This is a genomic window from Variovorax sp. RA8, assembly GCF_901827175.1.
Classification (GTDB): Bacteria; Pseudomonadota; Gammaproteobacteria; order Burkholderiales; family Burkholderiaceae_C; genus Variovorax.
On record NZ_LR594662.1, the window covers coordinates 3,866,120 to 3,978,654 of the forward strand.

Here is a 112,535-nt window from a genome sequence, read left to right on the forward strand (position 1 = left end):
TGCGCTCGCCGTAGTTCGGACGCGAGGGAAAGGAGTCGATGTGCAGCCGGCGGTCGTCGGCGCGCCAGGACTGCAAGCGCGTCTCAACCTGCGCGGGCCGGTAGCTGGTCGGCGCCAGGCGCAGCGCGGGCGTGTAGTGCGGCAGCAGGCCGTGGATCAACTGCCGGGCCTGGGCGCGGAAGCGCCCCACCATCGCGGCGACGGCCTGCTGCCGGGCCTCGTCGCCTGCCACGCCCTTCAGGCGGCCGTTGGCGTCCAGGCTGATGTTGCGCACGTCTGGCGACAGGATCGAGGGCGTCAGCAGTTCAAGCTCGCCGGCCCGCAGCTCGAAACCCAGCCGCGGGAAGCACAGCACCTTGCCGGCCTCGAGCGCGGTGATCCATGCCTCGTTGGGCGTGGCGCCGGTCCAGTCGGCCAGGTCGAGTTCAACCAGCTGCGTTGCCATGGCGGTTCGTTCACGCCTCCCTCAGGCCAGCGCAAGCTGCGCGTGCATCTCCTGGACCGAAATCACGTCGAGGGCCTCCATGTGGCGCATGCCTTCCACGGCCGCCTCGGCGCCGAAGATCGTGGTGAAGGTGGTCACACGAGCCAGCAGGGCCGAGGTGCGGATCTGGCGCGAATCGGTGATCGCGTTGCGGCGCTCTTCCACCGTGTTGATGACCAGGGCGATCTCGTTGTTCTTGATCATGTCCACGATGTGCGGACGGCCTTCGGTCACCTTGTTGACCGTGGCACAGGCGATGCCTGCCGCGTTGATGGCGGCGGCCGTACCCTTGGTCGCAATCAGCTCGAAGCCCAACTCGACCAGGCCGCGGGCCACCTCGACGGCGCGTGGCTTGTCGTTGTTCTTGACGGAGACAAAGACGCGTCCGGACTTCGGCAGGTGCGTGCCGGCACCCAGCTGCGACTTGACGAAAGCTTCGCCGAAGGTCTTGCCCACGCCCATCACCTCGCCGGTGGATTTCATCTCGGGGCCGAGGATGGTGTCCACGCCCGGGAACTTGACGAACGGGAACACCGCTTCCTTCACGCTGAAGTACGGCGGCGTGACCTCCTTCGTCACGCCCTGCGAGGCCAGCGACTGGCCGGCCATGCAGCGCGCCGCCACCTTGGCGAGCTGGATGCCGGTGGCCTTGCTCACGTAAGGCACGGTGCGCGAGGCGCGCGGATTCACTTCCAGCACGTAGATCACGTCCTGGCCGTCCTTCTCCTGGATCGCGAACTGCACGTTCATCAGGCCCACGACGTTGAGCGCCTGGGCCATGGCCGCGCTCTGGCGCTTGAGCTCGGCCACGGTCTCGGGCTTGAGGCTGTAGGGCGGCAGCGAGCAGGCGGAGTCGCCCGAGTGCACGCCGGCCTGTTCGATGTGCTCCATGACCCCGCCGATGAGCGTCGCGCCTTCGGCATCGCGCAGGCAGTCGACGTCGCACTCGACAGCGTCGTTGAGGAAGCGGTCCAGCAGCACCGGCGAATCGTTGCTGACCTTCACCGCCTCGCGCATGTAGCGTTCCAGGTCGCGCTGCTCGTGCACGATTTCCATCGCGCGGCCGCCCAGCACGTAGCTCGGGCGCACCACCAGGGGGTAGCCCAGTTGCTGGGCCTTCTCCAGCGCCTCGGCCTCGGTGCGCGCGGTCGCGTTCGGCGGCTGGCGCAGCTTCAGCTCGTGGAGCAGCTTCTGGAAGCGCTCGCGGTCCTCGGCCGCGTCGATCATGTCGGGGCTGGTGCCGATGATCGGCACGCCGTTGGCCTCGAGGTCGAGCGCGAGCTTCAGCGGCGTCTGGCCGCCGTACTGCACGATCACGCCGGTGGGCTTTTCCTTGTCGACGATCTCGAGCACGTCCTCGAGGGTGAGCGGCTCGAAGTAGAGCCGGTCGCTGGTGTCGTAGTCGGTCGACACGGTCTCAGGATTGCAGTTGACCATGATGGTCTCGTAGCCATCCTCGCGCATCGCGAGCGCGGCGTGCACGCAGCAGTAGTCGAACTCGATGCCCTGCCCGATGCGGTTCGGGCCGCCGCCGAGCACCATGATCTTCTTCCGGCTGCTCGGGTCGGCCTCGCACTCGTCCTCGTAGGTCGAGTACATGTAGGCGGTGTTGGTCGCGAATTCGGCCGCGCAGGTGTCCACGCGCTTGTACACCGGACGCACGCCGAGCGCGCGGCGCTTCTCGCGGATGGCGGTGTCGGTGGTCTTCAGCTGGCGCGCCAGGCGGCGGTCGGAGAAGCCCTTTTTCTTGAGCGCAAGCAGCGTGTCGCGGTCGATGTCGTCGAGCGATTTGGTTTCCAGCTCGAGCTCGATCTTCACGATCTCCTCGATCTGCACCAGGAACCATGGATCGATCTTGGTGAGCGCGTGCACCTCGTCGACGGACAGGCCCATGGCGAAGGCATCGCCCACGTACCAGATGCGGTCGGGGCCGGGCTCGCCGAGCTCCTTCTCGAGTACCTCGCGATCCTGCGTCTTCTCGTTGAGGCCATCCACGCCGACCTCGAGTCCGCGCAGCGCCTTCTGAAACGATTCCTGGAACGTGCGGCCCATGGCCATCACCTCGCCCACCGACTTCATCTGCGTGGTCAGGCGCGAATCGGCCTGAGGGAACTTCTCGAAGGCAAAGCGCGGGATCTTGGTGACCACGTAGTCGATGCTGGGCTCGAAACTCGCCGGCGTGGCACCGCCGGTGATCTCGTTGCGCAGTTCGTCGAGCGTGTAGCCCACGGCCAGCTTGGCCGCGACCTTGGCGATCGGGAAGCCCGTGGCCTTGGAGGCGAGTGCCGAGGAACGCGAGACGCGCGGGTTCATCTCGATCACGACCATGCGGCCGTCCTTCGGGTTGATCGAGAACTGCACGTTGGAGCCGCCGGTGTCGACGCCGATCTCGCGCAGCACGGCCAGCGAGGCGTCGCGCAGGATCTGGTATTCCTTGTCCGACAAGGTCTGCGCCGGCGCGACGGTGATCGAGTCGCCGGTATGCACGCCCATCGGATCGAGGTTCTCGATCGAGCAGACGATGATGCAGTTGTCCGCCTTGTCGCGCACCACCTCCATCTCGTATTCCTTCCAGCCCAGCAGCGATTCCTCGATCAGCAGCTCGTTGGTGGGCGAGGCTTCCAGGCCGCGCTTGCAGATGGTCTCGAACTCTTCCGGGTTGTAGGCGATGCCGCCGCCGGTACCGCCGAGCGTGAAGCTGGGGCGGATCACCACGGGGAAGCCCACGGTCTTCTGCACCGCCCAGGCCTCGTCCAGCGAGTGGGCGATGCCCGAGCGTGCCGAGCCCAGGCCGATCTTCGTCATCGCGTCCTTGAACTTCAGGCGGTCCTCGGCCTTGTCGATGGCTTCGGGCGTGGCGCCGATCAGCTCGACCTTGTACTTGTCGAGCACGCCGTTGCGCCAGAGGTCCAGTGCGCAGTTCAGCGCGGTCTGGCCGCCCATGGTCGGCAGGATGGCGTCGGGCCGCTCCTTGGCGATGATCTTCTCGACCGTATGCCAGGTGATGGGCTCGATGTAGGTCACGTCGGCCGTGGCCGGGTCGGTCATGATCGTCGCGGGATTGCTGTTGATCAGGATGACCTTGTAGCCCTCCTCCCGCAAAGCCTTGCACGCCTGCACGCCGGAATAGTCGAACTCGCAGGCCTGGCCGATGATGATCGGGCCGGCCCCGATGATGAGGATGCTCTTGAGATCGTTGCGCTTAGGCATTCTTCTGCCCTTCTTTGTGACTTTGCATGAGCGCCGTGAAGCGATCGAACAGGTAGCTGATGTCGTGCGGGCCCGGCGAGGCCTCGGGGTGGCCCTGGAAGCAGAAGGCGGGCTTGTCGGTGCGCGCCAGGCCCTGCAATGTGCCGTCGAACAGGCTGATGTGGGTGGGGCGCAGGTTGGCCGGCAGCGTCTTCTCGTCGACCGCGAAGCCATGGTTCTGGCTGGTGATGCTCACGCGGGCGTTGTCGAGGTCCTTGACCGGGTGGTTGGCGCCGTGGTGGCCGAACTTCATCTTGAAGGTCTTCGCGCCCGAAGCCAGCGCCATGATCTGGTGGCCCAGGCAGATGCCGAAGACCGGGATGCCGGTCTCGATCAGCTCGCGCGTGGCCGCGATCGCGTAGTCGCAGGGCTCCGGATCGCCGGGGCCGTTGGCCAGGAAGATGCCGTCCGGACGCAGCTTGAGGACGTCGGCCGCGGGTGTCTGGGCCGGCACGACGGTGATGCGCGCGCCGCGCTGCGCGATCATGCGCAGGATGTTCTTCTTGACGCCGTAGTCATAGGCGACGACATGGAACTTCGGCGTGATCTGCACGCCGTAGCCCGGCTTGCCGTCCACATGGACGAGCTTCCATTCGGTCTGGGTCCACTCGTAGGTTTCCTTGACCGACACCACCTTGGCCAGGTCGAGGCCGGACATGCTGGGCGCGGCCTTGGCGTCGGAAATCGCCTTGTCGATCAAGGCCTGCGAAATGCTCTCGTCGGGCGCCAGGCCAAGGATGCAGCCGTTCTGCGCGCCGTGTGTGCGCAGATGGCGGGTGAGCTTGCGGGTGTCGATGTTCGCGATGGCGACGGTCTTGCCGCGCACCAGGTACTCGGCCAGCGTGGCGCTCTTGCGGAAGTTGGACGCCAGGAGAGGCAGGTCCTTGACGATCAGGCCCGCGGCATGGATCTTGTCGGCCTCGATGTCTTCCTCGTTGACGCCATAGTTGCCGATGTGCGGATACGTGAGCGTCACGATCTGCTGGCAATAGCTGGGATCGGTCAGGATTTCCTGATAACCGGTCATGGCGGTGTTGAACACCACTTCGCCGGTGGTGGCGCCTTGCGCGCCGATCGAATTGCCGAGAAAGACCGTGCCGTCTGCAAGCGCCAGGATGGCGGGCGGGAATTTTCCCTTGAGAGACAAAAGCACTGGGATCTCCGAATGGATGACGCCCACGGCGGACCCAAGATGAGGCTCTTGGTCGCGACTTTCGTCGAGGAGTTGGCTTGCGTGCGCTATGGGCGAGGTGTGAGCGGGAAAGCCCTTGATTATAGCCCGCGCCGCGTTATCCCTGGCTCGCTGCGGCGCTCGCGTGCAGGCAGATGGCCGCCGCCGCCGCGACGTTGAGCGACTCCTCGCCACCCGGCTGGGCAATGCGCACCTGCAGGGTCGCGCGCGCCTCCAGCGCCGCCGAAAGCCCCTGCCCTTCGTGGCCCATCAGCCAGGCGCAGGGGTTCGGCAGGCGGACCCGGTTCAGCCATTCGCCGCGGTGCGAACTGGTCGCGATGCAGGGCACGGCCAGGGCATCCAGTGCCTCCAGCTCGACCCCCTCGACCAGCCGCAATCCGAAATGCGCGCCCATGCCGGCCCGCAGCACCTTGGGCGACCAGAGCGCCGCCGTGCCCTTGAGCGCGATCACCTGGGCGAAACCGAAGGCCGCCGCGCTGCGCAGGATGGAGCCGACGTTGCCGGCGTCCTGCAGCCGGTCGAGCACCACGGTGGCTGCGTCGGGGGCGATCGGCGGGGGCGCCGGCAGGTCGAGCACGAAGCCCATCGCGGCCGGCGACTCCAGCCCGCTCACGCCAGCCAGCAGTGCGTCGGCGACCACCACGGTCTTGTCCGCCGCGCCGGCCCACTCGTGGTGTGCCGTTGGCCACGCGGACTCGGTGAACACGGCGATGGCCGCACGCACACCGCGCTCGCGTGCCGCCCGGCACAGGTGGTCACCCTCCAGCCAGACGCGGCCCGACTTGCGATAGCCCCCCGAGTCGTGCGCCAGCTTGCGCAGTTCCTTGAGGAGCGGGTTGTCCCGCGAGCTGATATGGCTGGGCTCGGCTGCGGTCATGGCGCCGGTCGCAGCTCGACCTGCATCGTCTGGACCTGCACCGTCTCGACGCGCAGCTCGCCCGATGCAATGACCAGCGGAGTCTCCTCGCCGGCCGCGCGCGCGAGCGCTGCGGCCACCGGGCTGAAGGAACGACGGTGATGCACGCAGGCACCATGGCGCAGCAGTGCCTCCAGGTGCTCGGGCGTGCTGTAGCCCTTGTGCCCGGCAAAGCCGTAGTGAGGGAACTCGGCATGCAGCTGCTCGCACAGCCGGTCGCGATGCACCTTGGCCAGGATCGAGGCGGCCGAGATCGATTTCACGATGGCGTCGCCGCCCACAACAGCCTCTGCGAGCACGTCCAGCCTGGGCAAGCGATTGCCGTCGACCAGCACCTTGGCCGGCTTGAGGCGTAGCCCTTCGACCGCTCGCTTCATCGCAAGCATGGTGGCGCCGAGAATGTTGTGCTCGTCGATCTCCTCGACGCTCGCCTGGGCCACCGAGCAGCACAGGGCCTTGGCCAGGATCTGGTCGTTGAGTCGCTCGCGCTGAAGCGCGGTGAGGGTTTTCGAATCGGCCAGGCCGCGGATTCGCCGCTGGTCGTCCAGGATCACGGCCGCAGCCACCACCGGCCCGGCCAGCGGGCCGCGCCCGGCCTCGTCGACACCAGCCACCAGGCCTGGCGCATCCCATGCCAACCTGGCCTGTTCAGCCTTCAATAACTTTCTGGATCGCATCGGCGCACAGTGTCGGCGTATCTCGCTGCAATTCGGCGTGCAGCGCGCAAAAACGTTGTTGCAAGGCGTGAACCTTGTCCGGGGAAGCCAGCCAGGCCAGCGTCGCCTCGGCCAGGGCCTGCGGCGTGGCCGCCTCCTGGATCAGCTCCGGCACGACGAAGTCGCTGCACAGGATGTTGGGCAGGCCGACCCAGGGCTGCAGCTGCTTGCGGCGCATCAGGGCCCAGGACATCGGGTTCATGTTGTAGGCGATCACCATCGGTCGTTTGAAAAGCGCGGCCTCGAGGGTGGCGGTGCCGCTGGCGATCAGCGTGACGTCGCAAGCGGCCAGCGCCGCGTGCGAGCGGCCGTCGATCAGCTGCACGCGCCCCTTCATCGCGCTCGCTGCCAGGAGCTGTTCGACCTCGTCGTGCAGGCTGGGCAGCGCGGGCAGGATGAAGCGCAGCTCGGGCCGGGCCTGCTGCATCAGCGCGGCTGCGGCAAAGAAGCGATCCGCCAGATAGCGCAGCTCCGAACGCCGGCTTCCCGGCAGCAGCGCCACCACGGGCGCTTCCGCATCCAGGCCGAGCGCCGTGCGTGCGGCGGCGCGGTCCGGCGTCATCGGGATCACGTCGGCGAGCGGATGGCCGACATAGCTGGCGGCGATGCCATGTTCGGCGAGCAAGGCGGGCTCGAAGGGGAAGATGCACAGCACGTGGTCGGCCGCCGCTCGCAGCTTCTCGACGCGCTCCGGCCGCCAGGCCCAGATCGAGGGGCAGACGAAATGGGCCGTCTTCATGCCGCGCTCGCGCAGAGCCGCTTCGAGATCGAGGTTGAAATCCGGCGCATCGACGCCGATGAAGATCCTGGCGCCTTCGCGCAGCAGCCGCGCCTTGAGCTGCCGCCGGATGCCGGCAATCTCGGCGTAGTGGCGCAACACCTCGATATAGCCGCGCACCGCCAGCTTTTCCTGGGGCCACCACGTTTCGAAGCCCCGCCTCTGCATCTGCGGACCGCCGATGCCGACGGCCATCATGTCGGGCCAGCGGGTCTTCAGGCCGTCCAGCAACAGGCCTGCGAGCAGGTCGCCCGAAGCCTCTCCCGCGACGAGGGCAAACCGCCGCTGCGCGTCCTGCACCACGGGCTCCTCAGCGCACGATGCCGCGCGTCGCGCCGGCCAGGAAGGCGTTCATCAGGGCGACGTCGGCCGCCGCTTCGGGCATCTGCGTCGCCAGCGCCTCAATGGCGCCGCGCGCATCGTCGAGCGTCCTGCCCTGCCGGTACAGCAGCCGGTGCATCTGCTTGACGGCGGCGATCCGCGCGTCGGAAAAATTGCGCCGGCGCAAGCCCACCACATTGAAACCGCGCACCTCGAGCGGATTGCCATCGACCAGCATGAAGGGCGGCACGTCCTGCGCGACCGCGCTGGCGAAGCCGATCATCGCGTGGGCACCCACCGAGACGAACTGGTGGATGCCCGTCAGCCCGCCCACCGTCACCCAGTCGGCCAAGTGCACATGGCCTGCCAGCGTCGTGTTGTTGGCCAGCGTGGTGTGGTCGTCGACCCGGCAATCGTGCGCGATGTGCGTGTAGGCCATGATCCAGTTGTCGCTGCCCACGCGCGTGACGCCGCCCGCCCCCGGCACGCCGATGTTGAAGGTGCAGAACTCGCGGATGGTATTGCGGTCGCCGATGACCAGCTCGGTCGGCTCGCCCGCGTACTTCTTGTCCTGCGGAATCGCCCCCAGCGAGGCGAACTGGAAGATCCGGTTGTCGCGCCCGATGGTGGTGCGGCCCTCGATCACGCAATGCGATCCGATGGTGGTGCCGGCGCCGACCCGCACGTGCGGGCCGATCACGGCGTACGGGCCGACACTGACGGTCGGATCGAGTTCGGCCTTCGCGTCGACGATGGCTGTCGAATGAATCTGCGTCATGCCTTCGCGAGCACGATCAGCTGATCTGGCGCATCGCGCACATCAAGCTGGCTTCGCAGGCCAGCTCGCTGCCGACCAGCGCGCGCCCCTTGAACTTCGATATGCCAGCCTTCATGCGCTCGATCTCGACCTCGAGCGTCAACTGGTCACCGGGCTCCACCGGGCGCTTGAAGCGCGCGCCGTCGATGGCCGCGAAGTAGTACACGGTGTTGTCGTCCGGAACGATGTCCAGCGAATGGAAGGACAGCAGCGCCGCGGCCTGCGCCATGGCCTCCAGCATCAGCACGCCAGGCATCACCGGACGGTGCGGGAAGTGGCCGTTGAAGAACGGCTCGTTCATGGTCACGTTCTTGAGCGCCGTGATGCGCTTGCCCTTTTCCATCTCGAGCACGCGGTCCACCAGCAGGAAGGGGTAGCGGTGGGGCAGTAGTTTGAGGATCTGATGGATGTCGAGCGTCATGATTGCTTGTCCTGCATCGCCGATTTTTCCAGCGCCTTGAGGCGTTCCCGCAGGGCGTGCAGTTGTTTGAGGGTCGCGGCATTTCTCTCCCAGGCGGCATTGTCGTCGATGGGAAACACGCCGGTGTACTGGCCCGGCTTGAGAATGGAGCGCGTGACCACCGTCGCGGCCGAGATGTGGACTCCGTCCGCCATCCTCAGGTGCCCCAGCACGATCGCGCCGCCGCCGATGGTGCAGTTCGCACCGATGTCGGCACTGCCCGCCACGCCGACGCAACCGGCCATGGCGGTGTTCCGGCCCACGCGCACGTTGTGGCCGATCTGGATCAGGTTATCGAGCTTGACGCCGTCCTCGATGACCGTGTCCTCGAGCGCGCCGCGGTCGATGCAGGTGTTGGCGCCGATCTCCACGTCATCGCCGATGCGCACTGCGCCGAGCTGCTCGATCTTGACCCAGGTGCCCTGGTGCGGCGCGAGCCCGAAGCCATCGGCCCCGATCACCACGCCGGGATGCAGCAGGCAACGGGCGCCGACGATGCAGTCCTCGCTCACCGTCACCCTGGACTTCAGGACCGTCTGCGCGCCGATGCGCGCACCCCGCTCGACCACGCATAGCGCGCCGATGCGCGCGCTGGGGTCGATGTGTGCATCGGGGTCGATCACCGCGCTGGGATGGATGCGCGCGCCCTCGGGCCTGGCGTGGGACTGCTTCCACATCTGCGTCAGGCGGGCGAAGTAGAGGTAGGGATCGGGCGCCAGGATGAACGCACCGCGCCGGGCCGCCACCTCCCGCATCGCCGGCGACACGATGACGCAGCCGGCCTTCGAGGCCGCAAGCTCCTTCTGGTACTTGGGATGGCTCAGGAAGCTGAGCGCATCTGCCTGCGCAGTCGCCAGCGGCGCGAGGCGCTCGATCGACAGCCCAGGATCGCCCTGCAGTTCGCCGCCGAGGGCTTCAACGATTGCGCCTAGCCGCAGTGCCACACGGGTTCACGGCGTCACTTGCCGTTGCCAACGGACGCGTTCAGCGCCTTGATCACCTTTTCGGTGATGTCGTGCTTGGGATTGATGTAGATCGCTTCTTGCAGGATCGCGTCGTACTTCTCGGCCTCTGCCACCTGCTTGACCACGCGGTTGGCGCGCTCGTAGACCTGCTGCAGCTCTTCGTTCTTGCGCGCGTTGAGATCTTCCTGGAATTCACGGCGGCGGCGCTGGAAGTCGCGGTCCTGGTCGACCAGGGCGCGCTGGCGGGAGGTGCGCTGGCTCTCCGACATGGTGGGCGCCTCGCGCTCGAACTTCTCGGAGGCAGCCTTGAGCGCCTCGCCCTGCGCCTGCAGATCCTTCTCGCGCTTCAGGAATTCCGATTCGAGTTTCGCCTGGGCGGCCTTGGCAGGTTGCGCCTCGCGCAGCACGCGATCGGGATTGACGAAGCCGATGCGGAAGGTTTCCTGCGCATGCGCGGGCGTGCCCACGAGCGCGAAAGCGGGGATCAGCAGCGCACCGGCGGCACGAAGCAAAGGAGTCATTAGAAGGAGGTTCCGATCTGGAATTGCAGGCGTTGGATTCTATCCTTCGGGATGGGATGCGAGGGGTCGCTGAAGTCTTCCTTCTGCTGCCGGACGGGGATTGCGTAGGCCAGGCGCAGAGGGCCGAGCGGCGAGATCCAGCTGATACCGAGGCCCACCGAGGCGCGCAGCTTCTGCTGCGCCTTCCACTGCGCGTCCGACATTCCGAATGGGCGGGACTCCGCAAACACATTGCCGACGTCGAAGAAGCCGTAGAGCCGCAGCGTGCGATCGTTGCCGGCGCCCGGGAAAGGCGTGCTGAGCTCCATGTTGAAGATGGCCTTCTTGGTGCCGCCGAGCGCCGCCCCTTCGGTTTGCCCGAAGAGCGGAGCGTCGCGCGGGCCGAGCGAGTTCTGCTCGAATCCGCGCACCGACCCCAGGCCGCCGGCGTAGAAGTTCTTGAAGATCGGATAGGGCTTGCTGCCGATAGGCTTGGCAAAGCCCACTTCGCCGTTGATCGCAAAGGTGTACTGCTTGCTGATCGGGAAGAACTGCTGATACGAATAGCTGGTCTTCCAGTACTTCATGTCGCCGCCGGCACCGATCTCGAGATTGGCGCGCTGCAGCCTGCCGCGGGTCGGCACCAGCGCGCTGTCGCGGTCGTCGCGCGACCAACCCACGCTCAGCGGCACGCCCCAGACGTTGTCGTTGGTGCATTCGGCGACGAGGCCCTGCTCGTTGGTCGAGCAGCCGAAATAGTTGCGGTAGGACTGGGGCGTCAGGTAGGCGACGTTACCGCCCGGATCGAAGCGGTAGCGCTCCAGGCCAATGCCGAAGAAGATCGTGTCGACCTCGCTGAACGGCACGCCGAAGCGGACCGTGCCGCCCTCGTTGACCAGCCGGTAGTCGCCGTCGACGCTGTAGTAGGGCCGCGTGGTGGTGTGGTACAGGCTGAAGCTGCGGGAGATGCCGTCCTTGGTGAAGTACGGATCGGTGGTCGTGAGCGAGAGCGTGCGGGCGTACTTGCTGGTGTTGACCTGCAGGCCCAGGTAATTGCCCGAACCGAAGACGTTCTCCTGCGCGATGCCGAAGGTGAAGGACACCTTCTCGGCGCTCGAGAAGCCGGCACCCAGCTGCAGCGTCCCGGTCGGCTTTTCGGCCACGTTGATCGTCAGGTCCACCTGGTCCGGCGAGCCCGGCACCTCCTGCGTCTCGACGCTCACGTCCGTGAAGAAGCCCAGGCGGTCCACCCGGTCGCGCGACAGCTTGATCTTGTCGCCGTCGTACCACGACGCCTCGTACTGGCGGAACTCCCGCCGGATCACCTCGTCGCGCGTCTTGTTGTTGCCGCCGATGGCCACCCGCCGCACGTAGACCCGCCGCGAAGGCTCCGCCTTCAGGGTCAGGCTCACCCGGTTGTTCGTGCGGTCGATCTCCGGCTCGGCCTGCACCCGCGCGAATGCGTAGCCGAAGGTGCCGAAGTAGTCGGTGAAGGCCTTGGTCGTCTCGCTGACCTGCTCGCCGTTGTAGGGCTCGCCAGGACGGATGGTGACCAGGGACTTGAACTCGTCGTCGCGCCCCAGGTAATTGCCCTCGAGCTTGACACCGGCCACCACGAACTTCTCCCCCTCGGTGATGTTCACGGTGATGCTCAGGTCCTGGCGGTCCGGGGAGATGGCCACCTGGGTCGAGTCGATGCGGAACTCCAGGTAGCCGCGGGTGATGTAGTAGGAGCGCAGGGTCTCCAGGTCGGCGTTGAGCTTGGCGCGCGAGTACTGGTTGCTCTTGGTGTACCAGCTCATCCAGCCGCCTGCGTCCTGGTCGAAGAGATCGAGCAGGGTGCCCTCGCTGAAGGCCTTGTTGCCCACGATGTGGACCTCGCGGATGCGCGCGGGCTCGCCTTCGGTCACCGTGAAGGTGAGGTTGACGCGGTTGCGCTCGATGGGAGTGACGGTGGTCACGACCTGGGCGTTGTAGAGGCTGCGGCTGATGTACTGGCGCTTGAGCTCCTGCTCGGCGCGGTCGGCCAGTGCCTTGTCGTAAGGGCGGCCGTCGGCCAGGCCGACTTCACGCAGCGCCTTCTGCAGGGCGGCCTTGTCGAACTCCTTGGTGCCCACGAAGTCGACGTCGGCGATGGTGGGGCGCTCCTCGACGATGACGACGAGGACGTTGCCGCTGACGTCGATGCGCACGTCCTTGAAGAGACCCAGGTCGAACAGTGCGCGGATGGCGGCCGAGCCGCGCTCGTCGTTGTAGGTGTCGCCTACACGGAGCGGCAGCGAGGCGAAGATGGTGCCGGGCTCGACGCGCTGGAGGCCTTCGACCCGGATGTCGCGCACCGTGAAGGGCTCGATGGCCCAGGCGGCAGTAGCCGAGAGCGCGCTGACAATCAGCATGGAAACGCTGCGCAGGCGAAAGCGACTGAATTTCTTATTCATCTGTGATTTGAGCCGGCGCGCAAAGGGCCGACAGATAGTTAACCAAAGAGTCGAGTCACATCGTTGAAGATCGCGATCGACATCATGACCAGCAGCAGCGCGACACCGCCGCGCTGGAGCCGTTCCATCCAAGCATCGGAGACGCTCCTGCCGGTCAGGCCCTCCCAAAGATAATACATCAGGTGTCCTCCATCGAGGACCGGCAGCGGCATGAGGTTCAGCACACCGAGACTCACGCTGATGAGCGCGAGAAACACGAGGTACTGCGTGAATCCCAGGCTGGCGGACTTGCCTGCATAGTCGGCGATGGTCAACGGCCCGCTCAGGTTCTTGATCGAAGCTTCGCCGATCAACATCTTGCCCATCATGCGCACGGTGAGCGCCGACACCTCCCAGGTGCGCACCAGGCCTCGCCAGATGCCGTCGACCACGCCCTGCCGCACCGTCACCATCTCCGGCGGCGAGCCCACGTAGGCGCCGACACGGCCAACCTTGTTGCCGCCCTCCTCGCGCACCTCGGGCGTGACCTCGATGCGCACCGACTGCCCGCCGCGCTCGACATGCCACACCTGGGTGCGCGGCTGGCCGGCATCGACCGAGGCGCGGATCACCTCGCGCAACTGCTGCCCGTCGACAATGGCAGTGGGCCCCACCGTGCTCACCACGTCCCCGCTGCGCAGACCAGAGCGCTCGGCCGCGCCGCCCGCCATCAGCTCGCCGATCTCGGGACGGGTCAACGGCGCGACCACGCCGATCCTGCGGAACATCTGTGCGTCTGCATCCTTGGCACCGACTCGGCTGAGCGGCAGCACGACCTCGCGCGCGGGCCGCCCGCCCTCGCCCGCGATCTCGAGCGTGAGGTCGCGGCCGTCGAGCGCGCCGCGCGTGATGCGCCAGCGCAGGTCCTCGAAAGACTGCACCGGCTCGCGCTCGCCCTCGAAGCCAGCGCGGATGACATGCTCGCCTCCGCGCAGGCCCGCCTGTTCGGCCAACGAGCCCGCCACCGGACGTGCGAGCCTGGCGACAGGTTCCTCGACGCCGATCCAGTTGACGGCCGTGTAAAGCACCACGGCCAGCAGCAGGTTGGCGATCGGCCCAGCGGCCACGATGGCTGCACGCGATCGCAGCGGCTGGGTGTTGAAGGCGCGGTGGCGCTCCTGCGCCAGCACGGGGCCCTCGCGCTCGTCGAGCATCTTCACGTAGCCGCCAAGGGGGAAGGCCGCGATCACGAACTCGGTGTCCTGGCCAGGATGCTGGCGCCTGGGCTTCCAGCTGAAGAGCGTATGGCCGAAGCCGATGGAGAAGCGCAGCACCTTGACGCCGCAGGCCACCGCAACGCGGTAGTGGCCGTACTCGTGCACGGCGATCAGCAGAGCCAGGGCGACGATGAAGGCGACGACGGTGAGCATGGTGTCCCCTGGTTGTGGGAGTGGGTCAGGCCGCGAAGCGCAGCGCCGCCGCATCGGCCGCCGCCCGCGCACTGGCGTCCAGTGCCAGCAGATCGGCCAGCGATGCCGGATTGGAGGGCAGCACCGCCTCCAAAGTTTCCATGTTCACGGCATGGATGCGGTCGAAGCGCAGGCGATGCTGCAGGAAGGCGTCGACCGCGACCTCATTGGCTGCATTGAGCACGGCGGTCGTGCCCGGTGCCGCGCGTAGCGCATGCCACGCCAGGCCCAGGCCGGGGAAGAGCTGCGCATCGGGTGCATCGAAGGTCAGCGCCGCGAGTTGCCGGAAGTCGAGCTGCGCCGCGCCGCTCTCGATGCGCTCGGGCCAGGCCAGTCCGACGGCGATGGGCACGCGCATGTCCGGGGTGCCGAGCTGCGCGATCACCGACGCGTCCGTGAACTGCACCATCGAGTGCACCACGCTTTGCGGATGGATCACGACCTCGATTCGCTCCGGCGCGACGCCGAACAGATGGCGCGCTTCGATCACCTCGAGCGCCTTGTTCATCATGGTGGCCGAATCCACCGAGATCTTGCGCCCCATGACCCAGTTCGGATGGGCGCAGGCCTGCTCCGGCGTCACCGCGGCCAGCGTCTCCGGCGACCGCGTGCGGAACGGCCCGCCGGAGGCGGTCAGGATGATCTTGTCGATGCGGCGCGGCCACGTGCCAGGATCCTCCGGCAGCGACTGGAAAATGGCCGAATGCTCGCTGTCGATCGGCAGCAGCGTCGACCCGCCCTCGCGCACCGTGCGCATGAAGAGCTCGCCGCCGACCACCAGGGCCTCCTTGTTGGCCAGCAACAACCGCTTGCCGGCGCGGGCCGCGGCCAGGCAGGGCCCGAGGCCGGCGGCACCGACGATCGCAGCCATCACCGCATCGCAGTCCTCGTGCGAGGCGATGGATTCGATGGCGCCAGCACCCTGCAGCACCTCCGTGCGCAGCCCGCTATGCCGGAGCTTGTCGACCAGCAGCCGGGCATGCGGCGCGCTGGCCATGACCGCGAACTTCGGCGCGAAGCGATGGCACTGGGCCAGCATCTCATCGACCTTGGTGGACGCCGACAGCGCGAACACCTCGAAGCGCTCGGGATGCCGTGCGATCACGTCGAGCGTGCTCACGCCGACCGAGCCGGTCGAGCCGAGCACGGTGATGCGCTGTCGGTTCATGCCATTCATAAAAATGCCAGCATCATGGCGATGGGCAGTGTAGGCAGCAGCGCATCGACCCGGTCGAGCACGCCGCCATGGCCGGGCAACAGCGCGCTGCTGTCCTTGGCGCCCGCGCTGCGCTTGATCAGCGATTCGACCAGATCGCCCACAACGCTCATCGCGGCCAGGAAGATCACACCGATCAGGAGCAACCACCAGCCGCGTTCGGCCAGCCGGGTGTAGAGGCTGGCCACTGCAGGTCGCACGGCCGAGTCGGCCCAGACCCAGCACAAGGCCAGCACGATCACGCCGAGCATGCCGCCCCAGACGCCCTCCCAGCTCTTGCCGGGACTGATGCTGGGCGCCAGCTTTCCGCGAGTGAAGCGCAGCCCGAAGGTACGCCCGGCGAAATAGGCGAACACGTCGGCCACCCACACCAGCACGAGGATCGAGAGCAGAAAGTTGATGCCGACCATGCGGGCCTGGACCGCGGCCAGCCATGCCACCCAGAGCATCAGCAGACCGCCCACCAGGCGCACGGCCCGGGGCACTCGCGGCCAGCCCGGCACGGCGACGCGCAGCAAGGCGGCGCCGCCCAGGACCCACGACGCGCTCGCAAGGATCCACACTGGCAGCAACGACCGGTCGAGCAATCCCAGCCACCAGGACAGCGCGCACAGCGCCAAAATTTCCGCGCCGAAGAACAGCGACATGCGCGGGCCGTGGCCGTTGAGCCGTCCCCATTCCCAGGCGGCGGCAACCACCAGCACCAGCATCACCCAGGCGAAGGGCACGTGCGAGGGATAGAACAGCGCGGGCAGCAGGATCGCCAGCAGGACGACCGCAGTGATGATGCGTTGTTTGAGCATTTGCGCTCAGGCAGCCTGCGGGTCGCGCCGCGTGTCGCCTGCCACCTGCGCGGAGGTCTGGCCGAACCGCCGCTCGCGGCGCCGAAAGGCCTCGATGGCCTCGTCGAGCGCAGCTTCGTCGAACTCGGGCCAGAGGCGATCACTGAAGAAGAGCTCGGCATAGGCGCTCTGCCACAACAGGAAGTTCGACAACCGCTGCTCGCCGCCAGTGCGGATGAAGAGGTCGGGATCGGGCACGTGCGACAGCGCCATGGCCGCGTCAAGGCTGGCCTCGGTCAGCGGCTCGCCGCGCGCGGCGAGCTGGGCCGCGGCGCGCGCGATATCCCAGCGTCCGCCGTAGTTGAAACAGACGTTGAGGATCAGCCGCGTGTTGTGGGCGGTGGCGGCCTCCGCTTGCAGCAGCCCGCCCGCGATCTTCTCGGACAAGCCGCCGCGCTCGCCCACGAAGTGCAGGCGCACGCCGTCCTGGCTCAGCTTCGGGACCTCCCGGCCGAGCGCGATGACCATCAGGTCCATCAGGCCCGACACTTCCTCGACCGGTCGGTTCCAGTTCTCGGAGGAGAAGGCGAACACCGTCAATACCGCGACGCCACGGTCGGCGCAGGCCTTGACGCAGCGGCGCAGCGACTCGACGCCCTGCTTGTGACCGGCCACCCGCGGCAGGAAGCGGCGCGTGGCCCAGCGCCCATTGCCATCCATGACGATGGCGATGTGATGGGGCACGGCGGCGCTTGGATTGCTCATCTCAGACGGCCATGATGTCCGCCTCTTTGGCAGCCACCAAGCGGTCGATCTCCGCGATATGGCGGTCGGTCACCTTCTGGATCTCGGCCTCGGCCCGCTTCTGATCGTCTTCAGACGCCAGCTTGTCCTTGACCAGCTTCTTGATCGCGTCGTTCGCGTCGCGGCGCAGGTTGCGCGTCGCGATCTTGGCGTTCTCGCCCTCGGTGCGCACCAGCTTGGTCATCTCCCTGCGACGCTCCTCGCTCATGGGAGGCATCGGCACGCGGATCAGGTCGCCCATCGAAGCCGGGTTCAGTCCGAGGTCGCTCTCGCGGATGGCCTTTTCGATCTTGGCCCCCATGCCCTTCTCCCAGGGCTGGACGCTGATGGTGCGCGAGTCGATCAACGCCACGTTCGCCACCTGCGAAAGCGGCACGGATGAGCCGTAGTACTCCACATGGATCGAATCCAGCAGCGCGGGGTTGGCACGCCCGGTGCGGATCTTCGTGAGGTTGTTCTGGAACGCGGCGATCGACTGGTTCATCTTTGCGTCGGTCGCGCTGCGAATATCGGCAATAGTCATCTTCTCTTACTCCTCAGGCATGCACCAGCGTGCCTTCGTCCTCGCCCATCACGACGCGCTTGAGCGCACCGTTCTTGAAGATCGAGAACACCTTGATCGGCAGGTTCTGGTCGCGGCACAGCGCGAAGGCCGTGGCGTCCATGATGCCGAGATTCTGTGCAATGGCCTCGTCGAAGCTCAGGCGCGAATAACGCGTCGCGCTCAGGTCTTTCTTCGGGTCCGCCGTATAGACGCCGTCCACCTTGGTGGCCTTGAGCACCAGTTCCGCACCTATCTCGGCACCGCGCAACGCAGCGGCGGTATCGGTCGTGAAGAAGGGATTGCCGGTGCCGGCCGCGAAGATCACGACCTTGCCCTCTTCGAGGTACTGCAGGGCCTTGGGGCGCACGTAGGGCTCCACCACCTGCTCGATGGCAATGGCGGACATCACCCGCGCGATCAGCCCCTGCTTGTTCATGGCGTCCGCCAGGGCCAGTGCGTTCATCACGGTGGCCAGCATGCCCATGTAGTCGGCTGTTGCGCGGTCCATGCCCACCGAGCCGCCGGCCACGCCGCGGAAGATGTTGCCGCCGCCGATCACGACGGCGACTTCGACCCCCATGTTCACCACCTCTGCCACCTCTGCGACCATGCGGACAATGGTCGCCCGGTTGATGCCGAAGGCATCGTCACCCATCAAGGCCTCGCCGGACAGCTTCAACAAGATTCGCTTGTGGGCTGGGCGGCTTTCGAGCATGGAGGTTTCCTTTTGAGGTGGCGTGACGAGTGTAAAACGTGCGTGTGAAGAAGCGGCAGCGCGCTGCACGCGCCGCCCGATGGCGCCGCTCAGGCCGCCGCCGCCTTGGCAGCCGCGACCTGGGCCGCCACTTCGGCGGCAAAGTCGTCGACCTTCTTCTCGATGCCCTCGCCGACGACGTAGAGCGTGAAGCTCTTGATCGAGGTGTTGGCGGCCTTGAGCATCTGCTCCACGGTCTGCTTGTCGTTCTTTACGAAGGGCTGGTTGTGCAGCGAAACCTCCTTGAGGTACTTCTGCACCCCGCCTTCGATGCGCTTGGCGACGATGTCTGCGGGCTGTGGCTGCTTGCCGGCCGCCTCGGCCGCCTTGCGGTCTTCCTCGGCCTTGCCGGCAGCCACGGCGCGTTCCTTCTCGATCAGTTCGGCCGGCACGTCCGAGCTCGCGATCGAGACCGGCTTCATCGCGGCGACGTGCATCGCCACATCCTTGGCCGCGGTGTCGTCGCCCTCGAACTCGACCATCACGCCGATGCGCGTCCCGTGCAGGTAGGAGGCGAGCTTGCCATTGCCGGCGAAGCGCTTAAAGCGGCGGAAGCTCATGTTCTCGCCGATCTTGCCGATCAGCCCCTTGCGCACGTCTTCCAGCGTCGGGCCGAAGCTGTCCTGCTCGTAGGGCAGCGCGGCCAGCGCGGCCAGGTCGGCGGGGTTGTGCTTGGCGACCAGCATCGCCGCTGCATTGACCAGCGCGAGGAAGCTGTCGTTCTTCGAGACGAAGTCCGTCTCGCAATTGATTTCGACCATGGCGCCCACGCCGCCCTCGACATAGGCTGCGACCACGCCCTCGGCCGTGATGCGGCTCGAAGCCTTGCCGGCCTTGTTGCCCAGCTTGATGCGCAGCAGCTCTTCGGCCTTTTCCATGTTGCCATCGGCCTCGGTCAGGGCCTTCTTGCACTCCATCATCGGGGCGTCGGTCTTTGCGCGCAGTTCGCCGACCATGCTTGCGGTGATTGTTGCCATCTTGTTTCTCCGTTCGGTTTAGCAGTTGCGGCGGCCCGCACCGGGCGCCACGAAAATCAAGTTAAAAAAAAGGGGCATCGAAGCCCCTTCTTCAGGCGCTCGCGAGCGCGAATCAGGCCGAAGCGCCCTCTTCGACCTCGACGAATTCATCAGAATTGCCTTCGGCCACGGCCTTGACCACATCGCTGACGGCGCTGGAACGGCCTTCGATGATTGCATCGGCGATGCCGCGAGCGTACAGCGTGACAGCCTTCGACGAGTCGTCGTTGCCCGGGATCACGTAGTCGATGCCCTCGGGCGAGTGGTTGGAGTCCACCACGCCGATCAGCGGGATGCCCAGCTTCTTGGCCTCGGCCACGGCGATCTTGTGGAAGCCGACGTCGATCACGAAGATGGCGTCGGGCAGCGCGTTCATGTCCTGGATGCCGCCGATGTCCTTCTCGAGCTTCTCGATCTCGCGATTGAAGGTCAGCTGCTCCTTCTTGCTGAGGTTGTCGAGGCCGGCTTCCTGCTGGGCCTTCATGTCCTTCAGGCGCTTGATGGAGGTCTTGACGGTCTTGAAGTTGGTCAGCATGCCGCCGAGCCAGCGGGTGTCGACGAACGGGACGCCGGCGCGACGCGCCTCGGTCGCCACGATCTCGCGGGCCTGGCGCTTGGTACCGACCATCAGGATGGTGCCGCGATTGGCGGTGAGCTGCTTGGCGTACTTCATCGCTTCCTGGAACATCGGAAGCGTTTTTTCCAGGTTGATGATGTGGATCTTGTTGCGATGGCCGAAGATGTACGGGGCCATCTTGGGGTTCCAGAAGCGCGTCTGGTGACCGAAATGGACACCGGCTTCCAGCATTTCGCGCATGGTCGTCGACATAGGAATAACTCCAAAGGTTGGGTCTAAAATCCAGCCCGTTTTGCGATCCTCTCGCGAGGACCGCAACACCTCGAATGGGCTGGTTTGCGGATATGTTTTCGCTGGGAAAGGACCCAGAGTGAAACCCGCAGAGTATAGCACCCACCACTCTTCTCCCCTTCTCCGCGGCCCTCCAAACCATGCGCCCTGACCTGCACGCCACCCGCCTTTCCCTGCTGGCCGGCGCCTCCGACGCGCGCACCGAGATGGAGCATTCCATCACCGCCGCCACTTCCGCTGCCTGCGCGCATGTCTTCACCCGGCCCTTGTTCGACGAAGCGCGCCAGGCAGCCGCGGCGGCAGAGCCCGTGCAACGCCTGGCCGGGCTGGCCTTTTCAGCCAAGGACCTGTTCGACCTCGCCGGCCAGCCGACCCCGGCCGGCTCGGTGGTGCTGGCCCACGCGCCGTCGGCCCGGGCCGACGCTCCGGCCGTGGCCCGCCTGCGCGCTGCCGGCGGCGCCCTGATCGGCCGCACCAACATGACGGAATTCGCCTTCTCCGGGGTGGGCGTCAATCCACACCACGGCACCCCCGTCAATTCGTGCGATCCGGCGGCGCAGCGCATTCCCGGCGGCTCCTCCTCTGGTGCCGCGATCTCCGTGGCCAGCGGCGCAGCCTTCATCGGGCTGGGTTCCGACACCGGCGGCTCGATCCGCATCCCGGCGGCGCTCAACGGGATCGTGGGCTTCAAGAACACAGCGCGCCTGGTGCCGACGGACGGCGCCCTGCCGCTTTCGACCACGCTGGACACGGTCTGCGCCATGACGCGCTCGGTGCGCGACGCCATCACCGCCCACGAGATCCTGGCCGCCCGCCGCGTGACCGCCGGCACGGCGCCGCTTTCCGCCTACCGGCTGGCGGTGGTCAAGGACATGTTCTTCGACGAGATCGAGCCCGCTGTGGCCCACGCCTTCGACCGCACGATGCGCACCCTGCGCGCCGCCGGCGCCCGCATCGACGAGATTGCCCTGCCCGAGCTGGCCGACCTTCGGTCGATCAATGCCACTGGTGGCTTCTCCGCCGCCGAAGCCTATGCCTGGCACCGGCTGCTGCTGGAGCGCAGCGGCGCCGGCTACGACCCGCGCGTGGCCCAGCGCATCCTCAAGGGCGCGACCATGAAGGCGCACGAATACATCGAACTTGTCCGTGCGCGCCGCGATTGGATCACCCGGATGGAAGCCGCTCTTGCCCCCTTCGACGCCCTGCTGTCGCCCACCGTGCCGCTGGTGGCGCCGCGCCTGGCCGAGGTGGCGCCCGGCGCGGAGCGCGACGAGGCCTTCTTCCGCATCAACACGCTGCTGCTGCGCAACCCGTCGGTGGTCAACATGCTCGACGGTTGCGCTCTCTCGCTGCCCTGCCATGCCGAGGGCGAGCTGCCCGTTGGCCTCATGCTCTGGCATGCCGCGCTGCATGACGATGCGGTGCTGGCGGTCGCGCTGCAGGTGGAACGCGAGTTGCAAGCGACCCATTAGGGCCCCGCCCGCGGCGCCGCCTCTTTTCACACCCCAAAGAACCGAATGAAGATCGCGATCGTGGGCGCCGGCATCATCGGCGTCACCACAGCCTGGGAGTTGGCCTCGGACGGACATGAGGTCATGGTTTTCGAGCGCCGCGGCGCCGCCGCCGAGGAATCCAGTTTCGCCAATGCCGGCGTGGTGGCGCCCGGCTACGTCACGCCGTGGGCCGCCCCAGGGATGCGCGTCAAGGTGCTGCGCTCGCTGCTCTCGGCGCACGGCGCGGTCAAGCTGCGATGGCCGCTCACTGGGCGCGACCTGGCCTGGATGGCCCGTTGGCAGCGCGCCTGCCAGCTCGAAAGCTACCTGGCCAATCGCGCGCGCATGCAGCGCCTGGCCTTCTACAGCCGCACCCGGCTGCACGAGATCACCGAGGCGCGCGAGCTCAGTTACGAACGCAGCGATGGCTATCTGGTGCTGCTGCGGTCCAAGCGCGACAAGAAGCTGGTGCAGGCCGGCCTCGAGGTGCTGCGGCAGGCCGGCAGCAGCTTCCGCGAGGTGGACGCCGACGAGGCGCGCCGGATCGAGCCCGCACTCAGCACCGAGACCGCGTTGGCGGGGGCCATCCATCTGCCTGAGGACGAGGTGGCCAATTGCCGCCAGTTCGCGCTGTTGCTCAAGTGGGAGGCCGAGGCCCTGGGCGCCCAGTTCCATTTCAACTGCGACCTCGCGCCGCTCAGCCGTGCCGCACCGACCGAACTGCGGCTGGCCAGCGGCTCCGAGGGTCATCGCTTCGACGCCGTGGTGATGTGTGCCGGGGTGGCCTCGGCCGAGCTGCTGCGGCCACTGGGCCTTCGCATACCGGTTGCGCCGGTCTACGGCCATTCGATCAGTGCCAACATCCGCGAGCCCCTCAACGCCCCTCGCAGTGCCGTGATGGACGAGCGCTACAAGGTTGCCATCTCGCGCCTCGGGCTGCGTGTGCGCGTTGCGGGCAGCGCCGAACTCGGCGGCTCGCTGGACAGCCTTCATCCCGACGCGCTGCGGACGCTCTACAAGGTGCTTCAGGATTGGTTTCCGGGTGCCGTCACCCTGCAGGCCGGCGTCCAGCAATGGAAGGGTGCCCGGCCGATGCTTCCTGATGGCCCGCCCATCATCGGGCCGAGCGGCGTCCCGGGCGTCTGGCTGAACCTGGGCCACGGCTCCAGCGGCTGGGCGCTGTCCTGCGGCAGCGCGCGGGTGCTGGCGGACATGATGGGGGGCCGCGACCCGGGCATCGATCTCGAGGGCCTGGGCATCGAGCGTTTGCTGCAACACTAGGGGCCATCCGCATCCGAGCGCCCGCCATGCAACGCATCACCGCCGCCACTGCCGCCCCGCTGTTCGACATCGCGGCCTCGCGCCGGATCGAACAAGCCGCCGCGGCCGGCCTGCCGCCGCATACGCTGATGCAGCGCGCCGGGCTGGCGGTCGCGCGGCTCGCGATGGCGACCACGCCCCACGCGCGCACGATCTGGATCGCCTGCGGCCCCGGCAACAACGGGGGGGATGGCTTCGAGGCGGCGGCGCAATTACAGCACCGCGGCTTCGCACCGGTCGTCACCCGCATCGGCGACGACGCCCGCCTGCCGGCCGACGCGGCCGTCTCGCTGCAACGTGCGCGCGATGCCGGCGTGCGCTTCGCGGACGCGCCGCCGGCGCATGCCGATCTCGTCATCGACGCCCTGCTCGGCCTCGGCGCCGCCCGCGCACCCGAAGGGGCCATGGCCGACTGGCTGCGGCGCATGCACGCCGGCCCCGCGCCCGTGCTCAGCGTGGACACGCCTTCGGGCCTGAATACCGACACTGGCGTGCTGGCGCTGGACTTCCTCGCTCCTGCCGCCGGCCCGGCTGCCGGGGCCCGCCGCCTGTGCCTCAGTCTGCTGACGCTCAAGCCCGGCCTTTTCACGGCGCAAGGGCGGGACGCGGCCGGCGAGCTGTGGTTCGACGACCTGGACGCGATGCCGGGCACCGAACGGCCCACGGCCCGGCTCCCCGGCAAGCCGCCCGCCCTGCCGCGACCGCACACCTCCCACAAGGGAAGCTACGGCGACGTCGCTGTGATCGGCGGCGCTCCCGGGATGTCGGGCGCGGCCCTGCTGGCAGCCACCGCGGCGCTGCATGCAGGCGCAGGCCGCGTCTACGTCGCGCCCCTCGATGCCGCACTCGCGCCGCTCGACACAGCGCAGCCCGAACTGATGTTCCGGCGACCCGACGCGCTGAACCTGGCGACCATGACCGTGGTCTGCGGCTGCGGCGGCGGCACCGCCGTGCGCGATCCGCTGCCGCGAGTGCTCCAGGAAGCACGGGCGCTGGTGCTGGATGCCGACGCGCTCAATGCCATCGCCGCCGACGGCGCCTTGCAGGCGCTGCTTGCCGCACGCGCCCGCTCGCACCGCTCGACGGTCCTCACGCCCCATCCGCTCGAGGCCGCGCGCCTGCTGGGTACTGGCACGGCCCAGGTGCAAGCCGACCGGCTGCGCGCCGCTCAGCAGCTGGCTGAGCGATTCGGCGCGACGGTGGTCCTCAAGGGCTCCGGGACCATCGTGGCCGCGACGGGCGAAGTGCCGGCGATCAATCCGACCGGCAACGCGCGACTCGCAACCGCGGGTACCGGCGACGTCCTGGCCGGCATGATCGGCGCGGCACTGGCAGCCGGCCGGCCGGCGATGGCGGCCAGCTGCCAAGCCGTCTGGCGGCACGGCGACCTCGCCGACCACTGGCCGGCCAGTATGCCGCTCACCGCCGGCGCGCTCGCGCGCGGTTGAGCGGCTGAAGAACTGCCTAGCCCCGCCCGACGAAGGGCATCTTGGTCGCCATCACCGTGTGGAACAGCACGTTGGCATCCAGCGGCAGGTTCGCCATGTACAGCACCGATTGGCCGACGATGGACACGTCCATCACCGGCTCGATCGCGATCTCGCCGTTGGCCTGCGGTACGCCCTTGGTCATCTTGGCCGCCAGCTCGGTCATCGCGTTGCCGACGTCGATCTGGCCCACTGCGATGTCGTGCTTGCGGCCGTCGAGCGAAGCCGTCTTGGTCAGCCCTTCTACCGCATGCTTGGTCGCCGTGTAGGCCATTGAGTTAGGCCGCGGCGCAGTCGCGGAGATCGAGCCGTTGTTGATGATGCGGCCGCCGCGCGGCGTCTGCGCCTGCATGGTACGGAAAGCCTGCTGGATGCAATAGAACATCCCGTTCAGGTTGATGTCGACCACGCCGCGCCACTGCTCCGGTGTCCACTCCTCGAACGGGCCGGGCGGGTTTCCGACGCCGGCGTTGTTGAACAGCAGGTCGACCCGGCCAAAGCGTTCCACCGCGGCGGCGAACAGGGCCTGCACCGACTCGGGATTGGCCACGTCCGTCGGCACGGCGAAGGCACGCGCGCCGGCTCCCGATTCGTCTGCCACCTGCTCCAGCGGCTCCAGCCGGCGGCCCACCAGCACCACGCTCCAGCCATCGCCCAGGAGGGCCAGTGCGGCGGAGCGGCCGATGCCGGTGCCGGCACCCGTGACGATCGCGATGCGGCTCTTCTTTTCTGCACCCATCTTCGCTTCTCCTTCAACGGCGCGGCTTGCGCCCTTTCATCTTGCTGGCGGCCTTCTTGACGGCCGTACGGAAAGCCTGCATAGCCGACTGTGGCGCCGCGCCGGCAGCATGATCGCTGCGATCGCTGCGTTCAGCGGCAGAAGGCTCGGGCTTCTTGCGCGCACTGCGTTTGGTCGAGGCCTTGGCGGGCACACCCCCGGTCGCGAGGCCCTTGTCCTTCAAGGCGCGCGAGCTCAGCTCCTCGCCCTCCCGCACCAGGCGGAAGTCGATTTTGCGGCCATCGAGGTCGACGCGGCTCACCTGCACGCGCACGCGGGTGCCGATGGCGTACCGGATGCCGGTGCGCTCGCCCCGAAGTTCCTGCCGCTGTTCGTCGAACTTGAAGTATTCGCCGCCGAGCTCGGTGATGTGCACCAGGCCCTCCACGTACATCGCGTCGAGCGTGACGAAGATGCCGAAGGTGGTGGCGGCAGTGACCACGCCGCCGTATTCCTCGCCCAGATGCTCGCGCATGTATTTGCACTTGAGCCAGGCTTCCACGTCGCGGCTGGCTTCGTCGGCGCGCCGCTCGTTGGCGCTGCAGTGCAGGCCCGCCGCCTCCCAGGCCAGCACCTCCTTGCTCGGCGCGACCGTGGCCTTCTGCGGCTTGGCAGTCGGCGACTTGACCCGCGACGCCAACCGCTTGGCGAGCTTCGCATGCGCCTCGCCCGGCGTCGGCAGCATCGGCAGTTGGTACTTGGTCTTGCCCAGGATGGCCTTGATCACCCGATGCACCAGCAGGTCGGGGTAGCGCCGGATCGGGCTGGTGAAGTGCGTGTAGGCCTCGTAGGCCAGGCCGAAGTGGCCGCTGTTGATCGGCGTGTAGATCGCCTGCTGCATCGAGCGCAGCAGCATGGTGTGGATCTGCTGTGCATCGGGCCGTTCCTTCGTCGCCTCTGCGATGGCCTGGAACTCGCCGGGCCTGGGGTCGTCGGTGATCGACAGGCCCACGCCCATGGCCTTGAGGTAGCCGCGCAGGATCTCCTTCTTCTCGGGCGTCGGGCCCTCGTGCACGCGATACAGGCCCGGATGCTTGCCCTCCGCGATGAAGTCGGCGCTGCAGACGTTGGCAGCCAGCATTGCCTCCTCGATCAGACGGTGCGCCTCGTTGCGCGTGCGCGGCACGATCTTCTCGATGCGGCCGGCCTCGTCGCAGATGATCTGCGTCTCGGTGGTCTCGAAGTCGACCGCGCCGCGCTTGCTGCGCTGGGCGAGCAGCGCGCGGTAGACGTCATGCAGGTTGAGCAGGTCCTTCACCCGCTCCTTGCGCTTGGCCGCCTCGGGGCCGCGCGTATTGCCGAGGATCGCTGCCACCTCGGTGTAGGTGAAGCGGGCATGGCTCCACATCACGGCCGGGTAGAACTGGTACGCGTAGATCTCGCCGTCGACGGTCACCAGCATGTCGCACACCATGCACAAGCGCTCGACCTCGGGGTTGAGCGAGCACAGGCCGTTGGACAGCTTCTCCGGCAGCATGGGAATCACGCGGCGCGGGAAATAGACGCTGGTCGCGCGGTCATAAGCATCGATGTCGATGGCCGAGCCGGTATGCACATAGGCGCTGACGTCCGCGATAGCGACCAGCAGGCGCCAGCCCTTGCCGCGGCCCACCTTGGCAGGCTCGCAGTACACGGCATCATCGAAGTCGCGCGCGTCCTCGCCGTCGATGGTGACGAGCGGAACATCGGTCAGGTCGACCCGGCCCTTCTTGTCGATGGCACGCACCTTGTCGGGCAGCGCCTTGGCCTCGGCCAGACAGGCCTCTGAGAACTCGTGCGGCACGCCGTACTTTCGAACGGCGATCTCGATCTCCATGCCCGGATCGTCGATCTCGCCGAGCACCTCCTTCACGCGGCCCACGGGCTGGCCAAAGAGCGCAGGCGGCTCGGTCAACTGCACGACCACCACCTGCCCCACCTTGGCGGTGCCGATCGCGACCTTGGGGATCATCACGTCCTGGCCGTAGCGCTTGTCCTCGGGCGCGACCAGCCAGATGCCGCCTTCGTGCAGAAGCCGGCCGATGATCGGCTGCTCGGGCCGCTCGATGATCTCGACCACGCGGCCCTCGGGCCGGCCGCGGCGATCCTGGCGCACGACGCGCGCCTTGACGCGGTCCTTGTGCAGCACCGCGCGCATCTCGTTGGGGGGCAGATAGATGTCGGCTTCGCCATCGTCGCGCTGCACAAAACCGTGCCCATCGCGATGACCCTGCACCGTTCCTTCGACTTCGTCCAGCAGTCCGCCGGAGTGGCTCAAATTTTTGATATATACTCTCTTTCTTTCCTGAAATTCAATACCTGTTGCAAGGACTTGTTCCGTGCAGCAAGTGGGCCCAGATGGCGGAATTGGTAGACGCACTAGTTTCAGGTACTAGCGAGTAACATCGTGGAGGTTCGAGTCCTCTTCTGGGCACCAAGTTTAGATAATCCCTCTGGGCCATCTTCGATTCAAGCCACCGGCCTCCGGTGGCTTTTTTCTTGTCCGTCGAAAACCGCATCAGACAGGCAACGCGACCAGATCGTGTCCCTCGGCGCCGACGATGCGTGCGCGCGTGAAATCACCGACCTTCAGGGTCTTGCTGATTTTCTCGGGCGGCAACAGCCGCACCGTGCCGTCGATCTCCGGCGCATCGGCGTAGGTCCGCCCCACGCCACCCTTGCGCCCCAGCCCTGGCGCTGAATCGACCAGCACCTGCATCGTGGCACCGATGCGCTGGCGCAGCTTGGTGGTCGACACCGCTTCGGCGACTTCCATGAAGCGCGCGCGCCGCGCCTCGCGCTCCGCCTCGGGCAGCATGCCGGGGATGTCGTTGGCGGCTGCGCCCTGGACCGGGCTGTAGGCGAAGCAGCCCGCGCGATCGATTTCGGCTTCGCGGATGAAGTCGAGCAGATGCTCGAACTCTTCTTCCGTCTCACCGGGGAAGCCGGCGATGAAGGTGCTGCGGATGACGAGCTCGGGACACAGCTCGCGCCAGCGCGCGATGCGCTCCAGGTTCTTCTCGCCGCTGGCGGGCCGCTTCATGCGACGCAGGACCGCAGGATGGCTGTGCTGCAGCGGCACGTCGAGGTAGGGCAGCACCTGGCCGCTGGCCATCAGCGGGATGATCTCGTCGACGCTGGGATAGGGGTACACGTAGTGCAGCCGCACCCATGCGCCGTAGGGCTCGGCAATTTCACCCAGCGTGCGCACCAGCTCCAGCATGCGCGTCTTGACCGGCTTGCCGTCCCAGAAGCCGGTGCGGTACTTGAGGTCGACGCCGTAGGCCGAGGTGTCCTGGCTGATCACCAGCAGTTCCTTCACGCCGCCTTCGAACAGGGCCTTGGCCTCGCTCAGCACATCGCCCACCGGCCGCGACACCAGATCGCCGCGCATCGAGGGAATGATGCAGAAGGTGCAGCGATGGTTGCAGCCCTCGCTGATTTTCAGATAGGCATAGTGCCGCGGCGTCAGCTTCAGGCCTGCGACGCCGAAGGCCTGCGGCACCAGGTCGATGAAGGGGTCGTGCGGCTTGGGCAGATTCGCATGCACCGCGTCCATCACTTCCTGCGTCGCATGGGGGCCGGTGACGGCCAGCACGCTCGGGTGCATCTGGCGCACCAGGTTGCCACCCGCCTCGCCGGTCTTGGCGCCCAGGCAACCGGTGACGATCACGCGGCCATTCTCGGCCAGTGCCTCCCCGATGGTGTCGAGGCTTTCCTTGACGGCATCATCGATGAAGCCGCAAGTGTTGACGATCACCAGGTCGGCACCTTCGAAGGTCTTGGAGGTCTGGTAGCCCTCGGCGCTCAGGCGGGTCAGGATCAGCTCGGAATCCGTGAGTGCCTTGGGACAGCCGAGGCTCACGAATCCCACCTTGGGGGTGGCCGGCGCAGCAATGCGTTCAGGGGAGGCTACTTCGCTCATAACCTCCTATTGTCCCCTAATGGTCAGTCTGGCCGCCTTGGGGTCGCTTGATGCCGAAGGCACCCAGCACTTGCTCGGTATTTTTCTGCATCTGCTCCTGCATCTGCAGGAACACGTTCTTCGATTGCTCGACGTAGTTGCCCATGAGCCCCTGGAGCATGGGCGACTGCATGGTCATGAAGCGCGCCCACATCTCGGGCGTGAGCGCCTGCGCCTTCTCGGCCAGCTGCGCCTGCACCTCGGTCATGGCCTGGATGTTCTTCTCGAGATAGGGCCCCATGTAGCCTTGCATGGCCTGGCCGTAGAAACGGATGATGTTGGCCAGCACCTGCTCGGTGAACATCGGCGCGCCGCCGGCCTCCTCCTCGAGGATGATCTGCAGCAGGATGCTGCGCGTGAGATCGTCACCGCTCTTGGCATCGCGCACCACGAAGGGCGACTTGTCCATCACCAGCTGCTTGACCTCGGTGAGCGTGATGTAGGCGGAGGTTTCCGTGTCGTAGAGCCTGCGGTTGGGATATTTCTTGATCACCCGCTGCGTCGGCTTGTCGCCGGCGGACTTCTTGCTCTGCACTACGGACTCCTTGAGGTTTCGCGTCTTGACGCGCAAACCATTCTAGGGAGCGGTTTTGCTGCACCGCGCCAAGGTTTACCCTGACCGGGGAGCGCCATCAATCCGGAGTGGTCGTGTACTCGGCCCCGCACACTTTGCAGACGGCCGATTCGGGCCTTTCCTCGGTGGCTTCGCGAAAGTGCAGCGGGCTCTTGGTGCCGTTGAAGACCCAACACCGCGGGCAATGCTCATGGCCCGCCAGCGGCAGGTAGCCGCGCGCGCGCTGCTCGGCGCGCTCCCGCGTGACCGGCGATCCTTGTCGCACCGTCCGGGCGACATCCTCGGCCGCCATGGTACCGGCACGGCCGTTGGCGCGGTCGTTGAGCCCGTACACCACGCGCGCGAACTCGAGCGGGGCCTGCCGCAGCAGGGCGGCGAGACGAAGCTCCTCAAGTGCCGGACCGGTCTCAGCCTCTGGCGTGGTCATCGTTTCCCTGCGTCGAGTGGTGTGGTGATAGGGACGGCCAAGGTACCACAACTGTCGGCGTATTCGCCAGTCGACGAAGGCAGTAGACCATGAGGAGGAGGAAGCCCCAGGGAAGCCATTCAACGATGCACGCGAAACGGCTCAATGCGCGAGGCAGCCGCTTGGTTTGGGCGACTGCTTCGAGCTACTTGGAGAAAATTGGTAGGCGCGATTGGACTCGAACCAACGACCCCCACCATGTCAAGGTGGTGCTCTAACCAGCTGAGCTACGCGCCTGTGAGTGTGTCCGAGAGGCCGGAGTATAGCAGCCCGCGAGAGCGCCTTTTCAGCGGCGCCGCGCGGAACGCACGCCGGCCACCGCACTCACCACGCTCAGCACCTGCGCGAGCCGCGCCGCATCGACGATCTCGACGGTGAAGGTCATCCAGGCCGTGCCCTTGACGGACTGCGTCTGCACGCCGATCACGTTCATCTTCTCGCGCGCGAACACATCGGAAATGTCACGCAGCAATCCCTGGCGATCGGCGGCCTCCACCGCCACGTCGACTGCATAGACCGATGCCTCGCCGGCGCGCTGCTCGCCCCACTCGACATCGATGACGCGCTCGGCCTCGCGTCCGGCCATCATGCGGAAATTGCCGCAGTCGGCACGATGAATGCTGACCCCGTGACCGCGCGTGACGAAGCCGCGGATCGCATCGGGTGGCGCCGGCTTGCAGCACTTGGCGAGCTGCGTCATCAGCGAGGAGACTCCTACCACCAGCACGCCGCCCTTGCCCCCACTGCCGCCGGCGCGGGCCTTCTTGATGACCACTCCGTCGTCCGGCCCCTGGGCACGCTCCGGCGGGCGCAGCAGCATCTCGATGTTGCGCAGCGAGAACTCGTCCTTGCCCACCACCTCGAACAGATGATCGGCCGACTTGAAGCCCAACTGCGACGCGAGGTCGTCGAGCTTCAGCGCGGTCTTGCCCTCGCGCTGCAGCACCTTCTCGACCGCCTCGCGACCGCGTGCCATCGTCTCGTGCGTGACCTGCGCATTGAACCAGGCGCGCACCTTTGCACGTGCACGATGGCTTGCCAGGTAGCCAAGCTCCGCATTGAGCCAGTCGCGCGAAGGACCTCCCTCCTTCGTCGCGATGATCTCCACCGTCTGCCCGTTCTGCAGCGGCGTGTTGAGCGGCACCATCGCGCCGTCGACGCGCGCGCCGCGGCAGCGATGCCCCAGGCTGGTGTGCACCGAGTAGGCGAAGTCGACTGCGGTCGCGCCCTGCGGCAATTCGACGATCGCGGCATCGGGCGTGAGGACATAGATGCGGTCGTCGAACAGGCCCTGCCCCTGCGAGCCGTCCGACAGGTCGCGCTCCCAGGCCAGCAGTTGCCGCAGCACCGCGATCTTGGCGTCGTACTCGCCGCTCGCCCAGACGCCCGCGTAGCCCTTGTGGCCCGCCTCCTTGTAGGCCCAGTGCGCCGCCACGCCATGCTCGGCGTGGTCGTGCATCTCCTCGGTCCGGATCTGGATCTCGATGGGCTTGCCGGCCTGGCCATTCACGACCTCGCGCACCACCGTGTGCAGCGATTGATAGCCGTTCGGCTTCGGCCGCGCGATGTAGTCGTCGAACTCCTCGGCGATGGGCTGGAAATTGGAGTGCACCCATGCCAGCGCCGCATAGCAGTCCTTGACGTCGGCCACCACCACGCGCAGCGCCAGGATGTCGAAAACCTGCGCGAAGTCCAGCGCCTTGCCGCGCATCTTCTTGACGATGCTGTAGATGTTCTTCGGCCGCCCCTGCACCGTGGCCTTCACGCCCTCCACGGCCAGTTCACGCTCCAGCCGCGCGCGCAACTGCTCGACGTAGCCTTCGCGCTCCACGCGCTTTTCGTCGAGCAGACGCGCAATCAGCTTGTAGGTCTCGGGCTCGAGGAAGCGGAAGGACAGGTCCTCGATTTCCCACTTGACCTGCCAGATGCCGAGCCGATTTGCCAGCGGCGCGAAGACCTGCAGCGATTCGCGCGCCACGCCTTCCGGCACCGGCTGCTTGCTCGCCGCCGCATAGCGCAAGGTCTGCAGCCGCGAAGCGAGCCGCAGCATTACGACCCGGAGGTCACGCGAGAACGCGAGCAGCATCTTGCGCACGTTCTCCGTTTGCGTGCCGGCGCCGTCGGCCAGGTGCGCGCTGGCCGTGACCGAGCGCGCCTGCTTCTGAACATGCACGAGCTTGGTGGTCTCGACCGCGAGCGCCGCGAAGTTGTCACCGAAGACCTTGGCGATCACCTCCTGCGGGCGGTTCAGATGCTGGCAGGAATAGACCAGGTAGCTGGCTGCCTGCATCGCTTCCGACCCGCCCATCGCCGCCACGATTCCGGCGACGGCGTCGGCATGGGCAAGCGTGTTCTCGCCAGTGTCCAGCGTCTCGTCGGCGATCAACGGCTCGGCGAAGGCCCGGGCCCGCGCGAGCATGTTCTCCTGCACCGGCGTACGCTCCGCGGTCGCGGCCGACAGCGGATAGTCCACCACGGACACACCGGACATCGACGGGCCGGGTTGTTCGCGCTTCACTCGATCACCCCCTCCCAGGCGGTGCGATGGACGGCAGACTCGATCATGGAACGCAGGCAGGCACGATGAAGATAATGAGCTCGTTGCATCCTAATTCATCCGGAGATTGACCATCATGCTCAAAGGCAAAACCGCGCTTGTCACGGGGTCCACCAGTGGCATCGGGCTCGGCATCGCGAAGGCGCTGGCGCAACAGGGCGCCAGCATCGTGCTCAACGGTTTCGGCGATACAGGCAAGCCGAAGGCCGAGATCGAAGCGCTTGGCGTGAAGGTCGACTATCACGGCGCCGACATGAGCAAGCCGTCTGACATCGAAGACATGATGAAGTTCGCGGCCGCCAAATTCGGTCGCGTCGACATCCTGGTGAACAACGCCGGCATCCAGCACGTCGCGAAGGTCGAGGACTTCCCCGTCGAACGCTGGGACGCGGTGATCGCCATCAACCTCACGAGCGCCTTCCACACCACGCGCCTCGCGGTACCGGCGATGCGCGAGGCCAACTGGGGCCGGATCGTCAACATCGCCTCGGCGCACGGACTCGTGGCCTCGGCGCAGAAGTCGGCCTACGTGGCGGCCAAGCACGGCATCGTCGGGCTCACCAAGGCCGTGGCCCTCGAGACGGCCACCACCGGCGTCACCTGCAACGCGATCTGCCCCGGCTGGGTACTGACGCCGCTGGTGCAGAAGCAGATCGACGACCGCTCGGCGCGCGAAGGCATCTCGGTCACGCAAGCCCAGAACGACCTGCTCGGAGAGAAGCAGCCCTCACTGCAGTTCACCACGGTCGAGCAGCTGGGCGGCCTCGCAGTCTTCCTTTGCTCGCCGGCCGCCGACCAGGTGCGCGGCGTGGCCTGGCAGGTCGACGGGGGCTGGACGGCACAGTAGGGAGCGGCCGAGAGCGACCGCGGCAACCGCGCTGCCGCGGGGCTACTTGAGCTGCACCGACCCCGAGACGTTCACGACCACGCTGGTCTTGCCGGCTTCGACCGGCACCGCGGCGTCGTACGACATCTTCGACGAGGCCTCCGCCGCCATCATGCGCGGGCGCATCGGCGGGCCCTGGTTGGCGTTGACAGACACCTCGCGCAACGTATAGCCGCCAAAGCCGAAGTTCTTGGCAAGCTCGGCGGCCTTCTGCTTGAAGTTCTCGATCGCGATGGTCTGCGCCTCCGTCTCGACCTTGGCGCGCTGCTCGCGGCTGAGGCCGAAGCCGATACCGCCGACGGTGAGCGTGGAGATGCGCCCGGCCGTCTGCGTGATGCGCGGAAAGTCCTTCCCCTCCAGCACCAGCTCGGTGGTGCCCGACCAGCCGGTGATCTTCCCGTCGCGCGTGTAGCGCGGCACGAGGCTGAAGTTGCCGGTCCGCACGTCCAGCAGCCCTGGCTGAGCGTTCTTGCGCGCCTCGGTCAGCGCGGCATCCAGGGCGGTCTTCAGCTGGGTTTGCACGGCCGCGGCGTCGGCCGCATCGCGCGTGGTGCTCAGCGTCATGGAGAGCAGGTCCTGCTGCACCTCGACCGTGCCGGCGGCCGACAGCTGCAGCACGTTCTGCGGCGGAGTCCAGGGCGCAGTCTGGGCAAAGGCGGCGCCGGCGCCCAGCAATGCGGCACAGGCCGCGATCTTCCTGATTTTGTTCAAGGCAAGGGATCCCATCGAAAAGAAAAAAGCCGCCATGCCCCGAAGGGCCGGGCTCACGGACGTTGGCTGCGCGGCGCGGTCAGCAGCGTGCTTTTCGGCATCTGTGCCGGCACCAGGCGCTCGGCCGGCTGCGATTCTGCCGAATGGATCAGCTCCTGCCGCAGCTCGGTCCTGGACTCCGGCCGCGGCACCCACTGCTGGCGCACCTGCTGCCGCAGTTCAGCCAGTTCGGCCGGCGTGAGCCGACGACCCGCGGCCGCCTCGTGGCGCATCACCTCCTCGCGCTTGGCCGCCCGGTGCCCCTCGACCGCATCGCGCATTTCGTTGCGCCGCGGGTCGCTCACGCGGATGAAGCCCAAGGGCTCGGCGGGCGCCGGCAGCGAAGCGCACAGCAGCAGCGCAGCGGTCGAGGAGGAAAGAATGAATTTCATGGCGAAGGGATGGCGTTCGAGCCACTGTGCCACTGCTCCTTGTGGCAGAAGCGTCTGGACGGCTAGCGCCCGCAAGTTTTGTAACTTAGTGTCAAAGCATTGTGAAAAGCGCCTCAATGAGGCTGCAACACCCTCAAAATTGGCGTTGTTACAAATTGGGCGTTGTAGAAATGAATCAAGCTCCGGCTCGCACAGACAAGATCGTGATCGTCGACGACGACGCACGCATTCGCGACCTGCTGCGTCGCTACCTGACCCAGGAAGGCTTCGAGGTCATCGTGGCGGAAGACGGCAAGGCACTGAACCGCATCCTGTTGCGCGACACGGTCGACCTGATCGTGCTCGACCTGATGATGCCCGGCGAGGACGGCCTCTCGGTCTGCCGGCGCCTGCGCGCCGCCAACGACCGCACGCCCATCATCATGCTGACCGCCAAGGGCGAGGACGTGGACCGCATCGTCGGCCTGGAAGTCGGCGCCGACGACTACCTGGGCAAACCCTTCAATCCCCGCGAGCTGCTGGCCCGGGTGCACGCGGTGCTGCGCCGCCGTCCGCCGCTGGAGGCGCCCGGGGCGCCCTCCACCGACAACGAGACGGTGAACTTCGGCCCCTTCAGCTTCGACCTGGGCTCGCGCACCCTCAAGAAGGACGGCGAGGAGCTCTCCCTCACCACCGGCGAGTTCGCGATGCTCAAGGCGCTGGTGCGGCATCCACGCCAGCCGCTGTCGCGCGAGAAGCTGGCCCAACTGGCGCGCGGCCGCGAGTTCGAACCCTTCGACCGCAGCCTGGACGTGCAGATCTCGCGCCTGCGCAAGCTGGTCGAGTCCGATGCTGCGGCGCCGCGCTACATCCAGACGGTCTGGGGCGTCGGCTACGTGTTCGTGCCGGACGGCACCACTTGAGGCACTGAGCTCTCGTGGCCGCCACTCTCGGCCCCAAGACGACAACGCCCAGCCCCTTAGGCGAAGACGGCCCCCAGGTCACCTTGCCGAGCCCGCTGGAGGGGCTCGGACAGTCCCGGCGCAAGCCGCGGCTGCAGCTGGGCCTGAGTCTCTTCTGGCGAACGTTCTTCCTGCTGGTGCTGCTGCTGGTCGGCTGTACGGTGGCCTGGCTGCAGACCTTCCGCGCCCTCGAGTACGAGCCCCGCGCCATCCAGACCGCGCACCAGATCGCCTCGCTGGTCAATCTCACGCGCGCGGCGCTGGTCTATTCCGATGCCATCACCCGCGTCTCGCTGATCAAGACCCTGGCCGACCAGGAGGGCGTGCGCATCCTGCCGCGCGAGCCCAACGACCGCTTCACGCCCTACACCACCGGCGCGCTCGACGCTCGCGTGACCGAGGAACTGATCGACCGCCTCGGCGAAGGCACCACCGTGGCCAGCCGCGTCAACGACGAGCCCGGTCTCTGGATCGGCTTCACGATCGAGAGCGACGCCTACTGGCTGCTGCTCGACCCCACGCGCTTCACCCGCTTCGGCGGCCGTACCTGGCTGATCTGGCTGGCGACGACCATGGCCCTTTCGCTGGCGGGCGCGGCGCTGATCACGCGCCTGATCAACCTGCCGCTCAAGCAGCTGTCGCGCGCCACCATGCAGGTGCGCGAAGGCGAGTACGAGGCGCACCGGCTGGACGAGCGCGCCCGCACCAACGAGATCCGCGCGGTGAACGTCGGCTTCAACCGCATGGCCGACCAGCTCGCCAAGATCGAGCAGGACCGCGCCGTGATGCTGGCCGGCATCTCGCACGACCTGCGCACGCCGCTCGCGCGGCTGCGTCTTGAAACCGAGATGAGCGTGACCGACGAGGACGCGCGCGAGCACATGGCTGCCGACATCGCGCAGCTCGACGCGATCATCGACAAGTTCCTCGACTACGCGCGCCCCGACCACGTGGACTTCAAGCCGGTGCTGCTGCGCGACGTGATCGACGCCTGCACCTACGCCGTGCAGGATCACGAGGACATCAAGATCAAGGTCGACGTGCCCTCCGACCTGCGCGTGATGGCCGACGAGGTCGAGCTGCAGCGCGTGATCTCCAACCTGGTCGAGAACGCGCGGCGCTATGGCAAGACGCCCTCCACCGGCGTGGCCGACATCACGATCCAGGCGCAGGCCCACAACGACGCGGTGCTTATCAAGGTGCGCGACCACGGCGCCGGCGTGGCGCCGGCCCTGCTCTCGCAGCTGAGCAAACCCTTCTTCCGCGGCGACGTCGCGCGCACCTCGGCGGCCGGCGCCGGCCTGGGCCTGTCGATCGTGACCAAGAACATCGAACGCATGGGCGGCACCTTCGCCCTCACCAGCACGCCGGGCCGCGGGCTCGCGGCGCACATCCGCATGCCGCGGGCCGCCTCGGTCAAACCAGAGGCCGCGCCGGCGGGCAAATGAGCGCCCTTCTCACCGGTGCAGCAGCGCCACCGCACGCGCTTCCATAGCCCGGCCCTCGCCCACCGGGCCGAGCTTCTCGGCCGTCTTGGCCTTGACGTTGACCTGAGCGGGCGCGACCTCGAGCGCGGCCGCGATGCGCGCGCACATGGCCGGGATATGCGGCGCCAGCTTCGGCGCCTGCGCTATCACGGTGCTGTCGATGTTGCCGATCTGCCAGCCTGCGGCGCGCACGCGCCGCGCCGCCTCCGCCAGCAGCACGGCCGAATCGGCGCCACGGAACTGCGCATCGGTGTCGGGGAAGTGGCGGCCGATATCGCCCAGCCCGGCGGCGCCCAGCAGAGCATCGGTGATGGCGTGCAACAGCACGTCGGCGTCCGAATGGCCGAGCAGGCCGGTGACGTGCGGAATCTCGATGCCGCCCAGGATCAGCTTGCGGCCAGAGACCAGCTGGTGCACATCCCAGCCCTCGCCGACGCGGATGTCGAATGCGCTCATTTCAGGTGCTCCACACGCCTCATCCCCGACTCTTCAGAAGCGCCTCGGCCAGCGCGAAGTCCTCAGGGAAGGTGAGCTTGAAATTCTGCGCGCTGCCCGGCACCAGCAAGGGTGCGAGCCCGATGCTTTCGATCGCGCCGGCTTCATCGGTGACCGAATCGCCGGCACGCTCCAGTGCATCGAGCAGCATGCCGATGCGGAACATCTGCGGCGTCTGCGCCAGCCACTTGTCGGCGCGTGTCAGCGTTCCCGCCACCCGGCCCTCCGGAGAGGCGACCTTCAGGGTGTCCGGCAGGCGGTGGGCCAGCAGGCCGCCCACCGCATCGTGCTCGCAGGCCGCGATCAGGGCCTCGATCTGCGTCGGCGTCACCAGGCAGCGGGCCGCGTCGTGCACCAGCACCCAGTCGTGCGGGCCGGCGCCGGCAGATTGCCTGAGCGCCAGCAGGCCGTTGCGCACGGTAGCCGCTCGCGTCGCGCCGCCGACCTGCAGCAGATATTCGCCCTCGGCCGGGAAGCGCGGCAGCGCAGCCCCGACTTCACGGTCCTGGGGCGACACCACCAGCGCGATGCCGGCAAAGCGACCCGTCAGCGCGCGAAAGGCCTCCAGCGTGTGGCGCACCATTGGCCGGCCCGCGATGCGCTGGTACTGCTTGGGGCCCGTGCCGCCGGCGCGGCTGCCTGAGCCCGCGCAGGGAATGAGGACGAAAAGACGTGAAGGGGTCATGAGGTCCCAACGGCGAAAGGGCAGCCATTCTAGAATCGGTGTTCACACCCCTCGCTGCCCGGCGCGGGGTGTTCTGCATTTCCTTCTCGTTCATGGACCTCCCCGCTCTCACCGCAGGCAAGCGCTTCACGCTGCCGCGCCCGCCTCTCTCCGCTGATGCGCTGCTGCTCGCGCAGCTGGCCGAACGCGAGAAATCGGCCGGCCGCGCCACCGCCGTCTTCACCGCCGACGCCAACGATGCGCAGCGGCTGATCGACGAGCTCGCCTTCTTCGCGCCCGAGCTGCGCTGCGCCCTGTTCCCCGACTGGGAGACGCTGCCCTACGACAGCTTCTCGCCGCACCAGGACCTGATCAGCGAGCGCCTCGCCACGCTTTGGCGCATCAGCCAGAAGGAAGCCGACGTGGTGCTGGTGCCGGCCACCACCGCGCTCTATCGCCTGGCGCCGCCGGCGTTCCTGGCGGGCTACACCTTCCACTTCAAGGCCAGGCAGAAGCTCGAGGAGTCCAAGCTCAAGGCCCAGCTCACGCTGGCCGGCTACAGCCACGTGACGCAGGTCGTGAGCCCGGGCGAGTACGCGGTACGCGGCGGGCTCATCGACCTGTTCCCGATGGGCTCGCAGGTGCCCTTCCGCGTCGACCTGTTCGACGACGAGATCGACTCGATCCGCACGTTCGACCCGGACACCCAGCGCAGCCTCTACCCCGTGCCCGAAGTGCGCCTGCTGCCCGGCCGCGAGTTCCCCATGGACGACGAGGCCCGCGCGCGCTTCCGAAGCCGCTGGCGCGAGCTGCTGGAGGGCGACCCCACGCGCAGCCGGCTCTACAAGGACATGGGCAACGGCGTCGCGACCGCCGGTATCGAGTACTACCTGCCGCTCTTCTTCGAGGAGACGGCCACCGTGTTCGACTACCTCGGCGCAGAAACGACCATCGTGCTGCATGGCGATCTCGAACCCGCGTTCCAGCATTTCTGGCAGGACACCGGTGAGCGCTATCGGCTGGTGCAGGGTGACCCGGAGCGGCCGGCGCTACCGCCGGAGGCCTTGTTCCTGAATGCGGAGCAGTTCTACCAGCGCGCGAAGCCGCATGCGCAGTTGGCGATTCGAGGCGGGGCCGAGGCCAGCCCCTACGCCGAATTCGAGGCGCTTCCGCGCTTCGCCGTCGTCCGCGGAGCCGACGACCCGCTGGTCAAGCTCAAGGTCCACATTGCCGCCACCCCGCACCGCGTGCTCTTCCTCGCCGAAAGCGATGGCCGCCGCGAAAGCCTGCTCGACTTCCTGCGCGCCAGCGGCGTCGGCCCGCCCGCCTTCGACTCGCTGGCCGAGTTCGAAGCTTCGCCCGGCGAGAAGATCGGCATCGTCACCGCAGCGCTGGTGGCCGGCTTCGCCTGGATCGAGCAGGGCATCGACTTCGTCACCGAGACCGAGCTCTTCGCCACCGCCCCATCGGCGCGCCGACGCAACCGCAAGCAGGAGCAGGTCAGCGATGTCGAAGCGCTGATCAAGGACCTCAGCGAGCTGGCGGTCGGCGACCCGGTGGTGCATTCGGCGCACGGCATCGGGCGCTACCGCGGCCTGATCCACATGGACCTGGGCCAGGGCAACGACGCCGAGGGCAAGCCGATGCTGCAGGAGATGCTGCACCTGGAGTACGCCGACAAGGCCACGCTCTACGTGCCTGTCGCACAGCTGCACCTGATCAGCCGCTACACCGGCGTCAGCGCCGACGAGGCGCCGCTGCACAAGCTCGGTTCAGGCCAGTGGGAGAAGGCCAAGCGCAAGGCCGCCGAGCAGGTGCGCGACTCGGCCGCCGAGCTGCTCAACATCTACGCCCGGCGCGCCGCGCGCGAGGGCCACGCTTTCCGCTTCTCGGCCGCCGACTACGAGGTCTTCGCCAACGACTTCGGCTTCGACGAGACGGCCGACCAGAAGGCCGCGATCCATGCGGTGATCCAGGACATGATCTCGCCGCAGCCGATGGACCGCCTGGTCTGCGGCGACGTCGGCTTCGGCAAGACCGAGGTCGCCCTGCGCGCCGCCTTCGTCGCGGTGACCGGGGGCAAGCAGGTCGCCTTCCTCGCCCCCACCACCCTGCTCGCCGAACAGCACTACCAGACGCTGATGGACCGCTTCGCCAAGTGGCCCGTCAAGGTCGCCGAGATGAGCCGCTTCCGCTCGACCAAGGAGATCAATGCCGCCGCCAAGGGCCTGGCCGACGGCAGCGTCGACATCGTCGTCGGCACGCACAAGCTGCTCTCCAGCAGCGTGAAGTTCAAGAACCTCGGCCTGCTCATCATCGACGAGGAGCACCGCTTCGGCGTGCGCCACAAGGAGGCGATGAAGGCCCTGCGCGCCGAGGTGGACGTCCTCACCCTCACCGCCACCCCGATCCCGCGCACGCTGGGGATGGCGCTCGAAGGCCTGCGCGACCTCAGCGTGATCGCCACCGCCCCGCAGCGCCGCCTCGCGATCAAGACCTTCGTGCGCAACGAGGGCACCGGCGTGATCCGCGAGGCCGTGCTGCGCGAGCTCAAGCGCGGCGGCCAGGTCTACTTCCTGCACAACGAGGTCGAGACCATCGAGAACCGGCGCCAGAAGCTGGAGCAGATCCTGCCCGAGGCCCGGATCGCTGTCGCCCACGGCCAGATGCCCGAGCGCGAGCTGGAGCGCGTGATGCGCGACTTCGTCGCCCAGCGCTACAACCTGCTGCTGTGCTCGACCATCATCGAGACCGGCATCGACGTGCCGAGCGCCAACACCATCGTCATGAGCCGCGCCGACAAGTTCGGCCTGGCGCAGCTGCACCAGCTGCGCGGCCGCGTCGGGCGCAGCCATCACCAGGCCTATGCCTACCTGATGGTGCCGGACATCGACGGCCTGACCAAGCAGGCCGCGCAGCGCCTCGACGCCATCCAGCAGATGGAGGAGCTCGGCTCCGGCTTCTACCTCGCGATGCACGACCTCGAGATCCGCGGTGCCGGCGAGGTGCTGGGCGAGAACCAGAGCGGCAACATGATGGAGATCGGCTTCCAGCTCTACAACGAGATGCTGGCCGAGGCCGTGCGCTCGCTCAAGGCCGGCCACGAGCCCGACCTGCTGTCGCCGCTGTCCGTCACCACCGAGATCAACCTGCACGCACCCGCCCTGCTGCCCGAGGACTACTGCGGCGACGTGCACCTGCGCCTGTCCTTCTACAAGAAACTCGCGACCGCGAAAACCTCCGACCAGATCGACACCCTGCTCGAGGAGATCGTCGACCGCTTCGGCAAGCTCCCGCCCCAGGCCCAGACGCTGATCGATATGCACCGGCTGCGGGTGCTGGCGCGGCCCTACGGCGTGGTCAAGGTCGATGCAGCGCCGGGCGCGATCCACATCACCTTCAAGAAGGACCCGCCGGTCGACTCGATGGCCATCATCCAGCTAATCCAGAAGAACAAGCACATCAAGCTGGCGGGCAACGAGAAGCTGCGCATCGAGCGGGAACTCAAGGAGCCGAAGGAGCGGGCGCAGATGGTGCGGGACGTGCTGCGCAGCCTCGGACAACCCAAGACAGAGGAAGCCACCCCGGCATGACCAACGCTCTTCGAGAAATCTCCCCCGGCCTCGCCATCCGGCGCATCACCCCGCCGCTCGCCCTCGCCGACTTCAAGCTGATCGCCTTCGACATGGATTCGACGCTGATCAATATCGAATGCATCGACGAGATCGCCGACGCGGTCGGCAAGAAGGCCGAGGTCGCCGCCATCACCGAAGCCACGATGCGCGGCGAGATCAAGGACTTCAAGGAAAGCCTGCGCCGCCGCGTGGCCCTGCTGCAGGGCGTGCCGGTCTCGGCCCTGCAGGAGGTCTACGACCAGCGCCTGCGCCTCAACCCGGGTGCCGAGGCGCTGGTGGCCGCCTGCAAGGCGGTGGGCCTCAAGGTGCTGCTGGTCTCGGGCGGCTTCACCTTCTTCGCCAACCGGGTGAAGGAGCGGCTGGGCATCGACTTCGCGCGCTCCAACCTGCTCGACGAGGCGGACGGCAAGCTCACCGGCCGCGTGGTGGTGCAGTCCTGGGGCGACATCTGCGATGGCGCGGAAAAGCGCCGCACGCTGCTGGAAGTCGTTTCGCTGCTCGGCATCTCGCCCGCCGAATGCATCGCGGTAGGCGACGGCGCCAATGACTTGCCGATGATGGGCGAGGCGGGGCTGTCAGTGGCCTACCACGCCAAACCCAAGGTACGCGAAGAGGCCATGGTCGCGATCGACGAAGGCGGCCTCGACCGATTGCTCGAAGTCGTGCGCTGACGCGCCGGGGAAACCGGTTTCTTCCTAAGGCAAAAGGGACCGGCGCTGTCCTAGGGTTATCTTCAGTTTCGCGTGCAGTGCCCCAGGTGCTTGAATGTCTGGGCAACAACGAAGGAGCAGATATGAAGCGCCGCCAATCCCTGGTCGCACTCGGTGCAGCCGCCACAGCCCTGGTCCTGCCCGGGCTTGCCCACGCGGCTTACCCCGAGCGCCCGATCACCATGATCGTGCCGTGGGGCGCCGGCGGCGGCACCGATGCCGTGGCCCGCATCATCGCCGCCGAGCTCGAGAAGGAGCTCAAGCAATCAACGTGGTCAACCGCACGGGCGGCAGCGGCGTGGTCGGTCACCAGGCCATCGCCTCCGCCGCGCCCGACGGCTACACGCTGGGCATCGTCACCGTCGAGATCGGCATGATGCGCCACGCAGGGCTGACGCAGCTCTCGGGCGCCGACTACACGCCGCTCGCGCTCATGAACTTCGACGCCAACGCCATCTTCGTGCGCGAGGACTCGCCGATCAAGAGCGCCAAGGAGCTGCTCGATGCGGCCAAGGCCAGCCCCGGCAAGCTCAAGGCCAGCGGCACCGGCCAGGGCGGCATCTGGCACCTCGGCCTTGCGCAATGGCTGGTCGACAACAAGCTGCCCGGCAACGCGATCGCCTGGGTGCCGAGCCAGGGCGCCGCCCCGGGGTTGCAGGACCTGATGGCCGGCGGCGTCGACGTGGTGTCCTGCTCGCTGCCCGAGGCGCGTTCGCTGATCGATGCCGGCAAGGTACGCCCCTTGCTGCTGCTGGGCGCCAAGCCCGATGCCATCTTCCCCAAGGTTCCGCTGTACACCGACGCGACGGGCAAGACATGGAACGCCGGCGCCTGGCGCGGCATCGCAGCGCCAAAGGGGCTGCCGAAGGAACAGACCGACCAGCTCGCCGCCACGCTCAAGAAGATCTTCGACGGCAAGGCCTACCAGGACTTCCTGGCCTCGCGCGGCTTCGGCGCCCTCTATGCCGACCGCGCCGATTTCGGCAAGTTCATGGCCGAGAAGGACGCGAGCTTCGCGGTGGCGATGAAGGCTGTCGGCATCGCCAAGTAAGCGATGCGTATCCACGACAGCCTGATCGGCGGCGTCCTGCTGGTCCTGGCGCTCGCGGTGCTTTGGCACGTCCAGAGCTTTCCGCCGGCGGCGGGCCAGGACTTCGGGCCGGCGCTCTTCCCCGGCCTCGCCGCAGCCGGCCTTGGGTTGTGCGCGCTGGTGCTGACCTGGCAAGGCCTTCGCAGCGGGCAGCCCCTGCTCAGGCTCGGTGAAGGCATGCGCTCGCCGCGGCGACTGGCCGCCTTCGCGCTCGTCATTGGCGGCATGGCGTTCTACATCCTGCTGGCCGACCGGCTCGGCTTCCTGCTGTGCAGCCTGCTGGTGCTGACGCTGCTGCAATGGGCCTGCGGCGTGCGGCCGCCGGTCGCGTTCGGGGTGGCGGTGCTGGCCACGCTGGTGATCCACACCTGCTTCTACAAGCTGCTCAAGGTGCCGCTGCCCTGGGGCGTGCTGCAGCCTGTCGCCTGGTGAGGCACGGCTGATGGATCCGGTGCTCCTCGCCCTGCAGACGGTCGCCACGCCGACCGTGCTGATCGTCATGCTGCTGTCCGGGCTCTTCGGCATGTTCGTCGGCGCCGTCCCGGGGCTTACCGCGACCATGGCGACGGCCCTGCTCGTGCCCATCACCTTCTTCCTGCCGCCAGTGCCGGCGGTCGCGGCCATCGTCACTGCCACGGCGATGGCGATCTTCGCGGGCGACATCCCCGGCGCCCTGCTGCGCATCCCGGGCACACCCGCCTCGGCGGCCTACACCGACGAGTCCTACGCGATGACACGCAAGGGCCAGGGCGAGATGGCCCTGGGCATCGGCCTGGTGTTCTCCTGCATCGGCGGCCTGTTCGGCACCGCCGTGCTGATCCTGGCCGCCCCGGCGCTGGCCGAGGTGGCGATCAAGTTCAGCTCCTTCGAGTATTTCTGGCTGGTGCTGCTGGGGCTGACCTGCGCCGTCTTCATCACCAGCGACACGCCGCTCAAGGGCCTGATCACGCTGTTCCTGGGCCTGCTGCTGGGCTGCGTGGGCCTGGAGAATCCGGCCGGCCACCCGCGCTTCACCTTCGGCAACACGGATCTGCTCGGCGGCCTGACCCTGATCCCCGCAATGATCGGCATGTTCGCCATCTCCGAGATCCTGCGCTTCACGGTCACGGCCGAGGAGCTCGCGCGTTTCAAGAAGCAGATCGGCTCGGTCTTCGCCGGCATGGGCGGCCTGATGCGCAAGTACCCGGCTCAGACCCTGCGCGGCAGCGTGCTGGGCACCGCCGTGGGCATCCTGCCCGGCGCGGGCGCCGACATCGCCGCCTGGATGTCGTACGCGATGAGCAAGAAGCTGTCCAAGGAGCCCGAGAAGTTCGGCACCGGCCATCCGGAAGGGCTGGTCGAGGCCGGCGCCGCCAACAACAGCGCGCTGGCCGGCGCCTGGGTGCCGGCGCTGGTGTTCGGCATCCCGGGCGACTCGATCACCGCCATCGTGATCGGCGTGCTCTACATGAAGAACATGAACCCGGGCCCGATGATCTTCATGAACAACGCGCACAGCGTCTACGCGGTGTTCATCGTCTTCATCCTCGCCAACCTGCTGATGCTGCCGCTCGGGTGGGCTTGCATCAAGGCTTCGGCGCGCATCCTGCGCATGCCGCGCAATGTGCTGATGCCGATCATCCTGGTGTTCTGCCTGGTGGGCGCCTTCGCCATCAACAACGCGCTGTTCGACCTCTGGATCCTGCTCGGCTTCGGCGTCGCGGCCTGGCTGCTCGAGGAGAACGGATTCCCAGTCGCTCCGGCCATCCTGGGCATGCTGCTGGGCAAGATGCTGGAGGAGAACTTCATCACCTCGATGATCAAGTCCGACGGCCGCTGGCTGTCCTTCGTCGAGCGGCCGATCGCCGCCGGGTTGGCGCTGGCGACGCTGCTGGTCTGGTTCGGCTCGGCCGGCCTGGCATGGCGGCGCCGGCATCGACGGCTGCAGCCTGTCGCGGCACACTGAAGCGCATGAAAAGCACCTCTCTGCGTTACGACGCTGCCGCCCTGGCCCATTACGCGGCGCAACTCCTGCAACGCGCCGGCCTGGCCGAAGCCATGGCCCGCACGGTGGCCGACACGCTGGTGCAGGGTGACCTGCTGGGCCACGACACGCATGGCCTCGCCCTCCTGGCCGGCTACGTGAAAGAACTGGAATCCGGCGCGATGAAGCGCGACGGCGCGCCGCTGGTGGTCTCCGACCGCCCGGCCGCCGTGCTGTGGGACGGCCAGCGCCTGCCCGGCCCCTGGCTCGTGCACCAGGCCCTGGACCTGCTGCTGCCGCGCGCACGCGAACTGGGCACCGCCTCGCTGGTCATCCGCCGCAGCCACCACATCGCCTGCCTCGCCGCCTACCTGCTGCGCGCGCTCGAAGAAGACATGCTGCTGGTGCTGGCCTGCTCCGACCCCAACACCGCAAGCGTCGCGCCCTTCGGCGGCACGCAGGCGGTCTTCACGCCCAACCCGCTCGCGCTGGGCTTCCCGATCGCCGGCGGCGGCGTGATGGTGGACATCTCGGCCTCCATCACCACCAACGGCATGAGCAACCGCAAGCGCCAGGCCGGCGAGACCTTCGACTACGAAGTGCTCATCGACGCGAAGGGCCGGCCCTCGAAAGACCCGGCGGTGCTCTTCGAACAGCCGCCCGGCACCCTGCTGCCGGTGGGCGGCCAGACCCATGGCCACAAGGGCTACGGCCTGGCGCTGCTGGTCGAATCGCTCACCGGCGGGCTGGCCGGCCATGGCCGCGCCGATCCGCCCGAGGGCTGGGGCGCGACGGTGTACCTCACGCTGCACGACCTGGACGCCTTCGGCGGCAAGGCAGCCTTCCTGCGCCAGATGGACCACGTGGCGGCGCAATGCCGCACGAATCCGCCCGTGGATGCCGCCAAGCCCGTGCGGCTGCCGGGCGAGCGCGGACTGCAACGGCGCGCCGAGCAGCTCGCCGCGGGCGTGTGCCTGGCGGCCTCGATCGCGCCCTCGCTGCAAGCCGCCGAGCAGCGCTACGGCCTGAGCCTGGCCGACGCGCTGCGCTGAGCCAGCCGCAGGCTCAAAGCGCCGAGCCCAGGCGCGCGATGCCTTCCTCGATCTTCTCGAGATTGGCGGTGGCGAAGCTCAGCCGCAGCGTCGCCACATCGGGCTTCTCGGCGAAGAATGGCGCGCCGGGCACGAAGGCCACCCCCTTCTCGATCGCGCGCTGGGCGAGCACGTTGGCATCGGCCAGCTTGCCGCCCGCGCCCGTCAACCGGGCCCAGAAGAACAATCCGCCACCCGGCTGCGTGAAGGCGATGGCGTCGCCGAGCTCGCGCTTGAGCGCCGCACCCATCGCGGCCGCGCGCTCCGCGTAGACCTTGCGCACATGCGCCAGCGTGTCGGGCATGCGCCCGCTCTTGAGGTATTGCGCGGCAGTGGCCTGCGCGAAGGTGCTGGTGTGGGCGTCGCTGAACTGCTTGCACATGGTCGCCTTGGCCAGCAACTCGGGCGGCGCGATCATCCAGCCGATGCGCAGGCCCGGGCTCAGCACCTTGCTCAGGCTGCCGCAATGCACCAGGCGTTCGCGGCTGCCCGCCACCTCCTGGGTCAGCGACATGAGCGAGGGCGGCGGCGCCTTGCCGAAGTACAGATCGCCGTAGGGGTCGTCCTCCACGAACACCGTGTCGTGCTTTACCGCGAGCTCCAGCACCTTCCGGCGGCGCTCCAGGCTCAGCATCGCGCCGCTCGGGTTGCCGAAGGTGGGAATCAGGTAGACGAACTTGGGCTTGTGTAGGGCGATCAACTGCTCCAGCCGATCGACCTGCACGCCCTCGGCGTCGATCGGCGCGCTGATCAGCTGCGCGCCGTAAAGGCGGAAGCACTGGATCGTCGCGAGGAAGGTCGGTCCCTCGACGATCACCTTGTCGCCGGGCGAGATGAGGGTCTTGCCCAGCAGGTCCAGCGCCTGCTGGCTGCCGGTGGTCACGATCAGTCCGTCGGGCGCGACCTCCACGCCCTTGCCCTTCATGAAGGCAGACAGCTGCGCACGCAGCGGCTCGTAACCCTCGGTGGCGCCGTACTGCAGGGCCCCGCCCGGCTCCTCGGCCAGCGCCTTGGCACTCGCCTCCTTCAGCCCCTCGACATCGAACATCGCGCTGTCCGGGAAGCCACCCGCGAAGCTGATGATGCCGGGCTTGCCCAGCAGCTTGAAGAGTTCTCGGATGGCGGAGGTTTCGACGTTGTCGAGGCGGGTGGCGAATTGCATGGGAACCTGCTGCGAATGACGGAAGGGCTGCCATTGTCGCAAGTTCGGTGCGGGCCGCCACAACATGCATACACTGCCGCCCACGATGAAAAAAGCAGCGATCGAGCCCTTCTTCGCCACCCTGCAGGCCGCCAACCCCGAGCCCGAGACCGAGCTGGAATACAGCACCCCCTTCGAGCTGCTGGCCGCCGTGCTGCTGTCGGCGCAGGCCACCGACGTCGGCGTGAACAAGGCGACGCGCAAGCTGTTCCCGGTTGCGAACACGCCGCAGGCCATCCTGGACCTGGGCATCGAAGGCCTCGAGAGCTACATCAAGACCATCGGCCTGTACCGCAGCAAGGCGAAGCACCTGATGGAAGCCTGCCGGATGCTGATCGAGCGCCACGGCGGCGAAGTGCCGCGCACCCGCGCCGAGCTCGAGGCCTTGCCGGGCGTTGGCCGCAAGACCGCCAACGTGGTGCTCAACGTGGCCTTCGGCGAAGCGACCATGGCGGTGGACACGCACATCTTCCGCGTCAGCAATCGCACCGGCCTCGCACCCGGCAAGACGCCGCTGGAGGTCGAGCTCAAGCTGGAGAAGCGTGTGCCGCCGGCCTACCGGCTGCATGCCCACCACTGGCTCATCCTGCACGGACGCTACGTCTGCGTGGCGCGCAAGCCGATGTGCTGGAAGTGCGCGGTGGCGCCCTGGTGCGACTACAAGCCGAAGACGCCACCGCCCTGAGCAAGGGCTCGTCGTCTTGGGCCGCCTCGTTGGGTCTTCGACTTGAAGGCCGTCAAGCGCGAGGCAGTGATGCGCTCGCGTCCAATGCCCATACCTGCGCCAGCAGCGCCTGAGAACGCTCGGTTCCAATCACGGGCGACGCCAACTCCAGAAACTTTCCTTCAAGCTCGCCATCCGTCAGCGCCTGCTCGGGGTCGCCCTTGCGATTGGGCTGCAGGTGGTCGAGACGACGCCCGTCGCGGGTCTCGATGACGATGCGTGCGGCGCGCTGCCCGGGAAAGGCCGCATCCAGTGCCGGATCGACCGCGACTTCAATGCGCTCCATCAGCGCACGCGTGACCTGGTCCTCCAGCCGAGCTGGCTCGTAGGCCGCCAGGCGCACGCTGCCGTGCGCCAATGCCGTTGCCACCACGTAAGTCAGGCTGAACCGCGCTTCATTGGCCGTGGTCGGATGTGTGTAGCAGGCGATGTCGAGCGCTGGCCGGTATGTCGCAACGTGCACGCGCGCGATATTGCCGGCGTCGAGACCGTAACGCTGTTTCAACTCGAGCGCAGCGTCGATGGCGGCGAAGGTGTGACCGCAGCCGATGTGATTCTTGAAGGTCAGCCTGGTGATGTGGAAGTCCTGCCCCAATGTCGCACCTGCCTGTGACCAGTCCGGGCCGTTGCTCATCGCCTGGCCCAAGCCGATCTCGCCGTCCAGCACGTCGAGCGAGCCGGTGACGCCGCGCCCCGCGAGCTGTGCCGCGAGAACGCCAGCTTCTGCGGCGCGGCCTGCATGCAGCGGCTTGGACATCGAGTCCATGCGGAATGCTTGCTGCAGGCCGGCCGTGAAAGTGGCAGCCGTGGCCAAGGCGTGCGCGAAGGCCGGTTCGTCCAACGACATCAAGCAGGCAGCCGCAGCCGCGGCGCCGAAACTGCCGACCGTTCCCGTGCTGTGCCAGTACTTGTAGTGCGGCCTGCCCATGACGACACCGATGCGCGTCGACACTTCGTATCCAAGAACGATACCCCGCAGGAACTCGAGCCCGTTGGCGCCAACGTCCTGCCCCACGGCCAACGCCGCCGCCACGGTCGCGGCACCAGGGTGGTACATGGCGTCCCGGAAACTGTCGTCCACTTCCGCTGCATGGGCCGCCGTGCCGTTGATGAGCGCTGCCGCGCGCGCTGTCGCCGCGCGGCCCCCGGCCAAGGATGCTCGACCTCGGTCGAGGTCGTCTGCCAAGGCTTCTTCGAGCTGCCGCACGGGCGCGGCACTCAGACCGGGAAACAGCGAGGCATACCAATCGATCACGGCGCGTTTGGCGTGATGAATGACCTCGGGGGATAGCGGCTGTCGATGAAACTCGGCAGAGTAGCGGGCGAAGACTTCTGTAGCGTGCATTGCGACTCCAATGCTCAGGCCATGAGGACCACGCCGTCAGCGGCACGCACACCCTGCCCCTGCGGCAGCACGAAGACCGGGTTGATTTCGGCCTCGACCAAGCGCTCGCCAAGCTGGGCAGCCATCTTCGAGAAGGCGACGATGGCATCAACCAGCGCCTCGACATCGGCCTTGGGGCGGCCACGGAAGCCGTCGAGCAACGGCCAGGTCTTCAGCTCACGCGCCATGGAGAGCGCATCGTCGCGGCTCAGACCACCCTGGGAGGGCAACAGCCGCATCGTGGTGTCCTTGAACAGCTCAGCGGTGATGCCGCCCATGCCCAGCAGGATGGCCGTGCCCAACACATCGTGGTGCATGCCCAGGATCAGCTCGGTGCCGCCGCCCACCATTTCCTGCACCAGGAAGCGCTGGGGCCGCACGCCTGCCTTGTTCTCGACCTCGGCGGCCATCGCCCGCAGGCGCGCCCCCACCGTCTCGGCCGTCAGGTTCACGGCAACGCCGCCGACATCGCTCTTGTGCGTGATCTCGGCGGAAAGAATCTTGAGCACGACCCGATCGCCCAGCTCGCGCGCCGCAGCTTCGGCCTCCATGGGCGTCGTCACCACCACCTCGCGCGCGCAGGGCACGCCGAAGCGGGTGAACAACTGCTTGGCCTGGGCCTCATCCAGGGAGCCTGCCGGCAGTTCGTCGATGAGCACGGCGTCGGGCGCGCTGGATGGCTTCGGCTCCTGCCAGCTGCCGACGTTCAGCATCGCGCCCAACGCGGTGGTGCAGCTTTCGGCTGCGGCAAAGGCGGGGACCCCACGCTGCGTCAGCAACGCCCCGACTTCGGGCGCGTGCGGGCTCACATAGGCGATCACCGGCTTGTCCGAGTTGGGCAAGCAATCCTGAATGGCGCCTGCCATCAGCTCCGGCATGGCCAGGCTGGACGAGCCGACGATGATCACCAGCGCGTCGTAGCTGGGGCTCTTGAGCAGGATGTTGATGGCGCCCCGCAGCAGGTCCGTCTGCAGGCCGGCCAAGGTCACGTCGATGGGATTGCGGTCGAGCACCGCGTGATCGCCGCTCTGCAGCGCGCGCAAGGCCTCGGCCGTTTCAGCATCCGGGGCCGGTGTCTCGAATCCGTGCATGCCCAGATCGTCCGATACCAACGTTCCGGCGCCACCCGTCGAGGTCAGGATGGCTACGCGCTTGCCGCGCAGCCTGCGACCCGTGGCCAGTGCGACCGGGATGTCGAGGAGGTCCCCGAAAGTCTGGGCACGGATAACGCCCACCTGCTTGAACAACGCGTCATACATGCTGTCGGCGCCCGCCAACGCACCGGTGTGCGACACGGCGGCTTTCGCGCCGGCTTCGGAGCGACCGATCTTGAACGCGACGACAGGCTTGCCCGCACGAGCCGCCTTCAGGGCAGCGGCGCGAAACTTCCCGGGATTGCGCACGCTCTCCACATAGAGGGCGATGACCTTGGTGTCCGCATCGTCAGCCAGGTGATCGACAAGATCCGCCAGGTCCAGATCCACCTCGTTGCTGGTCGCGATCAGCTTCGACAGGCCAATCCCGCGCGCAGCGGCACGCGAAAGCAGCGCGCCGAGGATGCCCCCGCTTTGCGAGACCACGCCGATACCACCGACCGGGAAGTGATCCATTTCGAGCGCGCCACTGGCGGAGAGCACGATGTTGTCGGTCAGGTTCACCAGTCCGATCGTGTTCGGGCCGAGGATGCGCATGCTGCCGGCCGCCTCAACGAGCTGCTGCTGGCGACGCGCACCTTCCTCGCCGGTCTCGGTGTACCCGCTGGCGAGAACGATCGCGGCAGCCGTTCCTTTCGCCGCGAGTTCCCGGACGGCCTGGTGTGCGCGCTCGGCGCCCAGCAGCACGATGCCGACGTCGGGTGTTCCGGGAATCGAGGCGATGTCGGGATAGCAGGTCAGGCCATCGATCGAACCGACACGCGGATTGACCGGGTAGATCTCGCCCGTAAAGCCGTGTTTGCGCAGGTAGGCCACTGGGCGGCCAGCGGTCTTGGCAGCATCCGCCGACGCGCCGATCACTGCGACGCTGCGCGGCTTGAGTAGCCTGCTGATGGAGTTCAGTTCGGTCATTTCGTCGCCCCCCTTGTTGCGCTGCTCTTGGCCAGGAACGCCATCACCGATTCGCGATGCTCGGTGCTGGTGTAGCAAATGCCCTGCGCCTGGCTGCCCTGGGCGAACACCTGGTGCGCGGACAGCTCGAAGCTCTGGTTGAGGATCGTCTTGCCCAGCGCCAACGCAGTGGCCGATCCCTTGCTCATCTCGGCCGCCCAGCGCTGCGCGTCGGGGACGAGGGTCTCGGCATCCGACCGGCGATCGGCGATGCCCAGACGCAGGGCCTCTTCAAGCTCGACTTTCCGGCCGCTGAAGATCAGTTCCTTGGCCTTCGAGAGGCCTACCCGGCGCGGCAGGAAGTACATGCCACCGCCATCGGGAACGATGCCGCGATGGATATATGACCAGGTGAAGCTCGCCGCATCCGAAGCGATGATGAAGTCGCACGCCAGCGCCGTGTCGGCACCCAGGCCGGAAGCAGCCCCGTTGACGGCAGCGATCGTTGGCTTGGGCATCGAGTGCAGCAGCGATTGGGTGTGGTGCACACGCTGCTGGCGGCTCCACCCGTTGAAGCCGACCTCGCCTGCAGGCGCCTGCATTCGCCGCTCCATGCCGGCGACATCACCACCGGCGCAGAAGCCCTTGCCGCGCCCCGTGAGCACCAATGCTCGGATCGCCTTGTCGTACGTCACATGCTCCAGCGCCGCGATGAATTGCGTGCGCATGTCGTCGCTCATGGCGTTGCGCTTGTCCGGACGGTTCAGCCACAGGGTGGCGATGCCGTCTGCAACTTCGAGCTCGATCAGTCGTTCGGTCATTTCAACGTCTCCGTCATTCGTTCGTAATGTTGTTTTCCTTGACCACCTTGCGCCAACGCGCTTCCTCACCCTTGGCGTACTTGTCGAAGTCCGCGGGCGAGCCGCCATTGATCACGAGGCCCTCCCCTTCCACGCGCTTGCGAAAGGCCTCCGTCTGGACTGCCTTCTTGGCGGCTGCGTTCAGGCGGGCGATGACATCGGCCGGAGTGCCTGCGGGCACATACAGGCCATACCAGCTGTCGGCCACGTAGCCGGGTACGCCGCTTTCCGCGATCGTGGGAACCTTCGCCAAAGCGTGGGCGGGCGATCGCGTAGCCGTGGTCACGGCCAGCGCACGCAGCTTGCCGCTTTCGACGAAAGTGCCCACTGCAGCCGCGGTCGCGAACATGACGTCCACCTGGCCGCCCAGCAAATCGGTGATCGCCGGACCCGCGCCGCGGTAGGGGATGTGGGTGATGTTCGTCTTCGTCAGGTTCTTGAAGAGTTCACCCGCGAGGTGCGCCGACGTGCCCGCGCCTTGCGACGCGAACGACAGCTTGCCCGGGTTCGCCTTGGCTGCGTCGATGAGGTCCTTGACCGATTTGAGAGGGCTCTCTGCCCGCACCACCAGCACGTTCGGAGAGACGCCGACCAGCATGACCGGCGCAAAGGCCTTCTCGTAGTTGTAAGGAAGCTTGCTCTGGATGCTGGGGTTTACAACGTGCGCCACGGTTGCCATCACCATCGTGTAACCGTCAGGAGCAGCCTTCGCCACCGCGTCCGTCCCGATGATCGTGCCCGCACCGGGCTTGTTGTCGATGATGACCGGCTGACCCAACGCCTCGCCCATGGCGATGCCCATGGTCCGGGCGACCAGATCGGTGCCGCCGCCCGGTGCAAATGGCACGACTATCTTGACAGGCTTGTCGGGGAAGGCGGCAAACGCCGGCGTTGTGGTGGCGGCGGCCGCTGCTGCGATCGAAAAAAGGACCGAGGCGATCCTGAGGCGTGCCAGGGGCAAGCGCTTTTGCATGTTTGTCTCCAAGTGGAAGAAGGACGGGCGAAACGTGAATCGATGGCGGCTTGGTTGTTCTCATCGAGTGCCGCCAGCTTAGGTCTGCGCAACGCTTCGCGCACCCCCTAATTTCCATTTGATGGAATTACACTGTCGCCACTCCCTCAATCCCGAGCTCTTGTCCATGTCGTCCAGACGCCAGCATTTCGAAGCCCCCACGCTGAACCGGTCTCTCGAGCGCGGGATCGAGATCCTGCGGGCCTTCAGGCCCGGTTCCGACTTGCTGGGAAACGGCGAGATCTCGGAGCGCACCGGACTTTCACGCGCTACCGTCAGTCGCCTGACCCAGACGCTGGTCGAAGTCGGGATGCTCGAACACGATCGGAACCTGCGCGCCTACCGCCTTGCAGCACCGGTCTTGAGCTTTGCCCACGCCATGCGCGCAGGCTCCCCGGTGTTGAACGCGGTCGCGCCGCTGATGCAGACCTTGGCAGAAAAGCTGCACATCAATGTCGGCCTGGCGGTTGCGGACCGGGAAGAAATGGTCTACCTCGAATCGGTCCGCTACAACCGCAGGGTTTCGTTACGCAATGTCGTCGCCGGACAGCGAGTCCCCATGGAACTCACCTCGCTGGGTCGGGCCTACCTCGCGGCCGCCGACGAGCCCAGCCGGCGCGCGCTCATGGCGCAGTTCCGCGAACGACGCGGGAGCGGGTGGAACCAGATTCGCGAAGAGATCAAGAGCGCGATCCGGAGCGTGGCTGAGCGCGGCTATTGTTCGGCTTCCTGGCAGCCGGAGGTGGTCGCACTCGCGACGCCGATCGTGCTGGAAGGCCGGCCTGTCTATGTGCTCAACGTGAGCGTCACGACGAAGGCCAGCATCGTGGAGACCGAGGCGGTGCTGGGGGGCCCGCTGCTCGATCTCTCAGCGAATGTGGAAGCCACCCTGGCCGCGCTGGAGGTCAATCGATCTTGATGTTGGCTTCCTTGACCGCCTGGCCGATCTTCGACAGGTCCTCGCGGATCAACTTCCTGAACTGTTCGGGATTCCCCTTCGCCGGGACGAAGGACAGCTCTGCGAACTTGGCCTTGAGCGCAGGCGTGTCGACAGCCTTGGCAATCTCGGCATTGAGCCGGTTCGTCACCGCCACGGGCATCTCCGCTGGTCCCCAGATGCCATACCAGGAGAGAAGCTCGAAGCCAGGAATGCCGCTCTCGGCCACGGTGGGCACGTCCGGCATGTTGGCGACGCGGGACTTGCTTGTGACGGCAAGCGCGCGCAACCGCCCTGCCTGGACGAACGAGCGAACGCCGGGCATGGGTGAGACAGCAGCTGACACGTGGCCGCCGACGACATCCGTCAGCTGCGGTACCGCACCCTTGTACGCGATGATCTCCATATCGAGCTTCAGTGCCCGATTGATCATCTCCTCGCTCAGGTGGCTCGTCGTTCCCAGGCCGGAAGTCGCCCAGGTGTACTTGCCGGGATTCGCCTTGGCCAGCGTGGCGAATTCGCTCAGGCTTTTCGCCGGGACATCGTTGTTCACCGCGACGACCAGCGGCACATAGCCGATCTGTCCGACAGGCGTGAAGTCCTGCTCTGCGTCGTAAGTCTTCTTGGCGACGACAAGCGGCATATAGACCTGGCTCGAGGCATTGAACAGCAGGGTGTAGCCGTCGGCCTTCGCCTTCTTGACGTTGAGCGATCCCAGCACGCCCGAGGCACCGGGCTGATTCTCGATGACGATGGGTTGGCCCAGCTGTCGCTGCAGCTGGTCTGCGACCATGCGCCCGACCGTGTCGATCGATCCGCCCGGGGTGTACGGGATGACCATCTTGATCGGCTTGTTCGGATAGTCGCTCGCCATGCACGCCTGGGCGCTTGCGAAGGTGATGCCCAGCAGGGCAAATCTCGCCAGCGAAATGGTTCTCTTCAACACGGTATGTCTCCTTGGATTGGTTGATAAGGCAGATGCCGGAAAGCCCCCGGCGGCCAACTGCCGCCTGTCCCCGGCCGGATGCTGGGAAGCGAGAAGCGCTACTCGGAATACACCGCGCGCGCAAAGCCGGCGATCGCATCGCTCATGGCCTGCGGTTGCTCGGGAGCCATCGCGTGCCCTGCGTCACGGACAACCTGGACGGTGACCCGATCACCCAGGTACGGCTTCATGACGTCGGGGATGACGACAGCGTCGTGTTCAGCCTGCAGGTCGAGAATGGGCACGCTGTCGCCGCCAGAAAAGTAGTCATCAACGGGCGTCATCTCGCGCGCCCGACCTTGCGCCTCATGTGCCGCCGGGAACCAGCCGTCGAGCCAGACGCTCGGGTCATGACCCGGCGCAAAGAAGGCCTTGCTGAGGCATTCCAGTCTTCGGCTTGTCGGAAGGGTCAGGTCGCCCGCGCCGTCAATCGCGTCGCGCAGCCGGCTGTAAGGCTTTTCCGTCGATCCGGGAGGGAGCTTGCCTGCAGAAGCCGCGGCCATGACGATGCCGCGCACGAGGTCGGGACGATCTGCGGCAAGCGTACGCGCGGGCTGACTGCCCCATGCATGCCCGACGACCACGATCGGGCCCGTCGCTTCATGGTCGAGGACTGCGGCCACATCGCGAGCAAAGTCGTGAAGATCCAGGTTCTCCATGGAGCCGCGGCTCAAGCCCACGCCGCGTGGCTCCGGGCGCAATACCCGAAATCCCGCGGCGACCAGCTTGGCGGCGACTTCGTCGTAGTCACGTCCCGAGCGAGCCAGCGACGGCAAGATGCAAATGATCGGACCTGCTCCTTGATCATTGAACTCAATCTGGACCGCTTCGCCCGAACGCTTCGGGCGGTATGAGATGAGCTTGCTCGACGCATGCAGCTGCCGGACGGGATTTGATGGGGGTTCGATGGGCATGCCGGCGAGTTTCTTCGGCACTGCCACTGCCGGTAAGGACACGAGACCTATATCAGCTATGCCCGTCCGCTATGCCCCTTGTCGCGCGATACGGCCACGTCCTCGCTTCATGAAGGCGACCGACCCGCGTGGCGATCCATCGCCCCTTCTCACCAGCTAGCGCTGGCGAAAGTCGAGTTCCTGCAGCAACTGCGCGGTCCCTCGGGTGAGACGGGTCCCCGGACGCGCCTTCGGGGTTGCGAGCACCAACGCGTTCCAGATGCTTGGCGGACCGATCGGTGCGCGAGGGAGCACTTCATCGCCGCGGGCACCCAAGGCGCTCTCCGGGAGCACCGTGCAGCCCACTCCAGTCTGCACGAGCGCAACCGCCGTTCGGACCGCCCCGACCTCGGCGAGCACCTTGAGCTGAATGCCGCGCGAAGCAAGCACGGAATCGAGCAGATGCCGAATTGCGTTCGGCGCACTCGGCAGCACCATCGGATAGTTGGCGAGCGCCGCCAAGCTGACCCGCGTCGGTAGCTTGCTTTTCGGGGGCGCGACCAACAGGAGCTTCTCGCGCATCAATGGGGCAAACGCAAGTTGCGGTGAGCTCGCGGGGTCGAAGAGGAGCGCCAGGTCGAGCTTGCCCGCGATAAGCGACTCCCTCAGCGCGACGCTCAATCCCTCCAGCACGGTGATCACCGCGCGCGGAAACCGCTCACGGAACCTCTGGACAAGTGGCGTGCTCAAGCCCAATGCCACCCGCGGCGGCATTCCCACCACGATTCGACCCCCAGGGCTTTCGTCCATCTCCAGCAGTTCGTCCCGAGCGCGCCGGGAGATGTCCAGCATCACACGCGCATGGACAAGCAGAGCATCGCCGGCTTCAGTAGGTGCAACGCCGCGCCCCGTCCTCACGAGCAGGCGCTGTCCGAGATCGGCCTCCAGCAGGGCGATCTGCCTGCTCAGGCTGGGCTGAGCCAGGTTCAGCACCGCCGCGCCGCGGCTGAAACTGCCTGCGTCGACCACCGTCACGAAGTACTGCAATTGACGAAGCTCCATAGCCGCCAAGCATAGCGGGTATAGCAGCATTGTCCTTACGGAGCTTCGCTTCCGTTGCGACACTGGCGCAATGACTTTCCCCCTTCCTCCCGGAGCCTGCAACGCCCACTGCCACGTCTTTGGACCTGGTGCCCGCTTCCCCTACGCGCCCGATGCGACCTTCCTCCCGAAGGCGGATGCACCGAAAGAGGCCCTGTACGCGCTGAACGACGGACTCGGGCTCGAGCGCTGTGTGGTCGTGCAGTCGGCCTGCCACGGTTTTGACAACCGTGCGACCGAAGACGCGGTGGCCTCGCGCCCCTCGAGCTACCGCGGTATCGCGCTGCTGCCGGCCGATGTCGCGGACGCCGAGCTGAAACGGTTTGATGCGGCGGGCTTCCGCGGGGTGCGGTTCAACTTCATGGGGCATCTCGGCCGGCACGTGCCGATCGAGGAAGTACTGGCGCTGGCCGGACGTTTCGCGCCGCTGGGCTGGCACCTGCAGATCCACGGGGACCCCGCGTTGCTGACCGATCTCGCGCCGGCGTTGCGCCGTTGCCCGACGCCTGTGGTGATCGACCACATTGGCCGCATCGACGCCGCGCTCGGAATGAACCAGCCGAACTTCCAGGCCTTGTTGAAGCTGATGGCTGATGAGCGCTTCTGGGTCAAGGTCAGCGGCATGGACCGCATCACCCGGCTCGGTCCGCCCTATGCCGACTCTCAGCCTTTCGCCAGGACATTGGTCGCCGAGTTCGGCGATCGCGTGGTGTGGGGCAACGACTGGCCGCATCCCAACCACGCGGGCCCGATACCTGACGAACAGCAACTGGTCGACCTCATTGCCGAGATCGCACCCACCGAATCCGCGCGCCAGGCCCTGCTGGTGATCAATCCGCAAACCCTCTATCAGTTTGGAGACAACACATGAACCTTCGCTTCGAGAACAAGGTCGCAATCGTTACCGGCGCCGGATGCGTCGGTGCAGGCTGGGGAAATGGCCGCGCCATCGCGGTCCGCCTTGCGGAGGAAGGCGCCAAGGTCCTGGCCGTCGACCGCGACCGCGCCCGACTTGACGAGACCCTCGACCTGGCCGGCGACGCGCGCGCGTCGATCACGCCCTGGGTCTGCGACGTGACGAGCAGCGCAAGCGTGGCTGCCATGGCAGCCGCCTGCATGGAGACCTACGGCACGATCGACATCCTGGTCAACAACGTGGGTGGCTCCGCCGCAGGCGGCCCCGTGGAGCTGGCCGAAGAGGTTTGGGACTCGCAGATCGACATCAACCTCAAGAGCGTCTTCCTGACCTGCAAGCACGTGCTGCCGACGATGCTCGCCAAGGGCGCCGGCTCGATCGTCAACATCGCCTCCACCTCGGGCCTGCGATGGACGGGGAGTGCGCAGGTCGCCTACGCCGCCACCAAGGCGGGCGTCATCCATCTGTCCCGCGTGGTCGCTGTGCAGCATGCCCCGCAAGGCGTGCGCGTCAACTGCGTGGTGCCAGGCCAGTTGCACACCCCGATGGTGGAGACACGACTCGCCAAGCAGCGCGCGGGCGGTGACGTCGACGCTCTTCTCGCGCAGCGCCAGAAGCGCATTCCGATCGGCTTCATGGGCGACGGCCGGGACACGGCCAGCGCAGTGCTCTACCTCGCCAGCGACGAGGCCAGGTTCATCACAGGTACGGAGCTCGTCGTCGACGGCGGCATGACTGCACGCTGCGACTGAACGTTCACGCAACACAAACGAAGAGAGACATACATGGTCAAACGCAATTTGCTCGCCGCGGTCCTCGCCCTTGGCTTGGGAGCCGCTGTTCACGCCCAGCCGAAGACGACGAGGATCGTGGTCTCGTTCACTTCCGGCGGCCCGGTCGACTCCGTCGCGCGCACCCTTTCCGAACAGCTCGGCAAGGAGCTCGGCCGCACGGTCATCATCGACAACAAGCCCGGTGCCAATGGCGCGATCGGCGCCGTCGACGTCATGAAGTCGGCACCCGACGGCGGAACGCTCTGGTTCACCAGCGTCGGCGCGGCAGCGATCAATGCTTCGCTCTACGAGAAGCTTCCCTACGACATGCAGCGCGACTTCGCGCCGGTCTCGCTGGTCGTCAACAACGTCGAGTTGCTGGTCGCGCAGCAAGGCAACCCCGCCCGGGACGCGGCCGAGTTCGTCGCCGCGACGAAGAAGAAGGCCGACCCGACGCCGATGGGCTCCTCCGGCACCGGAAGCATTCCCCACCTGGCCATCGAACAATTGGCCGACTCGACGGGTGCCAAGCTGCTCCACGTTCCCTACAAGGGCGCCGCGCCTGCGATCACCGACCTGATGGGCGGCCAGATCAGCGGCTTCTTCGGCGACGTACCGGGCCTGCTGGGACACCTGCAAGGCGGGCGGCTGAAGGCGCTCGGCGTTGCCTCGAGCAAGCGCCACCCTTCCCTGCCGGACGTGAAGACACTGGAAGAGCAAGGCATCCGCGGCGTCGACACCAACAACTGGTACGCCCTCTTCGCCCCGGCCAAGACGCCGCCGGAGGTCATCGCGGCGCTCAACAAGGCGGTGCGCAACACCCTGGCCAACCCGGCCGTGCGGGAGAAGTTGCTGAAGACGGGCACCGAGCCTGCCGGATCGACGCCCCAGGAACTGGCAGCGATCCAGAAGCAGGACACCGAAAAGTGGGCGAAGCTGGTTCGCGCCAAGAACATCAAGGCCGAATGATGACGAGCACCCACATTCGCGTCCCTCTTGTCCAGCCGGGCACACGGCCTGAGCTGGCCGAGGTCGAGGCCCGCATCATGGCCGAGCGTGGCCGCGTTTCGCTGCTGTACCAAGTCCTTCTCAACAGCGGGCCGATCGCATCGGGCTGGGAACGGATGCTCACCGCCGTGCGCAACCAGACCGGCGTGCCGGCGGATCTTCGCGAGCTGATCATCCTTCGCGTCGCGGTACTCAATGGCGCCAGCTTCGAGTTCGACGCCCATGTTCCGCATGCGCAGAAGGCGGGCGTCGGCGCCGACAAAATCGATGCCGTGCGAAACGGCACGATCGCCGACGTGTTCGAACCGCTCGAACGCCTCGTCCTCGAATTGACCGATGCCATGACGCGCGATGTCAAGGTGCCGGATGCGCTCATGGCCAGGGTCCAAGAGCACTTCGATCCCAAGGGCGTGGTCGAGATCGTGGCGACGGTAGCGGCGTACAACATGGTGTCGCGCCTGCTCGTCGCGCTCAACGTCTCGCACTGAAGGAGGCGGGCCATGGAAGATCTCTGGCTTCTCAAGCATGACGCATCCGCCGCACCCGGCGAGATTCCTCGAACCGTTCGGGCGGCCGCGGGCATGCAGTCGTGGCGCGCCGTGGAGGGCCCCTGGACCTACATCTACGTGCCAGGCGACCTGGCGTTTCCAGAAGATGCAACGAGCGCGGGAATGTCCTGGCACCGCTTGCAGTGCCTTCAGGCGCTCGACGGAGCTTCCTTCGGCCAGCCCGCGCCCTATCACTACGTCGTCGAAACCGACGTGCTGGCTGGACACGAGGACGATCTCAACGCCTGGTACGCACAGGAGCATCTGCCGGGCCTGGCATCCGTTGCCGGAACGGTGAGGGCCGCGCGTTACCTCGATGCAGCAGGCTCCCCGCGCTACTACGCCTGCTACGACCTCGCGAGTCCGGAGGCATTGGGCAGTGCTGCCTGGCTTGCCGTGCGCGGCACAGCCTGGAGCGCGCGGGTCCGGCCGGCGTTCCGGAACACGCGACGCACCATGTTCCGCAAAGGGTGAAGCGGGCGTTCCGCGCCCTCGAGGTCTTTTGTGACACCGGTGTGGTCGAGACAGTGAGCCGGCCTAGGCCTGGCGAATATCCATCGACTCGACCACCACCCACTCGCCGAACGCGATCGGCCGCGACGGCCATTGGTCGGCGCGCTCCGCGCAGCGCAGGCCATCGCGCAGCAGCCACACGGCACGGATCACGCCGGCATGGGTGATCCACAGCGCATCGCGCGCGGTCGCGCGCCATTCGTCGAAGGCTTCGCCCACGCGCCCCATGAACTCGCGCGTGCTCTCGCCATGACCGCCGGGGCGCGAGTCGGCGAAGGCGCCGGTCCAGGCGTCGAACTCGGCGCGCTCGATGCTGCGCCAGTCGCAGCCCTCCCAGGCGCCGAAATCCATCTCGGCGATGCGTGGGTCGACACGCAGCGGCAGCTCCGGCCGCAGCGCGGCGATGGCCTGCGCCAGCAGCGCGCAGCGCTGCAGAGGCGAGCTGACGAGCTCGATGCCGGCAGGCAGCGACGGCGCGATGCGTTCGGCGATGGCGCGTGTCGCCTCCGCCGGCACGCCCACGTCGGTGCGGCCGTAGCAGGAGCCGGCCGCTGCCGTGGTTTCGGCGTGACGCACCAGACCGAGCTTCATGACTGCCAGGCGAGCGCCAGGTAGATGGCCAGCTCGCACAGCTGCTGGGTGGCGCCCAGCCCGTCGCCGGTGAAGCCCTGCAGCCGGCGCGCGAGCAGCCAGGCCATGTATGACGCAGCGATCACGCAAGCGACCAGGGCGGCCGCGGCCTGGAGCAGCGGCTGCGTGCACAGCAGCAGCAGGACGGCCGGCAGCGCATACAGCACGCCCACCAGCAAGGCACCGCCACCGATCGCATCGGCCAGGGGCTTGGACTTGCTCGCGGCGCCCTCGTCGCCGACATAGGGCAGCCATCGGATGAGGAACAGCGGCGCCAGGCGCGACAGGACGTGCGCGCCCATCAACGCCGTGGCGGCGCTCAACGCCCCCTGCCCTGCCAGCACGGCCAACAGCGCGATCTTCAGCCCCAGCGCCAGCACCAGCGCGAGCGCGCCGAAGGCCCCGATGCGCGAGTCCTTCATGATCTGCAGCGCACGCGTGCGATCCGTGGAGCCGCCGAGGCCGTCGGCCACGTCGGCCAGTCCATCCTCGTGGAAGGCACCCGTCAGCCACACGGTCGCGATCGTCGACAGCAGCGCAGCCGCCAGCGCGCCGGCCATGCCCGGCAGGCCCGTTTGCGCCAGCACGAACACGCCCGCGCCCACCACGCCGACGAGCCAACCCACCCCCGGGAAATGCGCCGCGCTCGCCCGCAGCATCGCGGGACTGAAGCCTACCCAGGCCGCCACTCGCCCCGTGACCGGCACGCGTGTGAAGAACTGGAGCGCCAGCAGAAAATGGCGCAGCCCGTCCATCAAACCTCCCGCTGCGACACGCCCGCCGATTCGAAGCTAGCCATCTCGCGCAGAATGCGGCACGCCGATTCCAGCAGCGGCCAGGCCAGCGCGGCGCCCGAGCCCTCGCCCAGGCGCATGTCCAGCTTCAGCAACGGCTCCAGGCCCAGCGCTGCCAGCAGCAGCCGATGGCCCGGCTCGGCAGACTCGTGCGCCGCGACGCAGCGCTGCACCACGCGCGGCCGCAGGCCCTGCGCGACCAGCACCGCCGCGCAGGCGATGAAGCCATCGACCACGATCACGCGCCGCTCCTCGGCGGCCTGCAGCACCGCACCGACCAGCGTGGCGATCTCGAAGCCGCCGAAGGCCGCCAGCGCGGTCAGCGGCCCACCCGCGTCGGCATGCAGCGCCAGCACCTCGCGCAGCAGCGCACGCTTGCGCGCTCGCCCCGCGGCGTCCAGTCCGGTGCCGCTGCCGGTGCAGGCATCGATGTCTTGCCCCGCGAGCCGCGCCAGCAGCAACGAGGCAGCCGAGGAGTTGCCGATGCCCATCTCGCCCAGCAGCAGGGCATTGCCCGGCAACTCGCGCACCAGGTCCATGCCGTTGGCGATGGCCTCTTCGCACTGGGCGAGGCTCATGGCAGGACCGGCCGAGGCATCCGCGGTGCCGGGCGCGATCTTGCGCACCCGCAGCCCCTCCCGCGCCTCGAAGTCATGCCGCACGCCACAGTCCACGACCGTGAGCGCCAGTCCATGCTGCCGCGCCAGCACGCTGACGGCCGCGCCGCCGGCGAGGAAGTTCTCGACCATCTGCCAGGTCACGTCGCTCGGATAGGCCGAGACGCCGCGCGCCGCCAGGCCATGGTCGCCCGCGCACACCAGCGTCTGCGGTGCCGCGAGCGCGGGGGCCTCGCTGCCGAGGATCAGTCCCAGCCGCAGGGCCAGGGCTTCGAGCCGGCCCAGCGCACCGAGCGGCTTGGTCTTGTGGTCCAGCAGCTGTTGCAGCCGCCCGGCGAGCGCGGGGTCATCGATGGATTCGACGGCGGGAAGTTCAAGGGTCATTCGATCAGGGAGCGCAGCGCGCCCGCTTCAAAGTGGGAATCGATGTGGTCGGCGAGGCCGTCGAACACGGCTTCGAGCGTGCGCGCCCGAGCGCCGAAGAGTGCCTGCAGCACGGCCGGGTCCTCGAACAGGCCATGCAGGTACAGGCCCAGTACGTTGCCCTGCGCGTTCTGCCAGGCCAGGTCCTCGGCCATCACGGCCTCGGCGCGATCGCCGGCCGCGGCCATCGCAGGATGCGGCGCGGTGCGGCCGTGGTGGATCTCGTAGCCGCGCAAGGTCACCGCCGACAGCGCGGCCCAGGGCCCCTTCAGCACGCCGAAACGCGCCTCGCGCAGGCGCACGGTCTTGCCTTCCTCGAACACGGTGACCAGGGGCAGCAGGCCCAGCCCAGGGCCGTTGCCGTCGACCCCATGCGGATCGATCAACGCCTCGCCCAGCATCTGCAGCCCGCCGCAGATGCCGAGCACCGCGCCGCCGCGCGCCGCATGGTCCGCCACGGCACGGTCCAGCCCCTGCGCGCGCAGCCAGGCCAGGTCGCCGCTGGTGTTCTTGGAGCCGGGCAGCACGACCCAGTCCGCACCCGCCAGCTCGGCCGGACTGCGCACCCAGCGCAGGCGCAGGCCCGCCACGTTCTTGAGCGGCTGGAATTCATCGAGGTTGCTGATGCGCGGACAGGCGACGACGGCCACCGTCAGCCGGACCTCGCCGGCGGCCGTGCTGCGCTCATCGAAGACGCCGTCCTCCTCGGGCAGACCGTGCTGCCACCACATCGGCAAGGTCGCGAGGGTCGGCACCCCGGTCAGCGCCTGCAGGCGCTCGGGCGCGGGCGCGAGCAGCGAAGCATCGCCGCGGAACTTGTTGAGCACGAAGCCGGCCAGCCGTGCACGGTCCGCCTCGGGCATCAGGGCCCAGGTGCCGTACAGGTGCGCGAAGGCGCCGCCGCGATCGATGTCGGTCACCAGCAGGCAACGCGCCTCGGCATGCCGCGCGACGCGCAGGTTGACGATGTCGCTGTCCATCAGGTTGATCTCGGCCGGCGAGCCGGCACCTTCGATCACCACGATGTCGTGCCCGGACCGCAGCTCGTCGAGCGCGCGGGCGAGCTGCGGCCACACGTGCTCGCTGCGCCCGCGCCACGACAGGGCCGAGAGCTCGGCGCTCACCTGCCCCATCAGGATCACCTGGCTGTGCGTGTCGCGCTCGGGCTTGAGCAGCAAGGGATTCATGCGTACATCCGGCACGGCACCCGCTGCCAGTGCCTGGAAATACTGGGCGCTGCCGATCTCGCCACCCGCCACCACGCGCGCGTTGTTGCTCATGTTCTGCGCCTTGAACGGCGCCACCTTGAAGCCCTGGCGCGCATACCAGCGGCACAGCGCGGTGGCCAGCCAGCTCTTGCCGGCACCGCTGGTGGTGCCCAGCACCATGACGCATCGGGCCTTGTCCCGCCCTGGCTCTTGATTCATCCGCGGATTGTCGTCGAGCCCTGCGGGGACGACCGGCATCGCCGATCGTCAAGTCCTTCACGCTCTGCGTGAATGCGTCTGGATGGGTTTGTGCAGCGCCGCGAAGAAAACTGTAGCCTTTCGTTCTCAAAAAAATAGAAAGAACAAGGTTGATGGCTTCGTTACGCGACATGGCGCTCACCATTGAAGAGCGCGAAGAGGGAAAGTTCTACTGGGTGCTGATCGAAGCGCTCGACGACGAGGGATCCGAGATCCTGCACTACCGCCGCATCAAATCGGCCACCCAGCCGCAGGCGAGCTACTCGAGCGCGCTCGCGCTCGGGGCGGCCGCGCTGCGCCGGCTGGCGCCGGCGCAGCCCCCCGGCCCCTGAGGCGCCTCTTATTCCAGGAACACCGCGGAACCGGCTTTGCCGGGCCGCTGGTGTTGCCCCCGGTAGGGGGTGGGCGGCTACACGAAGTGAGCCAACCTGGGGGGGAGCAACATCCCACCGCGGAACCGGCTTTGCCGGGGCCGCTGGTGTTGCCCCCGGTAGGGGGTGGGCGGCTCCACGAAGTGAGCCAACCTGAGGGCGAGCGTCAGACTGTCCAGTCGCCGCCGAGCGCGCGAATCAGCCCGACGGTGGACTGGTATTGCGCGGACCGCACCTGCAGCGCCTGGCGCCGGTTGCGCAGCTCGCTGCGGCGCGCATCGAGCAGGTCGAGCTGGCTGATGTAGCCGTTGCGATAGCGCGTGTCGGACAGCTGCGTGGCCCGGCTCGCCGAGGCGACCGCCTTGGCCTGCACCTGCGACTGCGCCCCGAGGATGCGCAGCGAGGAGAGCTGGTCTTCCACGTCCCTGAAGGCCGTGAGCACCTGCTCGCGGTAGCTCGCGAGCGCGCCGTCCAACTGCGCCCTGGCGCCCTGCACGCCGGCCTCGCGCCGGCCGCCGTCGAGCAGCGGCAACGACAGCAGCGCGCCGATGCCCCAAGAGCGCGCGGACCACTTGAACAGGTCGCCGATCTCCGAAGATGCATAGCCGCCGCCGCCGGTCAGCGCGATGTTGGGGAACCACGCAGCCTGCGCCACGCCGACGCGCGCCTGCGCCGCCAGCACGCCCTTCTGCGCGGCCGAGACATCGGGCCGGCGCGTGAGCACCGTGGCCGGCACGCCCGCGGGAATCGCGGGCAAGGCGGTGGCCCAGCTGCCGGGTTTCATCTCGAAGCTGGAAGCCGGCTCGCCGGTCAGTACTGCGAGCGCATGCTCGAGCTCGGCGCGGCGGCGATCCAGCGTGAGCGCCTCGGACTCGGTGGAGGCCATCTCGGTCTCGACCCGCGCCACGTCGAGCTCGGCGATGTCGCCCGCCTGGTGGCGCTGCTGCGTCAGGCGCAGCGTGTCATGGTAGGCCTCGACGGTCTCGCGCACCAGCTGGCGCTCGTCGTCCAGCGCGCGCAGCGCCAGGTAGGTCTGCGCGGTCTCGGCCTGCACCAGCAGGCGCGTGCTCTGCAGCAGGCCGGCGCGCGATTCGGCGTCGAGCCGGGCCGCATCGCTGGCCTTCGAGAGCCGGCCGAAGAGGTCGAGCTCGTACGAGAAGTCGAGGCCCGCGTTGATCAGCGTGGAGGGCGTGGTGCTCTGGTTGCGGTCCAGGCCGCGCTGCCGGCTCGCGCCGGCGCCGAGGCCGATCTGCGGCGAGCGGTCGGCATCGGTGCTGCGCGCCAGCGCGCGTGCCTCGGCCAGCCGTGCCGCTGCGACCTGGATGCTGTTGTTCGCGGCATCGGCGCGGGCGACCAGTGCATCGAGCACCGGGTCGTTGAAGGCGCGCCACCACTCGCCGCGCGGCTGCGCCTCTGCGGGCGTGGCGCGGGTCCACTGGCCTTCGGCCGGCGCCGCGGCCTGCTCCTTGAACTGGGCGGGCGCCTGGAAGCTCGGCGCTTCCGGGATCGCTGTCGCGCAGCCGGCCAGCAGCAGGGCCGCCACGAGCGGCGCCAGCGCTGCGCGCCAGGGCCGGGTGAAAGTGCTTCGATCGAGTTTCATGATCCGCTTTCTTGCAATGAGGCTTGCGCCATCAGTCGTGCGTGTTCAAGGGCGCGGCGGGCATCGGGCGCAGGCCCGCGCCGCCGGCCGGGCCGGAGCCGCCGTCGTGGTTGCCGCCCTGCGAGCCCGCGGGATGCTCTGCCGAGACAAAGCCCTCGTCGCCCGCCAGGTGCGGCACCTCGCCGTGGAGCTTGAGCGGCCGATTGCCGGTGAGCCTGCGCAGCGCCACGTAGAACACCGGCGTCAGGAACAGGCCGAATGCGGTCACGCCGATCATTCCGGCGAACACCGCTACCCCCATGGCCGACCGCATTTCGGAGCCGGCACCGGTGGCGAGCACCAGCGGCAGCACACCCATCACGAATGCGAGCGAGGTCATCAGGATCGGGCGCAGGCGCAGCCGGCTTGCTTCCACGGCGGCCTGGAAGGGCGTGCGCCCGGCGAATTCCAGCTCGCGCGCGAACTCGACGATCAGGATCGCGTTCTTCGCCGACAACCCCACCAGCACCATGAGTCCGATCTGGGTGAACACGTTGCTGTCGCCGCCGGAGATCCACACGCCGGTCATCGCCGCCAGGATGCCCATCGGCACGATCAGGATGATGGCCAGCGGCAGCGTGAGGCTCTCGTACTGCGCCGCCAACACCAGGAACACCAGCACGATGGCCAGCGGGAACACGATCACGGCGGAGTTGCCGGCCAGGATCTCCTGGTAGGTCAGGTCGGTCCATTCGAACTCGACGCCCTTGGGCAGGGTCTCGGCGGCGATCCGCTCGATGGCGTCCTGCGCCTCGCCGGAGGAATAGCCGGGCGCCGGGCCACCGTTGATGTCGGCCGTGAGATAGCCGTTGTAGCGCATCGCGCGCTCCGGCCCGAAGCTGGAGTTCACCTTCATCAGCGCAGACAGCGGCACCATCTCGCCGGAGGTGGAGCGCACCTTCAGCAGGCCCACGTCCTCCGGCCGTGCGCGGTGCGGCGCATCCGCCTGCACCCGCACGCTGTAGGTGCGGCCGAACTTGTTGAAGTCGTTCGCGTACAAGCTGCCCAGGTAGATCTGCATGGTGTCGAAGATGTCCTGCACCGGCACGCCGAGCTGACGCGCCTTGGTGCGGTCGATATCCGCATAGAGCTGCGGCACATTGACCTGCCAGCTGGTGAACATGCCGGTGAGCTCCGGCGCCTGCATCGCCTTGCCCATGAAGGCCTTCACTGCCGCGTCCATGCCCTCGTAGCCGACCGAACCCCGGTCTTCCAGCTGGAGCTTGAAGCCACCGGTAGTGCCCAGGCCTTCCACCGGCGGAGGCGGGAACATGACGATGAAGGCGTCCTGGATCTTGGAGAACTCCGCATTGAGCTGCTGTGCCACCGCGCCCCCGCTCTGGTCGGCACGCTTGCGCTCGTCGAAAGGCTTGAGCATGGCAAAGGCGATGCCGGAGTTCGAGCTGTTGGTAAAGCCGTTGATCGACAGGCCCGGGAAGGACAGCGTGCCTTCGATGTTCGGGTTCTTCGCCATGATCTCGCCCATGCGGCGGATCACCTCGTCCGTGCGGTCCAGCGTGGCGCCGTCGGGCAGTTGGGCAAAGCCGATCAGGTATTGCTTGTCCTGGCCCGGCACGAAGCCGTTGGGCACGGCCTTGAACAGACCGAAGGTCAGTCCGATCAGCGCCAGGTAGAGCGCCATCATCAGCGCCTTGCGCGACAGGACCCGTCGCACGCCGCCGCTGTAGGCTTCCGAGCCGCGATGGAAGAACCGGTTGAAGCCACGGAAGAGCCAGCCGAAGGCGCGGTCCATGCCGCGGGTCAGCGCGTCCTTGGGCGCATCGTGGCCCTTGAGCAGCAGCGCCGCGAGTGCCGGCGACAGCGTCAGCGAATTGATGGCCGAGATCACGGTGGAGATCGCGATGGTCACCGCGAACTGCCGATAGAACTGGCCGGTGAGCCCGCTGATGAAGGCCAGCGGAACGAACACCGCCACCAAGGTCAGCGCGATCGCGATGATGGGCCCCGAGACCTCCCGCATCGCACGGTAGGTGGCGTCGCGCGGCGACAGGCCCGCCTCGATGTTGCGCTCCACGTTCTCGACCACCACGATGGCGTCGTCCACCACGATGCCGATGGCCAGCACCAGCCCGAAAAGCGTCAACGCATTGATCGAGAAGCCCAGCAGGTGCAGCACCGCGAAGGTACCGATCACTGACACCGGCACCGCCAGCAGCGGAATGATGGAGGCACGCCAGGTCTGCAGGAACAGGATGACCACCAGCACGACCAGCGCGATGGCTTCGAGCAGCGTGTGCACCACCGAATCGATGGAGGCGCGCACGAACTGCGTCGGGTCATAGGCGATGCGGTACTCCAGCCCTTCGGGCATGAACTTCGCCAACTCGTCCATCGTCTTGCGCACGTCGGCGGAGATCTGCAGCGAGTTGGAGCCCGGCGACTGGAACACACCGATGCCCACGGCCTGCTGGTTGTCCAGCAGCGAACGCAGCGCGTACTCCGAGGCGCCGAGCTCGATGCGGCCGATGTCGCGCAGCCGTGTCACGGCGCCTTCCGCGCTGGTCTTGACGATGATGTCGCCGAACTCCTCTTCGCTCTGCAGGCGGCCCTGCGCATTGATCGACAGCTGCGTGTCCACGCCCGGCAGCCCCGGCGAAGCGCCCACCACGCCGGCAGCGGCCTGGATGTTCTGGCCGCGAATGGCCGCCACCACGTCGCTGGCCGACAGGCCGCGCTGCGCCACCTTCTGCGGGTCCAGCCAGACGCGCATGGCGTACTCGCCGCCGCCCCAGGCCTGCACCTGGCCGACGCCGTCGATGCGCGCCAGCCGGTCCTTGACGTTGAGCACCGCGTAGTTGCGCAGGTAGTTCATGTCGTAGCGCCCGTTGGGCGATACCAGGTGAACCACCATCGTGATGTTGGGCGAGCTCTTGACGGTGGTGATTCCCAGCCGCCGCACTTCCTCGGGCAGGCGCGGCTCGGCCTGCGAGACGCGGTTCTGCACCATCTGCTGTGCCTTGTCGGGATCGGTGCCGAGCTTGAAGGTGACGGTGAGCGTCATCACGCCGTCCGTGGTCGCCTGGCTGCCCATGTAGAGCATGTCCTCGACGCCGTTGATCTGCTCCTCGAGCGGCGTCGCCACCGTCTCGGCGATCACCTTCGGATTGGCGCCCGGATACTGGGCGCGCACCACCACTGAAGGCGGTGCGACTTCGGGGTATTCCGAGATCGGCAGCCCGCGCAAGGCGATCAGGCCCGCGATCAGCATCAGCAGCGAGAGCACGCCCGCGAAGATCGGCCGATCGATGAAGAATTTCGATAGATTCATGGTGTTGTTTCCCTCGGGGATGCCGGCTTCACTCGGGCACTCGGGACTTGGCGGCGCTGGCCACGCGCTGCGTTTGCGCGTCGGCCTTGGCGTCCATGGTCACCGTCTGCGGGGCCACCAGGGCGCCCGGACGGATGTGCTGCAGGCCGTTGACGACCACGCGCTCGCCGGCCTTCAGCCCCTTGGTCACGACACGCAGTCCGTCGACCGAAGCGCCCAGCGCGACCTCGCGCCACTCGGCCTTGTTGTCCTCGCCCACGACCATCACGAACTTCTTGTTCTGGTCGGTGCCGACGGCGCGCTCGCTCACCAGCAGCGCCGTGTCGTTGCGGGCCTGGCCCATGCGGATGCGGGCGAACTGGCCGGGGATCAGCGTGCCGTCCTTGTTGTCGAAGGCGGCGCGCACGCGCACCGTCCCGCTCCTGGCGTCGACTTGGTTGTCGATCAACTGCAGGCGGCCCTCGTAAGGCGTGCCTTCCAGGCCGGCGGTGCCCATCTGCACCGGAATGCCGTCGAGCTTGCCGCGCGCACCGGCGCCGGGCGGCAGATCCTTCAGCGCCTTGACCACCACCTGCTCGTCCGCGTCGAAGCTCGCGTAGATCGGGCTGACCGACACCAGCGTCGTGAGTACCGGCGCGCCGGGACCGGCGGCGACCAGGTTGCCCACGGTCACTTCCAGCCTGCCGATGCGGCCGGACACCGGCGCCTTCACCTGCGTGTAGCCCAGGTTCAGCCGCGCGCTCTGCAGTTGGGCCTGCGCGGCGCGCAGGTTGGCCTCGGCCTCGCGGCCTGCGTTGACGCGCTCGTCCAGCTCGCGCTGGGCGATGGCCTTGTCGTCCCACAGGCGGCGCGCGCGTTCCTGCTCGCTGCGCGTGAAGGCCGCGCGGGCCTGGGCCGAGGCGACCTGCGCTTCTGCACGCTCGACCTCGGCTGCATAGGGCGCGGGGTCGATGGTGATCAGCAGATCGCCCTGCTTCACCAGCGCGCCCTCGCGGAAGTGCGCCGCCAGCACCGCGCCAGCGACCCGCGAACGCACGTCGACGCGCTCGACCGCTTCGAGCCGGCCGGAGAACTCGTCCCACGTGTTGACCTCGGTGGGGGCCACCACGGCCACCGACACCGGCGTGGCGCGCGGCGTGGCGACCGCGGGCGCATCGTTGGCCACGGCCTTGAAGCTGGGCAGCCCGAACAGGACCGCGGAGGCGATCGCCACCAGGGCGGTGACGCCGGTCACGGCAGGCCATAGACGGCGGCGGGCATTCGACTGCTTGTTGTTGGTTTGCATGATGAAGCTCCTCGTTGAGATGACTTTGGAAAACAACCGGCCAGCCCGCTGACCGTGAGCAGCAGGAAGGCGAAATCCGGCACCACCGGCCAAGCCGGCGGACCCAGGAAGGTTCAGAAGAGGTTGACCGGCGAAGCCGGCTGGTGCCTAGGCCGGGGGAGGCACCGGCGGCACCGTGGAAGCGAAAAATGCGCGCAAATGCCCACCCACTGTCTCCGTGCACGCGCAATTCCCAAAGGCGGGGTCATACAACTCGTCGGGACATTTCGCGGCCGAAGGCAGCACCGCCTTGGTCACCGGAATGCCCGCTGCCTGCAGCCGCTGCGCGAAGCTCAGGGCCTCGTCGCGCATCGCATCGTCCTCGCCCACCAGCACCAATGCAGGCGCCAGCTCGGCCAGCCTGAGCGATGAGCCGGGCACCGCGTAGGGGTGCGTGGCGTTCATCGGGCAGCTCAGGTATTCCTGCCAGCCCGAAGCCCAGCGGCAAGGGGCATCGTCGGCCGAGGCCTGGCGCAGCGACAGCGTGCCGGCACAGGGGTCCAGCATCGGGGACAGCAGGATCTGGCCGGCCAGCGGCGGATGGGCGCGGTCGCGGGCCATCAGTGCCACCGCGGCCGCCAGGTTGCCCCCTGCCTCTTCGCCCGCCAGGTACACGCGGGCACCCTTGCCTGCCAGCTTGACGCGCTGCTTGTAGAGCCACTCCAGGGCCGCGAACCCCACTTCGATGGGCTCAGGGAAGGGCTTCAGCGGATAGGCCAGCGACAGCACCACCGCGCCAGCCGCTGCCAGGAGCCGCGAGACGTTGCGGCCGCGGTCCAGGTCGCCGCACACGAAGGTGCCGCCGTGGAAATGCAGTACCAGCGGCACCGCCACACCCTTGGCCCGCTGGCCGTAGAGGCGCGCCTGAACCGGCTCGCGCTCCGGCAGCGGAATGCTGATGTCGACCTCCGTGCCCGGTGCAACGGCGACCGCCGGGGCCGGGGCGGCTTCAGCAGGACGCGGGATGGGGCGGGATGACATGGCACAACCTCAGTGGGTGAACGATGCGTTGAATATTAAGGGCCTCATTGACTGCGACAACAGGTTGGTGAACCTCACTCTGTTTCCAATCGACTAACAATCCGCTAATACAGTGCATGTGAGAATCCGCCCCCGCCCGCAGTCGCGCGGGTTTTTCCCTAGGAGCACCAATGGACCAGGTCCAGGCCATGCGGATCTTTGTCCGCGTCGTGGAAGCCGGCACCTTCACCCGTGCCGCAGATTCGCTCGGGTTGCCGAAGGGCACGGTCACGAAGCAGATCCAGGCGCTGGAGTCCCGCCTTCATGTGAAGCTGCTGAACCGTACCACGCGGCGCGTGACCGTGACGCCGGACGGTGCCGCCTATTACGACCGCACGGCCCGCCTGCTGAACGACCTCGACGACATCGAGGCCAGCATGACCAACGCGCAGGCCAACCCCACCGGGCGGCTGCGCATCGACGTGGGCTCGTCCACGGCGCGGCTGATCATCCTGCCGGCGCTCCACACCTTCAGCGACCGCTACCCCGACATCCAGCTCGACCTGGGGGTGAGCGACCGGCCGGTCGACCTGATCACCGACAACGTGGACTGCGTGATCCGGGCCGGCGACCTGACCGACCAGTCGCTGGTGGCGCGGCGCATCGGCACGCTGGACTTCGTGACGGTGGCATCCGCGGCGTACGTCAAGCGCTACGGCAGGCCGGAGCACCCGTCGGACATCGAGAAGCGCCACCATGTCGTGAGCTATTTCGCGGCCGGCTCGCGCCGGATCTATCCGCATGAATTCCACAAGGACGACGAGCACATCGAGATCTCGGGGCCCTACCGCGTCTCGGTCAACGAGAGCAATGCGCACCTGGCCGCCGTGCTGGGCGGCTTCGGGCTTTCGCAGTGCATCACCTTCATGGCCGATCCGCACATCGAGAGCGGGGAACTGGTGGAACTGCTGCCGGACTGGACCCGCGCGCCCTTGCCGGTGCATGTGGTGTATCCGCCCAACCGGCACCTGAGCGCCAAGGTGCGGGTGTTCGTGGACTGGGCGGCCGACCTGTTCGCGAAGAATCCGAAGCTGCAGCGGCGCTGAGCCCGGAAGGTGCCGTTCGCGCTTTTTCAGGCGCGCGCGGCTTGCCAGGCGCGAGCCAGTGCCTTCTGGCTGGCCGGCGGCAGCACGGCGAGGCGCAGGTGGCCCGGCAGGCCGAAGGAACGGGCATCGCGCAGCTGGATGCCGGCCTCGCGCAAGGCCGCGGAGCACGGCGCATACGGGACATCGGGGCGCGCGCAGAAGTAGTTCGCGACGCTGGGCAGGACGGACCAGCCCAGCGCAGTGCACAGGGCCTGCTGCCGGCGTTTCCAGTCGCGCAGGCGTTCGCGGCTGGCGGCGAGCCAGCCCTGCGTCTCGGCGAGCGTCCAGGCCTCGAGCAGCGCGACGCCGTGCGCGCCGATGGGCCAGGATGGGGCGAGGCGGCTCAACCGCTCGGCCATCCCGGCCGTCCCGGCCGCTTCCAACGGGGCGATCGCATAGGCCGCCCGGACACCCGTCAGGCTCAGGGCCTTGTTCGGCGTCCACAGCTGCCAGACGCGGTCCCGCTGCGCTGCGCCGAGTTCAAGACGGCCTTCGAGCCGCAGGGGTTCGTAGGCCAGGTCGAGCACGCAGGTGCTGGAGGCGTTCAACGCATGCACCAGTGCCGCCAGGCCCGGCTGGACTTCGCCCAGCGGGCTGGACGGATCGCAGCACCACGCAAGCGCAGTGCCTGCTGGCGATTCGGGGTCGCGCCGCACGTCGAGCCCCCACGCCTCGGCCGCATGCAGGTAGTCACCATAGGCATGCCGCGGCAGCCAGACCGTGCGGCCGCCCTGCTGCGCGACTGCGGCCGTGATGCGCGCAATGAATTCGCTGGCGCTCGCGGCGATCACGATGCGCTGGGCGGCGACGCCATGGAAGCGGCCCAGCGTCTCACGCAGCGCGGTATGGCGCGGGTCGGGATAGCGGCTCGGATCGGCTTGCTCCAGCGCCTGCACGACCGTCGGACAGGGGCCGCAGGCATTGGCATTGGTCGAGAAATCGTGCGGCACGGCGCCGCGGGCATCGGGGCCGCCGTGCGGGGCTTCTTCGTCGGGGTTCATGGATTGCACCATGCAGCAGGAAGGAGGAGCGCGCTCGCGGCCAGTGCTGCTGTCATCCAGACCACCCGCGCGCCCAGCGTTGCCGCGTGGCGGGTGTCGGCGGCGGTGGGCTCGCGGCCTGCCGCATTCAGCACGTAGACGCCGGGCTTGGCGAGGCGCACTCCGAGCAGCAAGCCCATGGCGGCCATGGGCCAGCCGCTGTTGGGGGACGGGGTCAGGCGGGCTTCGCGAATGAGGGCGCGTGCCCCCACCCCAGCGCGACCCCGGAGCGGGACAGAGCAGGACAGCAGCAGCGCGGTCAGGCGGGCGGGCAGCCATGAGAGCGCGTCGTCGGCGCGCGCGGCCCACTTGCCGGCCCACTCCCAGGCGTGGCCATGGCGCTCGCCGCGGTAGCCCCACATCGCGTCGGCGGTGTTGGCAAAGCGATAGAGCGCCGCGCCCGGCAGGCCCAGCAGCAGGAACCAGAACAGCGGCGCGACCACCGAGTCGTTGAGGTTCTCGGCCAGCGATTCGATGGCGCTTTCGCGCACTGCGGCTGCGTCCAATGTCAGGACATCGCGGCTCACGAGGTGCGCGAGCCTGTTCCGCCCTGCGGTAAGCGAGCAGGCCAGCGCCGCCTCCACCGCGAGCACCTCGTCCCGCAGCATGCGCCAGGCGAGCAGAGGCTTGAGCGCAAGGCCGAGCAGCAGCGCCGCTGCCCAGCCCGGCAGGTGAGCGGCAGTGGCGCTCAAGCTTGCGGCGGCGAGCAGGACGGCGGCGGCACCGGCGCACCAGGCCAGCGCTCCGGCGGCGAAGGGTCCGAACCGGCGGGACGGTGATGCATCGATCGGGGGCGCCACGCGGCGGCCGGTCCAGCCGAGGTAGCGGCCCATCCAGACGACCGGGTGCCAGCGCGCCGGGGGTTCGCCCAGTATTCGGTCCACGGCCAGGGCGAGGACCAGGGCCGCGGCGTGGACCAGCGCGGCACTGCCCCCATCCCAGCCCTCCCCCACAGGGAGAGGAAGCCAGAGCCAGGGCACCTCAGTCTTCGATGCCGCGTTGCGCGGGGATGCCCGCCTTGAAGGCGTGCTTGACCATCTGCATCTCGGTCACGGTGTCGGCCAGCTCGACGATCTCGGGCGGGCAGCGGCGCCCGGTCAGCACCACGTGTACCTCGCGGGGGCGCGTGCGCAAGGTCTGCAGCACCGTGTCGAGCGGGAGCCAGCCGTAGATCAACGGATAGGTGATCTCGTCGAGCACGACCAGGAAGTGCTCACCCGCGAGGATCGCCGCCCTCGCCTTCTCCCAGCCCTCGCGCGCGAGCTGCGCCGAGTGCTCGAGGTCCTGGCTCTTCCAGCTGAAGCCGTCACCCAGTCCCTCGATGGGGATGCCGAGCTGCTCGAACATGCGGTGCTCGCCGAAGCGCGCGCTGGGCACCTTCATGAACTGGAAGATCTTTACCGCCTTGCCGCGTCCGTGCGCGCGCAGCGCCAGGCCGAAGGCCGCCGTGCTCTTGCCCTTGCCGTCTCCGGTGTTGACGATCACCAGGCCGCGGCGTTCGCCCTCGGGCTTGTCGTAGGGCTTCTCGCCGGGCGGGGTTTCGATCTGCATGGGTTCTCCTTGTCGATGTTCAATGCGGCAGGGCGATCCATTGCCCGGCCACGCGATGCACCACGACTCGCCCGCCGAACACGGACTCCAGCGCCTGGTGGGTCGCCGGATCCTGGCAGCCGCCCTGGTGCAGCACGCGGCCGCCGGCCATCACCACCAGCGCATCGGCCGCGAGCGCGACGTTGAGCTCGTGCAGCACGCTGACCACGGTGCGGCCCTCGGCCACCAGTGCGCGTGCCAGCGCCATCCAGTCGGCCTGGTGCGGCGGGTCGAGGTTGGCCAACGGCTCATCCATCAGCAGCAGCTCGGCCTCGACCGCGAGCGCGCGCGCCAGCAGCACGCGCTGTCGCTCGCCGCCCGACAGCTGGCCCAGCGGACGATCGCGCCAGTCCCAGGCCTGGGTGCTGCGCAGCGCGCGCTCGACCGCCGCGCGATCGGCCTCGGTGGGCGCCGCCAGCCAGCGCTGGTGCGGCAGGCGGCCGAGCATGGCGACGTCGTAGACCATCAGGTCGTCGGCGCTGCCCTCGCCCGCCCCGCCCTGCCCCAGCCAGGACAGCCGCCGGGCACGCGCGCGGCCCGACAGGGCGGCGAGCGGCTGGCCGGAGATGCGCACTTCGCCGCGATGCGCCAGCAGACCTGCCAGTGCCTTGAGCAGCGTGGACTTGCCGGCGCCGTTCGGGCCGACGATGCTGGTCCAGCGACCGGCCGCGAGCGCGAGGTCGATCGCATGCAGCACCTCGACGGCGCCCAGCGCGGCGCTCACTTGCCTGGCCTCCAGGGCCGCTGTCATCGGAAGCCCCCCTGCGCATTGCGCCGGTGCATGAGCCACAGCAGGTAGCTGCCGCCGAGCACCGCCGTCAGCACGCCGACCGGCAGTTCCTGCGGCGCGATCAGCCAGCGTGCCAGCAGGTCCGCTGCCATCAGCAGCAGGCCGCCCATCGCGGTCGACAGCACGAGCAGCCGCGCGTGCGTGGTCTTGACGGCCGAGCGAACCAGGTGCGGCGAGGCCAGGCCGACGAAGGCGATCAGCCCTGTCTGCGCCACGGCCGCGCCGGTGGCCAGCGCCAGCACCACCACCAGCGCCGCCCGCATCGCGCCCAGCGGCAGGCCCAGGCTCGCCGCGGTGGCCTCGCCGAGCGCCAGGCCGTCGAGCAGGGGCGCGAGCATCCACCCCAGCAGCAGGCAGGCCGCGCCCAGGGCGCCCATCACGGCGCAAGCGCTCCAGCCGACCAGGCCGGTGCTGCCGAGAATGAAGCCTTGCAGCGCCTGCAGGATGTCGGCGGAGGCGATGGAGATCAGGTCCTTGACGGCCCCCAGCACCACGCCGACGATCACGCCCGCGAGCAAGAGCCGCAGCGTCTGCTGCACGCCGCGTGCGAGCAGCAGCGTCAGCAGCACCGCCAGCACCGCGCCCAGGAAGGCCGCGCCGGTCAGGCCCAGGCGCACCACCCATTCGGTGCTGGTCGGCGTAACGCCGAACATCGCCAGGGCCACCGCCACACCCAGCGAGGCGCCCGAGGCGCTGCCGAGCAGGTAGGGGTCGGCCAGCGGATTGCGGAACAGCCCCTGCGCGACCGCCCCCGCGAGTCCCAGCAACGCGCCGGCGAGCCAGGCCCCGAGCGTGCGCGGCAGGCGGATGCCCCACACGATCTGCAGCGCCACCGGATCGTGCCGCGCCGCCAGCACGCTTTCGAAGCCGGTGCTGCCGATGCCCATGCCCAGCACGAGCAGGGCCGCGCCCAGGGCCAGCAATGCAATGCCCAGCGCCAGTGCGCGGCGATGCTCGCTCCTCACCCGCCGGCGCCTCCGAGCGCCTTCTCCCGCAGGCAGCGTGCCATCAGGCCCGCGGCCTCGCCCATGCGCGGGCTCGGACGCACCAGCACGTCGGACTCGTCGGCGGTGAAGCGGCAGATGCGGCCTTCGCGCACCGCGCGCATGCCGCCCCAGCCGGGTCGCCGCTCGAGCCCTTGCGCACTGCGTACGCCGACCATGATCAGGTCGGGATCGGCGCGCACCACGTACTCGGGATTGAGCTTGGGAAAGGGCCCCATCGAGGCCGGCACGATGTTCTTCACGCCAAGCCGCGCGAGCGTCTCGCCGATGAAGGAGCTCTCGCCCGCCGCGTAGGGCGCGTTGTTGACCTCGAAGTACACGCGGGTGCGCGAGATGCCGGCCGGGAGCGACTGCGCCGCGGCCGAGACGCTGGCATCGATGGCCTGCCACACCCGCTGCGCATCGGCGCCGCCCAGCACCTGGGCCAGCGCATCCAGCACGCGCCGCACATCCGCATGGCTGCGCGGCTCGAACACCAGCACCTTGAGGCCCAGCGCCTCCAGCCGCTGGGTGACGCGCGAGGAGCCGGCGAGCAGCACCACGTCGGGCTTCAAGGCCACGAGGGCCTCGACGTTGGGGTCGATGCCGCCGCCGAGCTGCGGCAGCGTGCGCACCGCCTCGGGCCAATTGGAATAGCGGTCGACGCCGACCAGCCGGTCGCAGGCGCCCAGCGTGCAGACCGACTCGGTCAGCGAGGGCAGCAGCGTCACGATGCGCTGCGGCGGCCGCGGCAGCTCCACGGGCACGCCACGCTCGTCGGTCACGACCACGGCATGGGCTGCGAGCGCCCACAGGGCCAGCAGGCCGGCGAACAGAAGCCTGGTGAAGGCGCTACCTGCAGCACCTGCGCCTTCGGCTACGGTGCTATTCGCCTTCGGAACGGCCGTGCGGCTCATAAGGCAACCTCCTTCAGGCTGAGCGGCAGGCCGGCCGCCATCAGCGTCACCCGCTCGCAGGCGGCGGCGACTTGCTGGTTGAGCCGGCCCAGCGCGTCGACGAAGGCGCGCGCCTCGCGGCCCATGGGTATCACGCCGAGGCCGATCTCGTTGCTCACCAGCAGCACCGGCCCGCGGGCATCGTGCAGCGCGTGCAGCAGCGCCATCTCGGCGGTAGCGGCGCAAGGCGGTGCCGCACCGGCGGCTTCGGCAGGCATCAGCAGGTTGGTCAGCCACAGCGTCAGGCAGTCGACCAGCACCAGCGTGCTGGACTCGGTGTGGCGGGCCACTGCGGGCCCGAGCTGGACCGGCTCTTCCACCGTGACGAGCCCGGGCACGCGCTGCGCCCGGTCGGCCCGGTGGCGCGCGATGCGCTCGCGCATCTCCGCGTCGTGCGCGGTCCCGGTCGCGATCAGCACGGCGCGGTGCGCCGGATCGCGCGCCAGCCATTCGGCCGCGCGCAGCTCGGCGCAGCGCGACTTGCCGCTGCGCTGGCCGCCGAGGACCAGCTCGCGCGTCTTGGTCTCGGGATTCACGACTTCGGTTGCCACCGCAGCGTCAGGTAGACCGCGCGTCCGCGCTGGTTGTAGCCATAGACGGTCTCGTAGTTCACGTCGTTGAGGTTGGTGATGCGGCCTTGCACGGCCCAGTCCTTCGACACCTTGTACTCGCCATGGAGATCCACGGTGGTGAAGCTGCCAAGCCGCATGGTATTGCGCGTGTCGTCGAAGCGCCGGCCCACGTGCAGGGCCGAGGCGCCGAACTTCCAGGGACCGACCGCGTAGTCGACGCCGAGCGTAGCCTGGTTCTTCGCTCGGCGCGGCAGCTGCGCGCCGGTGAGCTCGTTGCGGGGGTCCAGCGAATCGACGCTCGCGTGCACCGTCCAAGGTCCGAATTGGCCGTCGTACCCCAGCGTCCAGCCCTCGATGCGCGCGCGCGGCACGTTCTCGGGGCGCGTGGTGCTGGTGATGAAGCCGCGGATCTTGTTGTCGTAGCGAACCAGCTTCACGCTGTGCCCGTCCTGGCTCCAGGTGATGCCGATGTCGGTGTTCTTCCCCTCCTCCGGCTGCAGCGCAGGGTTGCCGAAGTCCGGGTAGTAGAGCTGGTTGAAGGAGGGCGCGACGAAGCTGGTGCCGTGCGACGCATGGATGCGCCAGTTCGGGGAAATGCGGTAACCATAGCCCGCGAACCAGGTGTCGCTGTCGCCGAACTGCGAGTTCCGGTCGTGCCGCGCATTGAGCTGCCAGCTGTGGTTGCCGGCGTTGCCGTTGAGGCCGAGGAAGGCCGAATCGATGTCGCGATCGGTGACGGTGTATCGCGTGTCGCTGTTCACCTCCTGCGTGCGGCGCTCCAGCCCGGCCAGCACCGTGCCGATCGGCGTCGCGATGTCGTTCTGCCAGAGGTACTCCTTCTGCGTCGTCTCGAAAAGGCCCGGCATGTTGAACGGGTCCGCGACGATGTTGCGCGTGTAATCGCGGCTCTGCGCATAGCGCAGCTGCGTCTTCCAGGCGGAGGTCACCGCGCCGCTCGCGCCGATGTAGGCGGTCTGGGTGCGCACCCGGCTGCGCGTGTCGCGTTCCGGACCGTCGTCGTAGTGGTTGATGCCTTCCGAATACAGCAGGCCGCTGTCGATCTTCCAGTCGGGGTCGATCTGGAAGCCCAGCGAGGCGTTGAGCGCGCTCTGCGAGAACGGATCGCGGTCGGGGTTGAAGTTGCCGAAGGGCACCCTGCGGTTGGTCGAGGAGAAGCCCTTGTCGAGAGTGCGCTGCGCATCGAGCGAATAGGTGAAGGGCCCCGAGGCGCCGCTGAAGCCGCCGGTGATCTGCTTGTAGCCTTCGCTGCCGAGGGTGGTCGACGCGCGCGGGCTGAACAGCGGATCGCCCGCCTTGCCCTTGCGCGTGAAGATCTGCACCACGCCGCCGACACCGTCGCTGCCGTACAGCGCCGAGGCCGGGCCCTTGACGACCTCGATGCGATCGATCATGTCGACCGGGATGTTCTCCCACGCCGGCGTGCCGAGCGTGGCCGAGCCATAGCGCACGCCGTCGATCAGCAGCAGGGTGTGGCGCGCCTCGGCGCCGCGGATGAACACGCTGCTGGCCTTGCCGGGACCGCCGTTGGCCGCGATCTGCACGCCGGCGACGCGCGCCAGGATCTCGGGCAGCGTGCGGCTGGCCTGCTGCTCGATCTCCGCGCGGTCGATGACGACCGTGTCGGACAGCAGTTCGTCGGCACGCGTGGGCGTGCGGTTGGCGGTCACGACCGTCTCGGCGAGCGCGGGAGTGCCTTGCGCGAGCGCCGGAGCGCAAGCCAGGCCGCCCAGGGCCGCGGCGATCGGGAGGACCAGGGCGCGCGGCCCCGAGAGAGGACGCGACGAGGCGCGACCATCGGCATGCGCGGAAGAAACGCTGGAAGTCATCATGGAAATACACAAGAGATCAATGCCCGTCACCGGCTTCCCCGCCGGTGCTTGGACGTCATGGCTGCCGCCTGCTCGCGCATGCGGCAGCCGCCTCGTTGGCCGGTATCCGGGCTGACAGCACGCCCCCGCCGCCTTCCCAGGCACCTGTTTCAGGGCGCCCAGTGGCTTCTTGACGAGGGTGGCACCGAGGGGTGCCGGCTGTTTGACCGTTGCGGGGGCAGCGCAGGCTGGCTGGGCCCTGAAGGGCTTCGACTCCTGCTTCCCGTTGAACTGCGCCGCGTGAACCACGGCGCGAGCACCAACGCGCCGGATTTTATGGGTAAACGCCGGCTTGGCCGGAAACTACAATCGCCCCCCATGCCTGCACCGAGCCGTATTGATCAGATCGCCGAGCGCGTCGAACGTTTGCTTGTGCGCCACGAAGAGGTGCAGCGAACCAATGCGCTGCTGCAAGACCAGGTGAATGCGCTGACGCGCGAGCGCGACGCGCTCAAGTCGCGCCTGGCCGCGGCGCGCAGCCGACTCGATGCGCTGCTCGAACAGCTGCCGGCCGATCCCTCCCAAGACGCCTCCTCCAACTGATGAAACAAGTCGAAGTCCAGATCATGGGCCAGAGCTACCTGCTCGGCTGCCCCGAAGGTGGCGAGCAGCAGCTGCGCGAGGCGGTCGAAAGGGTCGATGCCGCGATGTGCAAGATCCGCGACGCGGGCAAGGTCAAGGCGCGCGACCGCATCGCGGTGCTGGCCTCCTTGAACCTGGCCTTCGACCTGGCCCAGCGCGAGGCCTCGCTTGCCGCCGCCGTGGCGCCCCTGCCACCGGCCTCCGCGCCGACGCCAGCCGCGGCCCCGGGCACCAGCGATGTCGACGACGCCCGAGCCTCGCAGTTGATCCAGCGCCTCGATCAAGCCCTCGCCGGCGACGGTCATTTGCTCTGAGGCGCACCCGCAGGCCCGGCGTCGGGCGTAAAATCCGCTTCGTCTGCGGTGTGCGTCGGGCTCTATATGTCCTTGTTCCAATGCTCTACGGAGCAGGGCTTGGTATATCGCTTGGCGGGTGTGATCATCTCGCGTCAGATGAACCCGAAGCCTTGCTGCCCTCGCCCACCTGAACCCCGGTTCAGGATGCGAGTCCGGCCCCACTCGCAGACACCTTTTCTCGAAGGCCACGGCCCCGCTCTCGGGGCCGTGGTTTTTTTAAGTTTCAAAAAGACCAACACTTCCCCCATGACGCTCGCCCCCCTGCTAGTTGCCGAACTCGCCGTGCTCGGCGTCGGCACCGGCTTCCTCGCCGGTCTGCTGGGCATCGGCGGCGGCATGCTGATGGTGCCGTTCATCACCATCATCCTCGGCCACCGGGGCGTCCCGGCCGACCTGGCGGTCAAGATGGCGATCGCGACCTCGATGGCCACGATCATCTTCACCTCGATCTCGAGCGTGCGCGCGCACCACAAGCGAGGGGCCGTGCGCTGGGACATCGCCCGGCGGCTCGCACCGGGCATCGTGGTCGGCAGCCTGGTCGGCAGCCTCGGCGTGTTCGCGCTGCTCAAGGGCCAGGCGCTGGCCGTCTTCTTCGCGCTCTTCGTCGGTTTCTCGGCCACGCAGATGTTCCTCGACAAGAAGCCCAAGCCCACGCGACAGCTGCCGGGCACCGGCGGCCAGCTCGCGGCCGGCGGCGTGATCGGCTTCATCTCGGGCCTGGTGGGCGCGGGCGGCGGCTTCATCAGCGTGCCTTTCATGACCTGGTGCAACATCGCGATCCACAACGCCGTGGCGACCAGCGCGGCCCTGGGCTTCCCCATCGCGGTGGCCAACGTGGCGGGCTACGTGGCGAGTGGCCAATCGGTGCAGGGCCTGCCCGAGGGATCGATCGGCTACATCTGGCTGCCGGCGCTGGTCGTGATCGCGATTTCCAGCTTCCTCGTGGCCCCGCTAGGCGCCAAGGCCGCGCACAGCCTGCCCGTGTCGAAGCTCAAGCGCGTGTTCGCGAGCATCCTGTACGTGCTGGCCGCCTATATGCTCTGGAAGGGCCTGCGCGGCTGAGCGCAAATCCCTGCATACGATCGGCTTCTCTGTACGCGGGCGGCGCCTCGCCGTATAACCTGGCATGCGGCGCCTGGCCGCAGGTTCCAGACAACGAGAGGCTTGCATGAAGATCCTGGTCGCCGTCGACGGCAGTCCCCATACCCAGAAGGCGCTCGACTACCTGGTCGCCCACCGCGCCATGTTCGTCGAAGGCAATGAACTCCTCATGGTGCACGTGTGCACCGGCGTACCCGGTCACGTGGCACGCCACCTGAGCCGCGACGTGCTGGGGGACTACTACACCGAAGAGAACGCGAAGGTGCTCGAGCCCGTCAAGGCCTTCTTCGAGAAGCAGGGCATCACGAACTTCCGCATCCAGGGACGCCACGGCCATGCGGCCGAGGAGATCCTGAAGGCCGCAACCGAAGCCCGCGCCGAGCTGGTCGTGATGGGTACGCACGGCCACGGCATCCTCGGCCGCGCGCTCATGGGCTCGGTGGCGACGAAGGTTGTTTCGGAGACCGACATCTCGGTGCTGCTGGTCCAGTAGCGCCCGGCCCTCGCCGCCGGAAGGTCCGCCAGGGTCAAGAAGACCTAGTGTCGCAACCGCCACTCGCGCGGCGAACAACCGAAGCGGTCGCGAAACACGCGGCTGAAATGCGCTGCGTCGTTGAAGCCGCGGCCAAACGCGATCTCGCTGACGGTGCGGCCAGCGAGGCGCGGCTCCCGCAGGTCGCGGCTGCAGGCTTCCAGCCTGCGCTCCCAGATGTACTGCGCGGGCGTGAGCGGCTCGCTCCTGAACACGCGATGGATCTGGCTCACCGACAGGCCGAGCTCCGCCGCCAGGCTGCTCACCGACAGCGCCGGGTCGGCCAGTTGCTCGTCGATGCACCGCTTGATGCGCGCGAGGTGATAGGCCGCGAGATGGCTCAGCCCCGGCGAGCGCGCAGCGGGCAGCGTCTGGAGCCCGGCCACCAGGATGCTGAGCACGCCGTTCGCGACTGCCAGGGCCGACGCGGGCTGCAGCGCACCGATGTCCTCGCGCAAGGTGCGGATCATGCTGATCAGCAGATGGCCGGCACCTTCGCGCCCCGACACGGTGGTGGCCGTCAGCGCCTCGGTCTGGCGCAGCTCGCTGCGCAGGCGTTCGCCCGGCAGCTTGAGAACGATCTGCTCGAAGGCGTCGTCGAACAGCAGTTGGTAGGGCCGCGTGCTGTCATAGAGCGCGAAGTCGCCGACGGCGAGCACGGCGTCGCGCCCGTCCTGCCGCACGACGCCGCGGCCGGCCGTCTGGATGCCGACCAGAAAACAGTCGTCCGTCGAGCGGGCAATGTGGCCGGGCGTGCGCATCACGCTTTGCGCGCCGGAGTTCACCACGGACACGTCGAGGCTGGGCAAGGCATGGCGGCGGATGCTGCCGGTGAAGTCGCCGGCCGGGCGCTCGCGCACCGGATCGCATCCGAGCTGCACGTAGACATTGCAGATCATGTCGGTCCAGTACGCCAGGCGCTGGTCGCGGGGGACGGCATCGGTGCTGAACAACTGGGTCATGGGGTCCTCCCGGAGGCAGCGCGCAACGCACGGACAAGAACGCCGCGAGATCGGGACAAGATGAAGGGCGGGGTCGAACTTACGCTTCAAGCAACCCGCATGCCACCGCGCAAACCCGATGCGCGCAGCGCGTGCGGCCTTCTTCCCTCACCCTCCGGAGCCCACCATGGCCAGCAAGACCCACCCCCGACTTCGCGTCGCCGCCGTCCAGGCAGCGCCCGTGTTCCTCGATCTCGATGGCACCCTCGACAAGACCGTCGACCTGATCGCCCAAGCGGCGGCGCAAGGCGTGCAGCTGATTGCCTTTCCGGAGACGTGGGCACCGGGCTATCCCTGGTGGATCTGGCTCGACTCGCCCGCCTGGGGCATGCAGTTCGTGCAGCGCTACCACGACAATTCGCTGGTCGTCGGCTCGCCCGAGTTCGACCGCGTGCGCGAGGCCGCGCGCAAGCACGGGGTCTGGGTCTCGCTCGGCTACAGCGAAAAGGCGGGAGGCAGCCTCTACATCGCCCAGGCATTGATCGACGACCAGGGCCGGACGGTGCAAACCCGCCGCAAGCTCAAGCCTACGCACGTGGAACGCACGGTGTTCGGCGAGGGCGACGGCTCCGATCTGACCGTGTGCGAGACGGCGATCGGCAACATCGGATCGCTTTCGTGCTGGGAGCACCTGCAGCCGCTCAGCAAGTACGCGATGTATGCGCAGAACGAGCAGATCCACTGCGCCGCCTGGCCCAGCTTCTCGCTCTACCGCGGTGCGGCCTACGCGCTCGGCGCCGAGGTCAACAACGCCGCCAGCCAGGTTTATGCGGCCGAAGGCCAGTGCTTCGTGGTCGCGCCCTGCGCCACCGTCTCCCAAGCCATGAGCGACATGCTGTGCACCGACCCCGGCAAGCAGCAGATGCTGCGGGTTGGCGGCGGCTTCGCGCGCATCTATGGACCCGATGGGGCACCGTTGGGCACGCCGCTTGCCGAGGACCAGGAAGGGCTGGTGATGGCCGACATCGATCTCGGCATGATCTCGCTCGCCAAGGCGGCCGGCGACCCGAGCGGCCACTATGCGCGGCCCGACGTCACGCAGCTGCTGCTCAACAAGGCGCGCCGCGAGCCGGTGGTGTTCCAGCGCCAGCCGGAGGCGGAGCCCGGCGCATTCGAGGCCCTGGCGGCCAAGCCCGAGCCCGCGGTCGGCAGCACGCCGCTGCCGCTGGCCGCCTGAGGCGCGGGGTCGCTCATGGAATCCGCCATCGCCGAAGCCCTGAAATGCCCGCGCACGCGGCATCGCCGCATCGAGGACGACTATGTCCCGCCCTACCCTGCCTGGTCGGCGCGCGCCGCGGGCACAGTGACCCAGGTCGTCATGGGCTACTTCGGCGTGCAATCGCGCGGTGCCGCGATGCAGGGCCGGGCCTGCGCCGCATTGTCAGGAATCGCGCGCAGCTTTGGCCTGGCCGACGGGCCGGGGCACCATGACCTCGCGCACTTCGTCGATGCGGACGGCTTCGACAACCTGATCGCCATCGCCTACTGGGACGACCCCGAGTCCTTTGCACGCTGGTGCGCCATGCCCGAGATCGACGACTGGTGGCACTCCAGCCAACGCTTGGACGAAGGCATCGGCTACTTCCGCGAGATCGTCTCGCCGCGGGTCGCCCACTACGAAACGCTCTTCAACACGCCCGATCGCTTCGAGGGCATCGGTGCCGTGATGGGCAGCGCCAGCGGCGAGATCCAGGAGCATGCCTATTGGGGATCGATGCGCGACCGCATCCCGCTGTCGCAGACCGACGCCATGGTGCCTTCGGGTGCCCGCGCCGTCGTTGCGCAAACTGCCGAGCCCGGCCGGCACGTGCGCGTGGCCGGTCATGAGCATCTCGCGATGATTCGTTCCGGCCAGGAATGGGCCGACACACTGGGCCAGGAGCGCGCGCTCTATCTCGGCGAGATGGAGCCCGTGCTGCGCGAAGGCATGGATTTCCTGCGCGACCAGGGCCTGGGCATCGGCTGCTACAGCAACCGCTACATGCGCCACCTCGATGCGGCGGGCGCGCCGCTCGAGAAGTGCTTCGGCCTGAGCTTCTGGCGCTCGCTGGCCGACATGGAGCGCTGGGCCGAATCGCACCCCACGCATGTGGCGATCTTCGGCGGCTTCATGCGCTATGTGCAGGCGCTGAACTTTCAGCTGCGACTGCGCGTGTACCACGAGGTTGCGGTGCTGAAGGCTGACGAACAGAGCTACGAGTACATCAACTGCCACCCGCGCACCGGGCTGCTGAACGGCTTGGCCACCTGACGCTACGCAGCCTCGAAAAGCCCCTTGTGCTGCTCCCGCAGCAGCGCCTTCTGCACCTTGCCCATGGTGTTGCGCGGCAGCTCGGGCACGATGAAGCAGCGCTTGGGAATCTTGAAGTTCGCCAGCCTGGCCTTGAGCTCGGCCACGATCGCGTCGCCGTCGAGCGCCGCACCGGGCTTGGGCGTGACGACCGCCACGCCCACCTCGCCGAAGTCCGGATGCGGCACGCCGATCACGGCGCTCTCGGCAACGCCCGGCATGTCGTTGATATAGCCCTCGATCTCGGCCGGGTACACGTTGTAGCCGCCGCTGATGATCAGGTCCTTGCTGCGGCCCACGATGGTGACGTAGCCCAGGTTGTCGATACGGCCTACATCGCCGGTCTTGAAGTAGCCGTCGGAGGTGAACTCCTCCTTGGTCTTCTCGGGCATGCGCCAGTAGCCCGCGAACACATTGGGACCCGCCACCTCGATGTGGCCGATCTCACCGGTGGGGCAAGGCTGGCCCGCGTCGTCCCGCACGCGCAGCTGCACGCCCGGCAGCGGAAAGCCCACGGTGCCGCCGCGCCGCTCGCCCTGCACCGCGCTGTAAGGGTTGGACGTGAGCATCACGGTCTCGCTCATGCCGTAGCGCTCGAGGATGGTGTGGCCCGTGCGCTCGCGCCAGGCCTCGAAGGTCTCGAGCAGCAGCGGCGCGGAGCCGGAGATGAAGAGCCGCATGCCGTTGCACGCCTCGCGCGTGAGCGTGGACTCGGCCAGCATGCGCGTGTACAGCGTGGGCACGCCCATGAACACCGTCGCATCGGGCAGCCGCGCCACCACGCGCTTCGGGTCGAAGCGGTTGAGCCAGATCATGCGGCTACCGCTGATCAGCGCGCCGTGGATGGCGACGAAGAGGCCGTGCACGTGGAAGATGGGCAGGGCATGGATCAGCACGTCGGCGCCCGGGCGCCAGCCCCAGTAGTCCTTCAGCACCTCGGCGTTCGACCGCAGGTTGCGGTGCGTGAGCATCGCGCCTTTGCTGCGGCCGGTGGTGCCGCTGGTGTAGAGGATCGCCGCCAGGTCGTCGGGCCTCTTCTGCGCCACGCGGTGCTGGTCGCTGCACTGCGCCGCGACCTCGAGCAGCGTGCCCTTGCGGTCGTCGTCGAGCGTGAACACGTGCCGCGTACCGGCCGCGGTGGCGAGCGGCGCCACCCAGCCGGCGTTGGCGCTGCTGCACACCACCACGGCAGGCTCGGCGTTGCCGAGGAAGTAGGTGATCTCCGCCTCGCGGTAGGCGGTGTTGAGCGGGAGGAACACGTAGCCCGCGCGCAGGGTCGCGAGGTAGAGCATCATGGCCTCGACCGACTTCTCGACCTGCACCGCGACGCGGTCGCCGGCCTTCAGGCCCATCGCATCGAGCAGGTTGGCGATCATCGCGCTGGCGCGTTCCAGGTCGCGCCAGGAGTAGTACAGGCCGTCGTCGGTCTCGACCGCGATGGCATCGAGGTCCGAGGGGAAGGCCGCACGCAGCGCGGCGAAGAGGTTGGCGTTGGTCGGGTCGGTCATGTCATCGGGCGTTCAAAAGACGGGCGGGCGCTTGGCCAGGAAGGCAGCGATGCCTTCGCGGTGCTCGGGCGAATCGGCATAGTCGTAGGCGGTGGCCAGCAGGCTTTCGGCGGAGATCGCCGCCAGCGTGCGCTTGTTGGCGCGGGCGGCCTCGGGCGCCAGCGCGGCAATGCGCCGGGCATGTGCCAGCGCCTTGGGGGCGACCTCCGCATCGGGCAGCGCGGCCAGCAGGAAGCCGGCATCGCAGAGGCGCTGCGCGCCGTGCACGCTCGCGGCCAGCAGCATGTCGCGCGCCAGCGTGTCGCCGACGGCGCCCCGCACCAGGGCCGCCTCGCGCGGCGCCATCGGGAAGCCCAGCTTCGCGATCGGGGCGCCGAACTTCGCGCCCTGGCCGGCGAGGCGGATGTCGCAGCAGCTCGCGATCTCCAGGCCTGCGCCCATGCAGGCGCCCTCGATCTGCGCGACCAGCGGCAGCTCGCAGGCCAGCATGGCCGCCAGCGCGGCCCAGACCTCGTTCTCGTGGAATTCGCGCAGCGAGGCTTCGTCGAAGCGGAAGGACGGGTACTCGGAGATGTCGCCGCCGGCGCAGAACTGGCCCTCCTCGCCGCGCACGACCACGCAGCGCAGCGAGCCGTCGTGCGCCAGCGCCTGGTCGAACACGGCGCGCAGATCGCGCCACATTGCGCGCGACATCGCGTTGAGCCGCCCCGGATTCGCGAGCGTGACGAAGGCGATCGGGCCCTCGCGCTCCAGCCTGACGGCCCCCTGCTTCATTCGATCTTCGCGCCCGAGGCCTTGACCACGCCGGCCCAGCGCTTGATCTCGGAGCTCACGAAGCCGCCGTAGGCCGTGGTGACGAGGTTCGGGATCTCGGCGCCGTTGCTGGCCCAGATCGCCTTGAGCTCGTCGGTGGCCAGCGCCTTGCGCATGTCCTCCACGATCCTGGTTTGCACCTCGGCCGGGGTGCCCTTGGGCGCCCAAAGGCCGTACCAGGTGGTGACGGTGTAGTCCGGCAGGCCCACCTCGGATGCGCTGGGCACGTCGGGGAAGGCGGGGTTGCGCTTGCCGCCCGCCATCATCAGCGCCTTGATGCGGCCGGCCTTGATGTGCTGCGCAGAGGAGCCCAGGCCATCGAACATGCAGTCCACATTGCCGGCGATCAGGTCCTGCAGCGCCGGGCCCGCGCCGCGGTAGGGGATGTGGGTGATGAAGGTGTTGGTCTGCAGCTTGAAGAGCTCGCCGGCCAAGTGGTGCGAGGTGCCGGCGCCGGCCGAGGCGTAGTTGAGCTTGCCGGGGTTTCTCTTGGCCTCGGCGACGAATTCCTTCAGCGTCGTGGCCGACACGCGCTTGGGGTTGATCACCACCACCTGCGGCACGCTCGCAAGGAGCATCAGCGGCACGAAGTCCTTCTCGATGTCGTACTCGAGCTTGGGATAAACGGACGGCGCGATCGCGTGATGCACGGCGCCCATGAAGAGCGTGTAGCCATCAGGCTGTGCCTTGGCCGCGATGCTCGCGCCCAGGGTGCCGCCGGCGCCGCCGCGGTTGTCGATCACCAGCGACTGGCCGGTGACCTTCGAGAACTGGGCCGCGAGCGGCCGCGCGAAGGCATCGGTGCCCCCGCCCGCGGGAAACGGCACCACCAGCGTCACCGGCTTGGCCGGCCAGGCCGATTGCCCGTACGCCGCGCCGCCGAGCGTGACGGCGGCGCCCGCCGCGGCCAGGCGCAGAACGTCGCGCCGCTGAAAGGTTGAGCTCATTGCTGTGTCTCCTGTAGTTTTGACTGCGAATGCGCCGGGGCCCACGGCGCGCCACTGTTGGCCCCTCCAGGGATCAACCCTTGAGAAAGAGATCGTCCACGTCGCCCGACACCGCCACCTTGCCCTGCGCGAGCAGGGCGCGGTGCTTGTCGAGCCGCTTGAGATCGTAGAGGTAGTTGACCATGAGCCCGTAGGACTGCTTCAGGCCCTTGGGCGAGGGATCGCCGGCCCAGTTGAGGCGCTCCACGCGCGCGCCGTTGCCCAGGTGGAAGCGGGCCACCGGATCGACCGGCTTGCCCTCGGCAGTTGCGCGCCCGAGGTACTCGGCGGCGGCATTCATCAGCAGCTGGCGCACGGGCGACCTGGCGTCGAGCGCACTCGCCTCCTCCGCCGCGGCGAGCACGCGCTCGGCCGTGGGCGGCAGCGAGCCGACCACGCGGCCCAGCTCGGTCTGGCGCTTCTCATCCAGGCGACCGAGCAGCGCGCCGGCATTCTTCGACAGCCAGCCGCGAAAGCCGGGGATCGGAGACAGCGTGGCAAAGGTCTTGAGCCGCGGCAGCTCGGCCTGGAGCGTCTCGACCACCCGCTTGATCAGCGAATCGCCGAAGCTCACGCCGCGCAGGCCGTCCTGCGTGTTGCTGATCGAATAGAAGATGGCGGTGGTGGCGCGATCGGCCTTGACCGGCGCGGCCGCCTCGTCGAGCAGCGGCTCGATGCCCTCGCTGATGTGGTCGACCAGCGCCACCTCGACGAAGATCAGCGGCGTGTTGGGCAGGCGCGGATGGAAGAAGCCGTAGCAGCGGCGGTCGCTGTCGAGCCGGTTCTTGACGTCGGCCCAGCTCTTGATGTCGTGCACCGCCTCGTACTGGATCAGCTTCTCGATCAGCGAGGCCGGCGAGTCCCAGCTGATGCGCCGCAGGTCCAGGAAGGCGACGTCGAACCAGGTCGAGAACAGGTGCTCGAGCTCGGCGTCGAGCGGCAGCAGGCGGCGGTCGCCCTTGAGGTGCGGCAGCAGCTGCGCGCGCAGGTCCACCAGGAAGCGCATGCCCTCCGGCTCGATGGCGAAGCGCTGCAACAGGCGCAGGCGTGGCGAGACCAGGGCTCGCCGCAGGTGCAACTGGGCCTGGGGCTCTTCGGCCGTGCCCATGGAGGCCTGGTGGCGGTCGCGCGCCGTGCTGACCTTGCTCAGGTCGGGGGCAAAGCACTCGCTCATGAGCAGCCAGACGTCGCGCCGCTCGTCGAGCTCGCGACCGGCATACCACTGGACCACGGCATGGGCGCGGCGGCCGGCCTCGACCTCGCTGACGCGCGGATCGATCACCGCCTGCAGCTCGCCCAGCGCGCGCCGCAGCGCACGCGGCGCCAGCCCCTCGCCGGGGCGGCGCAGCGTGGCCTCGAGCCGCTCGGCCAGCGGGCGCGGGCCGGCGCTGGCGGCCTTGGGCGCCTTGGCGCTGGCGGCCTTCTTGCCCTCGGCATCAGGGCCCGGGCGCAGCCGGGAGACGTTGCGCGTGATCCAGTCGGAGGCATTGGTGATCATGAAATCAGCTTCGCTTTCTGTTGCGCGGCGACAGCCCGCAGGGCTTCGCGCTGGCGGTTCAGGTGGGTGCGCATGGCAGCCTCGGCACCGTCGCTGTCGCGCGCCTTGAGCGCGGCGAACACGGCCAGGTGTTCCGAAAGGCTTTGCTCGAGCCTACCCGGCGCATGCAATTGCTGCAGGCGCGCGAGTTTGAGGATCTTGCGCAGGTCGCCGATGACCTGGGCCAGCCAGCGGTTGTCGGCCAGCATGATGATGGCCTCGTGGATCGCGTAGTTGGTGGCGTAGTACTCGTTGATGCGCTTCGCGCGGGCATGGCGGGCCAGCTTGTCGTGCAGCGCCTCCAGCGCCGCCAGCTCGGCATCGCTGGCGTTGCGCGCCGCCTGCCAGGCGCAGCGCCCTTCGAGCAGCGCGATGACCGGGAAGATGTCGTCCAGGTCCTTCTGCGTGACCTCGGCCACGAAGCAGCCGCGCCGCGGCTCGTGGCGCAGCAGGCCCTCGGCCGTCAGCACCTTGAGGGCCTCGCGCAAGGGCGTGCGCGAGATCGACAGGCGCTCGCACAGCGCAGCCTCGTCGACGAAGCTGCCCGGCGCCAGGGTGCCCGCGAAGATCTCCTCGCGCAGGGTGGCGGCGACTTCGTCGTGCAGGGAGTTGTGGACGATTCGCATGGCTGTTGTTGTACCAGGTTCCAGGCGCTGTGATTATCGGTAATTACGCGTAATTACAAGAATGGGCAACCATGGGGGCAGCGGGCCTATCCCTATTCTGGGAGGGGTCGAGCCAACGGCGGCGGTGCTCTCGATGTCGCTCGCCGTCCGCGCGTTCGATCGTGGCTCGTGAATATGGCCCGAGGCCGCAGCGCGGAACCTTGCGCGCGCCGCCGTCACACACTGTGTCGCCTCCATCCGCAGGCGACGCCTTCAACGTCCGCAACAAGCAGAGAAAAAAGAGCGTCATGCACATCAGAACTACCGGCAGCCCCTCCCCTTACGCCTACCAACCTTTGCCTTCCGAGGACTGGAGGGAGAGCGTTGCCAGGCTTTCGCCCTCCGAGCTGTCTGATGAATCCAATGCACTGGTCCGCAAGCTTGTCCAGAACTCAAACTACATCCCAACCCACGCTGAGCTGAACCCCCTGATCGTTGATTGCATGTTCCGTGGGAGGGTCCAGGCGCTAAACAATATGCTGGCGCAGCTACCCCTCGACACGCTCCACATCACCAGGCCGGCCGACGAACGCGCCTGGCAGACATTGCTGGAGGCAATGCCAGCTTCCTGCCCGATCCAACACGTGGTCCTGTTCGGGCAACGATTCGACGAGGCCAGCACACTTGGACTGTTCCAGGCCTTGGGTGGAATGCCCGACCTGCACTCCGTGCGCTTCGAATGGTGCAACGTCACATTCCGGGCACTGCTCAATCCACCGTCTTGCCCTCCCTTGCTCGAGATGCGGAACTTGTACGTCAGCAATACGGACAACCCTGAGATCCTGGTGCTCGGGATCCTCAACGCCTCTCCAAATCTGGGCAAGCTCCACCTTGACTTCAGCCCTGGCATAGCCGACAAGAAGTACGCCAAGACGCTCGCCGACAGCCACGCCTCCACGCTCCACACGCTGACGCTCAGAGCCTTGCGAGATGAACAACACGTCGCGCACTACACCGCCCTGATGAAGAAATCAACAGCGCTCACGCACTTGGATTTGTCCATGAACGACCTGAGCTCATCCACCTGCCAGCTCCTGAAGGAGGCGGCGCTGAGCAGCCAAACCGGGTTGACCAGCCTGTCGCTTGCAGGCTGCTGGCCGCAAATGCCTGATGATAAATTTGATTGGGAGCAAGTCGCAGGGCTCGTCAGCCTAAAGAGCCTTGTCAGTCTCGATCTCTCGGGCAACGAATTTCCCTCGTCGATGAAGCCAGTGTTGTTGGCAATATCGGATCACCCAAGCCTTCAGTCTCTCAACCTCTGCGACGTCACCATGAGCGCGGAGCTGATCACCGAAGGACTGTCTGTCATTCTGGAGAAAAACAAGACGCTCATTTCTCTGCAATTGCCGAATTTGAAAGACAGCGACTTAGGGCCCTTGATCAAGGCCATGAAGTCGAACTACTCGCTGCAATCCTTGTCCATCGGGGCCATGGAGCCGTGGCTCTCCAAGCTATCAGCGGAGGCTCGTCAGCTCTATCCGAACTATCTGGCTCTCATGGAGATCATCGCGCTCAACCAGAGGGCCCGGGAGGTCGCGCTCGTGGAAGGCGGCATGCGGGCAGTGCTGGGCGGCATGGTGCGCATCAATCCAGCGCTTGTTCCGCTCGACATCGCTCGCTATGCAGCTCAGCATGTGGTCGTCGAGGGGCGTGACAACAGCAACGAAGTGATGGCGTTGACCCTCCTCGGCGAGCACGCGCACAAGGAAGGCTTGGACGCACTGAAGCGCCTTCAAGAAAAGAAGTAAGCCGGGCGTACAGCGATCTTCATTTCAGTGATGGCGGCCGCCTCCGCCGCGCCTTTTCGCGCGTTCAGCCCGGTCGACGCACTTCGTAGGCTGGCTGCGCCGCAGGCGCGCTGGCATAGAGCCACATGCCGAACAGGATCATCGGCACGCACAGCCACTGCCCCATGCTCATGTTGAGCGCCAGCAGGCCCAGGAAGTCGTCCGGCTCGCGGAAGAACTCCGCGACGAAGCGCATCACCCCGTAGCCGATCAGGAACACCGCGGAGACGCGACGCTCGCGCCGCTCCTTGCGTGCATACAACCAGAGGATCACGAAGAGCAGCAGCCCCTCGAGCAGGAACTGGTAGACCTGCGACGGATGGCGCGGCAGCATCGAGCCGCTCTGCGGGAACACCATGCCCCAAGGCAGATCGGGGCTGCTGAAGCGCCCCCACAGTTCGCCGTTGATGAAGTTGCCGACCCGGCCCGCAGCCAGCCCGGTGGGCACGCAGGGTGCGACGAAATCCATCACCTGCCAGAACGGCCGCGAACGTGAGCGCGCGAACCAGCCCATCGCCGCGATCACGCCGATCAGCCCGCCGTGGAAGCTCATGCCGCCCTGCCAGACGAAGAAGATCTCCAGCGGGTGCGTGAGGTAGTAGCCGGGCTTGTAGAACAGGCAATAGCCCAGCCGCCCGCCGACAATCACGCCCATCACGCCGAGGAAGAGGATGTCCTCCAGGTCCTTTCGCGTCCAGGCCCCGGGCCCCGTGATGGAGCGGAAGGGTTCGTGCCGCAGCCGGCGCATGCCGAGGAAATAGAAGAGCGCAAAGGCGGCCAGGTAGGTCAGGCCGTACCAGTGGATGGCGACGGGCCCGAGCTGCAAGGCCACGGGGTCGATCTGGGGGTACATCAGCATCGGGCTATTGTGCCGCGCGGTATTTGCGCGCCTGCGGCAGTGGCGACCGCACCCGTGGGGTCATTGTCATGGCTCGCCATTCGCGGCGATGAACTGCACGAAGCGCGCGAGCGCCGGATTGGCGCCGGCGGCGGGCCAGACCAGACTGGTCTCGCAGTCCGGCAGCACGGGCGCCCGGCGCCGCGCTGCCGGCGCGAACTCGGCCGCCGCGCGGTAGACCACGCCTGCACGCCGGAACTGCGTCACGCTCTTGGGCACCCACGCCAGCCCCAGGCCGCCCCAGACCAGGTTGACGATGGTCTGCATCTGGATCGCCTCCTGCGCCACCTCCGGCGCGCGACCGGCCGCGTGATAGAGCCCGAAGATCGCGTCGTGCAGAGAGGGCACGATGCGGCGCGGGAAGATCACCAGCGGCTCGGCCAGCGCCTCCGCCAGCGGCAGCTCCGGGCGGCGCGCGAGCGGATGCCGCGCCGGCAGCGCCAGCACCAGCGGCTCTTGCGACACCGGCAGCCGCTCCAGCCCCGGCGGCGCGAAGCCAGGCGAATGCAGCATCAGCCCGGCATCGATCTCGCCGCGCGCGAAGGCCTCCAGTTGCACGTCTCCGGTGGCCTCGACCAGCTCCAGCGCGACCTGGGGGCATTGCAGGCGGAACTCGCGCACCCAGGCCGGCAGGCGCTCGAAGCCGATGGTCGAGACGAAGGCCAGCCGCACCCGCCCCAGTTCGCCGGCCGCCGCGGCCTTCGCGCGCCCGGGCAGCGCCTGCGCGCGTGCCAGCAGTTCCCGCACCTCGGGCAGCAGCGCCTCGCCGGCCGGCGTGAGCGCGACGCGGCGGCGCGTGCGGTCGAAGAGCATGACGCCCAGCGTCTTCTCCAACTGCGCGATCGCCTGCGTGACCGGCGGCTGCGTCAGGTGCAGGCGCTGCGCCGCGCGCCCGAAGTGCAGCTCCTCGGCGACGGCGAGGAACTGGCGCCAGGCGCGCAGCTCGATGGAGGCTTCTCTCATAGGCCGAGCATATCAATGGGCCTTGAAAATCGGATTGGAAGCAATCAGTCAATCGTCCGATACTTGCATTCCCCCCGATTCCCCACGAGCAGAGACACGATGGACACCAAGACTATCCAGATCAACCGCCGCAGCGCCAACATCGTCGAAGGCAAGTCGCGCGCGCCCAACCGCTCCATGTTCTACGCGATGGGCTACGAGGAAGGCGATTTCAAGAAGCCGATGGTCGGCGTGGCCAACGGCCACAGCACCATCACCCCCTGCAACTCGGGCCTGCAGAAACTGGCCGATGCCGCCATCGCCGGCATCGAGGAAGCCGGCGGCAACGCGCAGGTCTTCGGCACGCCCACGATCTCCGACGGGATGGCCATGGGCACCGAAGGCATGAAATACTCGCTGGTGAGCCGCGAGGTGATCTCCGACTGCATCGAGACCTGCGTCGGCGGCCAGTGGATGGACGGCGTGCTGGTGGTCGGCGGCTGTGACAAGAACATGCCCGGCGGCCTGATGGGCATGCTGCGCGCCAACGTGCCGGCCATCTACGTCTACGGCGGCACCATCCTGCCGGGCAGGTACAAGGGCCAGGACCTGAACATCGTGAGCGTGTTCGAGGCCGTCGGCCAGAACGCCGCCGGCAACATGAGCGACGAGGACCTGAAGGAAATCGAGAAGCGCGCCATCCCCGGCACCGGCTCCTGCGGCGGCATGTACACGGCCAACACCATGAGCTCGGCCTTCGAGGCACTGGGCATCTCGCTACCCTACTCCTCCACCATGGCCAACCCGCATGAGGAGAAGGCCAACTCGGCCAAGGAATCGGCCAAGGTGCTGATCGAGGCGATCAGGAAGGACATCAAGCCGCGCGACATCGTGACGAAGCAGGCCATCGAGAATGCGGTGGCGGTGATCATGGCCACCGGCGGCTCGACCAACGCGGTGCTGCACTTCCTGGCCATCGCGCACGCGGCCGGCGTGGAGTGGTCCATCGACGACTTCGAGCGCATGCGCAAGAAGGTGCCGGTACTCTGCGACCTCAAGCCCAGCGGCAAGTACCTGGCCGTCGACCTGCACAAGGCCGGCGGCATCCCGCAGGTCATGAAGATCCTGCTGAACGCGGGCCTGCTGCACGGCGACTGCATCACCATCACCGGCCAGACCATCGCCGAAGTGCTGAAGGACGTGCCGGACCAGCCGCGCGCCGACCAGGACGTGATCCGCCCCATCACGAACCCGATGTACGCCGAAGGCCACCTCGCCATCCTCAAGGGCAACCTGTCGCCCGAGGGCGCGGTGGCCAAGATCACCGGCCTGAAGAACCCGGTCATCACCGGCCCGGCGCGCGTCTTCGACGACGAGCAGTCTGCCCTGCAGGCCATCCTCGACGGCAAGATCGTGGCCGGCGACGTGATGGTGCTGCGCTACCTCGGCCCCAAGGGCGGCCCCGGCATGCCAGAGATGCTTGCGCCCACCGGCGCGCTGATCGGCGCCGGCCTCGGCGAGAGCGTGGGCCTGATCACCGACGGCCGCTTCTCGGGCGGCACCTGGGGCATGGTGGTCGGCCACGTGGCGCCCGAAGCGGCGGCCGGCGGGACCATTGCCTTCGTCAAGGAGGGCGATTCCATCACCATCGACGCGCATCAGCTGAAGCTGGAACTCAATGTGCCCGAGGCCGAGATCGCGAAGCGCCGCGAGGGTTGGAAGGCGCCGGCGCCGCGCTACACGCGCGGGGTGCAGGCGAAGTTCGCCTTCAACGCCTCGAGCGCGAGTTCGGGGGCGGTGCTCGACAAGTTCTGATCCGGACCCTGGCGACAGGCCTACGGGCCTACAATGGCCCACGCTTCGCCAGACTGACTGAAGCAACGCTAGGGGTGCCAGCCCGCGGCCCATGGGTCGCAGGCCGGCTGAGAGAGTCCCTTTGAACCTGACTGAGGTAATCCTCGCGCAGGGAAGCTGGTCCGGCGGCCGCCGCGTCTTTGTCTCCTCTCGCGCGGTTGGTCTTGCCGCCGTGGCCTCGCCCACCTGCCAAACACTTTGCAATGGAGCAAATGGATGGCAATCACTTCCGCCGAAACCAATGAAGCGCTGACGCCGCTCGCCGCGAGCAGCCGCGTGTTCCGCTGGCACGACCACCTGTCGCTGTGGTTCAGCCTCGGCGTCGGCCTGCTGGTGATGCAGATCGGCGCCTACCTGGTGCCGGCGGTCGGCACGCGCGACGCCCTGCTCGCGATCGTGCTGGGCTCGTGCATCGGGGCCGCCCTGCTGGCCTGGACCGCACGCCTGGGCTGCGAAAGCGGCCTGGCCAGCGCCGGGCTCATGCACGCGACCTACGGCAGCGCCTTCGCGCGGCTGCCGGTGGTGCTCAACATCGTGCAGCTGATCGGCTGGACCACCTTCGAGCTCGTGATCATGCGCGAGGGCACGCAGGCCATCGGCAAGCAGGCCTTCGGCTGGTCGCTCGAGGGCGGCCTCGGCGGCGTGTTGACCACGCTGCTGTGGGGGGCAGTGCTGCTCGCGCTGCTGGCCGGCTCCATGGTCAAGCTGGTGCGGCGCTTCGTCAGCCGCTTCGGCTTGCCGCTGGTGCTGCTGTCGCTGCTGTGGCTCAGCTGGCAGTTCGCGGCCCAGCTGCAGGCCAAGGGTCTGGAGGCCTTCTGGTCGCGCCCGGGCAACGGCAGCATGGGCCTGTTCAGCGCACTCGACCTGGTGATCGCCATGCCCGTCTCCTGGCTGCCGCTGGTGGCCGACTACGCACGCCACGGCAAACGCAGCTCGGGCGGCCTGGGCAGCGCCTTCTCCGGCACCTGGGTGGGCTATGCGCTCGCCAACATCTGGTGCTATGGCCTGGGCGTGATGGTAGCGAGCGCGGCCGAGCCGGGCAGCAACCTGGTGACGGCCCTGCTGCTGGCGCAGGGCGGGCTGGTGGCGCTGGGCCTCATCCTCATCGACGAGCTCGACAACGCCTACGGCGACGTCTATTCGGGTTCGGTATCGGCCCACAGCCTGAAGCCGCGCTGGAGCGTGAAGCGCTGGGGCCTGGCGCTGGCCGTGGTGTGCATCGGCTTTGCGCTGGTGCTGCCGATGCACACGCTGGAGCCCTTCCTGCTGCTGCTGAGCTCGGTCTTCGTGCCGCTCTACGGCGTAATCCTCGGCCGGCTGGGCACCGGCGAGGCGCCCGCCAGCTCAGGCACGCGCCGCGTCGACCTCGGCGCCGCGCTGATCTGGATCGCAGGCGTCGCGGTCTACCACGGCTGCGCCAAGTGGGCGCCCCAGCTCGGCTCCGCCCTGCCCACGCTGGCCTTCACCTTCGTGCTGGCTTGGCTCACGCGCCAGGCAGCGGCAGGCGGACCGTCGGCACTGGCGCAAAGCCGTGGTTGAGCGGTCCATGGCCCGCGCCGATCTTCACATGAGCACCGGCCGCCATCGCGGCCACGACGTAGCCGCGCGCGCGTTCGACCGCCTCCGGCAGCGCGTAGCCCAGCGCCAGGTACGCGGCAATGGCCGAGGACAGGGTGCAGCCCGTGCCGTGCAGGTTGCGGCTTGCGATGCGCTCGGACGAAAGACGCAGCCGCTCGCCGCCGGCCTCGGCCAGCAGGTCTACCACATCGTTGCCCGGCAGGTGGCCGCCCTTGAGCAGCACAGCGCGCGCGCCCAACGCAAGCAGTTCGCTCGCCGCATCATCGAGCGCGTCGACGCCATCGATGGCACGACCGATCAGCAGCGCCGCCTCGTCCAGGTTGGGCGTGACCACGGTTGCGCGCGGGAACAGCTCGCGCACCAGCACCTGCACCGTCTCGGCGGCGATCAGCCGGTCGCCGCTGGTAGCGACCATCACCGGGTCGAGCACCACCTTGTCGAGTCTGTAGTGGTCGATGGCCCAGGCCACCACCTCCACCACCTCGGGCGCATGCAGCATGCCGAGCTTGACCGCATCGACACCGATGTCCTCCACCACCGCCTGGATCTGCGCCTTGAGGAACTCCGGCGGCACGCCGTGGATGCCGGAGACGCCCAGCGTGTTCTGCGCGGTCAGCGCGGTGATCGCCGTCATGCCATAGCAGCCCAGGGCCGAGAAGGTCTTGAGATCGGCCTGGATGCCGGCGCCGCCGCCGCTGTCGGAACCGGCGATGGACAGCACGCGGGCATAACGGGAAGTTGCTTGGGTCATGCCGAAAATTATGGTCCACGCCATCGCGGACCCCGCCGGAGGACGTGCAGATGACCGCGTGCAGCGCCCTTCCTTTCACCTCGGCCGCGATCCTCGGCGCCGGGCTCATGGGCCGGCTGCTGGCGCTGGCCCTGGCGCGTGCGGGCTGCCGCGTCGAGCTCTTCGACGCCGGCGGTCCGCAGGCCGATGGCGCAGCCGCGCGCGTCGCCGCCGCCATGCTGGCCCCGCTGGCCGAATCGGCCGTGGCGCCGCCTTCGGTGGTGCGCATGGGTCACTACGCGCTGACGCGCTGGCCCGAACTGCTGGGCGAGCTGGCGCAGCCGGTGTTCTTCCAGCGCGAAGGCACCCTGGTGCTGTGGCACCGGCAGGACGCGGCCGAGGCTGCGCGGCTGGCGCGCGTACTGGCGCGAACCGTCGAGCAGGTGCCCGAATTGCCGGCGATGCGCACGCTGGATGCGGCCGGGATCGCCGCCCTGGAACCCGCGCTGGGGCGCCGCTTCGTGCAGGGCCTGCTGCTGCCGGAAGAAGGCCAGCTGGACAACCGCGAACTGCTCGCGGCCCTGCTCGCCGCGCTGGAGGCCCTGTCGAACGTCCAGCTGCATTGGCACGCGCCGCGCAGCCTGGATGATTTCCGGCCCGCCGAGGGCGAGCGCGTCATCGACTGCCGGGGCCTCGGCGCCCAGCCGCAATGGAGCGCGCTGCGCGGCGTACGCGGCGAGGTGATCCGCGTGCATGCGCCCGAGGTGGCGCTGACGCGGCCCACGCGCCTGGTGCATCCGCGCTACCCGCTCTACATCGCGCCCAAGCCGAACCGGGTGTTCGTCATCGGCGCCACCGAGATCGAGTCCGAGGACATGTCGCCGGCCAGCGTGCGCTCGACGCTGGAGCTGCTGAGCGCGGCCTATGCGGTGCACAGCGGCTTTGCCGAAGCGCGCATCCTCGAGATCGCGACCCAGTGCCGCCCGACGCTGCCCGACAACCTGCCGGCCTTTCGCCAGCCTCGCGCACGCGTGATGCAGATCAACGGCCTCTACCGCCACGGCTTCATGATTGCGCCAGCCATGCTCGACGTTGCGCTGGAACTGCTGCGCGAAGGCGGCTCGGCGCTGGCAGAACGCTTCGCGCTGGCACCCGGCCTGGAGCCCATCGCACCATGAACATCCTGATCAACGACAGTCCCAAGACCTTGCCCGAGGGCGCCACGCTGGCCGACGCCATCGCCCTGATCGAGGCGAAGCCGCCTTTTGCCGCCGCGGTGAATCGCGAGTTCGTGCCGCGCTCGAACTACGCATCGCACGCCCTGAATCCCGACGACCGCATCGAAGTGATCCGCCCCGTGACGGGCGGCTGAACCGGAGACACCCCCGCCATGAACACGAACGCCGACGATCCCCTGGTGCTCTACGGCCAGGCCTTCCAGAGCCGCATGCTGCTCGGCACCGCGCGCTACCCCTCGCCCGACGTGCTCGAAGCCGCGGTACGGCGAGCCCGGCCGGCGATGCTGACCGCCTCGCTGCGCCGCCAGACCGCAACACCCGGCAACGGCACCGATGGCAACGGCTTCTGGGAGCTGCTCCGGCGCCTGGACGTCCCGGTGCTGCCCAACACCGCCGGCTGCCACAGCGTGGAGGAGGCCATCGCCACCGCACAGATGGCGCGCGAGCTGTTCGAGACGCCCTGGATCAAGCTCGAGCTGATCGGCGACGACTACACGCTGCAGCCCGACACCCTCAACCTGGTCGACGCCGCCTCGCAGCTGGTGCGCGACGGCTTCCATGTGCTGCCCTACTGCACCGAGGACCTGGTGCTGTGCCAGCGCCTGGTGGATGTGGGCTGCCAGGCCGTGATGCCCTGGGCCGCGCCCATCGGCACCGGCCGCGGGCCGGTCAATCCCTATGCGTTGCAGGTGCTGCGCGAGCGCCTCGCGGTGCCGCTGCTGGTCGATGCCGGCCTGGGCCTGCCATCGCATGCCTGTCAGGTGATGGAGTGGGGCTACGACGGCGTGCTGCTCAACACCGCCGTCGCCCTGGCGCAAGACCCGGTCGCGATGGCCGGCGCCTTTGCCGACGCGGTGCAGGCGGGCCGCAGCGCGCGCCGGGCCGGGGCCATGGCCGCGCAGGATTCGGCACAACCCAGCACGCCGGTGCTGGGCACGCCCTTCTGGCATCACGCCAACTCTCAATGACTGCGATGAATGCCATGAACGACCAGAACGACCAGAACGACATCTCCCGCGCCATCGTCGCGGCGCATGGGGCTCGCTTCGGCGAGACGGGCGATCGCCCGGGCTCCTTCTCTTCCGACGACGCTGTGTACCGTGGTGCCAAGACCGCCTGCGCGGCATTGGGCTTCATCGAGGTCGATGCCGAATGCCTGGCCGGCGCCTGGCAGGCGCAGACCCGGCGCACCGGCGCTTTCGATGCCGGCGCCTGGCCCGAGCATCCGGCCGATTTCGGCATGCGGCCCTTTCCACCGTCGGCGCGCGAGGATGCCTTTCCGCCCTGCCCCGAGCGGCTCGGCCTCTACGCCGTGCTGCCCGATGCCGCCTGGGTCGGCCGCATGGCACGCGCGGGCGTACCGACCGTGCAATTGCGCTTCAAGTCCGTCGATGCGGAAGCGGTCAAGCGCGAAGTGCGCGCGGCCGTGGAGGCGGTGCGCGGCACCGGCGCCCTGCTCTTCATCAACGACCGCTGGCAGGCTGCCATCGAGGCCCGGGCCTACGGATTGCACCTGGGCCAGGAAGACCTGGATGCGCTGGGCCCGCAGGAACTGCAGGCGATCCGCGCCTCCGGCATCCGCCTGGGCGTCAGCACGCACGGCTACGCGGAGATGGTGCGCGCCGACGCCGTGAGCCCGAGCTACGTTGCCATGGGCGCGGTGTACCCGACCACGCTGAAGCAGATGGCCACCGCGCCGCAGGGCGTGGCGCGACTCGCGGCCTACGCGCGCCTGATGCGCGGCTATCCGCAGGTGGGCATCGGCGGAGTCGATGCGCAGCGCCTGCCGGAGGTGCTGGCGACGGGGGTGGGCTCGGTGGCGGTTGTGCGGGCGCTCGTGGCCGAGGCAGATCCCGAGGCTGCAGCGGCCAGCCTGATGAAGGCCATGGCCGGGTGAGATTTTTTCGCGCCCGCGCGCAAGGCGATGCAGCGCGGCCGGGAGCGCCCAAAAGTCACGCTATAATTTGAGGCTTGTTCCTCGATAGCTCAGTCGGTAGAGCGCCGGACTGTTAATCCGTAGGTCCCTGGTTCGAGCCCAGGTCGAGGAGCCACCAAAACAAGGGGGCCGCCAGTGTGCGGCCCCTAACTATTTGGGCCGGATATTGGACCCCGCGGCAAGCACAAGGTGCCGAAGGCTGCGCCCCTGCTTCCCTGGAGTGCTAGTTGATGGCCACGCCGCTTAGAACTGCGTCCGGCCGGTGCCGGTCCGGTCATGAACCCAGCGCATCGCCTGCTGCTCTGCGTGCCGAATTGCCTCCGCCTCGGTGCCATAAACGATCTCTTCCGTGTCGTTCGGCAGTTGCGTCTCTTCCTCATCCGCAGGGGTGCGTACAAGCACGACGATGGGCTCATAGCCGCCCCGCGTGGGCTCTGCGCGCAGCTCAAAGCGGAAGCCGCGGTACTCGAGTGAGTGGCCGTCGGAAATGGGGGTGCTGGGGTCTTGCATGCCTGTGTCCTCTGGAGTTCCCAAGATCGTGCGCCACGGCCGAGGCGACGGGGTGCAGGTACGCGGAGGCACCACTTGAAGGACGACGCGCCGTAGGAGCTCGCGCATGACGACGTCGAACGTCAGCACCCTGGCCAGCGCCACGGCGTGCGCCATGGCGGCTGTGCGCTTGCAGCACTGCCCGCCCCCTGACCTCCGGCCCGCCGCGGCCGTGCGCGGCGTCATGCCGTGCACCAGGTGCCAGGGCCGGCTCACCTTCACCGACGGCCGCACGACTGGCCGCTGCTCGAGCTCGGGGTGCATCCGCTGGAGCGGCAACACCGCGCGCAACGCCGCGCCGAAGGAACGCTCGTGAGCAACGGCAAGACTGCGGCCACCAGGAGCGCGGTAAATCATGAGGCATTCAAGCAAAGGGTCGAGGGCGCAACCCGATGGAAGCTCATTCCTCCATGCGGTTTGCTGTCCGATTCGACGTAGGGCCTGTTAATCCGTAGGTCCCTGGTTCGAGCCCAGGTCGAGGAGCCATCTACAAGCCGCACAGGCAAAGAAGGCCTCGCTATCGACCGGTAGCGAGGCCTTCTTCTTTGGGTTCCAATATCTTGACAGCGCCTGGACCGGCTGCGCGCTCCGCGGGCGCAATCAGACTGCCTTGCTCCCTATTCGATTCCATCATGTCCGGGCAATCACGAGCCCGTCGTGCACGTGGCCTCGCCACAGCGAGAACTGAACCGGGGCTTTTAAGCCTGGGGAGGATCGCAATTCGAGCGCTTGGCGCAGCAACAAACTCCCTCCGCCAGAGGGCGACGCGCGCCGACAAGGCCCGCAGGTCCTCTTCATGTGGGAAATAAAACACATTCTGACGAGAGCGGCTCACCCGCACTCAATAACGCTTTCCAATTAGAAATAATTAAATCCGGTTAAGCATTTTTTACCATCAAAACCACCAAAGTTCGCACAAGCGCCCGCGCGTCCCGCACCAGTTTGGCATGACAAATGTCAAACATTCTTAAATCTCCAGTCGGCATCGCCACCGCAGCAAGAATTCTCATAGCATCGGCCCTATACAAGTGTTTCTTTGGTAATAACTAATAACATTGTCGTACAACTCTAGGCCATGAACAGAATCTACCTGACTGTTTGGAATGAATCGATTGGCGCTTGGATCGCTGCGTCCGAGAGCACTCGCGTCCGCGGCAAGCGGGGCGCAAGCCGCCCTGCAGCCGGCACCACCGGTGAGTTACGCGCACGCCATTCGTCGCATGGCTTGCGCGCGGCGCTCACGACCGCGCTGCTGGCGGTGGGCGGTCTCAGCTGTGCCCCGTGGGCGCAGGCACAGGCGGTGAACTGCGGTGTCTCGCCTTGGAACGCGTACAACGGCACGGCCTCATGCATGGGCCTTGGAGCCACGGCGACGGGAGACGGGGCAACGGCCCTGGGCGCCAGCGCGACCGCCAGTTTCGCCAACGCCGTGGCGATTGGGCACTCAGCGATCTCATCGGGAAATTACACGATTGCCATTGGCCTGAATGCGTCAGCATCAGGGGTTGGCGGTGCGATGGCGTTGGGCTCCGGCGCGGTTGCAAACAATATCAATTCGGTCGCGCTCGGCGTCAACGCGCAGGCCACCGCAGCTGGCGCTAGCGCGTTGGGTACCGCCGCCTGGGCGTTGGGCGGGAACTCCACCGCGGTCGGTGTAAACGCTTTGACAACTGGAAATTTCGCGTTTGCCGGAGGCTATTTGTCCGAGGCGACCGGGCTGCGCACCGTCGCGGTAGGAAACCAGGCAACGGCAACCGACGACGCAGCTACCGCCGTCGGGAACGGCGCTCGGGCGCAAGGAAACAGCTCGCTCGCGCTCGGAGCACAAGCGGTCGCCACCGGGACCAGCACAGTTTCGGTCGGCCAGGGTGCCGGTGCAGGCTCGACGATAGCCAATACCGGTTCGGTTGCAGTAGGTATTGCGGCCGGAGCGCTGGTCAGCGGCGCGCAGAACACGGCCATGGGGGGAGGCATTGCAAGCGTGATGCGGGGCGCGGGTTCGGGCGTCACCGGAACGCGCAACCTCGCCTTTGGTACAGGCGACGGCACGGTCGCCTACGACGCCACCCTGGACGCAGCGGCAGGCAGCCTGGTCAGCGGTAACGACAACATCGCCATCGGCACCAACGCGGGCATCGGCGTCGCGAGCAACGCGACGACGTCGATCGGCCTGAACGCGAATGCGAGCGTGGGCAACGCAGTCGCCATCGGTACCCAGGCAAGCGCATCCGCACTGGATGCGATCGCGCAAGGCAGCAGTGCCAACGCAGCCGGCCGGAACGCCATTGCCATCGGTTTCCAGTCGATCGCATCCCAGTTAAATTCCATCAACCTTGGCGCGCGCACGCTTGTGGGAGCGGGCGCCACTGCGGCGGGCGCTATCGCCATCGGCACGGATGTGACGGCATCGCAGGAAAACGCCGCCGCACTTGGCGTTGCGACCAGGGCGACCGGCATCAATGCACTTGCATTGGGAATCCAGGCCAATGCGGCTGCCGACAATGCCGTCGCAATGGGCGCTAACGCCGTTGCCGACGCGGCCGAGGCGGTAGCCATTGGCACGAATGCCACCGCCACCGGTGGCCGCGCGGTTTCCATCGGCTCGGGCAACGTCGCCAGCGGCAACGGCGCAGTCGCGATCGGCGACCCGAACACCGCCACCGGCGACGGCGCGATTGCAAGCGGCCTGGACAACACCGCCACCGGCAACGGTTCCGTGGCGATGGGCAACACCAACATGGTGGGCGGTGGCGGCCAGGGGGTGAGCGTGGCCGGCACGGCAGCACAGGGTGCGGTCGGCATCGGCTACCAGAATACGGTGGTCGGCCAAGGCAGCGTTGCGATCGGCAGCACCAGCAGCGCGCTGGCCGCGGGCGCGGTTGCGTTCGGCGACACGGCAGTGGCGAAGAACGCGCGCGACGTGGCGCTGGGCTCGGGTTCGGTGACAGACACGGCCGTACCGACGACCGGTGTCGTGATCGGCGGAAATCCGTATACCTTCTTCGGCGTCAACCCGACGAGCACGGTCAGCGTTGGCGCCCCGGGGGCCGAACGCACGATCACCAACGTGGCGGCCGGCAGGATTTCCGGCACCTCGACCGATGCCATCAACGGCTCGCAACTGTTCGCCACGAATCAGCAGGTGACGGCGAACACCACGGCGATCACCACTCTCGGCAACACGATCGGTGACATCAACACCGGCGCGGGCATCAAGTACTTCCACGCCAGCTCCACGCTTCCCGACTCGCAGGCCTTGGGCACGAATTCGGTCGCCATCGGCCCGAACGCCGTCGCCAACAATGCAGGCGACATCGCCCTGGGCTTCGGCTCCACGACGGCGGCGGCGGTCGGCACGGCCAGTACCGTGATCGGCACCACCACCTACAACTTCGCCGGCACCACGCCCACGAGCACGGTCAGCGTCGCAGCGCCGGGGGCGGAGCGCACCGTCACGAACGTGGCCGCGGGCCGGCTCGACGCCGGCTCGACCGATGCAATCAACGGTTCTCAGCTGTTCGCCACGAACCAGCAGGTGACGGCGAACACCACGGGGATTACCAATCTCAACAACACGATCGGTGCCATCAGCGGTGGCGGAGGCATCAAGTACTTCCACGCCAATTCGACACTGCCCGACTCGCAGGCGCTGGGGACGGATTCGATCGCGGTCGGCCCGAATGCGGTCGCCAACGGCGTCGGCAGCATTGCGCAGGGCCTGGGCGCCAGTGCAACCGTCGAGGGTTCGGTTGCACTCGGTTCAGGCTCGGTCTCCGACCGGGTCGTTGCGGGGAGCACCGGCGACATTCCCGCGGGGAGCACGCTGATCCCGTACAACACGACCGACCGGACGCTGCTGGGCGCCGTCTCCATCGGGAGTGCGACGAGCTTCCGACAGATCACCAACGTGGCCGACGGCACCCAGGCGCAGGATGCAGTGACGCTGCGCCAGCTCAGCGGTGCGCTGCAATCCTTCGCCGTCACGCCGATCCAGTACTTCCACGCCAATTCGACCGCGATGGACTCGCTGGCCATCGGCGCCGAATCGGTGGCGGTCGGTCCTCGCACGGTGGTCAACGGCGACAGCGGGGTGGGCATCGGCAACGGCGCGGTGGTGCAGCAGACCGCGCCGGGCGGCGTCGCCATCGGCCAGGGAGCGACCTCGCACCGGGCGGACTCCCTCGCGCTCGGCACGCAGTCTTCTGCGGCAGCGGTACAAGGCGTGGCAATCGGCGCGGGCACCAGCGTGACCCAGGCCGGCGGCGTGGCATTGGGTGCAGGCTCGGTCGCCGCCACGGCGGCCGGTGCGGCCGGCTACGTGCCCACGGGTGCCTCGACCTCGCAGATCGCGGCCGTCCAAGCCACCACCAGCACGCTGTCGGCGGTGTCGGTGGGAGACGCGTCCAATGGCCAGTTCCGCCAGATCAACGGAGTGGCAGCGGGTTCGCTGGACAGCGACGCGGTCAACGTATCGCAATTGAAGGCCGTGCAGAACACGGTGGCCAGCATCGACCAGTCCGCAGTGAAGTACGAGACCAACGCAGACGGTTCGACCAACTACAACAGCGTGAGCTTAGGCGGCACGAGCACGAACGCCCCGGTGAGTCTCCACAACGTCGCCGATGGCGTAGCAGGCAACGACGCAGTCAACGTGAATCAGCTGAATGCCGGCATTGCAGCGGCCAATCAGTACACCGATGCCAGGCTCGGCCAGGTCCAGACCAATGTCGAGAGAGTGAGCAAGGAAGCCAATGCCGCCGCGGCAGGCGCAATGGCAATGGCCAACCTGCCGCAGGCCGCCATCCCCGGAAAGAGCATGGTGTCCGCAGGTATAGCGGGCTTCGATGGACAAGCCGCGCTGGCGCTCGGCGTGTCGAAGCTCGCGGACAACGGCCGATGGGTCGTCAAGTTCAGCGGCACGGCCAACTCGCGAGGCAAGGTCGGCGTCGCCGCCGGCATGGGCTTCCATTGGTAAGCCACCTGATCGCAACCGATCGCGACGATCGCAACCAGTTTTCAAGGCTACTCATGAACAAGCAAATCAAAGAGCCCGGTACCGCGATGGCCGGGCTGGCCATGGCGACAGCGATGGCGGCACTGTTGTCGCTGGCGGGCTGCGGCACCTCCTGGGTCAGCAAGAACATCTCGGATGACGGCCTTGCAGGCGAGGTCGTCTTCCCTGACATCAAGAACGATGCCTGGCTGCAGGAAGGCACCTTTCCGAACCCTGACAACCTGCGACGCGTTGCGCCCGGCGTCAGCAAGGACCAGCTCTACGATCTCGTGGGCCGGCCCCACTTTCGTGAAGGCCTGTTCGAGGTCCGCGAGTGGGACTACATCTTCAACTTCCGCCTCCCGGGAGGTGTCAAGACGTGCCAGTACAAGGTGATCTACGACACTGCGCTGCGGGCTCGAAGCTTCCATTGGCTGCCGGCGGATTGCGCTGAGGTGCTGAATGCGGCTTCGCCGCCGGACGGGCGCACCGGCGGATGACACGCCTGCGGCATTGCGCTCAGGGCGCGTTCGACGAGTGCACGGAGAACGGCCGGAACGGCAAATCAAGCGACCCCGCGTACTCCCCCTCGGGCGTCAGCGTCGGGCAGCCGCCCTTGTCCTGCGGGCAGAACGACGTCTGGTTCGAATTGCGCGGGTAGACCACGCTGCTGAAGCGGTAGTTCCTGATCGCCTTGCCCGTGTAGTCGGCCACCGTCACCACGCCGCCGGCCGTCGAGTACTGATCGGCCTCGGTCACCACGATCGGGTCGACGCGCGAGTCCGCCATGCGGCGTATCACCGATCCGCCGTTCTGGTCATCACTGAAGCCCACCCAGCCCCATGCACGGTCCCCGCGCGCGGTGAAGAGCACTGAATCGTTCGCGGTGTCACGGCGGCCGGGGAAGCCCTTCGACTTGGCGAGGTACGTCACGTTGCTGCCCAGCCCGGTGACCTTGCCCACGGGCTCGATGTCCGCCGGCTTCGGCGTGGTCGGCTTCGGCCCCGCGGCGTAGCGCCCGAGCGAGTAGATGTGCAACTCGCCTTCGCGCGTCGCGATCCAGGCTCTCGCGTAGCGCGGCGTGGTCCGCCAGTATGGCGTGCCGGGGACGCGCTCGCGGTCGTCCTTGGACCAGTGCCCGAGTGTGGCGGTGGTTTCGACGGCCACCGGGGTCCCCGGTACCGTGACGACCTTTGCGACCACCGGCATCGAGCCGGGCGCCAGCGGGTAGGGCCACTGGCTGGCACCCATGCCCAGCTTCTGGGTCTGCGCATTCTTCTCGGCCGTGTCGAGGTACATCGAATTGAAGTGGCGAAACAGCGGGCCGAGGTCCACAAAGGCTGCCGTCTTTTCCGATTGCGAGGTGACGACGGCCACCCCGCCCTTCGCATAGCGCTCGTAGAACTCGCCCCCGGGCAGGAACTTCGCGCGCTTGCCGGCCAGCGGTGAGCCCAGGGCGCCGATCGAGGAGATCTCCTTGCCGACCGGGTGCACTGTCATCGCGACCGGATCGATCCCGGTCGTGACCTTGATGGCCGTGGGTGCCGTCACGTTCGCCGGCAGGTCGACGTAGCCCACGACCTTCATGAAACCGATGCCGCCCTGATTCGGAAAGCCCGGCTTGGAGCCATCCATCCAGTCGTGCCACCAGTCGTACCAATCGTCTCTCTTTTCCCAGGTGCGGTTCATCGGCACGCCACCCAAGGCGATCACCGCAACCTGGCCCTTGAGGGCGACCGTGTCCCAGATCGTCGCCAATGCGAACTCGGACATGGGCGTCACGGCGAGGGCCGTGGGCACCTTGCCGGCCGGCAGCCTCACGAAGGCGCGCTGCTGTGCGGTGTAGGTCCCGACGGTGTAGATGGTGGCGCCTTCGGTGGGGCTTCCCTGCGTCGCGACCAGCGACATGCGGGTAGAGGGTCCATCGGGACCGCCCTCCCCTCGGGTTTCCGCGATCGGCAGGCCGGCGGCGCTGTTGGGCGACAGCGCGCCGCGCGAGAAGTAGTCGCGCAGCGCCGGCGGAGACAGCGTCCGGTCTTGCCACAGCAGCTGGGGGCGCTGCATCCAGGTCTCGCGGTCGGTGGCCTGCGCCTGGAACCATGCGACCGAGCCGGCGACGGAGTTGGGCGTGTCGGGCGTCCCGATCGCCACGCCATGCGTGCTCACATAGGCGTTGTCGCGCGTGCTGCTTTCCTTGCCCAGCTGGTAGTACGTCTTGCAGCCGGGGCCGCCGCTGCAGTGCGAAATGGCGCCAATGTCCTCGCGCAGTGGCAGCGTGGGCACGCCAGCCT

Annotated in this window: 101 protein-coding genes, 3 tRNA genes and 1 riboswitch (2 of these 105 running past the window's edge); of the genes, 39 read left to right on the plus strand and 65 right to left on the minus strand. The window is 67.9% G+C overall.

Annotated features, from left to right (window positions below):
• The 19 genes from E5P3_RS18090 to rpsB form a co-directional block, all read right to left on the minus strand.
• Positions 1-445 carry the 5' portion of a Kdo hydroxylase family protein gene (locus E5P3_RS18090; RefSeq protein WP_162587236.1) on the minus strand. The gene continues 425 nt to the left of window position 1, outside the view, so only the first 445 of its 870 coding nucleotides appear in the window; its start codon is at positions 443-445; its stop codon lies beyond the left edge, outside the window.
• 21 nt (positions 446-466) lie between these two features.
• Positions 467-3,694: a carbamoyl-phosphate synthase large subunit gene (gene carB / locus E5P3_RS18095; protein ID WP_162587237.1), complete on the minus strand. Its 3,228-nt coding sequence runs from the start codon at positions 3,692-3,694 to the stop codon at positions 467-469.
• The gene (gene carA / locus E5P3_RS18100) at positions 3,687-4,886 is read right to left on the minus strand and encodes a glutamine-hydrolyzing carbamoyl-phosphate synthase small subunit (RefSeq protein ID WP_162587238.1); all 1,200 of its coding nucleotides are present in this window, start codon (positions 4,884-4,886) and stop codon (positions 3,687-3,689) included. The genes carB and carA overlap by 8 nt, the downstream gene beginning before the upstream one ends.
• A gap of 136 nt (positions 4,887-5,022) precedes the next feature.
• Entirely contained in the window at positions 5,023-5,802 is a 780-nt protein-coding gene (locus tag E5P3_RS18105; RefSeq protein WP_162587239.1) for a TrmH family RNA methyltransferase, read from the minus strand.
• A complete protein-coding gene (rnhB, locus tag E5P3_RS18110; protein ID WP_162587240.1) occupies positions 5,799-6,518 on the minus strand; it encodes a ribonuclease HII in 720 nt (239 codons plus the stop codon). The genes E5P3_RS18105 and rnhB overlap by 4 nt, the downstream gene beginning before the upstream one ends.
• A complete protein-coding gene (lpxB, locus tag E5P3_RS18115; RefSeq protein WP_162587241.1) occupies positions 6,490-7,638 on the minus strand; it encodes a lipid-A-disaccharide synthase in 1,149 nt (382 codons plus the stop codon). Before lpxB ends, rnhB begins: the two co-directional genes overlap by 29 nt.
• Positions 7,639-7,645: 7 nt before the next feature.
• Positions 7,646-8,434, minus strand: a complete 789-nt coding sequence (lpxA, locus tag E5P3_RS18120) for an acyl-ACP--UDP-N-acetylglucosamine O-acyltransferase (RefSeq protein ID WP_162587242.1) — start codon at positions 8,432-8,434, stop codon at positions 7,646-7,648.
• 16 nt (positions 8,435-8,450) lie between these two features.
• A complete protein-coding gene (fabZ, locus tag E5P3_RS18125) occupies positions 8,451-8,894 on the minus strand; it encodes a 3-hydroxyacyl-ACP dehydratase FabZ (RefSeq protein ID WP_068679509.1) in 444 nt (147 codons plus the stop codon).
• Positions 8,891-9,877, minus strand: a complete 987-nt coding sequence (lpxD, locus tag E5P3_RS18130; RefSeq protein ID WP_162587243.1) for a UDP-3-O-(3-hydroxymyristoyl)glucosamine N-acyltransferase — start codon at positions 9,875-9,877, stop codon at positions 8,891-8,893. Before lpxD ends, fabZ begins: the two co-directional genes overlap by 4 nt.
• Before the next feature lie 14 nt (positions 9,878-9,891).
• Positions 9,892-10,419, minus strand: coding sequence for an OmpH family outer membrane protein (locus tag E5P3_RS18135; RefSeq protein ID WP_162587244.1), 528 nt, complete (start codon positions 10,417-10,419; stop codon positions 9,892-9,894).
• On the minus strand, positions 10,419-12,836 hold the full coding sequence (bamA, locus tag E5P3_RS18140) for an outer membrane protein assembly factor BamA (protein ID WP_162587245.1): 2,418 nt from the start codon (positions 12,834-12,836) through the stop codon (positions 10,419-10,421). Before bamA ends, E5P3_RS18135 begins: the two co-directional genes overlap by 1 nt.
• Positions 12,837-12,874: 38 nt before the next feature.
• Positions 12,875-14,245: an RIP metalloprotease RseP gene (gene rseP / locus E5P3_RS18145; RefSeq protein WP_162587246.1), complete on the minus strand. Its 1,371-nt coding sequence runs from the start codon at positions 14,243-14,245 to the stop codon at positions 12,875-12,877.
• A 25-nt stretch (positions 14,246-14,270) separates the two neighbouring features.
• A complete protein-coding gene (gene ispC / locus E5P3_RS18150; protein ID WP_162587247.1) occupies positions 14,271-15,452 on the minus strand; it encodes a 1-deoxy-D-xylulose-5-phosphate reductoisomerase in 1,182 nt (393 codons plus the stop codon).
• Between the two features lie 5 nt (positions 15,453-15,457).
• Complete coding sequence (locus tag E5P3_RS18155; RefSeq protein ID WP_162587248.1) at positions 15,458-16,303, minus strand: phosphatidate cytidylyltransferase; 846 nt, start codon at positions 16,301-16,303, stop codon at positions 15,458-15,460.
• Between the two features lie 6 nt (positions 16,304-16,309).
• On the minus strand, positions 16,310-17,047 hold the full coding sequence (gene uppS, locus E5P3_RS18160) for a polyprenyl diphosphate synthase (protein ID WP_162587249.1): 738 nt from the start codon (positions 17,045-17,047) through the stop codon (positions 16,310-16,312).
• A 1-nt stretch (position 17,048) separates the two neighbouring features.
• A complete protein-coding gene (gene frr, locus E5P3_RS18165; protein WP_162587250.1) occupies positions 17,049-17,609 on the minus strand; it encodes a ribosome recycling factor in 561 nt (186 codons plus the stop codon).
• Between the two features lie 13 nt (positions 17,610-17,622).
• Entirely contained in the window at positions 17,623-18,345 is a 723-nt protein-coding gene (gene pyrH / locus E5P3_RS18170; RefSeq protein ID WP_162575268.1) for a UMP kinase, read from the minus strand.
• An 89-nt stretch (positions 18,346-18,434) separates the two neighbouring features.
• Entirely contained in the window at positions 18,435-19,361 is a 927-nt protein-coding gene (tsf, locus tag E5P3_RS18175; protein ID WP_068679488.1) for a translation elongation factor Ts, read from the minus strand.
• Positions 19,362-19,473: 112 nt separating this feature from the next.
• Entirely contained in the window at positions 19,474-20,229 is a 756-nt protein-coding gene (gene rpsB / locus E5P3_RS18180; protein ID WP_162587251.1) for a 30S ribosomal protein S2, read from the minus strand.
• A 179-nt stretch (positions 20,230-20,408) separates the two neighbouring features.
• Between rpsB and E5P3_RS18185 the strand changes: the two genes are divergently transcribed.
• Genes E5P3_RS18185 through E5P3_RS18195 form a run of 3 tightly spaced genes read left to right on the plus strand, consistent with a single transcriptional unit; the run spans position 20,409 to position 24,529 of the window.
• The gene (locus tag E5P3_RS18185; protein WP_162587252.1) at positions 20,409-21,740 is read left to right on the plus strand and encodes an amidase; all 1,332 of its coding nucleotides are present in this window, start codon (positions 20,409-20,411) and stop codon (positions 21,738-21,740) included.
• A gap of 45 nt (positions 21,741-21,785) precedes the next feature.
• Positions 21,786-23,042, plus strand: a complete 1,257-nt coding sequence (locus E5P3_RS18190; protein ID WP_162587253.1) for a D-amino acid dehydrogenase — start codon at positions 21,786-21,788, stop codon at positions 23,040-23,042.
• 26 nt (positions 23,043-23,068) lie between these two features.
• Positions 23,069-24,529: an NAD(P)H-hydrate dehydratase gene (locus E5P3_RS18195; protein WP_162587254.1), complete on the plus strand. Its 1,461-nt coding sequence runs from the start codon at positions 23,069-23,071 to the stop codon at positions 24,527-24,529.
• A gap of 16 nt (positions 24,530-24,545) precedes the next feature.
• Here the strand turns inward: E5P3_RS18195 and E5P3_RS18200 are convergent, their stop codons facing one another.
• Both E5P3_RS18200 and rnr read right to left on the minus strand, forming a co-directional pair.
• Positions 24,546-25,307: an SDR family oxidoreductase gene (locus E5P3_RS18200; RefSeq protein ID WP_162587255.1), complete on the minus strand. Its 762-nt coding sequence runs from the start codon at positions 25,305-25,307 to the stop codon at positions 24,546-24,548.
• Positions 25,308-25,320: 13 nt separating this feature from the next.
• Positions 25,321-27,603, minus strand: a complete 2,283-nt coding sequence (rnr, locus tag E5P3_RS18205; protein WP_443083252.1) for a ribonuclease R — start codon at positions 27,601-27,603, stop codon at positions 25,321-25,323.
• Between the two features lie 74 nt (positions 27,604-27,677).
• Here rnr and E5P3_RS18210 point away from each other — a divergent pair.
• A tRNA-Leu gene (locus E5P3_RS18210) sits at positions 27,678-27,762 on the plus strand.
• Between the two features lie 81 nt (positions 27,763-27,843).
• On the opposite strand, the gene rimO is transcribed toward E5P3_RS18210, so the two are convergent.
• The 5 genes from rimO to E5P3_RS18235 all read right to left on the minus strand — a co-directional run bounded on the left by rimO (position 27,844) and on the right by E5P3_RS18235 (position 32,820).
• Positions 27,844-29,250 (minus strand): 30S ribosomal protein S12 methylthiotransferase RimO, encoded by a 1,407-nt coding sequence (rimO, locus tag E5P3_RS18215; RefSeq protein ID WP_162587256.1) that lies wholly within the window; start codon positions 29,248-29,250, stop codon positions 27,844-27,846.
• Positions 29,251-29,266: 16 nt separating this feature from the next.
• Positions 29,267-29,824: a polyhydroxyalkanoate synthesis repressor PhaR gene (gene phaR, locus E5P3_RS18220; protein WP_162587257.1), complete on the minus strand. Its 558-nt coding sequence runs from the start codon at positions 29,822-29,824 to the stop codon at positions 29,267-29,269.
• Between the two features lie 97 nt (positions 29,825-29,921).
• A complete protein-coding gene (locus tag E5P3_RS18225; protein ID WP_162587258.1) occupies positions 29,922-30,290 on the minus strand; it encodes a hypothetical protein in 369 nt (122 codons plus the stop codon).
• A 199-nt stretch (positions 30,291-30,489) separates the two neighbouring features.
• A tRNA-Val gene (locus E5P3_RS18230) sits at positions 30,490-30,566 on the minus strand.
• A gap of 49 nt (positions 30,567-30,615) precedes the next feature.
• Positions 30,616-32,820 carry a RelA/SpoT family protein gene (locus tag E5P3_RS18235; protein ID WP_162589741.1) on the minus strand — a complete coding sequence of 735 codons (2,205 nt, stop codon included), beginning with the start codon at positions 32,818-32,820 and terminating at the stop codon, positions 30,616-30,618.
• Positions 32,821-32,962: 142 nt separating this feature from the next.
• Between E5P3_RS18235 and E5P3_RS18240 the strand changes: the two genes are divergently transcribed.
• Positions 32,963-33,733, plus strand: a complete 771-nt coding sequence (locus tag E5P3_RS18240) for a 3-hydroxybutyrate dehydrogenase (RefSeq protein WP_162587259.1) — start codon at positions 32,963-32,965, stop codon at positions 33,731-33,733.
• A gap of 42 nt (positions 33,734-33,775) precedes the next feature.
• Here the strand turns inward: E5P3_RS18240 and E5P3_RS18245 are convergent, their stop codons facing one another.
• Together E5P3_RS18245 and E5P3_RS18250 are read right to left on the minus strand one after the other, a co-directional pair.
• Positions 33,776-34,483 (minus strand): SIMPL domain-containing protein, encoded by a 708-nt coding sequence (locus tag E5P3_RS18245; RefSeq protein WP_162587260.1) that lies wholly within the window; start codon positions 34,481-34,483, stop codon positions 33,776-33,778.
• A gap of 53 nt (positions 34,484-34,536) precedes the next feature.
• Positions 34,537-34,947, minus strand: coding sequence for a hypothetical protein (locus E5P3_RS18250; protein WP_162587261.1), 411 nt, complete (start codon positions 34,945-34,947; stop codon positions 34,537-34,539).
• 137 nt (positions 34,948-35,084) lie between these two features.
• Between E5P3_RS18250 and ompR the strand changes: the two genes are divergently transcribed.
• Both ompR and E5P3_RS18260 read left to right on the plus strand, forming a co-directional pair.
• Complete coding sequence (ompR, locus tag E5P3_RS18255) at positions 35,085-35,816, plus strand: osmolarity response regulator transcription factor OmpR (protein ID WP_028250078.1); 732 nt, start codon at positions 35,085-35,087, stop codon at positions 35,814-35,816.
• Positions 35,817-35,899: 83 nt separating this feature from the next.
• Positions 35,900-37,303, plus strand: coding sequence for a sensor histidine kinase (locus E5P3_RS18260; RefSeq protein ID WP_068679600.1), 1,404 nt, complete (start codon positions 35,900-35,902; stop codon positions 37,301-37,303).
• 9 nt (positions 37,304-37,312) lie between these two features.
• Here E5P3_RS18260 and ispF read toward each other — a convergent pair whose 3' ends face one another.
• Positions 37,313-37,798: a 2-C-methyl-D-erythritol 2,4-cyclodiphosphate synthase gene (gene ispF / locus E5P3_RS18265; protein ID WP_162587262.1), complete on the minus strand. Its 486-nt coding sequence runs from the start codon at positions 37,796-37,798 to the stop codon at positions 37,313-37,315.
• Between the two features lie 19 nt (positions 37,799-37,817).
• Positions 37,818-38,522, minus strand: coding sequence for a 2-C-methyl-D-erythritol 4-phosphate cytidylyltransferase (ispD, locus tag E5P3_RS18270; RefSeq protein WP_162587263.1), 705 nt, complete (start codon positions 38,520-38,522; stop codon positions 37,818-37,820).
• Positions 38,523-38,614: 92 nt separating this feature from the next.
• Between ispD and mfd the strand changes: the two genes are divergently transcribed.
• From mfd to E5P3_RS18300, 6 genes are all read left to right on the plus strand, one after another.
• Positions 38,615-42,094 carry a transcription-repair coupling factor gene (gene mfd, locus E5P3_RS18275; protein ID WP_162587264.1) on the plus strand — a complete coding sequence of 1,160 codons (3,480 nt, stop codon included), beginning with the start codon at positions 38,615-38,617 and terminating at the stop codon, positions 42,092-42,094.
• Complete coding sequence (serB, locus tag E5P3_RS18280; protein ID WP_162587265.1) at positions 42,091-42,807, plus strand: phosphoserine phosphatase SerB; 717 nt, start codon at positions 42,091-42,093, stop codon at positions 42,805-42,807. Before mfd ends, serB begins: the two co-directional genes overlap by 4 nt.
• A 310-nt stretch (positions 42,808-43,117) precedes the next feature.
• The gene (locus E5P3_RS18285) at positions 43,118-43,897 is read left to right on the plus strand and encodes a tripartite tricarboxylate transporter substrate binding protein (RefSeq protein WP_332107384.1); all 780 of its coding nucleotides are present in this window, start codon (positions 43,118-43,120) and stop codon (positions 43,895-43,897) included.
• 3 nt (positions 43,898-43,900) lie between these two features.
• Positions 43,901-44,368 (plus strand): tripartite tricarboxylate transporter TctB family protein, encoded by a 468-nt coding sequence (locus tag E5P3_RS18290; protein WP_162587266.1) that lies wholly within the window; start codon positions 43,901-43,903, stop codon positions 44,366-44,368.
• A gap of 7 nt (positions 44,369-44,375) precedes the next feature.
• Positions 44,376-45,881 carry a tripartite tricarboxylate transporter permease gene (locus tag E5P3_RS18295; protein ID WP_443083288.1) on the plus strand — a complete coding sequence of 502 codons (1,506 nt, stop codon included), beginning with the start codon at positions 44,376-44,378 and terminating at the stop codon, positions 45,879-45,881.
• A gap of 5 nt (positions 45,882-45,886) precedes the next feature.
• Complete coding sequence (locus E5P3_RS18300; protein ID WP_162587268.1) at positions 45,887-46,951, plus strand: Ldh family oxidoreductase; 1,065 nt, start codon at positions 45,887-45,889, stop codon at positions 46,949-46,951.
• A gap of 13 nt (positions 46,952-46,964) precedes the next feature.
• On the opposite strand, the gene E5P3_RS18305 is transcribed toward E5P3_RS18300, so the two are convergent.
• The gene (locus tag E5P3_RS18305) at positions 46,965-48,152 is read right to left on the minus strand and encodes an aminotransferase-like domain-containing protein (protein WP_162587269.1); all 1,188 of its coding nucleotides are present in this window, start codon (positions 48,150-48,152) and stop codon (positions 46,965-46,967) included.
• An 85-nt stretch (positions 48,153-48,237) separates the two neighbouring features.
• On the opposite strand from E5P3_RS18305, the gene nth reads away from it, so the two are divergent.
• Positions 48,238-48,876: an endonuclease III gene (gene nth, locus E5P3_RS18310; RefSeq protein ID WP_162587270.1), complete on the plus strand. Its 639-nt coding sequence runs from the start codon at positions 48,238-48,240 to the stop codon at positions 48,874-48,876.
• Positions 48,877-48,928: 52 nt separating this feature from the next.
• Here the strand turns inward: nth and E5P3_RS18315 are convergent, their stop codons facing one another.
• Genes E5P3_RS18315 through E5P3_RS18330 form a run of 4 tightly spaced genes read right to left on the minus strand, consistent with a single transcriptional unit; the run spans position 48,929 to position 54,177 of the window.
• Positions 48,929-50,260 carry an MmgE/PrpD family protein gene (locus tag E5P3_RS18315; RefSeq protein ID WP_162587271.1) on the minus strand — a complete coding sequence of 444 codons (1,332 nt, stop codon included), beginning with the start codon at positions 50,258-50,260 and terminating at the stop codon, positions 48,929-48,931.
• Between the two features lie 14 nt (positions 50,261-50,274).
• On the minus strand, positions 50,275-52,365 hold the full coding sequence (locus E5P3_RS18320; RefSeq protein ID WP_162587272.1) for an acetate--CoA ligase family protein: 2,091 nt from the start codon (positions 52,363-52,365) through the stop codon (positions 50,275-50,277).
• A complete protein-coding gene (locus tag E5P3_RS18325) occupies positions 52,362-53,165 on the minus strand; it encodes an enoyl-CoA hydratase/isomerase family protein (protein ID WP_162587273.1) in 804 nt (267 codons plus the stop codon). Before E5P3_RS18325 ends, E5P3_RS18320 begins: the two co-directional genes overlap by 4 nt.
• 13 nt (positions 53,166-53,178) lie before the next feature.
• Complete coding sequence (locus E5P3_RS18330) at positions 53,179-54,177, minus strand: tripartite tricarboxylate transporter substrate binding protein (protein ID WP_162587274.1); 999 nt, start codon at positions 54,175-54,177, stop codon at positions 53,179-53,181.
• 166 nt (positions 54,178-54,343) lie between these two features.
• Between E5P3_RS18330 and E5P3_RS18335 the strand changes: the two genes are divergently transcribed.
• Complete coding sequence (locus tag E5P3_RS18335; protein ID WP_162589742.1) at positions 54,344-55,135, plus strand: IclR family transcriptional regulator; 792 nt, start codon at positions 54,344-54,346, stop codon at positions 55,133-55,135.
• Here the strand turns inward: E5P3_RS18335 and E5P3_RS18340 are convergent.
• From E5P3_RS18340 to E5P3_RS18350, 3 genes are all read right to left on the minus strand, one after another.
• A complete protein-coding gene (locus E5P3_RS18340) occupies positions 55,122-56,099 on the minus strand; it encodes a Bug family tripartite tricarboxylate transporter substrate binding protein (protein WP_232073196.1) in 978 nt (325 codons plus the stop codon). The two genes, E5P3_RS18335 and E5P3_RS18340, sit on opposite strands and share 14 nt — an antisense overlap.
• A gap of 98 nt (positions 56,100-56,197) precedes the next feature.
• Positions 56,198-57,052, minus strand: a complete 855-nt coding sequence (locus tag E5P3_RS18345; protein ID WP_162587275.1) for an alpha/beta fold hydrolase — start codon at positions 57,050-57,052, stop codon at positions 56,198-56,200.
• Positions 57,053-57,208: 156 nt separating this feature from the next.
• Positions 57,209-58,093, minus strand: coding sequence for a LysR substrate-binding domain-containing protein (locus E5P3_RS18350; RefSeq protein ID WP_162587276.1), 885 nt, complete (start codon positions 58,091-58,093; stop codon positions 57,209-57,211).
• Between the two features lie 70 nt (positions 58,094-58,163).
• Here E5P3_RS18350 and E5P3_RS18355 point away from each other — a divergent pair, with 70 nt between their 5' ends.
• From E5P3_RS18355 to E5P3_RS18375, 5 genes are read left to right on the plus strand one after another with little or no spacing between them, the layout of a single operon-like run.
• Entirely contained in the window at positions 58,164-59,003 is an 840-nt protein-coding gene (locus E5P3_RS18355) for an amidohydrolase family protein (protein WP_162587277.1), read from the plus strand.
• The gene (locus E5P3_RS18360; RefSeq protein WP_162587278.1) at positions 59,000-59,800 is read left to right on the plus strand and encodes an SDR family NAD(P)-dependent oxidoreductase; all 801 of its coding nucleotides are present in this window, start codon (positions 59,000-59,002) and stop codon (positions 59,798-59,800) included. Before E5P3_RS18355 ends, E5P3_RS18360 begins: the two co-directional genes overlap by 4 nt.
• Positions 59,801-59,833: 33 nt before the next feature.
• A complete protein-coding gene (locus E5P3_RS18365; protein ID WP_162587279.1) occupies positions 59,834-60,790 on the plus strand; it encodes a Bug family tripartite tricarboxylate transporter substrate binding protein in 957 nt (318 codons plus the stop codon).
• Positions 60,790-61,317, plus strand: a complete 528-nt coding sequence (locus E5P3_RS18370) for a carboxymuconolactone decarboxylase family protein (protein WP_174263143.1) — start codon at positions 60,790-60,792, stop codon at positions 61,315-61,317. Before E5P3_RS18365 ends, E5P3_RS18370 begins: the two co-directional genes overlap by 1 nt.
• A gap of 12 nt (positions 61,318-61,329) precedes the next feature.
• Positions 61,330-61,851 (plus strand): DUF4286 family protein, encoded by a 522-nt coding sequence (locus E5P3_RS18375; RefSeq protein WP_162587280.1) that lies wholly within the window; start codon positions 61,330-61,332, stop codon positions 61,849-61,851.
• A 63-nt stretch (positions 61,852-61,914) separates the two neighbouring features.
• Here E5P3_RS18375 and E5P3_RS18380 read toward each other — a convergent pair whose 3' ends face one another.
• Genes E5P3_RS18380 through E5P3_RS18395 form a run of 4 tightly spaced genes read right to left on the minus strand, consistent with a single transcriptional unit; the run spans position 61,915 to position 65,781 of the window.
• A complete protein-coding gene (locus E5P3_RS18380) occupies positions 61,915-62,481 on the minus strand; it encodes a histidine phosphatase family protein (RefSeq protein ID WP_162587281.1) in 567 nt (188 codons plus the stop codon).
• Positions 62,478-63,275 (minus strand): adenosylcobinamide-GDP ribazoletransferase, encoded by a 798-nt coding sequence (locus E5P3_RS18385; RefSeq protein ID WP_162587282.1) that lies wholly within the window; start codon positions 63,273-63,275, stop codon positions 62,478-62,480. Before E5P3_RS18385 ends, E5P3_RS18380 begins: the two co-directional genes overlap by 4 nt.
• Positions 63,275-64,315: a nicotinate-nucleotide--dimethylbenzimidazole phosphoribosyltransferase gene (cobT, locus tag E5P3_RS18390; protein WP_162587283.1), complete on the minus strand. Its 1,041-nt coding sequence runs from the start codon at positions 64,313-64,315 to the stop codon at positions 63,275-63,277. Before cobT ends, E5P3_RS18385 begins: the two co-directional genes overlap by 1 nt.
• Positions 64,312-65,781, minus strand: a complete 1,470-nt coding sequence (locus E5P3_RS18395; RefSeq protein ID WP_162587284.1) for a cobyric acid synthase — start codon at positions 65,779-65,781, stop codon at positions 64,312-64,314. The genes cobT and E5P3_RS18395 overlap by 4 nt, the downstream gene beginning before the upstream one ends.
• Positions 65,782-65,933: 152 nt before the next feature.
• On the opposite strand from E5P3_RS18395, the gene E5P3_RS18400 reads away from it, so the two are divergent.
• Complete coding sequence (locus E5P3_RS18400; protein ID WP_162587285.1) at positions 65,934-66,152, plus strand: hypothetical protein; 219 nt, start codon at positions 65,934-65,936, stop codon at positions 66,150-66,152.
• A 205-nt stretch (positions 66,153-66,357) separates the two neighbouring features.
• Here E5P3_RS18400 and E5P3_RS18405 read toward each other — a convergent pair whose 3' ends face one another.
• The 4 genes from E5P3_RS18405 to E5P3_RS18420 all read right to left on the minus strand — a co-directional run bounded on the left by E5P3_RS18405 (position 66,358) and on the right by E5P3_RS18420 (position 73,424).
• Positions 66,358-67,791 carry an efflux transporter outer membrane subunit gene (locus tag E5P3_RS18405; RefSeq protein ID WP_162587286.1) on the minus strand — a complete coding sequence of 478 codons (1,434 nt, stop codon included), beginning with the start codon at positions 67,789-67,791 and terminating at the stop codon, positions 66,358-66,360.
• Positions 67,792-67,822: 31 nt separating this feature from the next.
• Entirely contained in the window at positions 67,823-71,119 is a 3,297-nt protein-coding gene (locus E5P3_RS18410; protein WP_162587287.1) for an efflux RND transporter permease subunit, read from the minus strand.
• 28 nt (positions 71,120-71,147) lie between these two features.
• On the minus strand, positions 71,148-72,404 hold the full coding sequence (locus E5P3_RS18415) for an efflux RND transporter periplasmic adaptor subunit (protein ID WP_162587288.1): 1,257 nt from the start codon (positions 72,402-72,404) through the stop codon (positions 71,148-71,150).
• A gap of 147 nt (positions 72,405-72,551) precedes the next feature.
• The gene (locus E5P3_RS18420) at positions 72,552-73,424 is read right to left on the minus strand and encodes an alpha/beta hydrolase (protein ID WP_162587289.1); all 873 of its coding nucleotides are present in this window, start codon (positions 73,422-73,424) and stop codon (positions 72,552-72,554) included.
• 170 nt (positions 73,425-73,594) lie between these two features.
• Here E5P3_RS18420 and E5P3_RS18425 point away from each other — a divergent pair, with 170 nt between their 5' ends.
• Entirely contained in the window at positions 73,595-74,509 is a 915-nt protein-coding gene (locus E5P3_RS18425; protein WP_162587290.1) for a LysR family transcriptional regulator, read from the plus strand.
• A 26-nt stretch (positions 74,510-74,535) separates the two neighbouring features.
• Here the strand turns inward: E5P3_RS18425 and E5P3_RS18430 are convergent, their stop codons facing one another.
• Genes E5P3_RS18430 through E5P3_RS18465 form a run of 8 tightly spaced genes read right to left on the minus strand, consistent with a single transcriptional unit; the run spans position 74,536 to position 82,329 of the window.
• Positions 74,536-75,549, minus strand: a complete 1,014-nt coding sequence (locus tag E5P3_RS18430) for an aminotransferase class I/II-fold pyridoxal phosphate-dependent enzyme (RefSeq protein WP_174263082.1) — start codon at positions 75,547-75,549, stop codon at positions 74,536-74,538.
• The gene (gene cbiB / locus E5P3_RS18435) at positions 75,546-76,568 is read right to left on the minus strand and encodes an adenosylcobinamide-phosphate synthase CbiB (RefSeq protein WP_443083253.1); all 1,023 of its coding nucleotides are present in this window, start codon (positions 76,566-76,568) and stop codon (positions 75,546-75,548) included. The genes E5P3_RS18430 and cbiB overlap by 4 nt, the downstream gene beginning before the upstream one ends.
• A gap of 1 nt (position 76,569) precedes the next feature.
• Positions 76,570-77,139 (minus strand): cob(I)yrinic acid a,c-diamide adenosyltransferase, encoded by a 570-nt coding sequence (gene cobO / locus E5P3_RS18440; protein WP_162587292.1) that lies wholly within the window; start codon positions 77,137-77,139, stop codon positions 76,570-76,572.
• 19 nt (positions 77,140-77,158) lie between these two features.
• On the minus strand, positions 77,159-77,929 hold the full coding sequence (locus tag E5P3_RS18445) for an ABC transporter ATP-binding protein (protein ID WP_162587293.1): 771 nt from the start codon (positions 77,927-77,929) through the stop codon (positions 77,159-77,161).
• On the minus strand, positions 77,926-78,933 hold the full coding sequence (locus tag E5P3_RS18450) for a FecCD family ABC transporter permease (RefSeq protein ID WP_162587294.1): 1,008 nt from the start codon (positions 78,931-78,933) through the stop codon (positions 77,926-77,928). Before E5P3_RS18450 ends, E5P3_RS18445 begins: the two co-directional genes overlap by 4 nt.
• Complete coding sequence (locus E5P3_RS18455) at positions 78,930-79,868, minus strand: ABC transporter substrate-binding protein (protein WP_162587295.1); 939 nt, start codon at positions 79,866-79,868, stop codon at positions 78,930-78,932. The genes E5P3_RS18450 and E5P3_RS18455 overlap by 4 nt, the downstream gene beginning before the upstream one ends.
• A complete protein-coding gene (cobU, locus tag E5P3_RS18460; protein ID WP_162587296.1) occupies positions 79,865-80,458 on the minus strand; it encodes a bifunctional adenosylcobinamide kinase/adenosylcobinamide-phosphate guanylyltransferase in 594 nt (197 codons plus the stop codon). The genes E5P3_RS18455 and cobU overlap by 4 nt, the downstream gene beginning before the upstream one ends.
• Positions 80,440-82,329: a TonB-dependent receptor domain-containing protein gene (locus E5P3_RS18465; RefSeq protein ID WP_232073198.1), complete on the minus strand. Its 1,890-nt coding sequence runs from the start codon at positions 82,327-82,329 to the stop codon at positions 80,440-80,442. The genes cobU and E5P3_RS18465 overlap by 19 nt, the downstream gene beginning before the upstream one ends.
• Positions 82,330-82,409: 80 nt before the next feature.
• A riboswitch (cobalamin riboswitch) is annotated at positions 82,410-82,647 on the minus strand.
• A 39-nt stretch (positions 82,648-82,686) separates the two neighbouring features.
• Between E5P3_RS18465 and E5P3_RS18470 the strand changes: the two genes are divergently transcribed.
• The 4 genes from E5P3_RS18470 to E5P3_RS18485 all read left to right on the plus strand — a co-directional run bounded on the left by E5P3_RS18470 (position 82,687) and on the right by E5P3_RS18485 (position 84,900).
• The gene (locus tag E5P3_RS18470; RefSeq protein WP_162589747.1) at positions 82,687-82,911 is read left to right on the plus strand and encodes a cell division protein ZapB; all 225 of its coding nucleotides are present in this window, start codon (positions 82,687-82,689) and stop codon (positions 82,909-82,911) included.
• A complete protein-coding gene (locus E5P3_RS18475; RefSeq protein WP_162587297.1) occupies positions 82,911-83,264 on the plus strand; it encodes a cell division protein ZapA in 354 nt (117 codons plus the stop codon). Before E5P3_RS18470 ends, E5P3_RS18475 begins: the two co-directional genes overlap by 1 nt.
• 288 nt (positions 83,265-83,552) lie before the next feature.
• Positions 83,553-84,368: a sulfite exporter TauE/SafE family protein gene (locus E5P3_RS18480; protein WP_162587298.1), complete on the plus strand. Its 816-nt coding sequence runs from the start codon at positions 83,553-83,555 to the stop codon at positions 84,366-84,368.
• A 106-nt stretch (positions 84,369-84,474) separates the two neighbouring features.
• On the plus strand, positions 84,475-84,900 hold the full coding sequence (locus tag E5P3_RS18485) for a universal stress protein (RefSeq protein WP_162587299.1): 426 nt from the start codon (positions 84,475-84,477) through the stop codon (positions 84,898-84,900).
• Positions 84,901-84,944: 44 nt separating this feature from the next.
• Here E5P3_RS18485 and E5P3_RS18490 read toward each other — a convergent pair whose 3' ends face one another.
• Complete coding sequence (locus tag E5P3_RS18490) at positions 84,945-85,901, minus strand: helix-turn-helix domain-containing protein (protein ID WP_162587300.1); 957 nt, start codon at positions 85,899-85,901, stop codon at positions 84,945-84,947.
• A 166-nt stretch (positions 85,902-86,067) separates the two neighbouring features.
• On the opposite strand from E5P3_RS18490, the gene E5P3_RS18495 reads away from it, so the two are divergent.
• Both E5P3_RS18495 and E5P3_RS18500 read left to right on the plus strand, forming a co-directional pair.
• On the plus strand, positions 86,068-87,117 hold the full coding sequence (locus tag E5P3_RS18495) for a carbon-nitrogen hydrolase family protein (protein ID WP_162587301.1): 1,050 nt from the start codon (positions 86,068-86,070) through the stop codon (positions 87,115-87,117).
• A 15-nt stretch (positions 87,118-87,132) separates the two neighbouring features.
• Positions 87,133-88,191 carry a phenylacetaldoxime dehydratase family protein gene (locus E5P3_RS18500; protein ID WP_162587302.1) on the plus strand — a complete coding sequence of 353 codons (1,059 nt, stop codon included), beginning with the start codon at positions 87,133-87,135 and terminating at the stop codon, positions 88,189-88,191.
• Positions 88,192-88,193: 2 nt separating this feature from the next.
• Here the strand turns inward: E5P3_RS18500 and E5P3_RS18505 are convergent, their stop codons facing one another.
• The 5 genes from E5P3_RS18505 to E5P3_RS18525 form a co-directional block, all read right to left on the minus strand.
• Entirely contained in the window at positions 88,194-89,738 is a 1,545-nt protein-coding gene (locus tag E5P3_RS18505) for a malonate--CoA ligase (protein WP_162587303.1), read from the minus strand.
• A gap of 12 nt (positions 89,739-89,750) precedes the next feature.
• On the minus strand, positions 89,751-90,512 hold the full coding sequence (locus tag E5P3_RS18510; protein WP_162587304.1) for an enoyl-CoA hydratase/isomerase family protein: 762 nt from the start codon (positions 90,510-90,512) through the stop codon (positions 89,751-89,753).
• On the minus strand, positions 90,509-91,498 hold the full coding sequence (locus tag E5P3_RS18515) for a Bug family tripartite tricarboxylate transporter substrate binding protein (protein ID WP_162587305.1): 990 nt from the start codon (positions 91,496-91,498) through the stop codon (positions 90,509-90,511). Before E5P3_RS18515 ends, E5P3_RS18510 begins: the two co-directional genes overlap by 4 nt.
• Positions 91,499-91,571: 73 nt before the next feature.
• The gene (locus E5P3_RS18520) at positions 91,572-93,035 is read right to left on the minus strand and encodes a malonyl-CoA decarboxylase (protein ID WP_162587306.1); all 1,464 of its coding nucleotides are present in this window, start codon (positions 93,033-93,035) and stop codon (positions 91,572-91,574) included.
• Positions 93,032-93,700, minus strand: coding sequence for a GntR family transcriptional regulator (locus E5P3_RS18525; protein WP_162587307.1), 669 nt, complete (start codon positions 93,698-93,700; stop codon positions 93,032-93,034). Before E5P3_RS18525 ends, E5P3_RS18520 begins: the two co-directional genes overlap by 4 nt.
• A 287-nt stretch (positions 93,701-93,987) precedes the next feature.
• Between E5P3_RS18525 and E5P3_RS18530 the strand changes: the two genes are divergently transcribed.
• Positions 93,988-95,487, plus strand: coding sequence for a hypothetical protein (locus E5P3_RS18530; protein ID WP_162587308.1), 1,500 nt, complete (start codon positions 93,988-93,990; stop codon positions 95,485-95,487).
• Between the two features lie 64 nt (positions 95,488-95,551).
• Here the strand turns inward: E5P3_RS18530 and lgt are convergent, their stop codons facing one another.
• A complete protein-coding gene (lgt, locus tag E5P3_RS18535; RefSeq protein ID WP_162587309.1) occupies positions 95,552-96,385 on the minus strand; it encodes a prolipoprotein diacylglyceryl transferase in 834 nt (277 codons plus the stop codon).
• A 66-nt stretch (positions 96,386-96,451) separates the two neighbouring features.
• Positions 96,452-97,387 (minus strand): LysR family transcriptional regulator, encoded by a 936-nt coding sequence (locus tag E5P3_RS18540; protein WP_162587310.1) that lies wholly within the window; start codon positions 97,385-97,387, stop codon positions 96,452-96,454.
• Positions 97,388-97,486: 99 nt separating this feature from the next.
• Here E5P3_RS18540 and ilvD point away from each other — a divergent pair, with 99 nt between their 5' ends.
• Together ilvD and E5P3_RS18550 are read left to right on the plus strand one after the other, a co-directional pair.
• The gene (ilvD, locus tag E5P3_RS18545; RefSeq protein ID WP_162587311.1) at positions 97,487-99,181 is read left to right on the plus strand and encodes a dihydroxy-acid dehydratase; all 1,695 of its coding nucleotides are present in this window, start codon (positions 97,487-97,489) and stop codon (positions 99,179-99,181) included.
• A gap of 255 nt (positions 99,182-99,436) precedes the next feature.
• Positions 99,437-100,759 (plus strand): purine-cytosine permease family protein, encoded by a 1,323-nt coding sequence (locus E5P3_RS18550; RefSeq protein ID WP_162587312.1) that lies wholly within the window; start codon positions 99,437-99,439, stop codon positions 100,757-100,759.
• Here E5P3_RS18550 and thiD read toward each other — a convergent pair.
• A complete protein-coding gene (gene thiD / locus E5P3_RS18555; protein WP_162587313.1) occupies positions 100,704-101,549 on the minus strand; it encodes a bifunctional hydroxymethylpyrimidine kinase/phosphomethylpyrimidine kinase in 846 nt (281 codons plus the stop codon). The genes E5P3_RS18550 and thiD overlap by 56 nt on opposite strands.
• A gap of 50 nt (positions 101,550-101,599) precedes the next feature.
• Here thiD and E5P3_RS18560 point away from each other — a divergent pair, with 50 nt between their 5' ends.
• From E5P3_RS18560 to E5P3_RS18580, 5 genes are all read left to right on the plus strand, one after another.
• The gene (locus tag E5P3_RS18560) at positions 101,600-102,706 is read left to right on the plus strand and encodes an FAD-dependent oxidoreductase (RefSeq protein WP_162587314.1); all 1,107 of its coding nucleotides are present in this window, start codon (positions 101,600-101,602) and stop codon (positions 102,704-102,706) included.
• Complete coding sequence (gene thiS, locus E5P3_RS18565) at positions 102,703-102,900, plus strand: sulfur carrier protein ThiS (RefSeq protein ID WP_162587315.1); 198 nt, start codon at positions 102,703-102,705, stop codon at positions 102,898-102,900. The genes E5P3_RS18560 and thiS overlap by 4 nt, the downstream gene beginning before the upstream one ends.
• Before the next feature lie 18 nt (positions 102,901-102,918).
• The gene (locus E5P3_RS18570; RefSeq protein ID WP_162587316.1) at positions 102,919-103,734 is read left to right on the plus strand and encodes a thiazole synthase; all 816 of its coding nucleotides are present in this window, start codon (positions 102,919-102,921) and stop codon (positions 103,732-103,734) included.
• A gap of 14 nt (positions 103,735-103,748) precedes the next feature.
• Positions 103,749-104,663, plus strand: a complete 915-nt coding sequence (locus E5P3_RS18575) for a thiamine phosphate synthase (RefSeq protein ID WP_162587317.1) — start codon at positions 103,749-103,751, stop codon at positions 104,661-104,663.
• A gap of 78 nt (positions 104,664-104,741) precedes the next feature.
• Positions 104,742-104,817, plus strand: a tRNA-Asn gene (locus E5P3_RS18580).
• A 128-nt stretch (positions 104,818-104,945) separates the two neighbouring features.
• On the opposite strand, the gene E5P3_RS18585 is transcribed toward E5P3_RS18580, so the two are convergent.
• The gene (locus tag E5P3_RS18585) at positions 104,946-105,212 is read right to left on the minus strand and encodes a hypothetical protein (RefSeq protein WP_162584106.1); all 267 of its coding nucleotides are present in this window, start codon (positions 105,210-105,212) and stop codon (positions 104,946-104,948) included.
• A 106-nt stretch (positions 105,213-105,318) separates the two neighbouring features.
• On the opposite strand from E5P3_RS18585, the gene E5P3_RS18590 reads away from it, so the two are divergent.
• From E5P3_RS18590 to E5P3_RS18600, 3 genes are all read left to right on the plus strand, one after another.
• Positions 105,319-105,567 carry a hypothetical protein gene (locus tag E5P3_RS18590; RefSeq protein WP_162587318.1) on the plus strand — a complete coding sequence of 83 codons (249 nt, stop codon included), beginning with the start codon at positions 105,319-105,321 and terminating at the stop codon, positions 105,565-105,567.
• Between the two features lie 759 nt (positions 105,568-106,326).
• Positions 106,327-110,226: a YadA-like family protein gene (locus tag E5P3_RS18595; protein ID WP_162587319.1), complete on the plus strand. Its 3,900-nt coding sequence runs from the start codon at positions 106,327-106,329 to the stop codon at positions 110,224-110,226.
• 53 nt (positions 110,227-110,279) lie between these two features.
• Complete coding sequence (locus E5P3_RS18600; RefSeq protein ID WP_232073200.1) at positions 110,280-110,744, plus strand: outer membrane protein assembly factor BamE; 465 nt, start codon at positions 110,280-110,282, stop codon at positions 110,742-110,744.
• 19 nt (positions 110,745-110,763) lie between these two features.
• Here E5P3_RS18600 and E5P3_RS18605 read toward each other — a convergent pair whose 3' ends face one another.
• A protein-coding gene (locus E5P3_RS18605; RefSeq protein WP_162587320.1) for a hypothetical protein crosses the window boundary here: on the minus strand, positions 110,764-112,535 show its 3' portion. The gene runs 214 nt beyond the window's last position; only the last 1,772 of its 1,986 coding nucleotides appear in the window; its start codon lies off the right edge, out of view; its stop codon occupies positions 110,764-110,766.

Coding starts and splice junctions, on each gene's coding strand:
- E5P3_RS18600 (WP_232073200.1), top strand. CDS start 110,280: ATGAACAAGCAAATCAAAGAGCCCGGTACCGCGATGGCCGGGCTGGCC.
- E5P3_RS18155 (WP_162587248.1), bottom strand. CDS start 16,303: ATGCTCAAACAACGCATCATCACTGCGGTCGTCCTGCTGGCGATCCTG.
- E5P3_RS18240 (WP_162587259.1), top strand. CDS start 32,963: ATGCTCAAAGGCAAAACCGCGCTTGTCACGGGGTCCACCAGTGGCATC.
- tsf (WP_068679488.1), bottom strand. CDS start 19,361: ATGGCAACAATCACCGCAAGCATGGTCGGCGAACTGCGCGCAAAGACC.
- thiD (WP_162587313.1), bottom strand. CDS start 101,549: ATGACCCAAGCAACTTCCCGTTATGCCCGCGTGCTGTCCATCGCCGGT.
- E5P3_RS18520 (WP_162587306.1), bottom strand. CDS start 93,035: ATGATCACCAATGCCTCCGACTGGATCACGCGCAACGTCTCCCGGCTG.
- E5P3_RS18550 (WP_162587312.1), top strand. CDS start 99,437: ATGGCAATCACTTCCGCCGAAACCAATGAAGCGCTGACGCCGCTCGCC.
- mfd (WP_162587264.1), top strand. CDS start 38,615: ATGGACCTCCCCGCTCTCACCGCAGGCAAGCGCTTCACGCTGCCGCGC.
- E5P3_RS18350 (WP_162587276.1), bottom strand. CDS start 58,093: ATGGAGCTTCGTCAATTGCAGTACTTCGTGACGGTGGTCGACGCAGGC.
- nth (WP_162587270.1), top strand. CDS start 48,238: ATGAAAAAAGCAGCGATCGAGCCCTTCTTCGCCACCCTGCAGGCCGCC.
- E5P3_RS18370 (WP_174263143.1), top strand. CDS start 60,790: ATGACGAGCACCCACATTCGCGTCCCTCTTGTCCAGCCGGGCACACGG.
- E5P3_RS18585 (WP_162584106.1), bottom strand. CDS start 105,212: ATGCAAGACCCCAGCACCCCCATTTCCGACGGCCACTCACTCGAGTAC.
- E5P3_RS18235 (WP_162589741.1), bottom strand. CDS start 32,820: ATGTCCGGTGTGTCCGTGGTGGACTATCCGCTGTCGGCCGCGACCGCG.
- E5P3_RS18560 (WP_162587314.1), top strand. CDS start 101,600: ATGACCGCGTGCAGCGCCCTTCCTTTCACCTCGGCCGCGATCCTCGGC.
- frr (WP_162587250.1), bottom strand. CDS start 17,609: ATGACTATTGCCGATATTCGCAGCGCGACCGACGCAAAGATGAACCAG.
- E5P3_RS18190 (WP_162587253.1), top strand. CDS start 21,786: ATGAAGATCGCGATCGTGGGCGCCGGCATCATCGGCGTCACCACAGCC.
- cobO (WP_162587292.1), bottom strand. CDS start 77,139: ATGCAGATCGAAACCCCGCCCGGCGAGAAGCCCTACGACAAGCCCGAG.
- E5P3_RS18335 (WP_162589742.1), top strand. CDS start 54,344: ATGTCGTCCAGACGCCAGCATTTCGAAGCCCCCACGCTGAACCGGTCT.
- rpsB (WP_162587251.1), bottom strand. CDS start 20,229: ATGTCGACGACCATGCGCGAAATGCTGGAAGCCGGTGTCCATTTCGGT.
- ispC (WP_162587247.1), bottom strand. CDS start 15,452: ATGAACCGACAGCGCATCACCGTGCTCGGCTCGACCGGCTCGGTCGGC.
- E5P3_RS18465 (WP_232073198.1), bottom strand. CDS start 82,329: ATGATGACTTCCAGCGTTTCTTCCGCGCATGCCGATGGTCGCGCCTCG.
- ispF (WP_162587262.1), bottom strand. CDS start 37,798: ATGAGCGCATTCGACATCCGCGTCGGCGAGGGCTGGGATGTGCACCAG.
- E5P3_RS18500 (WP_162587302.1), top strand. CDS start 87,133: ATGGAATCCGCCATCGCCGAAGCCCTGAAATGCCCGCGCACGCGGCAT.
- E5P3_RS18185 (WP_162587252.1), top strand. CDS start 20,409: ATGCGCCCTGACCTGCACGCCACCCGCCTTTCCCTGCTGGCCGGCGCC.
- E5P3_RS18485 (WP_162587299.1), top strand. CDS start 84,475: ATGAAGATCCTGGTCGCCGTCGACGGCAGTCCCCATACCCAGAAGGCG.
- E5P3_RS18135 (WP_162587244.1), bottom strand. CDS start 10,419: ATGACTCCTTTGCTTCGTGCCGCCGGTGCGCTGCTGATCCCCGCTTTC.
- E5P3_RS18315 (WP_162587271.1), bottom strand. CDS start 50,260: ATGCACGCTACAGAAGTCTTCGCCCGCTACTCTGCCGAGTTTCATCGA.
- ilvD (WP_162587311.1), top strand. CDS start 97,487: ATGGACACCAAGACTATCCAGATCAACCGCCGCAGCGCCAACATCGTC.
- E5P3_RS18395 (WP_162587284.1), bottom strand. CDS start 65,781: ATGAATCAAGAGCCAGGGCGGGACAAGGCCCGATGCGTCATGGTGCTG.
- rimO (WP_162587256.1), bottom strand. CDS start 29,250: ATGAGCGAAGTAGCCTCCCCTGAACGCATTGCTGCGCCGGCCACCCCC.
- E5P3_RS18420 (WP_162587289.1), bottom strand. CDS start 73,424: ATGTCATCCCGCCCCATCCCGCGTCCTGCTGAAGCCGCCCCGGCCCCG.
- thiS (WP_162587315.1), top strand. CDS start 102,703: ATGAACATCCTGATCAACGACAGTCCCAAGACCTTGCCCGAGGGCGCC.
- E5P3_RS18470 (WP_162589747.1), top strand. CDS start 82,687: ATGCCTGCACCGAGCCGTATTGATCAGATCGCCGAGCGCGTCGAACGT.
- E5P3_RS18510 (WP_162587304.1), bottom strand. CDS start 90,512: ATGAAGCAGGGGGCCGTCAGGCTGGAGCGCGAGGGCCCGATCGCCTTC.
- E5P3_RS18380 (WP_162587281.1), bottom strand. CDS start 62,481: ATGAAGCTCGGTCTGGTGCGTCACGCCGAAACCACGGCAGCGGCCGGC.
- lpxA (WP_162587242.1), bottom strand. CDS start 8,434: ATGACGCAGATTCATTCGACAGCCATCGTCGACGCGAAGGCCGAACTC.
- E5P3_RS18490 (WP_162587300.1), bottom strand. CDS start 85,901: ATGACCCAGTTGTTCAGCACCGATGCCGTCCCCCGCGACCAGCGCCTG.
- lgt (WP_162587309.1), bottom strand. CDS start 96,385: ATGCTGATGTACCCCCAGATCGACCCCGTGGCCTTGCAGCTCGGGCCC.
- E5P3_RS18505 (WP_162587303.1), bottom strand. CDS start 89,738: ATGACCGACCCGACCAACGCCAACCTCTTCGCCGCGCTGCGTGCGGCC.
- E5P3_RS18325 (WP_162587273.1), bottom strand. CDS start 53,165: ATGACCGAACGACTGATCGAGCTCGAAGTTGCAGACGGCATCGCCACC.
- E5P3_RS18200 (WP_162587255.1), bottom strand. CDS start 25,307: ATGGGTGCAGAAAAGAAGAGCCGCATCGCGATCGTCACGGGTGCCGGC.
- E5P3_RS18360 (WP_162587278.1), top strand. CDS start 59,000: ATGAACCTTCGCTTCGAGAACAAGGTCGCAATCGTTACCGGCGCCGGA.
- rnhB (WP_162587240.1), bottom strand. CDS start 6,518: ATGCGATCCAGAAAGTTATTGAAGGCTGAACAGGCCAGGTTGGCATGG.
- E5P3_RS18290 (WP_162587266.1), top strand. CDS start 43,901: ATGCGTATCCACGACAGCCTGATCGGCGGCGTCCTGCTGGTCCTGGCG.
- uppS (WP_162587249.1), bottom strand. CDS start 17,047: ATGAGCAATCCAAGCGCCGCCGTGCCCCATCACATCGCCATCGTCATG.
- E5P3_RS18385 (WP_162587282.1), bottom strand. CDS start 63,275: ATGGACGGGCTGCGCCATTTTCTGCTGGCGCTCCAGTTCTTCACACGC.
- E5P3_RS18475 (WP_162587297.1), top strand. CDS start 82,911: ATGAAACAAGTCGAAGTCCAGATCATGGGCCAGAGCTACCTGCTCGGC.
- E5P3_RS18590 (WP_162587318.1), top strand. CDS start 105,319: ATGACGACGTCGAACGTCAGCACCCTGGCCAGCGCCACGGCGTGCGCC.
- E5P3_RS18445 (WP_162587293.1), bottom strand. CDS start 77,929: ATGACAGCGGCCCTGGAGGCCAGGCAAGTGAGCGCCGCGCTGGGCGCC.
- E5P3_RS18355 (WP_162587277.1), top strand. CDS start 58,164: ATGACTTTCCCCCTTCCTCCCGGAGCCTGCAACGCCCACTGCCACGTC.
- E5P3_RS18430 (WP_174263082.1), bottom strand. CDS start 75,549: ATGAACCCCGACGAAGAAGCCCCGCACGGCGGCCCCGATGCCCGCGGC.
- rseP (WP_162587246.1), bottom strand. CDS start 14,245: ATGCTCACCGTCGTCGCCTTCATCGTCGCCCTGGCTCTGCTGATCGCC.
- serB (WP_162587265.1), top strand. CDS start 42,091: ATGACCAACGCTCTTCGAGAAATCTCCCCCGGCCTCGCCATCCGGCGC.
- ompR (WP_028250078.1), top strand. CDS start 35,085: ATGAATCAAGCTCCGGCTCGCACAGACAAGATCGTGATCGTCGACGAC.
- E5P3_RS18300 (WP_162587268.1), top strand. CDS start 45,887: ATGAAAAGCACCTCTCTGCGTTACGACGCTGCCGCCCTGGCCCATTAC.
- E5P3_RS18480 (WP_162587298.1), top strand. CDS start 83,553: ATGACGCTCGCCCCCCTGCTAGTTGCCGAACTCGCCGTGCTCGGCGTC.
- E5P3_RS18540 (WP_162587310.1), bottom strand. CDS start 97,387: ATGAGAGAAGCCTCCATCGAGCTGCGCGCCTGGCGCCAGTTCCTCGCC.
- carB (WP_162587237.1), bottom strand. CDS start 3,694: ATGCCTAAGCGCAACGATCTCAAGAGCATCCTCATCATCGGGGCCGGC.
- E5P3_RS18225 (WP_162587258.1), bottom strand. CDS start 30,290: ATGACCACGCCAGAGGCTGAGACCGGTCCGGCACTTGAGGAGCTTCGT.
- cobT (WP_162587283.1), bottom strand. CDS start 64,315: ATGACCCTTGAACTTCCCGCCGTCGAATCCATCGATGACCCCGCGCTC.
- E5P3_RS18330 (WP_162587274.1), bottom strand. CDS start 54,177: ATGCAAAAGCGCTTGCCCCTGGCACGCCTCAGGATCGCCTCGGTCCTT.
- E5P3_RS18320 (WP_162587272.1), bottom strand. CDS start 52,365: ATGACCGAACTGAACTCCATCAGCAGGCTACTCAAGCCGCGCAGCGTC.
- E5P3_RS18345 (WP_162587275.1), bottom strand. CDS start 57,052: ATGCCCATCGAACCCCCATCAAATCCCGTCCGGCAGCTGCATGCGTCG.
- ispD (WP_162587263.1), bottom strand. CDS start 38,522: ATGACCCCTTCACGTCTTTTCGTCCTCATTCCCTGCGCGGGCTCAGGC.
- E5P3_RS18400 (WP_162587285.1), top strand. CDS start 65,934: ATGGCTTCGTTACGCGACATGGCGCTCACCATTGAAGAGCGCGAAGAG.
- E5P3_RS18425 (WP_162587290.1), top strand. CDS start 73,595: ATGGACCAGGTCCAGGCCATGCGGATCTTTGTCCGCGTCGTGGAAGCC.
- E5P3_RS18365 (WP_162587279.1), top strand. CDS start 59,834: ATGGTCAAACGCAATTTGCTCGCCGCGGTCCTCGCCCTTGGCTTGGGA.
- E5P3_RS18530 (WP_162587308.1), top strand. CDS start 93,988: ATGCACATCAGAACTACCGGCAGCCCCTCCCCTTACGCCTACCAACCT.
- E5P3_RS18525 (WP_162587307.1), bottom strand. CDS start 93,700: ATGCGAATCGTCCACAACTCCCTGCACGACGAAGTCGCCGCCACCCTG.
- E5P3_RS18455 (WP_162587295.1), bottom strand. CDS start 79,868: ATGAGCCGCACGGCCGTTCCGAAGGCGAATAGCACCGTAGCCGAAGGC.
- E5P3_RS18195 (WP_162587254.1), top strand. CDS start 23,069: ATGCAACGCATCACCGCCGCCACTGCCGCCCCGCTGTTCGACATCGCG.
- fabZ (WP_068679509.1), bottom strand. CDS start 8,894: ATGACGCTCGACATCCATCAGATCCTCAAACTACTGCCCCACCGCTAC.
- E5P3_RS18415 (WP_162587288.1), bottom strand. CDS start 72,404: ATGCAAACCAACAACAAGCAGTCGAATGCCCGCCGCCGTCTATGGCCT.
- E5P3_RS18595 (WP_162587319.1), top strand. CDS start 106,327: ATGAACAGAATCTACCTGACTGTTTGGAATGAATCGATTGGCGCTTGG.
- bamA (WP_162587245.1), bottom strand. CDS start 12,836: ATGAATAAGAAATTCAGTCGCTTTCGCCTGCGCAGCGTTTCCATGCTG.
- E5P3_RS18405 (WP_162587286.1), bottom strand. CDS start 67,791: ATGAAACTCGATCGAAGCACTTTCACCCGGCCCTGGCGCGCAGCGCTG.
- pyrH (WP_162575268.1), bottom strand. CDS start 18,345: ATGCTCGAAAGCCGCCCAGCCCACAAGCGAATCTTGTTGAAGCTGTCC.
- E5P3_RS18515 (WP_162587305.1), bottom strand. CDS start 91,498: ATGAGCTCAACCTTTCAGCGGCGCGACGTTCTGCGCCTGGCCGCGGCG.
- E5P3_RS18375 (WP_162587280.1), top strand. CDS start 61,330: ATGGAAGATCTCTGGCTTCTCAAGCATGACGCATCCGCCGCACCCGGC.
- E5P3_RS18105 (WP_162587239.1), bottom strand. CDS start 5,802: ATGACCGCAGCCGAGCCCAGCCATATCAGCTCGCGGGACAACCCGCTC.
- E5P3_RS18305 (WP_162587269.1), bottom strand. CDS start 48,152: ATGCAATTCGCCACCCGCCTCGACAACGTCGAAACCTCCGCCATCCGA.
- E5P3_RS18570 (WP_162587316.1), top strand. CDS start 102,919: ATGAACACGAACGCCGACGATCCCCTGGTGCTCTACGGCCAGGCCTTC.
- E5P3_RS18495 (WP_162587301.1), top strand. CDS start 86,068: ATGGCCAGCAAGACCCACCCCCGACTTCGCGTCGCCGCCGTCCAGGCA.
- E5P3_RS18575 (WP_162587317.1), top strand. CDS start 103,749: ATGAACGACCAGAACGACCAGAACGACATCTCCCGCGCCATCGTCGCG.
- E5P3_RS18410 (WP_162587287.1), bottom strand. CDS start 71,119: ATGAATCTATCGAAATTCTTCATCGATCGGCCGATCTTCGCGGGCGTG.